Origin of the sequence: Roseicella aerolata (assembly GCF_020523605.1) — a bacterium.
GTDB classification, from domain to species: domain Bacteria; phylum Pseudomonadota; class Alphaproteobacteria; order Acetobacterales; family Acetobacteraceae; genus Paracraurococcus; species Paracraurococcus aerolatus.
In genome coordinates this window covers 56,240-166,326 of record NZ_JAJAQI010000002.1, presented here as the reverse complement: position 1 = coordinate 166,326, position 110,087 = coordinate 56,240, and the positions used below count along the sequence as shown (strand labels likewise).

At 71.4% G+C, this 110,087-nt stretch carries 106 protein-coding genes and 2 tRNA genes (2 of these 108 running past the window's edge); 55 read left to right on the top strand and 53 right to left on the bottom strand.

From position 1 onward, the window contains the following. From hflK to LHA35_RS02045, 4 genes are all read left to right on the top strand, one after another. Nucleotides 1-464, top strand: the 3' portion of a protein-coding gene (gene hflK, locus LHA35_RS02060; protein ID WP_338050836.1) for an FtsH protease activity modulator HflK. 568 nt of this gene lie to the left of the window's left edge; the window shows 464 of its 1,032 coding nt (coding positions 569-1,032); the start codon falls outside the window, past its left edge; it ends in the stop codon at nt 462-464. Further along, nucleotides 461-1,339 (top strand): protease modulator HflC, encoded by an 879-nt coding sequence (gene hflC, locus LHA35_RS02055; protein ID WP_226603833.1) that lies wholly within the window; start codon nt 461-463, stop codon nt 1,337-1,339. Before hflK ends, hflC begins: the two co-directional genes overlap by 4 nt. A 120-nt stretch (nt 1,340-1,459) precedes the next feature. Continuing rightward, nucleotides 1,460-3,019 carry a DegQ family serine endoprotease gene (locus LHA35_RS02050; RefSeq protein WP_226603832.1) on the top strand — a complete coding sequence of 520 codons (1,560 nt, stop codon included), beginning with the start codon at nt 1,460-1,462 and terminating at the stop codon, nt 3,017-3,019. 285 nt (nt 3,020-3,304) lie between these two features. Further along, on the top strand, nt 3,305-6,682 hold the full coding sequence (locus LHA35_RS02045) for a PAS domain S-box protein (protein ID WP_226603831.1): 3,378 nt from the start codon (nt 3,305-3,307) through the stop codon (nt 6,680-6,682). Here the strand turns inward: LHA35_RS02045 and serB are convergent. Then, complete coding sequence (gene serB / locus LHA35_RS02040) at nt 6,669-7,562, bottom strand: phosphoserine phosphatase SerB (RefSeq protein ID WP_226603830.1); 894 nt, start codon at nt 7,560-7,562, stop codon at nt 6,669-6,671. The genes LHA35_RS02045 and serB overlap by 14 nt on opposite strands. 83 nt (nt 7,563-7,645) lie before the next feature. Here serB and miaA point away from each other — a divergent pair, with 83 nt between their 5' ends. The 5 genes from miaA to puuE all read left to right on the top strand — a co-directional run bounded on the left by miaA (nt 7,646) and on the right by puuE (nt 13,199). After that, nucleotides 7,646-8,644: a tRNA (adenosine(37)-N6)-dimethylallyltransferase MiaA gene (miaA, locus tag LHA35_RS02035; protein ID WP_226603828.1), complete on the top strand. Its 999-nt coding sequence runs from the start codon at nt 7,646-7,648 to the stop codon at nt 8,642-8,644. Nucleotides 8,645-8,728: 84 nt separating this feature from the next. Next, entirely contained in the window at nt 8,729-10,522 is a 1,794-nt protein-coding gene (locus LHA35_RS02030) for an acetolactate synthase 3 large subunit (protein ID WP_226603826.1), read from the top strand. A 75-nt stretch (nt 10,523-10,597) separates the two neighbouring features. Further along, nucleotides 10,598-11,122 (top strand): acetolactate synthase small subunit, encoded by a 525-nt coding sequence (gene ilvN / locus LHA35_RS02025; protein WP_226603823.1) that lies wholly within the window; start codon nt 10,598-10,600, stop codon nt 11,120-11,122. 31 nt (nt 11,123-11,153) lie between these two features. Beyond that, nucleotides 11,154-12,170 carry a ketol-acid reductoisomerase gene (ilvC, locus tag LHA35_RS02020; protein ID WP_226603821.1) on the top strand — a complete coding sequence of 339 codons (1,017 nt, stop codon included), beginning with the start codon at nt 11,154-11,156 and terminating at the stop codon, nt 12,168-12,170. 93 nt (nt 12,171-12,263) lie between these two features. Continuing rightward, nucleotides 12,264-13,199: an allantoinase PuuE gene (gene puuE / locus LHA35_RS02015; protein WP_226603819.1), complete on the top strand. Its 936-nt coding sequence runs from the start codon at nt 12,264-12,266 to the stop codon at nt 13,197-13,199. 164 nt (nt 13,200-13,363) lie between these two features. Here puuE and LHA35_RS02010 read toward each other — a convergent pair whose 3' ends face one another. Next, the gene (locus tag LHA35_RS02010) at nt 13,364-14,446 is read right to left on the bottom strand and encodes an LLM class flavin-dependent oxidoreductase (RefSeq protein ID WP_226603817.1); all 1,083 of its coding nucleotides are present in this window, start codon (nt 14,444-14,446) and stop codon (nt 13,364-13,366) included. Nucleotides 14,447-14,605: 159 nt separating this feature from the next. Here LHA35_RS02010 and LHA35_RS02005 point away from each other — a divergent pair, with 159 nt between their 5' ends. Further along, nucleotides 14,606-14,980 carry a hypothetical protein gene (locus LHA35_RS02005; protein ID WP_226603815.1) on the top strand — a complete coding sequence of 125 codons (375 nt, stop codon included), beginning with the start codon at nt 14,606-14,608 and terminating at the stop codon, nt 14,978-14,980. 125 nt (nt 14,981-15,105) lie between these two features. Here LHA35_RS02005 and LHA35_RS02000 read toward each other — a convergent pair whose 3' ends face one another. The 6 genes from LHA35_RS02000 to LHA35_RS01975 form a co-directional block, all read right to left on the bottom strand. Then, nucleotides 15,106-15,873, bottom strand: coding sequence for a pyridoxine 5'-phosphate synthase (locus LHA35_RS02000; RefSeq protein WP_226603813.1), 768 nt, complete (start codon nt 15,871-15,873; stop codon nt 15,106-15,108). After that, on the bottom strand, nt 15,870-16,856 hold the full coding sequence (gene pdxA, locus LHA35_RS01995) for a 4-hydroxythreonine-4-phosphate dehydrogenase PdxA (protein ID WP_226603810.1): 987 nt from the start codon (nt 16,854-16,856) through the stop codon (nt 15,870-15,872). Before pdxA ends, LHA35_RS02000 begins: the two co-directional genes overlap by 4 nt. Nucleotides 16,857-16,943: 87 nt before the next feature. Beyond that, a complete protein-coding gene (locus LHA35_RS01990) occupies nt 16,944-17,609 on the bottom strand; it encodes a hypothetical protein (protein WP_226603807.1) in 666 nt (221 codons plus the stop codon). Nucleotides 17,610-17,736: 127 nt separating this feature from the next. After that, the gene (locus LHA35_RS01985) at nt 17,737-18,990 is read right to left on the bottom strand and encodes a cytochrome P450 (RefSeq protein WP_226603803.1); all 1,254 of its coding nucleotides are present in this window, start codon (nt 18,988-18,990) and stop codon (nt 17,737-17,739) included. 97 nt (nt 18,991-19,087) lie between these two features. Then, nucleotides 19,088-19,408 (bottom strand): 2Fe-2S iron-sulfur cluster-binding protein, encoded by a 321-nt coding sequence (locus tag LHA35_RS01980; RefSeq protein WP_226603800.1) that lies wholly within the window; start codon nt 19,406-19,408, stop codon nt 19,088-19,090. 29 nt (nt 19,409-19,437) lie between these two features. Further along, a complete protein-coding gene (locus LHA35_RS01975) occupies nt 19,438-20,670 on the bottom strand; it encodes an NAD(P)/FAD-dependent oxidoreductase (RefSeq protein ID WP_226603797.1) in 1,233 nt (410 codons plus the stop codon). A 389-nt stretch (nt 20,671-21,059) separates the two neighbouring features. On the opposite strand from LHA35_RS01975, the gene LHA35_RS01970 reads away from it, so the two are divergent. Next, nucleotides 21,060-21,380, top strand: a complete 321-nt coding sequence (locus tag LHA35_RS01970; protein ID WP_226603794.1) for a response regulator — start codon at nt 21,060-21,062, stop codon at nt 21,378-21,380. Nucleotides 21,381-21,472: 92 nt separating this feature from the next. Continuing rightward, on the top strand, nt 21,473-23,410 hold the full coding sequence (locus tag LHA35_RS01965; protein WP_226603791.1) for a PAS domain-containing protein: 1,938 nt from the start codon (nt 21,473-21,475) through the stop codon (nt 23,408-23,410). On the opposite strand, the gene LHA35_RS01960 is transcribed toward LHA35_RS01965, so the two are convergent. The 6 genes from LHA35_RS01960 to LHA35_RS01935 form a co-directional block, all read right to left on the bottom strand. Beyond that, a complete protein-coding gene (locus tag LHA35_RS01960; RefSeq protein ID WP_226603790.1) occupies nt 23,411-24,424 on the bottom strand; it encodes an alpha/beta fold hydrolase in 1,014 nt (337 codons plus the stop codon). Beyond that, the gene (locus LHA35_RS01955) at nt 24,421-25,305 is read right to left on the bottom strand and encodes a fatty acid desaturase (protein ID WP_226603789.1); all 885 of its coding nucleotides are present in this window, start codon (nt 25,303-25,305) and stop codon (nt 24,421-24,423) included. The genes LHA35_RS01960 and LHA35_RS01955 overlap by 4 nt, the downstream gene beginning before the upstream one ends. Nucleotide 25,306: 1 nt before the next feature. After that, nucleotides 25,307-26,071: a (S)-ureidoglycine aminohydrolase gene (gene allE / locus LHA35_RS01950; protein WP_226603788.1), complete on the bottom strand. Its 765-nt coding sequence runs from the start codon at nt 26,069-26,071 to the stop codon at nt 25,307-25,309. A gap of 282 nt (nt 26,072-26,353) precedes the next feature. Continuing rightward, nucleotides 26,354-27,748, bottom strand: coding sequence for an amidase (locus LHA35_RS01945; protein WP_226603787.1), 1,395 nt, complete (start codon nt 27,746-27,748; stop codon nt 26,354-26,356). Continuing rightward, nucleotides 27,745-27,939: a hypothetical protein gene (locus tag LHA35_RS01940; protein WP_226603786.1), complete on the bottom strand. Its 195-nt coding sequence runs from the start codon at nt 27,937-27,939 to the stop codon at nt 27,745-27,747. The genes LHA35_RS01945 and LHA35_RS01940 overlap by 4 nt, the downstream gene beginning before the upstream one ends. A gap of 138 nt (nt 27,940-28,077) precedes the next feature. Further along, complete coding sequence (locus tag LHA35_RS01935; RefSeq protein ID WP_226603783.1) at nt 28,078-29,847, bottom strand: thiamine pyrophosphate-dependent enzyme; 1,770 nt, start codon at nt 29,845-29,847, stop codon at nt 28,078-28,080. Between the two features lie 176 nt (nt 29,848-30,023). Between LHA35_RS01935 and LHA35_RS01930 the strand changes: the two genes are divergently transcribed. Genes LHA35_RS01930 through LHA35_RS01915 form a run of 4 tightly spaced genes read left to right on the top strand, consistent with a single transcriptional unit; the run spans nt 30,024 to nt 36,473 of the window. Then, nucleotides 30,024-30,722 carry an isochorismatase family protein gene (locus LHA35_RS01930; protein WP_226603781.1) on the top strand — a complete coding sequence of 233 codons (699 nt, stop codon included), beginning with the start codon at nt 30,024-30,026 and terminating at the stop codon, nt 30,720-30,722. Next, entirely contained in the window at nt 30,719-31,711 is a 993-nt protein-coding gene (locus tag LHA35_RS28925) for an asparaginase (protein WP_226603780.1), read from the top strand. Before LHA35_RS01930 ends, LHA35_RS28925 begins: the two co-directional genes overlap by 4 nt. A 26-nt stretch (nt 31,712-31,737) precedes the next feature. Next, nucleotides 31,738-32,961, top strand: coding sequence for a metallophosphoesterase family protein (locus LHA35_RS01920; protein ID WP_226603779.1), 1,224 nt, complete (start codon nt 31,738-31,740; stop codon nt 32,959-32,961). Then, the gene (locus LHA35_RS01915) at nt 32,958-36,473 is read left to right on the top strand and encodes an ATP-binding protein (protein ID WP_226603778.1); all 3,516 of its coding nucleotides are present in this window, start codon (nt 32,958-32,960) and stop codon (nt 36,471-36,473) included. Before LHA35_RS01920 ends, LHA35_RS01915 begins: the two co-directional genes overlap by 4 nt. Before the next feature lie 400 nt (nt 36,474-36,873). Here LHA35_RS01915 and LHA35_RS01910 read toward each other — a convergent pair whose 3' ends face one another. Beyond that, nucleotides 36,874-37,752 (bottom strand): DMT family transporter, encoded by an 879-nt coding sequence (locus tag LHA35_RS01910; RefSeq protein WP_226603776.1) that lies wholly within the window; start codon nt 37,750-37,752, stop codon nt 36,874-36,876. A gap of 110 nt (nt 37,753-37,862) precedes the next feature. On the opposite strand from LHA35_RS01910, the gene LHA35_RS01905 reads away from it, so the two are divergent. The 9 genes from LHA35_RS01905 (at nt 37,863) to LHA35_RS01865 (ending at nt 45,018) form a co-directional block, all read left to right on the top strand. Beyond that, nucleotides 37,863-38,618, top strand: a complete 756-nt coding sequence (locus tag LHA35_RS01905) for an MBL fold metallo-hydrolase (protein WP_226603774.1) — start codon at nt 37,863-37,865, stop codon at nt 38,616-38,618. Continuing rightward, nucleotides 38,619-39,380, top strand: coding sequence for a hypothetical protein (locus LHA35_RS01900; protein ID WP_226603772.1), 762 nt, complete (start codon nt 38,619-38,621; stop codon nt 39,378-39,380). It begins immediately after the preceding gene. Nucleotides 39,381-39,551: 171 nt separating this feature from the next. Further along, nucleotides 39,552-40,613, top strand: coding sequence for an acetylserotonin O-methyltransferase (locus LHA35_RS01895; RefSeq protein ID WP_226603769.1), 1,062 nt, complete (start codon nt 39,552-39,554; stop codon nt 40,611-40,613). A gap of 227 nt (nt 40,614-40,840) precedes the next feature. Next, nucleotides 40,841-41,299 (top strand): acyl-CoA thioesterase, encoded by a 459-nt coding sequence (locus LHA35_RS01890; RefSeq protein WP_226603766.1) that lies wholly within the window; start codon nt 40,841-40,843, stop codon nt 41,297-41,299. A 155-nt stretch (nt 41,300-41,454) separates the two neighbouring features. Next, nucleotides 41,455-42,072: a metal-dependent hydrolase gene (locus LHA35_RS01885; RefSeq protein WP_226603762.1), complete on the top strand. Its 618-nt coding sequence runs from the start codon at nt 41,455-41,457 to the stop codon at nt 42,070-42,072. A 316-nt stretch (nt 42,073-42,388) separates the two neighbouring features. Then, the gene (locus LHA35_RS01880) at nt 42,389-42,619 is read left to right on the top strand and encodes a hypothetical protein (RefSeq protein WP_226603760.1); all 231 of its coding nucleotides are present in this window, start codon (nt 42,389-42,391) and stop codon (nt 42,617-42,619) included. Nucleotides 42,620-42,691: 72 nt separating this feature from the next. Continuing rightward, entirely contained in the window at nt 42,692-43,714 is a 1,023-nt protein-coding gene (locus LHA35_RS01875; protein WP_226603757.1) for an NAD-dependent epimerase/dehydratase family protein, read from the top strand. Beyond that, nucleotides 43,711-44,664, top strand: coding sequence for a tripartite tricarboxylate transporter substrate binding protein (locus LHA35_RS01870; RefSeq protein ID WP_226603755.1), 954 nt, complete (start codon nt 43,711-43,713; stop codon nt 44,662-44,664). The genes LHA35_RS01875 and LHA35_RS01870 overlap by 4 nt, the downstream gene beginning before the upstream one ends. A gap of 30 nt (nt 44,665-44,694) precedes the next feature. Next, a complete protein-coding gene (locus LHA35_RS01865; protein WP_226603752.1) occupies nt 44,695-45,018 on the top strand; it encodes an Hpt domain-containing protein in 324 nt (107 codons plus the stop codon). 200 nt (nt 45,019-45,218) lie between these two features. Here LHA35_RS01865 and LHA35_RS01860 read toward each other — a convergent pair whose 3' ends face one another. Both LHA35_RS01860 and LHA35_RS01855 read right to left on the bottom strand, forming a co-directional pair. Next, nucleotides 45,219-46,223 carry a hypothetical protein gene (locus LHA35_RS01860; protein ID WP_226603750.1) on the bottom strand — a complete coding sequence of 335 codons (1,005 nt, stop codon included), beginning with the start codon at nt 46,221-46,223 and terminating at the stop codon, nt 45,219-45,221. A 170-nt stretch (nt 46,224-46,393) separates the two neighbouring features. Continuing rightward, nucleotides 46,394-46,909 (bottom strand): adenine phosphoribosyltransferase, encoded by a 516-nt coding sequence (locus tag LHA35_RS01855; protein WP_226604043.1) that lies wholly within the window; start codon nt 46,907-46,909, stop codon nt 46,394-46,396. Nucleotides 46,910-47,077: 168 nt separating this feature from the next. Here LHA35_RS01855 and LHA35_RS01850 point away from each other — a divergent pair, with 168 nt between their 5' ends. Continuing rightward, on the top strand, nt 47,078-47,269 hold the full coding sequence (locus tag LHA35_RS01850; protein ID WP_226603748.1) for a DUF2842 domain-containing protein: 192 nt from the start codon (nt 47,078-47,080) through the stop codon (nt 47,267-47,269). 154 nt (nt 47,270-47,423) lie between these two features. On the opposite strand, the gene LHA35_RS01845 is transcribed toward LHA35_RS01850, so the two are convergent. From LHA35_RS01845 to LHA35_RS01835, 3 genes are all read right to left on the bottom strand, one after another. Beyond that, a complete protein-coding gene (locus tag LHA35_RS01845; protein ID WP_226603746.1) occupies nt 47,424-48,341 on the bottom strand; it encodes a heme-dependent oxidative N-demethylase family protein in 918 nt (305 codons plus the stop codon). A gap of 227 nt (nt 48,342-48,568) precedes the next feature. After that, nucleotides 48,569-48,645: transfer RNA gene (locus tag LHA35_RS01840), tRNA-Pro, on the bottom strand. 155 nt (nt 48,646-48,800) lie between these two features. Continuing rightward, nucleotides 48,801-49,388: an LOG family protein gene (locus LHA35_RS01835; RefSeq protein ID WP_226603743.1), complete on the bottom strand. Its 588-nt coding sequence runs from the start codon at nt 49,386-49,388 to the stop codon at nt 48,801-48,803. Between the two features lie 203 nt (nt 49,389-49,591). Here LHA35_RS01835 and LHA35_RS01830 point away from each other — a divergent pair, with 203 nt between their 5' ends. Next, a complete protein-coding gene (locus tag LHA35_RS01830; protein ID WP_226603741.1) occupies nt 49,592-50,029 on the top strand; it encodes a cytochrome c in 438 nt (145 codons plus the stop codon). Nucleotides 50,030-50,345: 316 nt separating this feature from the next. On the opposite strand, the gene LHA35_RS01825 is transcribed toward LHA35_RS01830, so the two are convergent. Beyond that, nucleotides 50,346-51,011, bottom strand: a complete 666-nt coding sequence (locus LHA35_RS01825) for a cytochrome b/b6 domain-containing protein (protein WP_226603738.1) — start codon at nt 51,009-51,011, stop codon at nt 50,346-50,348. A gap of 164 nt (nt 51,012-51,175) precedes the next feature. Here LHA35_RS01825 and LHA35_RS01820 point away from each other — a divergent pair, with 164 nt between their 5' ends. Continuing rightward, a complete protein-coding gene (locus LHA35_RS01820; protein WP_226603734.1) occupies nt 51,176-51,970 on the top strand; it encodes a hypothetical protein in 795 nt (264 codons plus the stop codon). A 180-nt stretch (nt 51,971-52,150) separates the two neighbouring features. Further along, a complete protein-coding gene (locus LHA35_RS01815; protein ID WP_226603731.1) occupies nt 52,151-53,119 on the top strand; it encodes a LysM peptidoglycan-binding domain-containing protein in 969 nt (322 codons plus the stop codon). Here the strand turns inward: LHA35_RS01815 and LHA35_RS01810 are convergent. Beyond that, nucleotides 53,053-53,487: a hypothetical protein gene (locus tag LHA35_RS01810; RefSeq protein ID WP_226603728.1), complete on the bottom strand. Its 435-nt coding sequence runs from the start codon at nt 53,485-53,487 to the stop codon at nt 53,053-53,055. The two genes, LHA35_RS01815 and LHA35_RS01810, sit on opposite strands and share 67 nt — an antisense overlap. 49 nt (nt 53,488-53,536) lie before the next feature. Between LHA35_RS01810 and LHA35_RS01805 the strand changes: the two genes are divergently transcribed. From LHA35_RS01805 to LHA35_RS01780, 6 genes are all read left to right on the top strand, one after another. Next, nucleotides 53,537-54,226: a phosphatidylserine decarboxylase gene (locus LHA35_RS01805; RefSeq protein WP_226603725.1), complete on the top strand. Its 690-nt coding sequence runs from the start codon at nt 53,537-53,539 to the stop codon at nt 54,224-54,226. Nucleotides 54,227-54,314: 88 nt separating this feature from the next. Then, entirely contained in the window at nt 54,315-55,223 is a 909-nt protein-coding gene (locus tag LHA35_RS01800; RefSeq protein WP_408902300.1) for a CDP-alcohol phosphatidyltransferase family protein, read from the top strand. Nucleotides 55,224-55,409: 186 nt separating this feature from the next. Next, on the top strand, nt 55,410-56,681 hold the full coding sequence (locus tag LHA35_RS01795) for an LLM class flavin-dependent oxidoreductase (RefSeq protein ID WP_226603721.1): 1,272 nt from the start codon (nt 55,410-55,412) through the stop codon (nt 56,679-56,681). 45 nt (nt 56,682-56,726) lie between these two features. Next, entirely contained in the window at nt 56,727-57,509 is a 783-nt protein-coding gene (locus tag LHA35_RS01790; RefSeq protein ID WP_226603718.1) for an alpha/beta fold hydrolase, read from the top strand. 4 nt (nt 57,510-57,513) lie between these two features. Then, nucleotides 57,514-58,461, top strand: a complete 948-nt coding sequence (locus LHA35_RS01785; protein ID WP_226603716.1) for an alpha/beta hydrolase — start codon at nt 57,514-57,516, stop codon at nt 58,459-58,461. Nucleotides 58,462-58,465: 4 nt separating this feature from the next. Next, nucleotides 58,466-59,233, top strand: coding sequence for a glucose 1-dehydrogenase (locus LHA35_RS01780; protein ID WP_226603712.1), 768 nt, complete (start codon nt 58,466-58,468; stop codon nt 59,231-59,233). A 575-nt stretch (nt 59,234-59,808) separates the two neighbouring features. On the opposite strand, the gene LHA35_RS01775 is transcribed toward LHA35_RS01780, so the two are convergent. The 7 genes from LHA35_RS01775 to LHA35_RS01745 form a co-directional block, all read right to left on the bottom strand. Next, the gene (locus LHA35_RS01775; RefSeq protein WP_226603709.1) at nt 59,809-61,017 is read right to left on the bottom strand and encodes an ABC transporter substrate-binding protein; all 1,209 of its coding nucleotides are present in this window, start codon (nt 61,015-61,017) and stop codon (nt 59,809-59,811) included. 121 nt (nt 61,018-61,138) lie between these two features. After that, nucleotides 61,139-62,344: an ABC transporter substrate-binding protein gene (locus LHA35_RS01770; protein ID WP_226603706.1), complete on the bottom strand. Its 1,206-nt coding sequence runs from the start codon at nt 62,342-62,344 to the stop codon at nt 61,139-61,141. Between the two features lie 35 nt (nt 62,345-62,379). Then, nucleotides 62,380-63,591: an ABC transporter substrate-binding protein gene (locus tag LHA35_RS01765; protein ID WP_226603704.1), complete on the bottom strand. Its 1,212-nt coding sequence runs from the start codon at nt 63,589-63,591 to the stop codon at nt 62,380-62,382. Nucleotides 63,592-63,617: 26 nt separating this feature from the next. Then, complete coding sequence (locus tag LHA35_RS01760) at nt 63,618-64,634, bottom strand: branched-chain amino acid ABC transporter permease (RefSeq protein ID WP_226603701.1); 1,017 nt, start codon at nt 64,632-64,634, stop codon at nt 63,618-63,620. Nucleotides 64,635-64,642: 8 nt separating this feature from the next. After that, nucleotides 64,643-65,515 carry a branched-chain amino acid ABC transporter permease gene (locus LHA35_RS01755; RefSeq protein WP_226603696.1) on the bottom strand — a complete coding sequence of 291 codons (873 nt, stop codon included), beginning with the start codon at nt 65,513-65,515 and terminating at the stop codon, nt 64,643-64,645. Nucleotides 65,516-65,584: 69 nt separating this feature from the next. Next, complete coding sequence (locus LHA35_RS01750) at nt 65,585-66,295, bottom strand: ABC transporter ATP-binding protein (protein ID WP_226603694.1); 711 nt, start codon at nt 66,293-66,295, stop codon at nt 65,585-65,587. Then, the gene (locus LHA35_RS01745; protein WP_226603691.1) at nt 66,279-67,061 is read right to left on the bottom strand and encodes an ABC transporter ATP-binding protein; all 783 of its coding nucleotides are present in this window, start codon (nt 67,059-67,061) and stop codon (nt 66,279-66,281) included. Before LHA35_RS01745 ends, LHA35_RS01750 begins: the two co-directional genes overlap by 17 nt. A gap of 252 nt (nt 67,062-67,313) precedes the next feature. On the opposite strand from LHA35_RS01745, the gene LHA35_RS01740 reads away from it, so the two are divergent. Further along, nucleotides 67,314-67,772, top strand: coding sequence for a PaaI family thioesterase (locus LHA35_RS01740; protein ID WP_226603689.1), 459 nt, complete (start codon nt 67,314-67,316; stop codon nt 67,770-67,772). A gap of 91 nt (nt 67,773-67,863) precedes the next feature. On the opposite strand, the gene LHA35_RS01735 is transcribed toward LHA35_RS01740, so the two are convergent. From LHA35_RS01735 to LHA35_RS01725, 3 genes are read right to left on the bottom strand one after another with little or no spacing between them, the layout of a single operon-like run. Next, on the bottom strand, nt 67,864-69,102 hold the full coding sequence (locus tag LHA35_RS01735) for a CaiB/BaiF CoA transferase family protein (RefSeq protein WP_226603686.1): 1,239 nt from the start codon (nt 69,100-69,102) through the stop codon (nt 67,864-67,866). Next, the gene (locus LHA35_RS01730; RefSeq protein WP_226603683.1) at nt 69,099-69,851 is read right to left on the bottom strand and encodes a CoA-transferase; all 753 of its coding nucleotides are present in this window, start codon (nt 69,849-69,851) and stop codon (nt 69,099-69,101) included. The genes LHA35_RS01735 and LHA35_RS01730 overlap by 4 nt, the downstream gene beginning before the upstream one ends. Continuing rightward, nucleotides 69,848-70,675, bottom strand: a complete 828-nt coding sequence (locus LHA35_RS01725; protein WP_226603680.1) for a CoA transferase subunit A — start codon at nt 70,673-70,675, stop codon at nt 69,848-69,850. Before LHA35_RS01725 ends, LHA35_RS01730 begins: the two co-directional genes overlap by 4 nt. Nucleotides 70,676-70,863: 188 nt before the next feature. On the opposite strand from LHA35_RS01725, the gene LHA35_RS01720 reads away from it, so the two are divergent. The 3 genes from LHA35_RS01720 to LHA35_RS01710 all read left to right on the top strand — a co-directional run bounded on the left by LHA35_RS01720 (nt 70,864) and on the right by LHA35_RS01710 (nt 73,184). After that, complete coding sequence (locus LHA35_RS01720; protein WP_226603678.1) at nt 70,864-71,505, top strand: GNAT family N-acetyltransferase; 642 nt, start codon at nt 70,864-70,866, stop codon at nt 71,503-71,505. Next, nucleotides 71,502-71,876: an alpha/beta hydrolase domain-containing protein gene (locus LHA35_RS01715; protein WP_338050835.1), complete on the top strand. Its 375-nt coding sequence runs from the start codon at nt 71,502-71,504 to the stop codon at nt 71,874-71,876. Before LHA35_RS01720 ends, LHA35_RS01715 begins: the two co-directional genes overlap by 4 nt. Before the next feature lie 90 nt (nt 71,877-71,966). Beyond that, nucleotides 71,967-73,184 carry an acyl-CoA dehydrogenase family protein gene (locus LHA35_RS01710; protein WP_226603676.1) on the top strand — a complete coding sequence of 406 codons (1,218 nt, stop codon included), beginning with the start codon at nt 71,967-71,969 and terminating at the stop codon, nt 73,182-73,184. 54 nt (nt 73,185-73,238) lie between these two features. On the opposite strand, the gene LHA35_RS01705 is transcribed toward LHA35_RS01710, so the two are convergent. After that, nucleotides 73,239-73,832, bottom strand: coding sequence for a carboxymuconolactone decarboxylase family protein (locus tag LHA35_RS01705; protein WP_226603674.1), 594 nt, complete (start codon nt 73,830-73,832; stop codon nt 73,239-73,241). Between the two features lie 203 nt (nt 73,833-74,035). Between LHA35_RS01705 and LHA35_RS01700 the strand changes: the two genes are divergently transcribed. From LHA35_RS01700 to LHA35_RS01680, 5 genes are all read left to right on the top strand, one after another. Further along, nucleotides 74,036-74,950 carry an ABC transporter permease subunit gene (locus LHA35_RS01700; protein WP_226603672.1) on the top strand — a complete coding sequence of 305 codons (915 nt, stop codon included), beginning with the start codon at nt 74,036-74,038 and terminating at the stop codon, nt 74,948-74,950. Then, nucleotides 74,947-76,230, top strand: a complete 1,284-nt coding sequence (gene livM / locus LHA35_RS01695; RefSeq protein ID WP_226603671.1) for a high-affinity branched-chain amino acid ABC transporter permease LivM — start codon at nt 74,947-74,949, stop codon at nt 76,228-76,230. The genes LHA35_RS01700 and livM overlap by 4 nt, the downstream gene beginning before the upstream one ends. Next, nucleotides 76,227-77,087 carry an ABC transporter ATP-binding protein gene (locus tag LHA35_RS01690; RefSeq protein WP_456316069.1) on the top strand — a complete coding sequence of 287 codons (861 nt, stop codon included), beginning with the start codon at nt 76,227-76,229 and terminating at the stop codon, nt 77,085-77,087. The genes livM and LHA35_RS01690 overlap by 4 nt, the downstream gene beginning before the upstream one ends. Then, nucleotides 77,084-77,815, top strand: coding sequence for an ABC transporter ATP-binding protein (locus LHA35_RS01685; RefSeq protein ID WP_456316068.1), 732 nt, complete (start codon nt 77,084-77,086; stop codon nt 77,813-77,815). The genes LHA35_RS01690 and LHA35_RS01685 overlap by 4 nt, the downstream gene beginning before the upstream one ends. A 73-nt stretch (nt 77,816-77,888) precedes the next feature. Beyond that, nucleotides 77,889-79,001, top strand: coding sequence for a branched-chain amino acid ABC transporter substrate-binding protein (locus LHA35_RS01680; protein WP_226603668.1), 1,113 nt, complete (start codon nt 77,889-77,891; stop codon nt 78,999-79,001). Between the two features lie 308 nt (nt 79,002-79,309). On the opposite strand, the gene LHA35_RS01675 is transcribed toward LHA35_RS01680, so the two are convergent. Both LHA35_RS01675 and LHA35_RS01670 read right to left on the bottom strand, forming a co-directional pair. Next, nucleotides 79,310-81,142, bottom strand: coding sequence for a calcium-binding protein (locus LHA35_RS01675; RefSeq protein WP_226603665.1), 1,833 nt, complete (start codon nt 81,140-81,142; stop codon nt 79,310-79,312). Between the two features lie 761 nt (nt 81,143-81,903). After that, on the bottom strand, nt 81,904-82,968 hold the full coding sequence (locus LHA35_RS01670; protein ID WP_226603663.1) for a hypothetical protein: 1,065 nt from the start codon (nt 82,966-82,968) through the stop codon (nt 81,904-81,906). A gap of 71 nt (nt 82,969-83,039) precedes the next feature. On the opposite strand from LHA35_RS01670, the gene LHA35_RS01665 reads away from it, so the two are divergent. After that, nucleotides 83,040-84,602, top strand: a complete 1,563-nt coding sequence (locus tag LHA35_RS01665) for a sulfatase-like hydrolase/transferase (protein ID WP_226603660.1) — start codon at nt 83,040-83,042, stop codon at nt 84,600-84,602. Between the two features lie 96 nt (nt 84,603-84,698). On the opposite strand, the gene LHA35_RS01660 is transcribed toward LHA35_RS01665, so the two are convergent. From LHA35_RS01660 to LHA35_RS01650, 3 genes are all read right to left on the bottom strand, one after another. Continuing rightward, nucleotides 84,699-85,205, bottom strand: coding sequence for a flavin reductase (locus tag LHA35_RS01660; protein ID WP_226603657.1), 507 nt, complete (start codon nt 85,203-85,205; stop codon nt 84,699-84,701). A 788-nt stretch (nt 85,206-85,993) separates the two neighbouring features. Next, nucleotides 85,994-87,457 carry an MFS transporter gene (locus LHA35_RS01655; RefSeq protein ID WP_226603654.1) on the bottom strand — a complete coding sequence of 488 codons (1,464 nt, stop codon included), beginning with the start codon at nt 87,455-87,457 and terminating at the stop codon, nt 85,994-85,996. A 300-nt stretch (nt 87,458-87,757) separates the two neighbouring features. Beyond that, a complete protein-coding gene (locus tag LHA35_RS01650; RefSeq protein WP_226603651.1) occupies nt 87,758-88,444 on the bottom strand; it encodes a DUF3047 domain-containing protein in 687 nt (228 codons plus the stop codon). Between the two features lie 45 nt (nt 88,445-88,489). Between LHA35_RS01650 and LHA35_RS01645 the strand changes: the two genes are divergently transcribed. Beyond that, nucleotides 88,490-89,215, top strand: a complete 726-nt coding sequence (locus tag LHA35_RS01645) for a dienelactone hydrolase family protein (RefSeq protein WP_226603649.1) — start codon at nt 88,490-88,492, stop codon at nt 89,213-89,215. A 131-nt stretch (nt 89,216-89,346) separates the two neighbouring features. Here the strand turns inward: LHA35_RS01645 and LHA35_RS01640 are convergent, their stop codons facing one another. Further along, the gene (locus LHA35_RS01640; protein WP_226603647.1) at nt 89,347-90,378 is read right to left on the bottom strand and encodes an amidohydrolase family protein; all 1,032 of its coding nucleotides are present in this window, start codon (nt 90,376-90,378) and stop codon (nt 89,347-89,349) included. A gap of 156 nt (nt 90,379-90,534) precedes the next feature. On the opposite strand from LHA35_RS01640, the gene LHA35_RS01635 reads away from it, so the two are divergent. Next, nucleotides 90,535-91,668 (top strand): CaiB/BaiF CoA transferase family protein, encoded by a 1,134-nt coding sequence (locus tag LHA35_RS01635; RefSeq protein ID WP_226603645.1) that lies wholly within the window; start codon nt 90,535-90,537, stop codon nt 91,666-91,668. 63 nt (nt 91,669-91,731) lie between these two features. Here the strand turns inward: LHA35_RS01635 and LHA35_RS01630 are convergent, their stop codons facing one another. The 11 genes from LHA35_RS01630 to LHA35_RS01580 all read right to left on the bottom strand — a co-directional run bounded on the left by LHA35_RS01630 (nt 91,732) and on the right by LHA35_RS01580 (nt 100,288). Further along, a complete protein-coding gene (locus tag LHA35_RS01630; protein WP_226603643.1) occupies nt 91,732-93,255 on the bottom strand; it encodes a putative bifunctional diguanylate cyclase/phosphodiesterase in 1,524 nt (507 codons plus the stop codon). 92 nt (nt 93,256-93,347) lie between these two features. Beyond that, nucleotides 93,348-93,423 (bottom strand) — tRNA-Phe (locus LHA35_RS01625). A 96-nt stretch (nt 93,424-93,519) separates the two neighbouring features. Further along, entirely contained in the window at nt 93,520-93,705 is a 186-nt protein-coding gene (locus LHA35_RS01620) for a DNA gyrase inhibitor YacG (protein ID WP_226603640.1), read from the bottom strand. Further along, entirely contained in the window at nt 93,698-94,858 is a 1,161-nt protein-coding gene (locus LHA35_RS01615) for a ribonuclease E/G (RefSeq protein WP_226603639.1), read from the bottom strand. Before LHA35_RS01615 ends, LHA35_RS01620 begins: the two co-directional genes overlap by 8 nt. Nucleotides 94,859-94,919: 61 nt before the next feature. After that, the gene (locus LHA35_RS01610) at nt 94,920-95,507 is read right to left on the bottom strand and encodes a Maf family nucleotide pyrophosphatase (protein WP_226603638.1); all 588 of its coding nucleotides are present in this window, start codon (nt 95,505-95,507) and stop codon (nt 94,920-94,922) included. 132 nt (nt 95,508-95,639) lie between these two features. Then, nucleotides 95,640-95,858 carry a translation initiation factor IF-1 gene (infA, locus tag LHA35_RS01605; protein ID WP_111471402.1) on the bottom strand — a complete coding sequence of 73 codons (219 nt, stop codon included), beginning with the start codon at nt 95,856-95,858 and terminating at the stop codon, nt 95,640-95,642. A 220-nt stretch (nt 95,859-96,078) separates the two neighbouring features. Further along, on the bottom strand, nt 96,079-97,368 hold the full coding sequence (gene hisD, locus LHA35_RS01600) for a histidinol dehydrogenase (RefSeq protein WP_226603636.1): 1,290 nt from the start codon (nt 97,366-97,368) through the stop codon (nt 96,079-96,081). Further along, on the bottom strand, nt 97,365-98,066 hold the full coding sequence (gene hisG / locus LHA35_RS01595) for an ATP phosphoribosyltransferase (protein WP_226603635.1): 702 nt from the start codon (nt 98,064-98,066) through the stop codon (nt 97,365-97,367). The genes hisD and hisG overlap by 4 nt, the downstream gene beginning before the upstream one ends. A gap of 48 nt (nt 98,067-98,114) precedes the next feature. After that, nucleotides 98,115-99,374 (bottom strand): UDP-N-acetylglucosamine 1-carboxyvinyltransferase, encoded by a 1,260-nt coding sequence (gene murA / locus LHA35_RS01590; protein ID WP_226603633.1) that lies wholly within the window; start codon nt 99,372-99,374, stop codon nt 98,115-98,117. 11 nt (nt 99,375-99,385) lie between these two features. After that, nucleotides 99,386-99,940: a dCTP deaminase gene (gene dcd, locus LHA35_RS01585; RefSeq protein ID WP_226603631.1), complete on the bottom strand. Its 555-nt coding sequence runs from the start codon at nt 99,938-99,940 to the stop codon at nt 99,386-99,388. 165 nt (nt 99,941-100,105) lie between these two features. Beyond that, the gene (locus tag LHA35_RS01580; RefSeq protein WP_226603628.1) at nt 100,106-100,288 is read right to left on the bottom strand and encodes a hypothetical protein; all 183 of its coding nucleotides are present in this window, start codon (nt 100,286-100,288) and stop codon (nt 100,106-100,108) included. 152 nt (nt 100,289-100,440) lie between these two features. On the opposite strand from LHA35_RS01580, the gene LHA35_RS01575 reads away from it, so the two are divergent. The 7 genes from LHA35_RS01575 (at nt 100,441) to LHA35_RS01545 (ending at nt 105,733) form a co-directional block, all read left to right on the top strand. Further along, nucleotides 100,441-101,196 (top strand): 2-oxo acid dehydrogenase subunit E2, encoded by a 756-nt coding sequence (locus LHA35_RS01575; RefSeq protein WP_226603626.1) that lies wholly within the window; start codon nt 100,441-100,443, stop codon nt 101,194-101,196. A gap of 232 nt (nt 101,197-101,428) precedes the next feature. Further along, nucleotides 101,429-101,722: an AtpZ/AtpI family protein gene (locus LHA35_RS01570; RefSeq protein WP_226603624.1), complete on the top strand. Its 294-nt coding sequence runs from the start codon at nt 101,429-101,431 to the stop codon at nt 101,720-101,722. Between the two features lie 57 nt (nt 101,723-101,779). Next, on the top strand, nt 101,780-102,535 hold the full coding sequence (locus tag LHA35_RS01565) for a F0F1 ATP synthase subunit A (protein ID WP_226603623.1): 756 nt from the start codon (nt 101,780-101,782) through the stop codon (nt 102,533-102,535). Between the two features lie 43 nt (nt 102,536-102,578). After that, nucleotides 102,579-102,803: an ATP synthase subunit C family protein gene (locus tag LHA35_RS01560; RefSeq protein WP_132284027.1), complete on the top strand. Its 225-nt coding sequence runs from the start codon at nt 102,579-102,581 to the stop codon at nt 102,801-102,803. Between the two features lie 70 nt (nt 102,804-102,873). Continuing rightward, entirely contained in the window at nt 102,874-103,482 is a 609-nt protein-coding gene (locus tag LHA35_RS01555) for a F0F1 ATP synthase subunit B family protein (RefSeq protein WP_226603622.1), read from the top strand. Beyond that, nucleotides 103,482-103,985, top strand: a complete 504-nt coding sequence (locus LHA35_RS01550) for a F0F1 ATP synthase subunit B family protein (protein WP_226603620.1) — start codon at nt 103,482-103,484, stop codon at nt 103,983-103,985. The genes LHA35_RS01555 and LHA35_RS01550 overlap by 1 nt, the downstream gene beginning before the upstream one ends. Before the next feature lie 161 nt (nt 103,986-104,146). After that, on the top strand, nt 104,147-105,733 hold the full coding sequence (locus tag LHA35_RS01545; protein ID WP_226603619.1) for an ABC transporter substrate-binding protein: 1,587 nt from the start codon (nt 104,147-104,149) through the stop codon (nt 105,731-105,733). A 113-nt stretch (nt 105,734-105,846) separates the two neighbouring features. Here LHA35_RS01545 and LHA35_RS01540 read toward each other — a convergent pair whose 3' ends face one another. Both LHA35_RS01540 and LHA35_RS01535 read right to left on the bottom strand, forming a co-directional pair. Continuing rightward, on the bottom strand, nt 105,847-106,938 hold the full coding sequence (locus LHA35_RS01540) for a TRAP transporter substrate-binding protein (RefSeq protein WP_226603618.1): 1,092 nt from the start codon (nt 106,936-106,938) through the stop codon (nt 105,847-105,849). Between the two features lie 76 nt (nt 106,939-107,014). Then, entirely contained in the window at nt 107,015-108,892 is a 1,878-nt protein-coding gene (locus LHA35_RS01535) for an ABC transporter ATP-binding protein (RefSeq protein ID WP_226603617.1), read from the bottom strand. Nucleotides 108,893-109,034: 142 nt separating this feature from the next. Here LHA35_RS01535 and LHA35_RS01530 point away from each other — a divergent pair, with 142 nt between their 5' ends. Further along, on the top strand, nt 109,035-109,232 hold the full coding sequence (locus LHA35_RS01530; RefSeq protein WP_226603616.1) for a hypothetical protein: 198 nt from the start codon (nt 109,035-109,037) through the stop codon (nt 109,230-109,232). Nucleotides 109,233-109,343: 111 nt separating this feature from the next. On the opposite strand, the gene LHA35_RS01525 is transcribed toward LHA35_RS01530, so the two are convergent. After that, nucleotides 109,344-110,087, bottom strand: the 3' end of a protein-coding gene (locus LHA35_RS01525) for an AAA family ATPase (protein WP_456316071.1). It continues 3,807 nt past the right edge of the window; the window shows 744 of its 4,551 coding nt (coding positions 3,808-4,551); its start codon lies beyond the right edge, outside the window; it ends in the stop codon at nt 109,344-109,346.

The window sequence follows — 110,087 nt, the reverse complement described above, 5'->3', positions numbered from 1 at the left end:
TGCAGCTCCAGAAGGTGGATCCGCCGGCGGCGGTCATCGAGGCCTTCCGCGACGTGCAGCGCGCCGCCGCCGACCGTGAGCGGCAGCGGAACGAGGCCGAGGCCTACCGCAACGACATCATCCCCCGCGCCCGCGGCGAGGCGGAGCGCATGATCCAGGAGGCCCAGGGCTTCCGCGACAGCCAGGAAGCCCGCGCCCGCGGTGAGGCGCAGCGCTTCAACAGCGTGCTGCAGGCCTACAGCAACGCGCCCGACGTGACCCGGCGGCGCCTCTACATCGAGACCATGGAGGATATCCTGCGGCGCAACCCGAAGATCGTGGTCGATGACCGGCTGCAGGGCCTCGTGCCGCTGCTGAACCTGGGCGATGGACAGCGGGCGGCGCAGCGCCCGGCGGCACCGGCCGCGGCCGCGACCGGGCCGCTGCTCTCCGCGCCGCGTCCGCAGCAGGGGGCGCCGCGATGAACCGCCTGATCGTGCTGGGCGGCGTCGCCGTCGCCCTGCTCTTCGTCGCCGCCTCCTCGCTGTTCGCGGTGCACCAGACGCAGCAGGTGCTGATCACCCAGTTCGGCCAGCCGATCCGGGTGGTGCAGACGCCGGGGCTGAACTGGAAGGTGCCCTTCATCCAGACGGTGATCGGCTTCGACCGCCGCCTGCTGGATTTCGACGCGCCGGGGCAGGAGGTGATCCTGGGCGACCAGCGGCGGATCGTGGTGGACACCTTCACGCGCTACCGCATCACCGACCCGCTGCGCTTCTACCAGACCGTGGGTGCGACCGAGGCCGGCATCCGGCTGCGGCTCTCGCCGATCGTCTCCTCCACGCTGCGCAACACGCTGGGCAGCGAGCCGCTGCTCTCGGTGCTCTCGGCCGACCGCGCCCGGATCATGGGTGAGATCCGCGCCAAGGTGAACAACGAGGCGCGCAGCTTCGGCATCGAGGTGACGGATGTCCGCATCCGCCGCGCCGACCTGCCGGAGGAGAACACCCAGGCCATCCTGTCCCGCATGCAGTCCGAACGTGAGCGCGTGGCGCGCGAGCAGCGCGCCGAGGGTGCCGAGCAGGCGCAGCGCATCCGCGCCAGCGCCGAGCGCGACCGCACCGTGCTGCTGGCCGAGGCGCAATCCCGCGCCGAGGCCCTGCGCGGCGAGGGCGAGCAGACCGCCATCCGCATCTTCGCCGAGGCTTTCGAGAAGGACCCGGAGTTCTTCCAGTTCTGGCGCACCATGCAGGCCTGGCGGGAGGCTTTCTCGGATGGCGAGTCGCGGATGCTGCTCAGCCCGGAGGGTGACTTCTTCCGCTACTTCCGGAACCTGGCGGCCCAGCCGGCACCGCAATGACGGGTCCGGGGGCGCGGCGAGGCCCGCGCCCCCGCCTGCCACTCGCGCGGTGGCCGGCACCAGAGAAACCGCCTAGCGTTGCAGAGGGGCCACGCCCCCTTCGCTGTCGAGGTATCCCCGATGCGCCTTCCCCCCGTTGTCCTGGCCGGCCCGCTGGCCGCCCTTCTCGCCGCCCTGCCCATGGTGGCCGGGGCCCAGCAGGCCCTGCCTGCCCCGCCCCCGGCGGGTGGCGCGCCGCTCAACGCCCCGCAGGCGGAGCCGATGCGGAATGCCCCGTCCTCCTTTGCCCCGCTCGCCCGGCAACTGCTCCCCGCAGTGGTGAACATCTCGACCACCCAGAATGCCCAGGCGCGCGCCAACCGGCCGGATGCGCCGGACCTGCCGCAGGCACCGCCCGGCAGCCCGTTCGAGGAATTCTTCCGCGACTTCTTCAACCGGAACCGTCCGAACGGCCAGGACCAGCCGCAGCAGCCCCAGCGGCCGCGCCGGGCACAGTCGCTCGGCTCCGGCTTCATCGTCGATGCCAGCGGCATCGTGGTGACCAACAACCACGTCATCGACGGCGCGGACGAGATCAACGTCATCCTGGCGGACAATACCTCGATCCGGGCGGAACTGCTGGGCACCGACCCGCGCACCGACATCGCGGTGCTGCGCATCAAGACCGACAAGCCGCTGCATGCCGTGCAGTTCGGCGAAAGTGATTCGGCGCAGGTCGGCGACTGGGTGCTGGCGATCGGCAACCCCTTCGGCCTCGGCGGCACGGTCACCGCGGGCATCGTCTCGGCCCGCGGCCGCGACATCCGCCAGGGCCTCTATGACGACTTCATCCAGACCGATGCTGCCATCAACCGCGGCAATTCCGGCGGCCCGCTGTTCAACCTGGATGGCAAGGTGGTCGGCATCAACACCGCCATCTACTCGCCGACCGGCGGGTCGATCGGCATCGGCTTCGCCATCCCCTCCAACCTCGCCCGCAACATCGTCGCGCAGTTGCAGGAGGGCGGGAAGGTCCGGCGCGGCTGGCTCGGCGTGAACATCCAGCAGGTGACGGACGAGATCGCCGAGAGCCTGGGCCTTTCGGGCGGCGGCCGCGGCGCCCTGGTGGCGCGCGCGCAGGAAGACGGGCCCGCCGCCAAGGGCGGCATCAGGAACGGTGATGTGGTGCTGCGCTTCAACGGGCAGGAGGTGCGGGAGATGCGCAACCTGCCGCGCATTGTGGCCGACACGCCGGTGGGCCGCGAGGTGCCGGTGGTGGTCTGGCGCGACGGCAGGGAGCAGACCCTGCAGGTCACGGTCGGCGAACTGCCTTCCGAGCCGCAGCAGGCCGCTGCGACGCCGGGGCCGCAGAGCCGCCCGACCGAGCTCTCCGGCCTCGGCCTGCGGGTCGCGCCGATCTCGCCCGAGGTGCGGGAGCGCTTCTCCCTGAAGCCCGAGCAGCGCGGCGTGGTCATCATGGAGGTGGCGCCGGGCAGCCCGGCGGCCGAACGCGAACTGCGCCCCGGCGACGTCATTGTCGAGGTGCAGCAGGAGCGCGTGAGCACGCCGCAGGAAGTGCAGCAGCGGCTGGAGGCACTCCGCCGGCAGAACCGCCCGACCGCCCTGCTGTTGATCGAGACCGCGCAGGGCCAGCGCTTCGTGCCGCTGCGGCTGCGCGGCGAGCGTGGCAGCCCGGGCTGAGCCGACCCGCTCGATAACCGGATGGTGACGGGCGCCGCTCCGGCCGGGGTGGCGCCCGATCGCTTTCGTGGTGTCGGCGCGGATGGTCGCGGAGTTCAGCGATCGCTTGTTGGTGCCAGGAAAATGGTATACAAAATCATTTGATCTTACCGTTCTGGAACCAGATGGGCTCCGGGCATCACCCTGCGCAGCGCGACAGCCTGCCTGGGCCATGTCACTGGTCGCCGCAGGGTGGACATGCCCGATTCAGTGCCCGACTATCCTGGCGCCCGGCCCAAGGCGGGGGTGTTACGCCAACCCGCCAGGCGCAGGGCCCCGGGGCTGCGGCTGCATGTCGTCGCCCTGGTGCTCGCCGCCCTGGTGCCCGCGCTTGTCGCCGGCGGTACGGCCGTCTGGCTGGCGGTGGATGCCTATCAGGACGCCTACACGGCGCGGCTGCGGGACACCGCGCGGGGCCTTGCCCTTGCGGTTGATGCCGAGATCCTCGGCCGCATCGAGGCGCTGAGCGCCTTCGCCGCCTCACCCGCCTTCGGGGATGGCGCCGTCATCGTGGATTTCGCCGCCGCGCATCTGCATGCCGGGCGGGTCGCCGCCGCCACCGGCATGCGCATCGCGGTCGGGGATGCCGAGGGCCGGTTCCTGCTGCACCACCAGGTGCCGCCCGGCGCGGCTCTGCCGGAGACCGGCACTGCCGGCGACGTGCTGCGGGAAGCGGTGGCCGAGGCGCAGCCGGTGGTCTCGAGGCTGATGACGGGGCCGTTGGTGCGGCGGCCGGTCGTCGCCCTGGCCGTCCCCGTCCTGCGCGCCGATGGCGCGCTGCCTGTGCTCTCCGTGGGCGGTTCGCTGGACCCCGAGCGCTTCGATGCGCTGCTGGCCGCGCAGGGGCTGGAGCGGGGCGCCTTCGCCGTTCTGGTCGATGCGGAGGGGACGATCATCGGCCGCTCGGATGGGCGGTTCCGCGGCGTCACCCTGCCGCAGGAGATCGTGGCCCTGATTGCCGCGAATCATGGCGGCGTGATCCGTCGGGTCGGGCTGGACGGGCAGGATCGGCTCTTCGCCATCGCCGCGCTGCGGATCGTGCCGGGCTGGACCGTGGAAGTCTCCGTCCCCTACGCGGCCTACCGGGACAGCTGGGCGCGTCCGCTACTCGGGATGACCGGCGGCATCGCCCTGGCGCTCGCCCTGGCCGGCGCGCTCTCCCTGCTGCTCGCCCGCCGGCTGCTGCGGCCGGTCGCGCGCCTTGCCGAGCATGCCCGGGCGATTGCGCTTGAACCCGAGGGACCGCACGGAACGGCGGCCGACCTGCCGCCGGCCCCGGTCGCGGAACTGGACTCCCTCCGCCGCGGCTTCGCCGCCGCCGAGGCTGCGCTGGAGCACCGCCGCCAGGCCGAGCGGCAGGCCTTCGCCACGCTTGCCGAGAAGGAAGCGATGCTGGCCTCGGCGCAGCAACTGACCGGCGTGGGCGGCTGGACGCTGGAGCTGACCGATCCTGCCGACCTCGATTCCTGCCCGCTGCGCTGGACCGAGGAGACCTACCGCATCTTCGGCCTGCGGCCGGGCAGCGCCACCATCGCCGTCGCGCGGGTCTTCGAGGCCATCCCGGTGGGCGACCATGCGCGGCTGCGCACCGCCCTGGAGGCGGCGCTACGGGATGGCGCGCCCTATCGGGTGGAGCATCGCATCATCAGGCCGGACGGCACGGTGCGGCTGGTCGAGGAACTGGCCTCGCCCGAATGCGATGCCGCGGGCCGGGTCCGGCGCGTGTTCGGCGCCTGCCAGGACGTGACGGAGCGGCGCATGGCCGAGGCGGCCCTGGCCGACAATGCCGAGCGGCTGCGCGACCTGCTGGCGACGCTCGACCTGGCGGCCTTCATGGCCCGCGACCCGGACGGCACCATCCGCTTCTGGTCGGCCGGTTGCGAGCGGCTCTATGGCTGGAGTGCCGCCGAGGCGCTGGGCCGCAATGTGCGCGACCTGCTCGGCACGGTCTTCCCGGTGCCGCCGGAGGAGATCGAGGCCGTGCTGGCACGCGAAGGCGAGTGGATGGGCGAGTTGCGCCACCGCCGGCGGGATGGCGAGCAGGTGGTGGTCGCGGCGCGCATGGCGTTGCGGCGCGACGCCGCCGGGCGGCCGGTCGCGGTGGCGGAGAGCGTCGCCGATGTCACCGCCATGCGCGAGGCGCAGGAGGCGCTGGCCGAGGGCGAGGCGCGGCTCCGCTCGGTGGTCGACACCGCCCTGGATGCCATCGTGGTGGCGGCGGAGGATGGCAGGATCGTCTTCGCCAACCGCGCCACCGCCCGCATGTTCGGCCATCCGGGGCCGGAGGCGCTGGTCGGCCGCGATCTCGGCATCCTGATGCCGGCGGCGGAGGCGGCGCGCCACCCCGCGCGGCTGGCGGCCATGGGGCGCGATCTCGGCGTGACCGCCCGCTACATGGCCCCGGGCCGTGGCCTGCTCGCGCGCCGCGCCGATGGCAGCGAATTCCCGATCGAGGCCTCGGTCGCGGGCTTCGAGGCGGGCGGCCGCCGCTTCGTGACCGGCATCCTGAGAGACGTGACCGAGCGTGTCGCGTCCGAGGTGGCGCTCCGCGACAGCGAGGCGATGCTCCGCCGCGTGCTGGACAATCTTTTCGTGTTCGTCGGCGTGCTGGCCCCCGACGGCACGGTGCTGGATGCCAACCGCGCCCCGCTGGAGGCGGCCGGCCTCACGCTGGAGGAGGTGCGCGGCCGGCCCTTCTGGGAGGCCTATTGGTGGTCGCACGACCCGGCGGTGCAGGCCCGGCTGCGGGATGCCTGCGCCCATGCCGCCGCCGGCGAGGCCGACCGCTTCGATGTGGAGGTCCGGATGGCCGGCGACAGCCGCATGGCGATCGACTTCCAGATCGCGCCACTGCGTGATGCCGCGGGGCGCATCACCCATCTGATCCCCTCGGCCGTCGACATCACCGCCCGCAAGCGGTCGGAGGAGGCGAAGCTGCTGCTGGCGCGGGAGGTGGACCACCGCGCCAAGAATGCGCTCGCCGTGGTGCAGTCCGTGCTGATGCTGACCCGTACCGAGGACCCGGCCGCCTTCAAGCAGGCGGTGACGGGCCGCATCGCCGCCATGGCGCGGGCGCATACGCTGCTGGCGCGGGAGCGCTGGCACGGCGCTGATCTGCGGGCCGTGCTGGCCGAGGAGCTGGCGGCCTATCGCGGCGCCGGGGGGCTGGACTCCGCCGTGCAACTGGACGGGCCGCAGGTGGGGCTGGCGCCGGATGCGGTGCAGCCGGTGGCGATGGTGATCCACGAACTGGCGACCAATGCCGCGAAATACGGCGCGCTCTCGGTCGCGGACGGGCGGGTTTCCGTCACCTGGTCGCGGGACGCGGCATCGGGCGGGCTGGAACTGGTCTGGCGCGAGCAGGGCGGACCGCCGGTCGCGGCCCCGCCGGCGCGGCGCGGCTTCGGCACCAGCCTGATCGAGAGCACGGTGATGCGGCAGCTGCAGGGGCGGCTGGACATGGTCTGGGCGGAGGAGGGGCTGTGCTGCGTGCTGGGCCTGCCGGCGCGCCTGGTCGTCTGGCGCGGACCGGCCTGGGGGCGGACGGCAGGCCGGGGACCGGGCGGCGAGGCCGCCGGGCGACCAGCCGATCAGAGCGGGGCGCGGGGCCTCAGCCCCCGATGATCTCCGCCGCCCGGTAGCCCTGGGCGAACAGCAGCGCCCGCAGATCGGCATGATCCACCCTGGCCCGCGCCGCCGCCGCCACCACCGGCTTGGCGCGGAAGGCCACGCCGAGCCCGGCCGCCTGGATCATGGCGAGGTCGTTCGCCCCATCACCCACCGTCAGCGCCGCCTCCAGCGGCAGCCCGTGCTCGGCGGCCAGGCGCTTCAGCGTGGCGAGCTTGGCATCCCGGTCCAGGATCGGCTCCCCCACCTTGCCGGTCAGCTTGCCATCCGCGATCTCCAGGGTGTTGGAGTAGTGCGCATGGAAGCCGACCAGATCCGCGACGCGGCCCGTGAAGAAGGTGAAGCCGCCGGAGACGAGGGCGCAATGCGCGCCATTGGCCCGCATGGTCGCCACCAGTTCCAGCGCGCCCGCGGTCAGCGCCGTCGCCTCCCAGGTCCGCTCCAGCGCCGAGATGGGCAGGCCCTGCAGCATGCCGACGCGCTCGATCAGCGCCTGGCGGAAATCCAGCTCCCCATTCATGGAACGGCGGGTGATCTCGGCGATCGGTTCCTTCAGCCCGGCATAGGCGGCGATCTCGTCCAGCGTCTCGCTGGTCACGATCGTGCTGTCCATATCGGCCAGCAGCAGACGCTTGCGCCGGCCCTCGGCCGGCGTGGCGATGGCGTCCACCAGGGCGCCGTCCAGCGCCGTGGTCGCGGCGGCGATTGCCTGCTCGGCCGCCAGCCCATCGAAGGGCAGGTCGGCGGCCTCCTCCGGCGCCAGCCAGTCTGGCGCGCCGGCGGTGGCGCCGAGCGCCTGCAGCGCATCGCGGACCCGGTGGAGGAGGGGCTGGCTGAGGCCGCCCGGGGGCGCGACCAGGGTGAGGATCTGGGACATGCGGCGCCCTGCATGGGGGTCGAGCGGACAGGCGCCGCCGGGGGTGGCCCGGCGACGGCCCGCTCTATGGCGAAGCCCGGCCCATGACGCAATCGCAGGCGCATGATGCCGGGCCGCCGGCGCTGATCGTCGCCGGCCCGACCGCGAGCGGGAAATCGGCCCTCACCCTCGGCCTTGCCGAGCGGCTGGACGGCACCGTCATCAATGCCGATTCCATGCAGCTCTACCGCGAGTTGCGGGTGCTGACCGCGCGCCCGACGCCCGAGGAAGAGGCACTCGTGCCGCACCGCCTCTACGGTATCCGCCCGGCGGCGGAGGCGGCGAGCGTCGCCTGGTGGCGGGAACAGGCCCTGGCGGCCATGGCGGCGGCGCGGGCGGCGGGGCGGCTGCCGATCCTCTGCGGCGGCACAGGGCTTTATTTCCTCTCGCTGACCGAGGGGCTCTCCGCCATCCCGCCTGTCCCGGCGGAGGCGCGGGCGGAGGCGCGAAGCCTGCTGGCCGAGCTCGGCGCGCCGGCGCTGCATGCGAGGCTGGCGGAAGCGGACCCCGAGACGGCGGCGACGCTGCGGCCCGGCGACAGCCAGCGCATCGCCCGCGCCTTCGAGGTCTGGCGGGGGACGGGCAGGGGGCTGCTCGCCTGGCAGCGGGAGGGGGGCACGACCGGTCCCGCCCCGCTTCATGGCCTCCCCTGGCGCTTCGCCGCCCTCCTGCTGGACCCGCCGCGCGATGCGCTGCGCGCCGCCATCGCCCGCCGCTTCGACGCCATGCTGGCCGGCGGCGCGCTGGAAGAGGTGCGGGCGCTCGGCGCCCAGGGGCTCGATCCCGCCCTGCCGGCCATGCGCGCGCATGGCGTCCCGGAACTGCTGGCGCATCTCGCCGGCCGGATGAGCCTAGCCGCGGCGCGGGAGCGGGCGGTGCTGAACACCGGGCAATATACCAAGCGCCAGGCCACCTGGTTCCGCCACCATCGGCTCGCCGACCCGAGCGTGACGCATATCATCCATGCGCGGATTGAGGGTTTGGCGCAATTTCAGGAAAGCGATGCGCCGGAAATCTTCGCGTTTGTTGATTCGGGGCGTTGACGCGGCGCAGCAGGGGGCGTAACCCTCCGCCCCTCGCCGCACTGGCCCCCGCCGGGCGGCGACGCATTGCCCGAGGAAGACCCCATGTCCGCCACCCTCCAGACCCAGACCGAGGCCCGCACCATGACCGGTGCGGAGATCGTCCTCCAGGCGCTGAAGGACCAGGGCGTAGAGGTCATCTTCGGCTATCCCGGCGGCGCGGTCCTGCCGCTCTATGACGCGCTGTTCCAGCAGAACGCCATCCGCCACATCCTGGTGCGGCATGAGCAGGCGGCGGTGCATGCGGCCGAGGGCTATGCCCGCTCCACCGGCAAGGTGGGTGTGGTGCTCGTCACCTCCGGCCCCGGCGCGACCAATGCCGTCACCGGCCTGGTGGATGCGCTGATGGACAGCATCCCGGTCATCTGCCTGACCGGCCAGGTGCCGACCCATCTGATCGGCAACGACGCCTTCCAGGAAGCCGACACCACCGGCATCACCCGGCCCGCGACCAAGCACAACTACCTGGTCAAGGACATCAACAAACTCGCTGGCACGGTGCACGAGGCCTTCTATGTCGCGAAGTCCGGCCGGCCGGGTCCGGTGGTGATCGATCTGCCGAAGGACATCCTGATCGGCAAGGGCCCCTATGCCGAGGCGCCGCAGGCCCCGCATCGCAGCTACCGCCCGCAGACCGAGCCGGGCGCCGACCCGATCCGCGAGGCGGTGCGGCTGCTGAAGGGCGCGAAGCGGCCGGTCGTCTATTCCGGCGGCGGCGTCATCAATGCCGGCCCTGAGGCCTCCCGCCTGCTCACCGAGTTCGTGCGCATGACCGGCATGCCCTGCACGAACACGCTGATGGGCCTCGGCGCCTATCCCTCCACGGATCCGCAATTCCTCGGCATGCTCGGCATGCACGGGACCTATGAGGCGAATCTCGCCATGCATGGCTGCGACGTCATGCTGAACATCGGCGCGCGCTTCGACGACCGGGTGACGGGGCGGCTGAATGCCTTCTCGCCGAACTCGAAGAAGATCCACGCCGATATCGATCCGTCCTCCATCAACAAGAACGTCAAGGTGGATGTGGCGATCGTGGGCGATGCCGCCCGCGTGCTGGCGGCGCTGATCGAGGCCTGGAAGGAGGAGAGCGCGCAGCAGGACAAGGCGGCGCTCGCCGCCTGGTGGCGGCAGATCGAGGAATGGCGCGGCAAGCAGTGCCTGGCCTACGTCCAGCAGGGCAGCATCATCAAGCCGCAGCACGCGGTGAAGCGCCTGTACGAGATCACGCGGGAGATGGGGCGCGACACCTACATCACCACCGAGGTCGGCCAGCACCAGATGTGGGCCGCCCAGTATTTCGGCTTCGAGCAGCCGAACCGCTGGATGACCTCGGGCGGGCTCGGCACCATGGGCTATGGCCTGCCGGCCGCGATGGGCGTGCAGATCGCGCATCCCGATGCGCTGGTGATCGACATCGCCGGCGAGGCCTCGATCCTGATGAACATCCAGGAGATGGGGACGCTGTCGCAGTACCGCCTGCCGGTGAAGGTCTTCATCCTGAACAACGAATACATGGGCATGGTGCGGCAGTGGCAGGAACTGCTGCATGGCAGCCGGTATTCCGAGAGCTACTCCGCCGCGCTGCCGGATTTCGTGAAGCTGGCCGAGAGTTTCCACGCGCGGGGCATCCGCGTGACGCGCGCCGAGGACCTCGATGCCGGCATCCGCGAGATGCTGGCGCATCCCGGCCCGGTCATCGCCGATATCGCCGTCGCCAAGGACGAGAACTGCTTCCCGATGATCCCCTCGGGCGCCGCGCATAACGAGATGATCCTGGCCCCCGGCCAGACCGGCGGCGTTGCCGGCGTGACGGATGAGGGGAAGGTCCTGGTCTGACCCGGCCGGACCTCCCGCAGCCCGGCGGGGTGGCCTTGCCACCCCGCGACCTTCCCTCTCGCCCGTGATGCCCCGATGCCCAGCCCCAGCGACACCACCTTCCGCAACGCGACCATCGCCGTGCTCGTCGAGAACGAGGCCGGCATCCTGGCGCGCGTCGTCGGCCTCTTCTCCGGCCGCGGCTACAACATCGAGAGCCTGACCGTGGCGCCGGTGGACCAGAACCGCCGGCTGTCGCGCATCACCATCGTGACCTCCGGCACCGACATGGTGATCGAGCAGATCAAGGCGCAGCTCGACCGGCTGGTGCCGGTGCACCGGGTCAGCGACCTGACGCTGGAGGGGCCCCACCTCGCGCGCGAGATGATGCTCATCAAGGTGGTGGGCAAGGGCGAGAACCGGATGGAGGCACTGCGCCTCGCGGATGCCTTCCGCGCCCGCGTCGTCGATGCGACAACCGAAAGCCTGGTCTTCGAGATGACCGGCGCCGGCGACAAGCTGGACGCCTTCATCGAGCTGATGCGGCCGATCGGGCTGGCCGAGATCTCGCGCACCGGCGTCGTCGCCATCGCGCGCGGTCCCGGCGGCCTGCTGGCCTGAATGGAATCCTGAGAGAGGGAGAGGCGCAGCCATGCGCGTTTACTACGACCGCGATGCGGATGTGAACCTGATCAAGGCCAAGAAGGTCGCGGTCATCGGCTTCGGCAGCCAGGGGCACGCGCATGCGATGAACCTGCGCGATTCCGGCGTCGCCGATGTGGCGATCGGCCTGCGCCCGGGCGGGTCCTGGAAGAAGGCCGAGGCGGCCGGCTTCAAGGTGATGACCCCGGCCGAGGCGGCGAAATGGGCCGACGTCACCATGGTGCTGACGCCCGACGAGCTGCAGGGCGACCTGTACCGCGAGCACCTGCACGCCAACCTGAAGGAAGGTGCGGCCATCGCCTTCGCGCATGGCCTGAACGTGCACTTCAACCTGCTCGATCCGCGCCCCGACCTCGATGTCTTCATGATCGCGCCGAAGGGCCCGGGCCACACCGTGCGGTCCGAGTACCAGAAGGGCGGCGGCGTCCCCTGCCTCGTCGCAGTGGCGCAGAACCCCTCGGGCAACGCGCTGGAGATCGCGCTTTCCTATGCCTCCGCCATCGGCGGCGGCCGCTCGGGCGTCATCGAGACGACCTTCAAGGAGGAGTGCGAAACCGACCTGTTCGGCGAGCAGGTGGTGCTCTGTGGCGGCCTGGTCGAGCTGATCAAGGCGGGCTTCGAGACGCTGGTCGAGGCGGGCTACGCCCCCGAGATGGCCTATTTCGAGTGCCTGCACGAGGTGAAGCTGATCGTCGACCTCATCTATGAGGGCGGCATCGCCAACATGAACTACTCCATCTCCAACACCGCGGAGTACGGCGAGTACGTGACGGGGCCCCGCATCATCACGCCGGAGACCAAGGCGGAGATGAAGAAGGTCCTGGCGGACATCCAGACCGGCAAGTTCGCCCGGGACTGGATGCTGGAGAACAAGGTGAACCAGGCGAGCTTCAAGGCAACCCGCCGCCGCCTGGCCGAGCACCCGATCGAGGAAGTGGGCGAGAAGCTCCGCGGCATGATGCCCTGGATCAAGCAGAACGCCCTGGTCGACAAGAGCAGGAACTGACCGGTCGGACGGACCGATGACCGGGGGGCGCCATCCGCGAGGGTGGCGCCCTTCTTCTTGCCGGGGTGCGGCCGCCGCGCGAGAATCACCGGCATGACCGACGCCCTGCACATCCTCGCCGCCGAGACCGAGCACCCCCGCGACTTCCTGGGCTACGGCCCCAATCCGCCCGATCCGCAATGGCCGGGTGGCGCGCGCCTCGCCCTTTCCTTCGTGCTGAACTACGAGGAGGGCGGGGAGAACACCGTCCTCAACGGCGACGCCCATAGCGAGCTCTACCTGCATGAGGTTCCGGGCGGCACGCCGCGGCAGGAGCGCGACCTCTCGACCGAGACGCAGTTCGACTACGGCGCCCGCGCCGGCGTCTGGCGCATCCTCCGCCTCTTCGCCGAACGCAACCTGCCGCTCACCATCTATGGCGTCGGTCGGGCGCTGGAATTGAACCCGACCGTCGCGCGCGCCTTCACGGAGGCCGGGCATGAGGTCGCCTCCCATGGCTGGCGCTGGATCGACTACCGGAATGTCCCGGAGGCGGTGGAGCGCGCCGAGATCGCCCGCTGCGTCGAGGTGATCGAGCGGACCACCGGCCGGAAGCCGGTCGGCTGGTATACCGGCCGTATCAGCCTGCGCACCCGCCGCTTGGTCGCGGAGCATGGCGGCTTCCTCTATGACAGCGACAGCTACGCCGACGACCTGCCCTATTACGTGCGGGCGGCGGGCAAGCCGCTGCTGGTCATCCCCTACACGCTCGACAACAACGACATGAAATTCGCGGTGCCGCCCGGCTTCACCGCGAATGACGGCTTCACCCGGCACCTGACCGACGCCTTCGACTTCCTGCGGCGGGAGGGGACGAGGACGCCGAAGATGATGTCGGTCGGGCTGCATTGCCGGCTGGCCGGGCGCCCGGCGCGCGCGGCGGCGCTGGAGCGCTTCCTCGACCATGTCTGCCGGCACCGGGATGTCTGGGTGTGCCGCCGGGCCGATATCGCGCGGCACTGGCTGGCGGTGCACCCGCCGCAAGCGTGACCCGCCTGCAGCGAAGTGCGTTCGAAATCGAACGGCAATCCGCTGCACCCCTGGCTTTGCCAGCGGATCCAAGCGCCCGGTCGCTCATGGCGTCCCGCGCTCTGCTCCGGCCGGGGCGGATCGCGGAGGGATGTGAATCTCCCTCCGCTGCCGCCGGGTGCGGGCTATGCCGCGCGCATCCGCCCGGCATTCCGCTCCAGCAGGATCGGCCGCACCCAGCGCGCGAAGCGCGTCGCCTCCTCGTCATGCAGGTAGCCCGAGAGGCAGAAGCTGTGGCAGCCGATATCGATGAAGCGCTGCAGCGCGGCGGCGCATTGCGCCGGGTCGCCCACCACCGCCACGCCCGCCCCCTGCCGCGCGCGCGCCAGGCCGGCCCAGAGATTCGGCGCAATCAACCCGCCCGTCTCGCGCAGCAGCGCCTGCACGCGCTGATTGGCGACCGAGCCGGCGATATTGGCCTGCACCGCGCGGCTGCGGTCCTCGCCGACGCCGCGCACCAGTTCCTCCGCCGCGGCCCAGGCTGCCTGCTCCGTCTCGCGGCAGATGATCTGCAGGCGCATGCCGAAGCCCAGGTGCTCCTCCCGCCCATGCGCCCGTGCCATGGCGCGGATCTCCGCCATCTGGAGCGCGATGGCATCCGGCCGGTCACCCCAGAACAGGTGCACATCGGCATGCGCGGCCGAGATCTCCCAGGCCTGGTGGGAGCCGCCGCCGAGGTAGAAGCGCGGATGCGGCTGCTGGATGGGCGGCGGGATGACGCGCGCGCCGCGGAGGGTGTGGAACCGCCCTTCCCAGTCGAGCGGACCCGTTGCGGTCCAGAGCGCCTTCATGATGGCGACCTCCTCTGCCATCAGGGCGTAGCGCTCCTCCTTGCCGTAGCGGATGCCGTCGGCGGCGTTTTCCGCCTCGGACTGGCCGGCGATGAGGTTCACCGCGATGCGCCCGCCCGTCAGCTGGTCGAAGGTCGTGACCATCTTCGCCAGCATTACCGGATTCACATAGCCCGGCCGGGCCGCGACCAGCATGCGGATGGAGGCGGAGCGGCCGGCCATGAAGGCGGTGGTGATCCAGGCCTCCCAGCAGGGGCCGGCCACAGGGACCAGCATGTATTCGAAGCCCGCCGCCTCGGCCGCCGCCACCACGCGGTCGAACATCGCCGTGCCGGCCGGCACCACCGCCGGGCCCTCGCCATAGCAGGTGGTGTCGCCATTGGTCGGCAGGTACCAGCCGAATTCGAGCGGGCGCATGGTCCCTCCGTCGCTCCCCAGGCGCACATCCTGCGCGGCGCTGCTTGGAAGCGCCAGCCGGCATGCGGTGTGCCCGCAGGCACATCGGGCACGACAGGCCGGCGGTAGGTCTCCGCCCGTCAACGCGGCCCGGATAGCCGCGACGGAGGAGACATCATGATGTCACGCAGCATGTGGTCCGCCCTGGCGCTGGCTGCCCTGATCGGCGCGGCGCAGGGGCAGGGTGCCGTCGCGCAGGAGATGCAGGTCCTGCAGGGTGGCGAGCATTTCGAGGTCCGCTGGAGCGGCGCCCCGCGGGACAATCTGGCGGGCGGCGGCTTCCGGCGGATGACCGGCGGTGGCCAGGACCGCAGCCTGGCCTATGAACCCGGCAGCAGCTTCGGCCACCCGGGCGAGGCCAAGCTTTCGGGCGGCGGCGCCGATATGACCATCACCCGCACCCGGCCGGAGCCGGCGGACGGCATGATGGCGCAGCGCGCCCCGGTCCAGATGCCGGAGATGGCCGAGGCATCGGACCCGCGGCGCCGGCGCTGACGGCGGATGCGGCCCGACAGGCGGTGCGGTGCCGGACCCGGCCGGGCATCGCTGCTGTCCCGCTAGAGCAGATCGCGGAGGGGCGTGAACGCCCCGCAGCGTGAATCTGCTCTAAAAACAGCGGTCTACAGCGGACTGACGTTCAGTCTTGAACGCAATCCGCTGTAGCCCCGTTCCGCCGCGATCAGCGCCTGGAATCGCCGGATGACGACCGGCAGGCCCTCGAAGACGCTCTGGCTGATCAGGAAGTGGCCGATGCTGACCTCGGACACCTCCGGCATGGCAGCGATCGGCCCGATTGTCTCGTAGCTCAGCCCATGGCCGGCATGGCAGTGCAGGCCGAGCGCGGCGGCGGCGGCCGCACCCGCCTTCAGCCGCTCGAGGACCGGCGGGCGGTCGGCGGGCGCGGCATCGGCATAGGTGCCGGTATGCAACTCAATCGCCTCCGCACCGATGCGGGCAGCCGCCTCGATCTGGCGCGGATCGGCCTCGATGAAGATCGAGACCTCGATGCCGGCGCCGGAAAGGCGCTGCACCGCCTCGGCCAGATAGGGGCCGGCGCTCAATACATCGAGCCCACCCTCCGTCGTCAGCTCCTGCCGCTTTTCCGGCACCAGGCAGCAGGCGGGCGGGCGGAGGCGGAGGGCGATGCCGACCATCTCCTCGGTCGCCGCCATCTCGAAATTCAGCCGGGTCTCGACCTCCGTCGCCACGCGTTCCAGATCCCGGTCGCGGACATGCCGGCGGTCCTCCCGCAGATGCATGGTGATGCCGTCGGCGCCGGCCGCCATGGCCATCTTCGCCGCCTCGACCGGGCAGGGGAAGCTGCCGCCGCGTGCGTTCCGCAGGGTGGCCACATGGTCGATGTTCACGGAAAGACGCATCGGGGTCATGCGGGCTTCGTCCTGCTGCGGTTGGCCGCGATCTCGGCGGCGAGGCGGATGGCGGCGATCAGGCTGCCGGGATCGGCCAGCCCCTTGCCGGCGATGTCGAGGGCGGTGCCGTGGTCCGGGCTGGTCCGGACGATGGAGAGGCCGAGCGTCACATTCACCCCGCCCGCCATGTCCAGCGTCTTGATCGGGATCAGCGCCTGGTCGTGATAGAGGCCGAGCGCGACGTCGTAGCCTGGCCTCGCCTTGGCCGTGAACATGGTGTCGGGCGGGATGGGACCGCGGGCGTCGATCCCCATGCGCCGCAATTCGGCGATGGCGGGGGCGACGATGTCTCGGTCCTCGGTGCCGAGCGTCCCATCCTCCCCGGCATGCGGGTTGAGGCCGGCGATCGCGATGCGCGGCGCGGCGATGCCGAAATCCTGCCTGAGGCCGGCCGCCGTCAGCCTTGCGGTCTCGATGATCAGATCCGGCGTCAACCGGGCGATGGCCTGCTTCAGCGGCTCATGAATCGTGACCGGCACCACGCGCAGCTCCGGGCAGGCGAGGAGCATGACCGGCGGGGTGCCGGTGCCGGCGATCTCGGCCAGGTATTCCGTATGGCCGGGATGGCTGAAGCCCGCGGCATACAGCGCGGATTTCTGGATGGGGTTGGTGACGATGCCGGCCGCCCGGCCCGCCCTGGCCAGCGCCACGGCCTCGTCGATGGCGGCGATGACGGCCGAGGCGTTGGCCGGGTCGATCCGGCCGGGGATGGCCGGGCGGGGGAGGGGCCGGTGCAGCACCGGCAGGGCCTGGGCGAAGACGGCGGGGGCCTCTTCCGGCGCCTCGATCCGCCGGACGGGTGCGCCCCGCAGCCGGTCCGCGTCGTCGATCAGGAGGAAGACCGGGCCGGTGGTGCGCAGCGCGTGCCACGCCTGCACGGCGATCTCGCCGCCGACGCCGGCGGGTTCGCCCATGGTGACCGCGAGGGGTGCCTGGCTCATGCCGGGGATGTAGCCCCGGTCTGGCCGAAGGCAAACTTACAGAAGCGGATGGGGGCGCGGGGGAATACCTTCCCCCGCATTCTTTTCTCAGTTCGTGGCGAAGCAGTAGAACAGCCCCGCCCCGCCTGTGCTCCGCAGCGCCTCCATCCCGCAGCCGCGCGTGGGGTGGGAGGTGTTCCAGGACTTCGAGGGGGCGTCGTCGCGCAGCCCGATCCGGTCGCTGTGCCCGACCATGGCCGAGCCCTCCCCGCCGCTGGTCCAGTTGCGGCAGGTGCGGTCCTCGGCGCCGGCGAAGGCGGTGCCGTCCACCTGGGAGCCGGTGAGGATGTCATGGTTGTTCGGCGTGTCGCCGCGGCCGCTCACCACCTCGCCGCGCTCGGTCAGCGCCGTCTGCTTCGTCAGGTTGGCCGCCTCGCCATGCAGTTCGGCGAGGTCGCGGGCGATGACCTCGCCGCGGGCATTGCGCCAGGGGCCGGCGCCGATGCGGTCGCGGGCGTTCACTGCATTCGCGCCCTGGGTGCTGAGATAGGCCCGCCAGCTGCGGTTGCCGGCGCCGACGGCGGCGGCAAGGGCCCCACAATGCGCATCGGCGCCGGCCAGGCCGCCGAGATCGCCGCCGCGGCCGGGATTGGCGCTGGTGACGAAGAAGGTCATCGATGCGTCCGCCCTCTGGGCCGCCGATTGCTGCGCGGCGGCCGGGCCGGGCGTCAGGGCGGCGAGGCCCAGCAGGAGCAGCACCTTCGGAATGGTCATCCGGTTTCCTCCCTTTTGCCTGCCGGCAGCGCTTGCCTGCTGGAGTGAAGCAAAACATGGGTCAGATGGTGGACAACATCCTCGCCAGCACTGCCCGTTTCCGCTAACCCGCGCGCAGCCCGGACAACTAGGCGGGTATCCGCACCGGCAATTCCGTGATCCCGTGCACGAAGGACGAGAACACCCGCTTCGGTTCGCCCACCACCTCAATCGCTGGGAAGCGTCGCAGGATCTCCTCCCACAGGATCTTCAGCTGCATCTCCGCAAGGCGGTTGCCGACGCAGCGATGCACCCCGAAGCCGAAGGAAAGGTGCTGGCGCGGCCGCTTGCGGTCGATGATGAAGCGCTCCGGCTCCTCGATCGCCTCCTCATCGCGATTGCCGGAGATGTACCACATGACCACCTTGTCGCCGGCGCGGATCCGCTGCCCGCCCAGCTCGAAATCCGCAACCGCCGTGCGCCGCATATGCGCAAGCGGCGTCTGGTAGCGGATGATCTCCGGCACCATGCTCTCGATCAGGCCGGGGTTCGCCCGCAGCTTGGCATGTTCGCCGGGATTCTGGTGCAGGAAGAGCAACCCGCCGCTGATGGAATTGCGCGTGGTGTCGTTGCCGCCGACGATCAGGAGGATGAGGTTGCCGAGGAATTCCCGCGGGGTCATGTTCCGCGTCGCCTCGCCATGCGCCAGCATGGAGACCAGGTCGGGCCGCGGCTCGGCATTCACCCGCTCGTTCCAGAGATTGGTGAAATAGGCGAGGCATTCGGCGAAGACCGCCTCCCGCTTCTCCTCCGAGTCGATGAAGCCGCCGGCTTCCGGCACCGCGGTCGCGCAGTCCGACCAGAAGCTCAGCTTGCGCCGGTCCTCGAAGGGAAAATCGAACAGCGTCGCCAGCATCTGCACGGTCAGTTCGATGGAGACATGCTCCACCCAATTGAAGGTTTCGCCGCGCGGAAGCCCGTCCAGGATGCGACAGACCCGCGCTCGGATGATGCCTTCCAGCTTCGCCAGATTGCCCGGCGCGACGATGGGCTGGACCACCTTGCGCTGCTCGTCATGCCGCGGCGGGTCCATGGCGATGAACATGGGCAGCCGGAGGTCCTTCGGCCGGTCGCGAATGGTGATGCCGCCATAGCCGCTGTCGGAGGAGAACACCTTGTGGTTCACCTCGACCGTCATGATATCCTTGTACCTGGTGACCGACCAATAGGGGCCGAAGAGCGGGCTGGTGGTGCTGTAATGCACCGGCGCGTCGCGCCGCAGCCGCGCGAAATAGGGCCACATGGTGTGGTTCTGGAAGCGCGCGGGATGGCTGGGGTCGAGCTGATCGAGCGGCGTGGTCCAGGCGTCGGAGTCCGGATTGTGGCTCACGGGGGCGTTCATGGCCTTGTCTCCTCCGGGGATGGGTCGGATCGTCTGGCTTGTCGTTCGGACGAGCAGATCACGCCGCTTGAGTGGATCCGTCCGGCCGTCCTCAGCTCTAGTGCTGCGCCTCGGGCAGCCGGACGACGAGGCCGTCCAGCGCCGCGCTCATGGTGATCTGGCAGGAGAGGCGGGAGTTCGGCTGCGCGGTCGCGGCGAAGCTCAGCATGCTGGCCTCCTGCTCATCAGGCGTGCCGGTCTTCGCCAGCCAGGGTTCCTCGACATAGACATGGCAGGTGGCGCAGGCGCATTCGCCGCCGCAATCGGCATCGATGCCAGGCACGCCATTGTCCACGGCGCCGCGCATGACGGAGAGGCCCTCCTCCAACTCGATCCGGTGCTCGGTCCCGTTATGCTCGATATAGGTGACGTGCGGCATGGACGCTTCCCTGGTTCTGTTGGAGATGATCAGGCGGCGAGATCCTTGAGCGGCTGCGCCGGGTCGCGCAGCAGGGCGCGCGGCACGCGGGCCTGCTTCGCCACCAGCATCCGTCCGGCCATGAAATCGGCCGGGGCGTTCACCGCCTCCACCGCCAGCACGCGGTCCTCCGCATCCAGGTGGAACACCGCGAAGCCGGGCCCGTCCGGGTCGCCACGCAGCACGGTCTCATGGGCATCGAAGGCCAGGCCCGCCATCTGCAGGCGCAGGTCGAACTGGTCGGACCAGAACCACGGCACCTCGGGCGGGGGCGGCGGGCGGCCGCAGATATCGGCGGCGGCCTGCTTCGCCTGCTCAATGGCGTTCGGCACGCTCTCCAGGCGGCCGCTGCGGCCATAGAGCGGCAGCGGCCGCTGCGTGCAGTCGCCGATGGCGGAGATCGCCGGGTCGCTGCTCCGCGCCGCCAGATCGACCAGGATTCCATGGGCGCAATCCAGCCCCGCCTCCTGCGCCAGTTCGATGTTCGGTGCCGCTCCGATGCCGATCAGCACCGTGTCGCAGGGAAGTCGCGTTCCGTCCTGCAACCGCACGGCGCAGGCCGCGCCCGCCTCGCCCTCGATCGCTGCGACCTGGGCGCCGGTCAGGATTGCGACGCCGTGCTTCCGGTGCTGCCCTTCGAGGAAGGCGGACAGCACGGTACCTGCGACGCGGGCCAGTACCCGCGCCTCGCGCTCGATCACCACCACCTCGGCGCCGAGCGCGCGGGCAGAGGCCGCGACCTCCAGCCCGATATAGCCGCCGCCGATGACCGCCAGCCGCCGGCCGGGTCCGAGCGCCGCCTGCAGCGCATCCGCATCCGCCGTGCCGCGCAGGGCCAGCACGCCGCGCAACCCGCTTCCCGGCAGCGGCAGGGTGCGCGGGCGCGCACCGAGCGCGAGGATAAGCCTGTCGTAGTCCAGCACCGCGCCATCCGAGAGGGTGACCTGCCGGGCCGCGCGGTCGAGCGCCGTCACGCGCGTGCCAAGCCGCAATTCGATACGGTGCTGGGCGTAGAAGCGGGCCGGGCGCAAGGCCAGGCTCTCGGCCGTTGCCTCGCCCTTCAGCCAGGCTTTCGAGAGGGGCGGGCGCTGATAGGGCGCATCCGGCTCCTCGCCGACCAGGGTGATGCCGCCCTTCCAACCATATTGGCGCAGGAAGGCCGCGGCCGAGCCGCCGGCATGGCCGGCCCCGGCAATGACGATGCGCGGCTGGTCCTGGCTCACGTGGACGGTGCCTCTCCTTGGTTGCGCGAAGCAGACACTGAAGGTGACGCTGGCGTCAAGAATCGCCCCGGGCTACGGCATTCTGCGATGGGCGAGGCTGCGCTGCCGCCATGGGCCGGCGCCATTCCGGGCCAGCACCGTCCGCGGGTCGTCGGCCGCCACGGCATCCTGGACAGGCTGCCTGCCATGCAGGCGGTCCGGCCCGCTGCGGATGGCGCAAAGGGCAGGATGGTTCCAGGACCAGACTGACAGCTTGGTCACGTTCGGCGGCTTTGGCCGAATTCCGGCGAACGCGCTCGCGCTTGCGGCGTTTCCCTGGGAACCCGATTGGATCTGCAACAAGGCGAGCGATGCGGCGACGGCGTGTACTGATTGTCGAGGACGACCCCATGGTCGCCCTCGATCTTGAGGCGATTGTGAGTGGTGCGGCGGATGCCGAAGTGGCAGTAGCGAACTCCGTGACGGAGGCGCGCCGGGCCCTGGGCTCGGCGGCCTTTGATGCCGCTTTTCTCGACATCGACGTGCTGGACGGCAAGACCTTCGAGGTGGCGCGGTTGCTCGCCGAACGCGGCACGCCTTTCGCCTTCGTCTCCGGCGCGCGGCAGGAGGATGTGCCGCCGCCGCTGCGCGAGGTGCCCTTCCTGCCCAAACCCTATGACCCGCAGGATATCGAGCGAACGTTCCTGGCCAGGCTGGCGGGGCGGGGGTGAGAGTGGATGCGGTGGCTGGAGCCCGGGATGATCCCGGCCCAGGCAGAGCCGGCCCGGGAGTTGGCCAGACGGCCGGAAGGAAAGACGATACCATGATGCCTGCCGGCTTCGAGCCAGGGCAGACGCGCGACAGACCGGCGAACTGGGATGAGCAGGCGCGGCTTGCCGCGCTGGAGGACTACGCCATCCTGGATACGCCGCCGGAGCGCGCCTTCGACGAGGTGGTGCGGCTGGCCGCGCAGATCTGCGACGCACCGATCGCCGTGGTGAACCTGGTGGCCGGGAACCGGCAATTCTTCAAGGCGGAGATCGGGCTTGGCGTGCGGCAGACGCCGCTGGACGTTTCGATCTGCGTCCACGCCATCCTGCGCCGTGGCCTTTTCGTCGTGCCGGACACCACCCGTGACCCGCGCTTCGTCGGCAACCCACTGGTCACCGGCTCACCGAATCTGCGCTTCTACGCCGGCGCCCTGCTGGAGACGGAGGAGGGCCTGCCGCTCGGCACGCTCTGCGTGCTGGACCATGTGCCGCGGCCGGAAGGGCTGACGGCGCAGCAGGGCTTCGCGCTGCAGGTGCTGGCGCGCCAGGTGATGTCGCAGCTCGAGCTGCGCCGTGCGCTGAAGGCGCGGGACGAGGACGCGGCGCGGCTCGCCGAGAGCGAGCGGCAGTTCCGCATCCTGGCCGACACCATGCCGCAGATGGTCTGGGCAACGCAGCCGGACGGCTTCCACGATTACTACAACCGCCGCTGGTACGAGTTCACCGGCGTGCCGGCCGGCTCGACCGACGGGGAAGGCTGGAACGGCGTGTTCCACCCGGAGGACCAGGAGCGCGCCTGGGCCCGCTGGCGGCACTCGCTGGCGACCGGCGAGCCCTATGAGATTGAGTACCGGCTGCGGCGTGCCGATGGCGTTTATCGCTGGACGCTGGGCCGTGCCCTGCCGGTGCGGGACCAGCAGGGGCGTATCATCCGCTGGTTCGGCACCTGCACCGATATCGAGGAGCAGAAGCAGACCGAGGAAAGGCTGCGGATCAGCGAGGAGCGGCTGCGCCTGGCCCTGAGTGCTGCCCAGATGGTGGGAACCTGGGTCTGGGACGTGCCGGCCAACCGCATCACCGCCGATCCGGGCTATGCGCGCCTCTTCTCCGTCACGCCCGAGGCGGTTGCGGAGGGCCTGCCGATCGAGACCATGCTGCCCTCGATCCATCCGGAGGACCTGCCGGCGACCGAGGCGGCGATCGCCAGCGCGCTGGCCGGTGAGCAGGAGGGCGTCTTCGAGGCGGAGTATCGCGTGGTGCTGCGCGACGGCGGCATCCGCTGGGTTGCCGCCCGCGGCCGCTGCGAGCATGACGCCGCCGGCCAGCCGACCCGCTTTCCCGGTGTGGTCGTGGACGTGACCGAGCGTAAGCTGGCGGAAGAGGGGAAGGAGCTGCTGGCGCGGGAACTCTCGCACCGCATCAAGAACATCTTCACCGTGGTGGGCGGCATGGTGTCCGTCTCGGCCATGGGGGCGACGGCGGAAGTGCGGAACTTCGCCGGCGTGCTGCGGCGCCGGCTCAACGCCCTGGCGGCGGCGCATGAATATGTCCGCCCGCACAGCCCGGAATCGCGGCCGGTCGAGATCGAGACGACGCTGCATGGGCTGATCGGCAAGCTGCTGGCGCCCTATGAGGCGGGGGCGGAGCGCGTGCGCCTGCTCGGCGATGATGCCCCGATCGGCGTCAAGGCCGCGACCTCCCTGGCGCTGATCCTGCACGAGCTGGCGACCAATGCGGCGAAATATGGCGCGCTGACCTCCTCCGAAGGCTGCGTGACCATCGCCGGTGAGCGGCATGACACCAATTTCGTGCTGACCTGGCAGGAGCGGGGCGGGCCGCCGGTGGAAGGGCCGCCGACGCGCCGCGGCTTCGGGACGGTATTGGCGGAGCGTGGCGCCATCACCCAGCTCGGCGGCAGCATCCTGCATGACTGGGCGCCCGAGGGTCTGACGCTCCGGCTGGATGTGCCGCTGGAACGGCTGGTGCACTGATCAGCCGGCGAGGAACTCCCGCACCGCGGCCTTGATGAAGGCCGCATCCGCCGGGTTCGGCTGCGGGTTGCCGGCGCGATGGCCCCAGATGCTGGGGATCGGCAACAGTGTGCCGTGCTTCAGGTGCGGCAGTTCGGCCGCATTATCCGCCACGCGGAAATAGAGATCCGTCTCGCCCGGCATCAGCAGCACGCGCGCCTCGATCGCGCCCAGCGCCCTGGCCAGGTCGCCGCCGTAGCGCGGATGGTCGCTGATGTCGCCGGCATCCCAGGTGCGGAGCTGCGCCAGCAGGTCGGCCGCGGCACGGCGGGCGAAGCGCTGCTCCCAGTCCCGCACCAGGAAGGACTCGAGGTCCGGCGCGCCGAGGGCCGAGAGGTGCAGCCCCGCACGGTAGAAATCCTGGGACAGCGCCCAGCCGGCATAGATGCGGCCGAAGGCGCGCAGCGCGCGCCCGGGCTGGGCGGAGAACAGTGCCCTGCCATCATAGTCGGGCGCCGCCTCCAGCACCGCCATCAGCCCGGCGAGGAAGACGCGGTTGTGCACCGCGGTGCGCGCGCTGCCGCAATTGACGACGATGCGCGCGACCTCCGCGGGATGGGCGGCTGCCCAGTGATAGGCCTGCTGCGCGCCCATGGACCAGCCATAGACGCAGTGCAGGTGCCCGATCCTGAAGACCTCCTGCAGCAGCCGCCGCTGCGCCGCGACATTGTCCCAGGCCGTCACCAGCGCCGGCCAGGGCGCGGTGTTGGAGGGCGAGGAGGACAGGCCGTTGGTGAACATGTTGGGGATGACGATGAACCAGCGGGTGGGGTCCAGGATCCCTTCCGGCCCGATCAGCCACTCCAGGTCGGGATGCTGCGCCCCGTAGCTGGTAGGGTAGAGCACCACATTGTCCCGCGCGGGGGAGAGCGTGCCATGCGCCTTCCAGACCAGCCTTGCATCCGGCAGCACGCCACCCTTGTGCAGCGGCAGGTCGCCGAGGGCGAAGACGCCCTCCTGCTGCGGCCAGCTCATGCGCGCAGGCTCCGCACATAGTCGGCATGGAAGCGGGCATAGCCCGGCTGCAGATGCGCGAGCTTCTCCTTCAGCAGCCCATGCGCATCGGCCAGGCGGTGGAAGGGGATAAAGGGATAGAGGTGGTGCTCCGCGTGGTAGGGCATGTTCCACATCAGCAGCCGCAGCACCGGCGAGGTCAGCACGGTGCGGGTATTGGTCAGCCCGTTGCGGTCGGTGGAGCAGCCGGTGTGCTCCGCCAGCAGGTAGAGCCGCATCAGGGGCTGCGCCATGAGCTGCGGCAGGATCCAGAACAGGAAGGGCGCCTGCCAGCCGAAGAGCGTGGCCGCGAGCAGCGCGCCGCCGGCCAGCACCGCGACCTCCGCCCGGATGCTCCGGATGACGCGGGGCGCCTGAGCCTCCCCGATATAGGGATAGGTGGAGAGGTCGCCGCGCAGCCCGTCCCGCAGCACCGTCAGGCGGAAGCGCCAGTAGGGGATGGAGAGTACGCGGAACGCATAGCCGTCCAGGGTGGTGGGCGGCGGTGTCGCCAGCTCCGGGTCGCGTTCCGGGTCCTGGGTGAAGCGGTGATGCGCCGTGTGGTAGAGTTGGTAGAAATGCCAGTTGTAGAGCGCCGGCAGGCCGGCGAGCCAGCCGACCACGGCATTCGCCCGCCGGCTGGCGAAGGCGGTGTAGTGGCTGGTCTCGTGGAAGGGCGCGAAGAGCGCCACCTGCACGATGCCCAGCAGCAGCATGGCCGGCACCACCCACCAGCCCGGGGCGAGCGCCACCAGCGCGCCGGCGCCGAGCAGCAGCGCCGCGTGGATCGCCAACTGGCGCCAGCCCTCGGCATCGCTGCGGCTGGCAAAGATCCTCATCTCGGCGGCGGATGGTGCCTGCATGTCAGAGCTCCACGTCCCGGTTGACATCCTTGTAGAGGAGATAGGCCGCGCCCTCCCAGCCCGTGCAGTAGAACTGCTGCGGCACGAAACTGCCCATCCAGACGAAGTCGCCGGCCCAGAGCTCGTGCCAGTCACGGTCCAGCAATTGCAGCCCCTGGCCTTCCAGCATGACCAGGCCATGCTCGAAGATATGGGTCTCGACACAGTGGAAATGCGTGCCGGGCGCGAAGCCCATCACGTTCATCTCAAAATCCATGGTCATGTCGGCGGTGCCGAGCAGGTATTGCCGCCAGCGCCCGCTGTCATCCACGGTGGTGCGCGGCGTCGCGTCGCGGCTGCCGAAGCGCAGGCCCGGCCGGCCGAAGCCCGGGGCGGGGACGTAGCGCCGCTTGATCCAGACGGCGCTGACCGTCTCGGACCCGTTGTTGACGAAGCCGAAGCCGGTGCCGGCCGGGATATAGGCGAAGCCGCCGGGCGCCAGGCTCTCCGTGCCGCCGGCCGTCACGGTCAGGGTGCCCGACAGGATGTAGAGGAAATGCTCCAGCCCGTCCTCCCGCGTCCCGCTGGTGCCGCCGCCCGGCAGCACCTCCAGCCGTCCCTGAGCGAAGCGGGCGCCCATCCGCGGCGTCGCCTGATAGAAGACCTGGGCCTCCCTGAGGCCGGGCAGGAGGCTCGGGAACATGCCGTCCGGCGGCAGGATCGCGTAGTTGCGGGCGAACAGGCTGCGGTTGTGGCCGATGACGCCGGGCGGAACGAAGGCGGGCATGGACTAGGGGACTCCGAACTGGAAAAGGCTCGCCGGTTCCTTGGTGAAGGGGCGGTCGCGCCGCAACCGGCCGGCCATCCTTTCCACGTATGGCGCGGTGGCGCAAAGCCGTTCGGATGGTCGCCCGGCCGGGGGGGCGCCCGCCGCGGCGGGCGAGCGGGGTGGTGGCTTCCTGCTCTGCCACCGGGATGCCGGCCGGCGCGCTCCGGCGCCTGGGCGCTGCGGCGGCGCCAGGGCGCGGCGCCCCGGTCCCGGCGGCCGGCGGAACGCGGCGCGCCTCGCTCATGCCTGCGCCTCGGGCGGGCGGAGGGTGTGCCACTCCGTCGCCTGCTCGAAGGCATGGCCGATGCGCAGCACCATGGCTTCCTCGAAGCTGCGGCCGACGACCTGCAGCGAGAGGGGCATGCCGTTCGCCGCGAAGCCGGCGGGGAGGCAGAGCGCGGGGTGGCCGGTGACGTTGAAGGCCGCCGTGATCGGCTGCTGGCGCCGCCAGGGATTGTCGTCCGCCTCCGCCGCGAGCGGCGCCGGCCCGTGCGCCGGGGCGCAGAGGATGGCGTCCAGCCCGGCGAAGAGCGCGTCCACCTCCTGCGTCAGCCGCCGCCGCAGGCGCTGCGCCTGGACATAGTGCGGGCCGGTGACGAAGGCGCCGAGGGTCAGCCTCTCCCGCAGGGTTCGGCCATAGAGGTCCGGCCGGGTCCGCAGGTCCTGCTGGTGCACGGCGAAGCTCTCGGCATGCAGGATGGTCCAGCAGGCGGCCTCGAAGCGGCGGAGGGCGGGGAGCGGGACCTCCACCACCTCGGCGCCCAGCCTCGCCAGCACCTCGGCTGCCGCGTCCATGGCCGCCATCTGCTCGGCGCCCACCGCGGCCTCCACGGCGTAGCCGCGGGCATGGCCGATGCGCAGGTCCCGCACGCCCTCCCGCAGCCTGGCCGTGTAGTCCTCCACCGGCTGGTCGGCGGAGCCGGGGTCGCGCGGGTCGAATCCGGCCAGGGCCTGCATGGCCAGCGCGCAATCCTCCACCGTGCGCGTCAACGGCCCGGTATGGTCCAACCCAAAGGAGAGCGGCACCACCCCGCGCCGGCTGAGCCGACCATAGGTCGGCTTCAGGCCCACCACGCCGCAGAAGGCGGCGGGGATGCGGATGGAGCCGCCGGTGTCCGACCCCATGGCGAGCGCGACCATGCCGGACGCCACCGCCGCGCCCGAGCCGGAACTCGACCCGCCGGCGAAGCAGGCGGGGTTCCAGGGATTCTTCGCGCGCGGGAAGGGCAGGTCGTCGTTCACGCCGCCGCGGGCGAATTCATGCGTCGCCAGCTTGCCCAGCAGCACCATGCCGGCCGCCTCCAGCCGCTCGGTCGCGTCCGAATCCGCCTGCGCCACATTGTCCAGCAGCAGGCGGGAATGCGCCGTCGTGCGGATGCCCGCGACGTCGTAGATGTCCTTCAGCGCATAGGGGATGCCGTGCAGCGGCCCGCGCCGGCGGCCTTCCCGGATCTCCGCCTCGGCCGCGGCGGCGGCGGCGCGCGCCCGGTCCGCGGTCAGGGTGATGAAGGCGTTCAGCCGCGGCTCGAGCGCGGCGATGCGGGCGAGCGCCTGCTCGGTCAGCGCGACGGGGGAGAGGGTGCCGGCGGCGATGGCGGCCGAAGCCTCGGCGAGGCTGGGGATGGGCGCGCTCACCGGGACGGGCTCCGCGCCGGGTGCAGGGCGGCGGCCGGCTCGTCCTCATAAGGGGTCGGCTCGTCCAGCACGGCGGCCATGGCGCGGTAGGACCGGTAGGCCTCCAGCATGATGGCATAGCGGTCCTCCGGGATCGCGATCCCGGCGACGCGCAGCGCCGACTGGAAATCCAGCTCCATCTCGTCCGGCATGCCTCTCCTTCCCCCCAAAAGGCGCGCGTAAGCATCGGGGCCGATGGCCCCGCCGCGCGAGTCTGGCATGCTCCCGAATGGTGTTGCGGCGCAGAAGGCCACGCGCCGCCGCGGGGGTCAACCGGCGGCAGGCCGGTTTCAGGCCTTCTGGTCGCCCATCATGCTGCGGGCGGGCTCGCGTTGCAGCGCCTCCCGGATCGCCGCCGCATCCCGGGTGCCCGCCTCCAGCGCCTGGCGCAGATGCGCCGCATAGCTCTCGGAGACGACGGCCGGCAGCAGCGGCTCATTCGGATCGACGATGGCCTGGATGATAGCCGGCCCCTCCGTCGCCAGCGCCTGGTCCAGCACCGGGCCGGCCTGGCCCGGTTCCTCGATGGTGAAGCCGCGCCCGCCCATGGCCTCGGCCGCCCGGGCGAAGTCGATCGTCGGCACCTCGCAGCCGAATTCCGGATTGCCGAGGAAGAGCAGCTGCTCCCACTTGATCTGGCCGAGCGAGCCGTTGCGCAGCACCAGCAGCTTCAGCGGCAGGCGCATGGCGACGGCGGTGGCGAACTCGCCAAGCTGCATGGCCAGCCCGCCATCGCCGATCACGCCGAAGATCGGCCGCCCGGGGAAGGCGCAGCCGGCCGCGACCGCATAGGGGATGGCGCAGGCCATGGTGGCGAGCAGGCCGGAGACGCCGAAATCATGCCCCGGCTGCAGGCGGATATGGCGCGCGACCAGCCCGGTATGGTGGCCGCTATCGGCCACCACCACGGCATCGGGCGGCAGGCGGGCGCCGAGCGCCGCGACCGGCACCGAGGGGTTCATCGGCATCCGCTCGCTGGTCTCGGCGGCGCGGAGCGTCTCGTACCAGCGGCGCGTCTCGGCCTGCGCCATCTCCAGGAAGGCGCGGTCCGGCTTCTTCCGGAGCTGCGCGTTCAGCGCCTCCAGCGCCGCGCGCGCATCGCCGGCCAGCCCCGCCTCCACGGGCTGGCGCAGGCCGATGCGCTGCGTGTCGCGGTCGATCTGCACCACCCGCGCCTGGCCGGGCTTCGGGTAGTATTCCACATAGGGGAAGGTGGACCCCACGATCAGCAGCGCATCGCATTGCGCCATGGCCGCATGCGTGCCGAAGGTGCCGTAATAGCCGATGCCGCCGGTGGTGTAGGGGTGGTCGTCCGGCAGCACCGCCTTGCCGAGCAGCGCCTTGGCCACCGGCGCGCCCAGAAGCTGCGCCGTCTGCTCCAGCTCCGCCCACGCGCCCAGCGCGCCGCGGCCGGCGAGGATGGCGACGCGCTGCGCGCCGTTCAGGATCTCGGCGGCCCGGCGCACCGAATCGGGATCCGGCAGCAACAGCCCGTCCTGCCAGCGCTGCGCCGTCTCCTGCGCCTTGCCGCGGGGCGAGGGCGTGTCCTCCTCCTCCGTCTCCTCCTGCACATCGACCGTGAGCCCGAGATGCGCGACGCCGCGGCGGGCGAGCGCCGAGCGGCAGGCGAGGCTCGTCACCGTCTCGGCATGCCGCGCGCCCATGATCCGGGCGTTGTAGACCGCGACATCGGCGAAGACGCGGTCCAACGGCACGTCCTGCTGGGTGAAGGTCTCGGCGATGTCGTGATAGGGCAGGCCGGTCAGCGCCACCACCGGCGCCAGGTCGAGCTTCGCGTCATAGAGCCCGTTCAGCAGGTGCAGCCCGCCCGGGCCGGTGGTGGCGAAGCAGCAGCCGATCCGCCCGGTCCATTTGGCGTAGGCGGCGGCCATCAGGGCGGCGCTTTCCTCGTGCCGGACCGGGACGAAGCGGATGCGGTCCTGGCGGGTCCTGAGCGCCTCCACCACGCCATTGATCCCGTCCCCGGCCAGGCCGAAGATGGTGTCCACGCCCCAGGCGTGCAGCGTGTCCAGGACGATCTCGCTGGCGTTGCGCGGCATGCTGCATCCCCTTGCTGTCCCCGGGCCAACGCCGGTGAACCGTGGCGGATGCCGCGGCGGCCCGGAACGTCCCGGCTTGCCGGCGGGGCCGGGCTGGCCCTAGCTTGCGCCACCGGCCGCCAGAGCCGGGCCGAGGATCGCCGCGCCGGCCCGCATCCCTGCCGAAAGGGCCCCGCATGCACCCCTTCACGCTCCCCGAGAGCATCCAGGCCCGCGTCGCCGCGCGCTGCGGCACGCCGCACCCCTTCGCGCGGCTCGATCCCAGGCGCACCGCGCTGGTGGTGGTGGACCTGCAGAACGGCTTCATGCGCGAGGACGTGGCGCATGCCTGGTGCCCGATGGCGGAGCGCATCGTCCCCCACGTCAACCGGCTGGCGGATGCGCTGCGCAAGGCCGGCGGCGCGGTCTTCTGGATCCAGAACACCTTCGACGCCCGCTGCGAGACCGAATGGTCCATCATGCAGGAGATGGTGACGCCCGAGGCCCGCGCCCGCCGCGCCGCGGCGATGAGCGAGGGGACGGTCGGCAACCAGCTCTGGCCCGGCCTCGATGTCCGGATCGGCGACGAGGTGGTGCGGAAGTACCGCTACAGCGCCTTCATCCAGGGCGGCTCGGACCTGCCGGAGCGGCTGCGCGCCCGCGGCCTCGACACGGTGCTGATCACCGGCACGGTGACGAATGTCTGCTGCGAGAGCAGCGCGCGCGACGCGATGATGCTGAACTTCAGGACGGTGATGGTGAGCGACGGCTGCGCCGCGGTGACGGATGCCGAGCACGCCGCGAGCCTCATCGCCTTCTACCTGCAATTCGGCGACGTGCTGACGGTGGATGAGTGCATCGCCGGCTTCGCCACGGAAGAGAAGGACGCAGCGTGAAGAAAGTCGCCTTCATCGGGACCGGCGGGACGATCTCCTCGATCGGCAGGGGCCCGCTGGACTATGTGAATTACGGCGCCAACGGCGTGATGCTGCAGGCCGGTGGCATCCTGGACCGCTTCCCGGAGGTGCAGGAGGTCGCCGAGGTCTTCGCGGTGCCCTACCGCAACGTGCCCTCGCCGCAGATCGGCTGGACGGCCTGGAAGGAGCTGGTTCTGCTCTGCGACCGGGTGGTGGCGGAGACGCCGGGCCTCGCCGGCATCGTCATCGGCCATGGCACCGCCTCGCTGGAGGAGACGGCGTATTTCCTCTCCCTCACGCTGAAGGTGCCGGTGCCCGTGGTGGTGGTCGGCTCGCAGCGCCCGGCCTCCTCGCTCTCGACCGATGCCGGGCTGAACCTGGTGAACGCGGTGCGGGTCGCGGCGAGCGAGGAGGCGCGCGGCCTCGGCGCGCTGGTGCTGCTGAACGACGAGATCCAGGCGGCGCGGGAGGTGACCAAGACCTCCACCGGCCGGATGCAGACCTTCCGCAGCCCGGATTTCGGCGTGCTGGGCCATGCGGATGGCGACCGGATCGCCTGGTATCGCCGCCCCTTGCGGAAGCTGGCGCCGGATACCGAGTTCGACATTCGCGGCCTGGACGCCCTGCCGCGGGTGGACATCGCCTACAGCCATGCCGATGCCGACGGTACGGCGGTGCGGGCCTTCCTGGCGGCCGGCGCCCAGGGCATCGTCGCCGCCGGCTTCGCCCCGGGCTTCGTCACGCCGGGCGATGCCGTGGCGCTGGCCGAGGCGCGGGAGAGGGGCGTCATCGTCCTGCAATCCACCCGCGCCGGCAGCGGCCGGGTCTTCCCGACCACCAAGCTGGCCGAGATGGGCTTCATCCCGGCGGACAACCTGAACCCGCAGAAGGCCCGCATCCTGCTGGCTTTGGCCTTGACCGTGACGAAGGACCCGGGGGAGATAGAGCGGATCTTCGCAACCTACTGAGACTCGGGAAGGATGTCGCCCGCCGCATGAAATTCCTCCATGCCGCCGACATCCACCTCGACAGCCCCCTGGCGGGGCTGTCCGTCCGGGCGGACCTGCCGCCGGAGCTGGTCCGGGACGTCACCCGCCGGGCCTTCGCCGCGATGGTGGACCTGGCGATCGCCGAGGACGTGGCCTTCGTCGTCATCGCCGGCGACCTCTATGACGGCGACTGGAAGGACTTCTCGACCGGGCTGTTCTTCAACGAGCAGATGAAGCGGCTCGGCCGGCCCTGCTTCCTGCTGCGCGGCAACCATGATGCCAGGTCGGTCATCACCCGCTCCCTGAAGCCGGCAGGGAATGTCCGCGAATTCTCCTCCCGCACCTGCGAGACGATCGAGCTGCCGGAGCTCGGCATCGCGCTGCACGGCCATTCCTTCCCGAACCGGGCGGTGCCGGAGGATCTCTCCGCCTGCTACAAGGACCCGGTCCACGGTGCCCTGAATATCGGCGTGCTCCATACCTCGGCCGAGGATGCAGGCGAGCACGAGACCTATGCCCCCTGCCAGGTCGGCGCCCTGCAGCTCAAGGGCTATGGCTACTGGGCGCTCGGCCACATCCATGCCCGGCGGGTGCTCTGCGAGCGGCCCTGGGTGGTCTTCCCCGGCAACCTGCAGGGGCGGCACCCGAAGGAGACGGGCGCCAAGGGCTGCAGCATCGTCCATGTCCAGGACCGGGAGGTGGTGGCGGTGGAGCACCGTGCCGTCGATGTCCTCCGCTGGGCGGCGCTGGAGGTGGATGCCGAGGCCGGCGACATCCTGACGGTGCAGGACAGGCTCTCGGCGGCGGCGCAGGCTGCGGTGTCCGGGGCCGAGGACCGGCCGGTGCTGGCCCGCGTCACGCTCCGCGGCGCGACGCCGCTGCATGGCGTGCTGCTGGGCGATGCCGACCAGCTCGCCGCCGAATGCCGCAATGCCGCGCTCGCCGCCGGCGGCACGCTCTGGGTGGAATCGGTCAAGCTCCGCACCCGGCCCGCCCGGGGCGGCGAGGACGGCGCGCTGCGGCCCCTGCGCGAGGCCTTCTCTGCGGCGCTCGAGGAGCCCGCGCGGGTCGCGCGGCTGCTGCAGGAATTCGACGCGCTGCGGCGCAAGCTCCCCTCCCAGGCGCAGGAGGTGCTGGACCTGCCGGCGGACGAGGCGGCGCTGCGGAGCCTGGCCGAGGATGCCTGGACCGAGGTCGCCCGCGCCCTGGCGGAGGCCGAGGCGCCATGAGGCTGCTGCGCCTCGACCTCCTGCGCTACGGGCACCTGACGGACGTCTCGCTGGAATTCCCGCGCGAGGCCGCGCTGCATGTGGTCCTCGGCCCGAACGAGGCCGGCAAGTCCACGGCGCTGGAGGCGATCGGCGACGCCCTCTTCGGCTTCCCGCATCAGACCGGGCGGGACTTCCTGCACGCGGCCAAGGACCTCCGCATCGGCTTCACCCTGGCCGACCGCGCGGGCACCGCGGCCAGCTTCCAGCGCCGCAAGGGCCGCCAGGGCACCCTGCTGAACGAGGAGGACCGGCCGGTGCCGGAGGAGGCGCTGCGGCGCTTCCTCGGCGGCGCCGACCGGGACGTGTTCGAGCGCTCCTTCGGCCTCGATGGCGAGCGGCTGCGCGAGGGCGGGCGCGACCTGCTGAAGAGCGGCGGCGAGAGCGGCGAGAGCCTGCTCGCCGGCCTCGGCGTGATGCATCTGCACAGGGCGCTGGCGAAGCTGGACGAGGAGGCCAAGGCGCTGGTCGGCGACGGCCGCGGGCGCCGGCAGTTCAGCATCGCCATGGACGCCTTCAAGCAGGCCCGCGACGCCGCCGCGGAGGCCGCGGTGCGCCCGGCCGAGTGGCAGGCGGCGGAGGACCGCCTCGCCGCCATCCGGTCGGACCTCGCCGAGGCGCAGCGGGAGATGGCGGCGCTGGCGCAGGAAGCCAGCCGGCTGCAGCGCATCCGCCGGGTGAAGCCGCGCCTCGCGGAACTCGACCGGGCGCGGGAGCAGTTCGCCCTGCTGGCCGATGCGCCGCGCTTGCCGGCAGAGGCTCGCGCCCTGCTGGACCGCGCCCTGGAGGCCCGCCGCGCCGCCGCCCAGGATGCGGCGCGGGAGGCGGAGGCGGTGCGCCGCCTCTCGGAGGAGCTGGCGGCGCTGCCGCGCGACACGGCGGTGCTGGCCCTCCAGGACCGCATCGACACGCTGGCCGAGCGCCGCGCCGTGGTGCTGCAGGCGGAGCGGGATCTGCCGGAGCTGCGCGCCCGCCTCGACCGGCACCACGCCATGGCGGCCGAGGCGGCACGCGCGCTGGGCCTGGACGGCCCGGCCGAGGCGCTGCGCGAGCGGCTGCCGCCCGAGTCGCTCCGCCGGCGGGCGCAGCGGCTGCTCACCGACCGCGCCCGGCTGGTCGCCCAGCGGGAGGCGGCGGCGCAGGCGCTGGCCGCCGCGCAGCGCGCCCGCGAGGCGGCGGCCCAGGCGCTGCGCGCCGCGCCCGAGCCGCCCTCGCCGGCGCCGCTGCGCCAGGCGATCCAGGCGGCGCAGCGGGAGGGGCGCCTTGACCGGGAACTGGAGGCGGCCGAGCGCCGCCTCGCCACGGCGGCGGCGGAGGCGACGGCCGCGCTCGCCGCCCTGCCGCTCTGGTCCGGCGATGCCGCGGCACTCGCCGCCTGCCGGGTGCCGCTGGCCGCCGAGGCGGAGGCGGCGGCGCGGCGCCTGGCCGAGGCGGAGCAGGCCGCCGGCAAGGCGCGGGACGACCTCGCCCTGGTCGCTGCCGAGATCGCCCGGCTGCAGGAGGAGCTGGCCGATCTCGCCGCCGGCGAGACGGTGCCGACCCGCGCCGCGATCGAGGTGGCGCGGCGGGAGCGCGACCGCGCCTGGCGCCTGCTGCGCCGCATGCTGGAGGGCGGCGCCGCGCCCGCGCCGGAGGAGCGCGCGGGCCTGCCCGCGGCCCCGCTGCCCGAGGGCTTCGAGGCGCTGCGCGACGCCGCCGACCGCCTGGCCGACCGCCGGGCGGAGGAGGCGCAGCGCGTCGCCGACTGGATTCTGCGGACCGACCGGTTGGAGCGCGCCCGCCGGCGCCATGCGGAGGCCGAGGCGGCGCTCACCGCTGCCGAGGCCATCGCTGCCACGGCACTGGCCGCCTGGCGCGCCCTTTGGGCCCCGGCCGGGCTCGAGCCGCGCGCGCCCGAAATCATGAAGGAATGGCGCGCGGCGCGGGCCGAGGTGCTGCGGCTGGCCGCCGAGGAACGCCAGGCGCGCGAGGCCTGCGACGAGCTGGCCGCGCGGCGCGCGGCGGCGCGGGAGCCGCTGGCGGCGCTGCTGCCGGGCGGCCCGGCCGGCCCGGCGCTGGCCCCGCTGCTCGGCGCCGCCGAACTCGCCTGCAAGGCGGCCGAGGAGGCCTTCGCCGGGCACCGCATGCTGCTGGACCGGCTGGCGACGGAGGAGGCGCGGCTGCCGGTGCTGCGCAACCAGGCCGAGGCCGCCGCCCATGCCCTAGCCGAGGCCGATGCCGGCTGGGATGCCGCCGCGGCGGCGCTCGGCCTGGCGCCCGGTGCGCCGGCCGATGCGGTGGAAGCCGCGCTGCTCGCCTGGGGCCGGGTCGCCGAGGCGGCCGAGGCCTGGCGGGAGGACGAGCGCCGCATCGCCGGGCTGCAGCAGGCGGTGGAGGGTTTCGCGGCGGCGGTGGCGGAGCTGCTCGCCCGGCTGCCGGGGGCGGCGGGTGGCGAGCCGCCGGCGGTGCTCGCCCTCGGCCTCGCCCGCCGCCTGGCCGAGGCGCGCAAGGCCGGCGACGCGGCCGAGGCGCTCGCCCGCCGCCTCGGGCAGCACCGCGAGGCCGTCGCCGCGGCGGAGCAGCGCCGCCTCGCCGCCGAGGCCCAGATCGCCGCCCTACGTGAGGCGGCCGGCGCCGCGGATGAGGCGGCGCTGGATGAGGCGATCGCCCTTGCCGCCCGGCGCGACCGGCTGGCCGAGGAGGCCACGGCGCTGGAGCGGCTGCTGGCCGAGCAGTCGGACGGGCTGCCGGAGGCCGCGCTGCGGCAGGAGGCCGCGGCGGTTGAGGTGGATGCCGCGACCGCCCGCCTCGCCGAGATCGAGGCCCGGCGCGCCGCGCTGGCCGAGCGGCTGGGCCTTCTGGGCGGCGAGCGCAATGCGGCCGAGCAGGCCCTGCGCGCCATGGAGAAGGGCCGCGATGCCGCCGCCCATGCCCAGGCGGCCGAGCAGGCGCTGGCCGAGGCGCGCGCGGCGGCCGAGCGCTATGCCCGGCTGCACACCGCCCGCAGCCTGCTCCGCGCCGGCATCGAGCGCTTCCGTGCGGAGCGCCAGACGCCGCTGCTGCGCGATGCCGGGGCGCATTTCGCCCTGCTGACCGGCGGCCGCTACGCCAGGCTTGCGGCGGAGGAGGACGAGAAGGGCCGCGTCCTGCTGAAGGCGGTGCGCGCGGACGGCACCGATTGCGCCGTGGAGGCCCTGAGCGAGGGCACGCGGGACCAGCTCTATCTGGCGCTGCGCATCGCCTCGGTCGAGAGCTACGCGGCGCATGCCGAGCCGCTGCCCTTCATCGCCGACGACCTGCTGGTGCAATTCGACGATGCCCGCGCCGCCGCTGCCATCGCGCTGCTGGCAGGGCTTGGGCGGGTGACACAGCCGATCCTCTTCACCCACCACGACCATCTGGCCGAGCTCGCCGCCCGGCAGCCTGGCGTGCATGTGCAGGTCCTGCCCGGCTTCGCGGCCGCGGCGCCGTCCGAGGCGCGGTCTGCGGCCTGATACTGGCCGCATGACGTCCCGACCTGCGGTCCGCGGAGCGGGCCGAGCGCGCGACTGCGCGCCGCGGCCAATGCCGCGAAGCCAAGGCCCGGAGGGCCACCGGCGTTTGAGGCAGGACATGGTACTCGGCGCATGACGTCCCGACCTGCGGCCTGCGGAGCGGGCCGGGCGCGCGACTGCGCGCCGCGGCCAATGCCGCGAAGCCAAGGCCCGAAGGGCCGCCGGCGTTTGAGGCAGGACATGCGTCAGCATGTGATAAGCCAGGCGTGAGAGCGACGGCCCTGGCCGGTGCCCCATGCGGCCCGGGCGGTGGCCCGCGCCGAGGCTGCGTCTGCGGCCCGCCGCCAGGGCGGCGCGCCTGCCCGGATGCGTCACCGCATCCGGGCCGTTGGTACGGGGATCACCCCCGCCGCGCGCCCCGCGCCAGCCAGACCGTCGCCGCCAGCATCAGCCCGGTCCCGATGGCGAGCCTCCAGCCCGGCTGCTCCGCGAAAAGCAGGAAGCCGATCACGGCGCTGGCCGGGATGCCGACATATTCGACCGGCGCCAGCAGCCCGATCTCCGCCCGCCGCGCGGCCGCCTGCATCAGCATGTCCCCCAGCACCGCCGCCGCCGAGCCCGCCAGCAGCAGTGCCAGCGCGAGCAGCGATGGGGTGCGCCAGAACAGCGCCGAAACCGGTCCCCAGACCAGGATGGAGAGGATGGCGTACCAGGCGATGATCCGCGGCCCCGGCTCAGTGCCGCCGAGCCGCTTCATGCAGATGATGACCAGGGCGCCGGTGATGCCGCTGCCCACGGCGGCGACGGCGCCGAAGGAGAAATCCCCGTCGGGCCGGGCGATCGCGAGCACCCCGGCGAAGCCGAGCAGCGCCGCCAGCACCCTCTCCCGCCGCAGCCGCTCCCCCAGCAGCAGCACGGCGAGCGGCAGGGCCCAGAGCGGCCGCGCCTGCATGATGGCGATGGCATCGGCGAGCGGCATCCAATGGACGGCCAGGAGGTAGAGCATGAAGCTGGCGATCCCGGCGGCGCCCCGCGCCAGATGGCCCTTCGGTCGCCGCGTCGCCAGCGCCGAGGGGCCCTGCCGCAGCAGCCAGGGCGAGAGGATCAGCAGGGTGAAGGCGCCGCGGGCGAAGGGCACCAGGGCCAGCGGCAGGCCGTCCTCCAGCGCCAGGCGGAAGCAGGCGCCCATGGCGGCGAAGGCGAGGGTGGCGGAGAGCATGAAACCCATGCCGGCCAGGGCGCGGGAGCGCGGTGGACCGGCGGCGGGGGCAGCGTTCATCCAGCTTACAGTAGAGCGATGCTGCGCCGCAGCATAGGTCCCGCCCTCGGATTGACGCGGCGCGCCGTCGCCGCGACCCTCCCCGTTCCGCAGGGAAGGGACGCGACGCCATGTACAAGCTCGACGTGCTGATCCAGGGCTATCCCGGCAAGTCGCTCTGCCATGGCGGCCTCGGCTGGAGCACCATCGCGCTGCTGCGCGGCCATGGGCGGGTGATCCTGATCGATGTCGGCTCCTTCGCCGTCCGCCCGGAATTCGGCCGCCAGCTCAAGGCCGCGGGGTGCGACCCGGCGAGTGTCACCGATGTGGTGCTGACCCACGCGCATTGGGACCACTCGGTCAACTACACCCTCTTCCCGAATGCCGCGATCTGGATCGGCCGGGTCGAGATGGGCTGGGCGACCCAGGTGCCGGCCGGCTTCAACCCGCTGCCGGAACTCTATGTCCAGGACCTGGCGCGGCACCCGAAGCTGCACCTGCTGGAAGATGGCGAGGCCTTCCTGCCCGGCCTCACCGCCCATCTCTGCCCCGGCCACACTCCGGGCTGCCTGGTCTACCGGATGACCGGCAACGAGGTGCCGGTGGTCTTCAGCGGCGATGCCGCCAAGAACCGCGCCGAACTTCTCTCCATGGCGACCGACATGACCATGGATGCCGGGGCCAGCCGCGCCAGCCTGGACCGCATCTGGGGTTTGTGGCGGCAGGTGCCGGGGACGCTGCTGATCCCGGGGCATGACCTGACCATGCGGCTCGATGCCGCCGGCCGGCCCGAATACATCGGCCAGCGCCGCGCCGGCATCGCCGCCTGGTTCGCCGAGGATCTGGCCGTCATGGAGGAGTTCGACCTTTCCGCGCCGCGGTTCTGAATGCGCCCGCCCGACGACCAGGGCATGGACCCGCCCCGGGAGGACGCGATCCGCGCGGAGCCCGGGCCGGGGCGCGCCGGCATGGCCCGGCCGGGCCGGAAGGCGTCGCCGGAGGCGCAGCGCGCCTGGGTCCGGCTGCCCTCGGGCCGCCGGCTGGACCTGATCTCGCCGACCCCCTTCGACTGGACCGACGAGGACCTGGCGATCGGCCTCTCCCGCACCTTCCGCTGGGGCGGGCATTCCGTCTGGCCGGGCGCGCCGCTTTCGGTCGCGCAGCATTCGCTGGCCGTGCTGGCGCTGCGCCGCGCGAAGACGAGGGGCGGGCTGACGGAGGCGGAGGCGCGGCGGGAACTGCTGCACGATGCCGAGGAAGGGCTGCTCGGCTTCGACTGCATCTCGCCGCTCAAGCCCTTCCTCGGCGCCGGCTTCGCGGACCTGCAGGCGCGGCTCTCGGGCGCGGTCGCGCTGCGCTACGCCCTTCCGGCCTGGACGCCGGAGGCGAAGCGCGCCCACAAGGCCTGCGACATCGCCCTGGCGGCGGGCGAGGCGGTGCATGTCGCGGGCTGGACGCCCGCCGAGCTGCGCGGGACGCTCGGCATCCGTGCCGCCGTCATGGCGGAGGATCCGCTGCTGCCGGCCTTCGGCGGCGAGCCCTGGCGGCCCTGGCCACCGGAACTGGCGGCCGAACGCTTTCTGGCGGCGCTGCGGCAACTCGGCGGGGAAATCTCCCAGCGCGGCTCCGGGGGGCGCGACAAGGGCTGAGCCGCGGCATTTCCCCAGCGCCGGGACCGGCGAAGGTCGCGGCGACGGCGCTGCCGCTCCTCATGCGGCCTGTGCGCCGCGGCACAGGAATCGCCGGCCCGGCCGTGCGACACCGCCGCGCCCTGGCGCCGGCGGCATCGTGCCGGGCGCCAGGCGAGGGAGGAAGCAGCCATGATCACGGACACGGCAATCGCGGAGCGGCCCGCCGCGGAGCAGGCGGGCATGCCGGCACCGGATGCGATCCTGCAACTCGGCTTCGCCTTCTGGCAGTCCAAGACGCTGCTGAGCGCGGTGGAGCTTGGCCTCTTCACCCTGCTGGAGGAGGCGGGCCCGCTGCCGGCGGAGGCGATCGGCGAGCGGCTCTCGCTGCATCCCCGCGCGCAGCGGGACTTCCTCGACGCGCTCGTCGCGCTCCGCATGCTGCGGCGGGATGCCGAGGGGCGCTACGCCAACACGCCGGAGACGGCGCTCTACCTGGTGCGGTCGCGCCCCTCCTATGTCGGCGGGATGCTGGAGATGGCGAATGCCCGCCTCTATCCCTATTGGGGCCGGCTGACCGATGGCCTCCGCACCGGCCAGCCGCAGAACGAGATCCGAGACGACCGCCCCGGCCTGTTCGAGGCGCTCTATGCCGACCCGGCGGCGCTGGAGGGCTTCCTGCGCGCCATGACCGGCCTCAGCCGGCCGACGGCGCGGGCGATGGCCGGGCTCTTCCCCTGGCAGGAGCATCGCAGCGTCGCTGATATCGGCTGCGCCCAGGGCGGCTGCCTCGCCGAGATCCTGCGCGCGCATCCACATCTGGAGGGAATCGGCTTCGACCTGCCGCAGGTCGGCCCGATCTTCGAGGCTTTCGCGCGCGAGCAGGGGCTGGAGCGGCGCATGCGCTTCCGGACCGGCAATTTCTTCACCGACCCGCTGCCCGCTGCCGATGTGCTGGTGATGGGCCATATCCTGCATGACTGGGATTTGGCCGAGAAGCTGGCGCTGCTGCGCAAGGCCCATGCCGCCCTGCCGCCGGGCGGTGCCCTCATCGTCTATGACGCCATGATCGATGACGAGCGGCGCGAGAATGCCTATGGCCTGCTGATGAGCCTCAACATGCTGATCGAGACGCCGGGCGGCTTCGACTATACCGGCGCCGACTGCGCCGGCTGGATGCGGGAGGCGGGCTTCCGCTCGGTACGCGTGCAGCCCCTGCAGGGACCCTATGCCATGGCGGTGGGCCTGCGCTGAAGGCTGAAGGGGCCCCTGTCGCGGCCACGCGGGCCATGACAGGGCCCGTGCCCTAGCGGCGGGCGGGGCGGCGATTGCCGGCGCGCTTTCCCGCGGCATGGCTGGCAGGGACCTCGCGGCGAAGGGCCTGTTGCGGCAGGCTTCGGCCTGCGCGGGCGGCGCCATGCGACGCTGCGCCGCCTGTCACGGGGCTGACCGGCGGCGGCGGGAGCCGCTATCCTGCCGGCATGGCCGATGCCCCCTCCACGCTCGACGACTTCGCCTTCGCCCACCGGCTGCGCGTGCGCTGGGCGGAACTCGACCCGCAGCGCATCGTCTTCAACGCCAACTACCTGATGTATTTCGACGTCGCGCTGTCCGAATACATGCGCGCCATCGGCTTCAAGTATCCCGACGGGCTGGCGACATATGGCTGCGACATCGTGGCGGCCAATGCCAATCTCGATTTCCGCGGCTCCGCCCGCTACGACGACGAGCTGCTGATCGCCGCGCGCGTCGCCACTCTCGGCCGCACCAGCCTGCGCTTCCGCATGGGCTGCTTCCGGGCCGACACGCTGCTCGTCGAGGGGCGGCTGACCTATGTGAACGTGACCCTCGGCGAGCATCAGCCGGTGCCGCTGCCGGAGGCCTTCATCGGCAAGGTGCTGGCCTTCGAGAGGGTGCCGCCCGAGCGTAAGGCGGGGTAGGGGCGGGCCTCAGACGGGCCGGCCCAGGCGCGGCCATTCCCGAAGCCGCGGCGCGGAGACGTATTTCTCGTAAAACCATTGGACATTCCAGGGGTTAACAGGGATTCTTCACGCGTATCCTGACAAGCCCCTGCGGGCGGAAGGTTCCTGCCGCCATGTTGGCGGGCTCGCATGTCGCCCTCGGTGCCGCCGCCTGGATCGCGGCGGCACCCCATCTCGGCCGCCCCCCGCTCGACCCCGAGGCGCTCGCCCTCGCCGTCGCGGGCGGGCTGCTGCCCGATATCGACCACCCGAAGAGCTGGGTCGGGCGACGGCTGCGGCCGCTCTCGGACCTAGTCGCGGGCGCCTTCGGGCACCGGGGCGTCACCCATTCGCTGCTCGCCCTGCTCGGCTGCGGCTGGCTGCTGCAGCAGGGCGCGCTGCCGGCGCGCTGGGCGGAGCCGCTGGTCGCCGGCTATCTCAGCCACCTGCTGGGCGACCTGCTGACGCCGCAGGGGCTCCGCCTGCTCTGGCCTTTCCGCGGCACCTGGGCCCTGCCGATGTGCCGCGCCGGCTCGCCCTTCGAACCGCTGGTGGTGGCGCTGGTCCTGGTCGCGGCCTGGAGCACCCTGCCGGACCGACCCGATGCGCGCGCTGCGCTGCACCGATTCGGGCTCTTCATCGCCGGCAGCACGGAGCCGGTGCCCCTGCCGCCGCCGCCGCCACCGCCCCCGCCAAGGCGGCGGGTGGCGGAGGCCGCGCCGGATGGCCTGCCACTGCGCCCGGGAGCGTGACTCTGCCCGACGAAGGATGACCTGCGGCGGAGGGCGTTCAGAACCGAATGCCATCCGCCGTGACCAGCCGCTGGACCGGGGCGGGCCGCGCGATCACCTGTCCGGCAGCTTGACGCAGCGCACGATATCGTTGCCGGAAAATCCACCTCTGATGCGCTTAGCTGTGCTGGCCGCGGAACCGAACCGACACTGACCTCCTGCGGCGCGGCCGGGCGCGGCCCTGGTGTTCTCCTCGCCAGACTGCGCCCGGCCGGCCTTCCCGCTGCATCGCCTGTAGCGAGGGAGAGGCACCGGTCGCACAACGGGGATGAGAGGAATGGCACGGCACCTCATTGTCGCGGTCGACGTCGAGACGGCGGAGCATCGCTATTTCCTCGGCTACCGCGACAGGGGCGAGGCAAGCGAATGCCTCTGGACGACGGATCGCTGGCAGGCGCTCTGGCTCGATGCCGACGAGGCCGGGACCGAGGCCGAGCTGCTGGCCCTGCTCTGCCCGAGCCAATTGCTGCATGCCCAGCCGGTCGGCGTGACCCAGGACGATTCCTGACCGCCACGGGCTCTTGGCCTTTCGCCGCCGGCGCGCTTGGATGCCGCCCAAGCAAGCTTGCGGGAGTGGGACATGCCAGGAAACCCAGCCGTGCCGGTCGCCGGCAACCGGTTCTGCATCGTCGGCGGCGCCAGCCTGGTCGGCTCGGCGACGGCGGGCGAATTGCTGGACCATGGCGCGGCCGAGGTCGTGCTGTTCGATAATTTCGCCTTCGGCTCGGACGCCGCCATCGCGCATCTGAAGGACCATCCGCGCCTGCGGCTGGTCCGCGGCGATGTCATGCGCATGGCCAACCTGCTGCGGGCGACCGAGGGCATGGCGGGTGTCCTGCAGCTTGCCGCCTACATGACCCTCTCGATGGATCGCGACCCCTGGGGCGGGCTCGACGTGAACATCCGCGGCGTGCAGAACGCGCTGGAGGCCTGCCGCGCCAACAAGGTGCAGAAGGTCGTTTTCGCTTCCTCCAACGCCGTCTATGGCTATGGCCCGGGCGTCAGCGGGGACCTCGTCGAAGGTACGCCCTTCCACAGTGTCGGCGCGCCGCCCGCCGCCATCCTCTACGGCGCCAGCAAGATCATCGGCGAGCAGCTCTGCCGCGACGCCTTCCGCAAATGGGGCCAGGACTACGTCATCCTGCGCTACTCGACCGTCTACGGGGAGCGGCAGCACTACCGCGCCGCCAACGCCCTCTACATCATCGAAACCTATGATGCCGTCCGCCGTGGCGAGGCGCCGAAGGTCTTCGGCGACGGGTCGGAGACCAAGCATTTCGTCTATGTCGGCGACCTCGCGCGGGCCAACCGCATGGCCTTCGAGAGCCAGGCGACCGATGTCGCGGTCAACACATCGGGTCCCGCGCCGATCACCACGCTGGAACTCGTCAGGCTCGTCACCGAACTGGCCGGGGGCGGGCCGGAGCCGATCTTCGTCGGCAACGAGCCGGGAAAGGTGCGGCTCACCAGCGGCGGCGCCTTCCGCATCGCGCATGAGGAAGCCTTCCGCGCCATCGGCTGGACGCCGGAGGTGGACATGAAGGAGGGCCTGCGCCGCCTGATCGCCTGGCGCGAATCGAATGAGGGGAGGGCTGCCGCGTGACCACCCGTCGTACCGTCCTGGCGGCCGGCGCCTCGCTGCTCGCTGCCCCGGCCCTCGGCCAGCCGCGCTGGCCGGAGCGGCCGATCGAGATCGTCGTCGGCTTCGTCGCCGGCGGCGGCACCGATCTCGACGCCCGCAGCTATGCCCGGGCGCTGGAGAAGCGAATCGGCGGCAGCGTCGTGGTCAACAACCGCCCCGGCGCGGGCGGGGAACTGGCGCTGGCCAGCGTCGCCCGCGCCCGGCCGGATGGCCACACCATCGGCACCACCAATTTTCCCGGCCTGCTCACCATTCCGATCGAGCGGCAGGCGCAGTTCAAGCTGGATGACTTCGCCCCGCTTGGGAATCTCGTGACCGACCCGAGCGCGATCACGGTCCATGCCGAGAGCCCCTACCGGACCCTGCCGGAACTGCTGGAGGCCGCCCGCGCCGCGCCCGACCGGCTGACCTATGCCTCCCCCGGCGTCGGCACCGACGACCATCTGCAACTCGTGCTGCTGCAGGCGGCCTCCGGCATCCGGATGACGCATGTGGTCTTCCAGGGCGACCCGCAGCTCCGCGCGGCGGTGCTCGGCCGGCAGGTGGACTGCATGGGGCTCAATCTCGGCGCCGTCCTGCAGGTGCCGGACAATCTCCGCATCCTCTCGCAGGGCGGCGCCAGCCGCAGCCGCTTCCGGCAGGACGTGCCGACGCTGAAGGAACTCGGCTACCCCGTCGAGATGGCCTCCGAGCGTGGCCTCGTCCTGCCCGCCGGCACGCCGCCCGCCATCCTGGCGCGGCTGCGGGAGGCAACGGAGGACATCGCCCGCGACCCGGAATTCGTGAAGCAGCTGGAAGGCCGCTTCACCGAGCCGGCCTGGGAGCCGGGCGAGGCCTGGTTCACCCGCCTCCGGGCGCAGGAGGCGGATTACCGCGGCCTCTGGCAGCGCACGCCCTGGGCGCAGCGGTAAAGGCCGGGAATGACCGCCCTTGATCCCGGGATGACGGCGCAATTGGCGGAGATCCTGCCGCCCGCCGAATTCCGGCGCATCATCGAGACCTTCCGGGAGGATCTCGGCCGCCTCACGGCCGAGCTGGAACGGTCCGGACAGGCCGGCAATCCGGAGACCTATCGCCGCGCGGCCCATGCCCTGGCCGGCGCCGCCGCGGCCGTCGGGGCCGTGCTGCTGGAGCGGACGGCAAGGATCGCCATGGACCCGCGTTGCGGCCTGCCGCCGACGCAGATGGTGCCGATGATCCGGGCGCAGGCCGGCCTGGCCCTCGAGGAGCTCGCCCGGCTCGCGGGCCAGCCCGGCAACGCCTGACCCTGTCGGCCGGCAGGCTGCCGCGGCGCGACCGGTGGTCCTGTCGGCGAGATCAAGGTCAGCCGCAGCCTTGGGGGATGGTCCCTGCCGGGCGGTGTCATACCAACCGCCCCAATCATGGACCCCTGCAGCCCAGGCGCCAGTTCGCCGCCAGTGTGGCGCTCCTGCCCGGATGCGGTCACGCATCCGGGCCGTTGATATCAATCGGCCCGCCAGTTGAGCCGCCGCAGCAACCATTCCCGATAGGCCAGCGCCGCGGCCGGCGGCGGGGCGATGGCCGCGACCAGCGACGCCGCCTCGGCGCCCGGCAGGGCGCGCAGCCCGGGGGCCCAGCCCTGGCGCGCCTCCTCCTCCAGCCAGCGCTGCGCTGCGCCGCGCCAGGCCGCCACCACATCCGCCGGCGTCAGTGCGGGCAGGACGAGGGCGGCCGGCAGCCGCAGGCAGGCGGCGGCGGCGGCGAAGGCGCCGCGCAATTCGGGTGATCCCCACCCCGTCAGGTCGGCCAGGGCGGGCACCTCCGGCAGGGCCGGGTCGCGGATGCCGGCCGGGTCCAGCGTGAACCAGGGCCGCGCGCCGATGGCCTGCAGCCGCGCCGGGACATCCGCGCCCTGCAGCACGGCCGCCTCGGCCCGCCCCTGCGCCAGCGCCGCCTCGGCCCGTGGCGGCGGCAGGCCGAGCACCGGGCTGGCCTGCAGGCCCAGCAGGTCAAGGCCGAGCAGCGCCGCCGCATCCGGCATGTCCGGCCCGCCCAGGGCGAAGCGCGGCGCGCTGCCAGGCGGCGGCAGCGCGTCCCGCCCCGCCACCACCGCCGTCCCCTGCACGGCGCAGACCGCCAGCCAGCCGGTGGGGTCGAAACGCGCCCGCGGGTCGCCGATCAGCCGGGCGAGCGCCGCAGCGCCGGGGAGGAGGAGAAGCGTCTTGCCATCCGGCGCGCCCGCGGTCGCGAAGCGGTTGGCGGCCGTCACGCCATCCGGCCCTCCCAGCACGCTATGGCTGAGGCGAAGGGCGGTGGTGGCGCCGCGGGCGAGGGAGCCGGCGAGCCGCTCGGCCAGGCGGGCGAAGGCGCCGCCCTCCGGGCCCGGGACCAGCAGCGTGGCGGAGGGCGGCAGCATGGCCCGCGCGGGACCCGTGAGCACGAGGCCGGCCCCGGCACCGAGGCCGGCGCGCAGCCAGTCGCGTCGGGACGGGCCTGGGCGAGCATGCATCGCGGTCTCCTCCCCGTCAGGTTTTCATTCGCGCCGGATCGGCGCGACCCGCCCCCGAACCTCCACAGGGCGGCGTCCGGTTCGCTACAACGGATCGGGTTCAGGAATGAACGCCGATTCGCTCAGGGTCATGGTTTTTCGAGCAGGCTCACCTTCCCCCGTGCTCTGCTCTACGCGTCGTATTTCAGCAACGCCTCGAAGGGGGCGTCGAGCTTCCGGCGGCCGCCGAGGAAGGTCAGTTCGATCAGCGCGGCGGTCGCCGGCACCTCGGCCCCTGCGTTGCGCAGCAGCTGGATGCCGGCCGCCATGGTGCCGCCGGTCGCCAGCAGGTCGTCGAGCAGCACCACGCGCTGGCCGGGCTGCACCGCATCGGCCTGCATCTCGATCCGGTCGGTGCCGTATTCGAGGGCGTAGTCCAGCCCGACCGTCGCCCCCGGCAGCTTGCGCGGCTTGCGCAGCATGACGAAGCCAAGGCCGAGCTCCAGCGCGAGCGGGGCGGCGACGAGGAAGCCGCGGCTCTCGATGCCCGCCAGCAGGTCCGGCTTGTAGGGGCGGAGGATGGCGGCCAGGCGGGCCATGGCGGCGCGCCAGGCCGGGCCATGCCGCAGCAGGGTGGAGATGTCGTAGAACAGGATGCCCGGCTTCGGGAAATCCGGGATGCCGCGGATATGGTCGCGGAGGTCGATGTCGTCCTGGGTGGCGGTGTCGGGCATGGCCGGTCCTGCGGGATTGGGGTGCGGCGGCGCCCGGACCGGCCAGCGGCGCGACGGGCGGCGGGCAGTAAAAGCACCCGCGGCCGGCGCGGGCAACCGGAAGGGCTTGGCGCGGTCGTGCGGCTGGGCCATCTGGCCGGCATGTCGCGCATCGCCATCGCCGTCCCGGCCGGTATCCTCGGTTTCCTGCTCTATATCGGCTTGGTCGTGGCGCTCGCCGACCATGTGCTGGAATGGCACTGGCTGCTGCAGGTGCCCTTCTTCGCCGTGGCCGGGATCGTCTGGGCCTTCCCGGCGAAATGGCTGATGTTCTGGGCGGCGGGGCAGCGATGACGGCCCGGCCGGCAGGCCTCGCCAGGGGCAGCTCCTTCCAGGCGCAGCGCCATGCACCGGGTGCCGCGGCGACCGCTGCGCATGGGGCCGGCAAAGGCGTGATGAGGACCGGTGCCGGCCAGGCCGGCGCCAGGCTGGCCGCTCATGGGCGTGATCAGGCGGTGCCGGGCGCGGGCGCTTCCGCCACCGCATCCAGATAGGCCAGCAGCGCCTCCCGGAACACGGGCAGGCTCTTGTAGGCGCCCATCGCCGCCGGCAGCGCCCGCACCGCCCCGGAGAGCCGTGCCGCCGCGCCCGGGATGGCGGCGATCCGCGCCAGCGGATAGCTATGCACGCGGATCCCGAACAGCACGGAGCCGGCATCCGGCAGGCGGCGGAAGGTCTGGCGCTCGGTGCGCAGGAAGAGCCGCGTGCCCGCATTCGCCGCGGTGATGCCGTGGTCGCGCAGCGTCCTGTGCTTGCCGCCCGGCTGGAACAGCGCCGGGTCGTCCACCACGGACCAGTTCAGGCGCAGGGCGATGCGGCCCGGCCGGAGCTGGCCCATGAAGCGGTCCACCGGCGCGCCGAGCCTTTCGGCATAGAAGGGTACCGGCCCGTGCACCGTCCGCAGCGGGCGGCCGATCTTCTCGGCGAGGCGCCAGCGGCTGGGCGCGCAGAGCAGCGCCGCCTCGAGCACCGGGCCCTCCGCCGCTGGGCGGATGAGGCAGAGATCCTCCTGCACAAGCCGGCCCGCGATTTCCAGCGGGTCGCAGGGCGGGGTGGCGAGGTCCCAGCGCTCCCCGGTCAGGGCGTTGTGCAGCACCTCGCCCTCCCGCCGGAACCAGCCGGGGAAGCGCTGCGGCAGATGCGCCGCGAGCAGGGCCAGCACCTCCGCCCGGGCCGCCTCGGACCCCGGGCAGGCGGCGAAGACCTCGGCATGCCGGCTGGCCAGGAGGTCGCGGCGCTCCGCCATCTCCGCGGGATAGCGGTCATCGAGTTCGATCCAGGCGGCAGCCGGGCAGGAGAGCAACCCCATGGCCATGCGGAACGGCCCGTCCTCGAAGGGCAGGTGGACCGTCTCGGCCGGCAGCATCACGCCACTCCTCGCCAGGGCAGATCGCGAAAGGCCGTGAACGACCGAACGCATGGATCTGCCCGAAAGACAAAAGCGCACCAGCGGACGGGCTTTCCGATATGACCGCGATCCGCCGGAGGCGGCGCAGCATGGCGCAGGCGGGCCGCGGGGGCAGCCCTGTCGCGCCGCGCGCAACGCAAAAACCCCGCCAGCGGGGCTGGCGGGGCTTGCGGCAGTGCCGTCCTTGGTCGGAGCGAGAGGATTCGAACCTCCGGCCCCTGCGTCCCGAACACAGTGCTCTACCAGGCTGAGCTACGCTCCGTCAGGTCGGCGTGCCGTCCCGCAGCGGCGGGTTCCGTGCGGGTGCGGGCATATAGCCCCCGCCGCCGGGGAGGGCAAGCGGGGCTGAAGCGGGATTTCGCGGCGATGGCGAAGATCTCCTGTCATGCCCGTCCGGCCGCGCGCCGGCCGCCGCGGTCAGAGCCGTTCCGCGGGGGCCGCGGTCTCGGGCGCCGGAGCCGCCTGCAGCATCCTGAGGGCGGCCGGCACGTCGGGCGCCACGGCGTAGAGGCGGCGGTTGCTCTCCGGCACGAAGCCCTGCGCGATCAGCGCCTCGATCAGCGCCAGGAAGGGCTGCGCCCAGCCGCCGATATCCAGGATGATCACCGGCTTGTCGTGCAGGCCGAGCTGCCGCCAGGTGATGATCTCCACCGTCTCGTCCAGCGTGCCGAGCCCGCCCGAGAGGGTGATGAAGGCATCCGCCAGCTCGAACATCCGGGTCTTGCGGGTGTGCATGCTGGTGGTCACTTCCAGCTCCGCGAGCGAGGGGAAGGGGCGCTCCACCCGGGTGAGGAATTCCGGGATCACGCCGTGCACCCGGCCGCCCTTGGCGATCGCGCCCTCCGCCACCGCGCCCATCAGCCCGAGCCCGCCGCCGCCATAGACCAGCATCATCTCCGCCTCCGCGATGCCGGCCCCGAGTTGCCGCGCGGCCGCGAGATGGACCGGATCGGTGCCGGCGCGGACGCCGCAGAAGACGGCAACGGAACGGATATGCTTGGGCATGAGGATCTCCGGGTGATGCCGCATCCTGCCATGGATCGGGCTGCGGCCCGAGCAACGGCAGGTGAAAAACGGGCGATGCAACAAGCGTTCCCGGCACGGGGGCGACCGGCCCTGATCGCTTGCGGCGCGGGGGGCTCCCCTTGCCAGGCAAGGGAGCACCCATGCGACAATCGCAAGCTGCAATCGAACCGAAGGACTGCTGGATGATGCGGATGAGGATGGTGCTCGCGGCCCTCGGGGTGGCGGCGCTGGCCGGCACGGCCATGGCCCAGGGCAATGTGATCGCCGAGCGGCGTGAGGGCCTGAAGCGCATGGGCGCGCATATGGAGGCGATGAAGCCGGTGGCCGATTCGCGTGGCGAGGTGAAGGCGCTGGAGCCGCGGATCGACGACATGATCGCCTGGTTCCGCACCATGCCGGCGCGCTTCCCGGCCGGCTCCGGCACCGGCGACACCAAGGCACTGCCCGCCATCTGGCAGGACTTCCCGCGCTTCGAGCAGGCGAATGCCGCGCTGCTCGGCCAGCTCGCGACGCTGAAGGCCGCGGCAGCGGCCGGCGATGCGGCGGCCTTCGCCACGGCCTACTCGGCCACCGGCCCGCAATTCTGCGGCGGCTGCCACCGGCCCTTCCGCGGCCGCTGAGCGGCCGGCCGGCAACCGCCGGGCATCCCCGGCCCGCCCTGGCCGGGTGAAGCCGGCCAGGGTCGTTCCGATCCAGCGCGGCGAGGGGCTGGCTTGTCCTGCGGATCCGCCACGGATGGCCCGTGGCAGGGCAACGTCCCGCGGCGGGGGAGGCACCTGCCGCCGCGACCTGCGCCGCAACGGATGACGTTCTGAACCGAACACCGATCCGCTGCAGGCCTTCGGCCGTCGGGCGGATCCAGGCCCATCCGCTGTAAACCGCTGCTGGTAGAGCAGATTCACGCTGCGGGGCGTTCACGCCCCTCCGCGATCTGCTCTATCCCAGCCTCGACACGCCATAGACCGCGAGCGCCGCGGCGCCGAGCAGCGCCGCCGCCAGCCGCGGCGAGCCGAGGCGCGGCGCCGGCAGGCCGGCCGGCAGCCGTTTCCAGCCAAGCACCATCGGCCGCACCAGGTCGTGCCGCTTGACCAGCGCATAGGCGAGCACGGCCAGGACATGCAGCCCGGCCGCGGCCAGGATCAGGTTGAAATTGCGGTGGTGCAGACCGGTCAGCCAGTCGCTGGTGTCCGGCGCCACGGCCTTGGCCAGCGGCCCGTGATCTCCATAGCCGCTATCCGCGAACAGCCCGGTCACCGGCTGGGCCAGCAGCAGCGCCAGCAGCACCAGCACCATCCAGCCGCCGGCGGCATTGTGCCCCACCTCCCGGTCCGGCTCCCGCCGGGGGAGATGGGCGAGGTGCCGCAGCGCCGCGAGCGGGGAGCGCAGGAAGCGGCCGAAGCGCGCGGTGTCCGAGCCCAGGAAGCCCCAGGCGATGCGGAACAGCACCAGGGTCAGCACCGCATAGCCCGACAGATAGTGCAGCCGCATCCTGCCGGCCTCGATGCTCCACCAGGAAAGGCCGAGAAGGATCACGATCGACCAGTGGACCAGCCGGATCCAGCCATCCCAGACCCGTACCCTGACCAGCGGTTGGTCATCCATCGCCCCGGTTCCCCTGCTGCATCGCGGCGCAACATAGGGGACCGGCCGGATGGGATGCAGGGGCAGGATGCGCGGCCGGCGCCGGAGCAGATTCAGGTCGAAGAGGCGCGGCCGAGGCATTTCAACCTTCCGGCGATGCGCCAGGCTGCGGCACTCTGCGCGGCATGTCCCTCCCTGCTCATGGAGTCTGGCCGCCTGCCTGGGACGGCCCGGTGGCGGCGCTGGCCGTCGCCCTGCTCTGGGCCGGCCTGTTCCGCCTGCTCCGGCGGCCGGGGCTGGCGGCGCTCGCCCCCGGCATCGGCCTCGCCGCCGGCTGGCTGCTGGTGCTCGGCCTCGTCCTCGGCTCGCCACGGCAATTGCCGGAACGGCTGCCGGCACCCCTGCTGGGCGGGGTGCTGGCCGGGCTCGCCCTGCTGCTGGCCGGGCGGATGCGCGGCCTGGCGGCCGGGCTGGTCACCGGCCTGGCGGCGCTCGGGACGGCTTGGTGGCTGGCGGGCGGGCCGCTGACCCAGGCCGACCTGCTGCGCGTCGCCATCCCCGTCGCGGCGCTGCTCGTGCTGGCGGCGGCGGCCCTGCTGGGCATGGCGGGGGCCGCCCAGGCAGCTTTCGCCTTCGCCCTGCTGGCGGCCGGGCTCTGGCTCGGCGGGCCGGCGGGGCCCTGGCTGGTGCTGGCGCTCGCCGGGCTGGCCGCGGGGCTCGGCGGGCTCGCGGCCAGCCCGGGCTGGGGGGCGGCCGCGGCCCTGCCAGTCGGACTCGGCCTCACCGGGCTGGTGGCCGGGCCGGTGCTGGCCCGCGGCGCGGCCACCGACTGGACGATCGCCGCGGCGCCGCTCGCCGCGCTCTGGATCGGGCCGGCGCTGGCCGGGCGGATCGGCGGGCGGGCCGGCCTGCTGATCGGCTGGGTCCTGGCCGGCGGCACGCCGCTGCTGTTCACTTGGCTGCTGCAGCGGATGCGGTAACATGGCCTTGCCGCCGGGTGAACCTCGCGCCTAGTTAGCCAAGACATGACGGAGGCGACCAAGCTTGGGCGCATCGGCCTTGCCGGCTTGATCGCAGGTGCCGCGATCGGCACGGCCTGGTTGATGGTGCCGGATGCCTTCCCGCGCTTCGGGCCCCGGCCTGGCACGGAAGGCGGACCCATGTCCGCAGCCCTGGTCGCCAGCCCCGCGCCGCCGCCGCCCTCCATTCCGATCGAGCCCGCCCAGCCAGCCGCCGGCGCGGCCATCCCGCGCTTCCATATCACCCGCGTCGGTGCCCGCGGCACCCTGGTGACCGCCGGCCTCGCCGCCCCGGGTGCCGAGGTGCAACTGCTGGAAGGCGGCCGGGAGATCGGCCGGGCCCGGGCCGATATGCGCGGCGAGTGGGTGATCCTGCCGGGTGACCCGCTGCCGCCCGGGCCGCGCGAACTGTCCCTGCTGGCGCGGAGCCCCGGCAGTGCCGCGGTGCCATCGCGCGATACCGTCCTGCTGATGGTGCCCGAGCCGCCGCTCGGCCAGGCCGTGGCGAGCCTGGCGGCCGGGCCGGCCACCCGCGCCGAGGCGGCGGGCGGCATGGCCGTGCTGCTGCCGCCGACCGCAGCGGCCGGCGCCGCGCCGCGGCTGCTGCAGGCGCCACCCGAGGCCGCGCCGGGCCGCCAGCGCCTCGGCCTGGATGTGGTGGATTACGACGAGGCGGGCGGGATGCGCTTCGCCGGCAGCGCCGCGCCGGGGGCGACCGTGCGAATCTATGTCGGGCAGGACCATGCCGGCGACGCGGTGGCGGATGCCGCCGGCCGTTGGGCGCTGAGCCCGGCCACCCAGCCGGCCTATGGCCGCCATGTGCTGCGCGTGGACCAACTGGCTGCCGCCGGGGCGGTCGCAGCGCGGATCGAACTGCCCTTCCAGCGCGACCAGGTGCAGGAGGAGGGGCTGGCGGATGGCCGCCTGATCGTGCAGCCCGGCGCCAATCTCTGGCGCATCGCCCGCCGGGTCTATGGGCGGGGCACCCGCTACACGGTGATCTATCAGGCGAATCGCGAGCAGATCCGCGACCCGAACCTGATCTATCCCGGGCAGGTGTTCAACCTGCCGGACGGGGCGACCGAGGCGCTCTCCAGCCGGTCCAGATAGGGATCGAGCGCGAGCGCGAAACGGACCATGGCGGCGATCACGCTGGTCGCAGTGGTGGCCGCGGGTGTCTCCGCGGATGTCTCCACCTGGATGCGGTGGTCCGGCAGCAGCCGCAAGCGCCAGCCCGGCGGCAGCGAGGCCGGCAGGGTCGCCACCGTGGCGAAGGCCGAGATCCGGTCGGCGCCCGGCTCGGCCGTGGACGGGATGCGGCCGGCAATGGCCACCAGCCGCAGACCGTCCGGCGTGATCGCCGCCTCGCAGCGACGGTCGCGCCAGGAAAACCGCAGGGCCGGTGGCTCATGCGGCTCGCGGGGGTACAGGGCGCCGTCGCGGGCAACGGCGAAGGGACCGAGGATAAGGGGCTCCATGGCGCGCATAGCTTGCCCCCGGAGGATGAAGACACCATAAACCGCGCCCATGGCTCTCGGACGCAGTTTGCGGCTCGTGCTGGCCCCGCCGCATCCGGCAGGCCGGCCTTTCATCTATGGTGGCGTGGCGGCGGCGGTGCTGGGCGGGTGGCTGCTCGGCGGCTGGCTGTTCTGGCTGGGCACCTTCTTCACCCTCTTCTGCCTCTATTTCTTCCGCGACCCCACAAGGGTGCCGCCGGAGCGGGAGAACCTGGTGCTGGCACCGGCCGATGGCCGCATCGTCAGCGTCATCCAGGCGGTCCCGCCGGAGGAACTCGGCCTCGGCCCCGCGCCGCGCTGGCGCGTGGCGATCTTCCTCTCGGTGCTCGATGTCCATGTGAACCGCCTGCCGGTGACCGGCACGGTCACCCGCATCGCCTACCGGCACGGCAAGTACCTCAACGCCTCGCTCGACAAGGCGAGCGTGGACAACGAGCGCAACGCAGTGGCGCTTCGGCTGTTGGATGGGCGCGACCTGGCGGTGGTGCAGATCGCCGGGCTGATCGCGCGGCGTATCCTTTGCGACATCCGGGAAGGCGACCAGGTGCAGGCGGGCGACCGCTTCGGCATCATCCGCTTCGGCAGCCGGACGGATGTCTATCTGCCGGAGGGCGTGCGGCCGCTGGTGACGGAGGGCCAGACCATGATCGGTGGCGAGACGGTGATCGCGGACCTCACCCCCCCGCGGGGGCTGGCGTGAGCAGGGCTGTCGCAGACGAGCTGCAGCCGCCCAGGGCGGCGCCGGCGATCGAGGCCGCAGGCATGCGCCGGCATGTCTGCGGGGCGGGATGAGCGGCGGGCCGGGGCCTCGCGTGCCCGGGCTGCGCGGCCGGCTGCGCCGCTTCCGGCCGCGCACGCGGCCGCGCTACAAGGGGCCGTCCTTCAACCGCTTGGTTCCCAACATCCTCACCATGCTCGGCCTCTGCGCCGGGCTGACCGGCATCCGCGTCGCGCTGGATGAGCAATGGGAGAAGGCGGCGGTGCTGATCGTCGTCGCCGGCGCGATCGACGGGCTGGACGGGCGCCTGGCACGGCTGCTGAAGGGCACCAGCCGCTTCGGCGCTGAGTTCGACAGCCTGTCGGACTTCCTCTGCTTCGGCGTGGCGCCGGCGCTCATCCTCTATATGTGGACGCTGCACGATGCGCGCGGCATCGGCTTCGCGCCCTGCCTGCTGTTTGCGGTCTGCTCCGCGCTGCGGCTGGCGCGCTTCAACGCCTCGATCGTCGATGCGCCCTCCCTGCCGCTGACCGGGCCGCCGCCGAAGCCGGCCTATGCGCAGAATTTCTTCACCGGCGTGCCGGCGCCGGCCGGGGCGGGGCTGGCGCTCTGTCCGATGTTCGCCGCCCTGGCCTTCGCCGGATGGGACATGCCCGGAATGGCGGCGGCGATGCGGCATCCGGCCGTCTCCGGCGTGCTGCTGGTGGTGGTGGGCGCGCTGATGGTCTCGACCCTGCCGACCTGGAGCTTCAAGAACTTCAAGGTGCCGGCGGAACTGGTGCTGCCCCTGCTGCTGGGCATCGGCGCCTATGTCGCGGTGCTGCTGACCGAGCCCTGGGCGGCGCTGGCCGGGGCCGGCTTCCTTTATGCCGGCATGCTCTTCTTCTCCGTCCGTAGCTATACGCGGCTGAAGCGGGAGGCGGAGGCGATGCTGGAGCCGGTGGTGGTCTCCGGCGGGGACAAGGGCGGCAATCCGTGATGCCGGCGGGCGGCCGCGGCGCCTGCCGAGGCTTCCCTTCGGAACCGGTAGCAGGCTAGGCTTTCCGCAGAAGGCAGCCGTCGCCGGAGCACATCGCCGAAGGCCGGGGCATCGCCCCGGCCCGACCGCAGGCGGGATCCTGCTCCGCCATCAGCGACAGGCCTGCCCGTCTCCGGAGGGTCGGCCATGAAGCTCATGTGGTTCCACCTGATGCCCTATACCGAACTGCCGGAGGATTTCCGGCAGAAGCATCCCTCGGTCTGGGTGGATATCCACAGCTCGCTCTTCGATCCGAAGCGCGCGCACCTGATGTACAACGACTTCATGGACGAGCTGGAATTCGCGGCCGATTGCGGCTTCGACGCCATCTGCGTCAACGAGCACCACTCGAACGGCTACGGCCTGATGCCGAGCCCGAACCTGATCGCCTCCGCCCTGGCGCGGCGCACCACCCAGGTGCCGATCTGCGTCATGGGCAACAGCCTCGCCCTCTACAATCCGCCGACCCGCGTCGCCGAGGAATTCGCGATGCTGGATGTGATCAGCGGCGGGCGGCTGATCGCCGGCTTCCCGGTTGGCACGCCGATGGATACCTGCTTCGCCTATGGCCAGAACCCGTCCCAGCTGCGGGAGCGCTACCTCGAGGCGCATGACCTGGTGATCCGCGCCTGGACGGAGAAGGACACCTTCGCCTTCAACGGCCGCTACAACCAGCAGCGCTACGTGAACATCTGGCCGCGCCCGGTGCAGCAGCCGCATCCGCCGATCTGGATCCCGGGCGGCGGCTCGGTCGAGACCTGGCAGTGGTGCGCGCAGATGGACTATGTCTACTGCTACCTGTCCTATTACGGCTACAAGGCCGGCAAGGCGACCATGGACGGCTTCTGGGCCGAGATGGCGCGGCTGGGCAAGGACCGGAACCCCTATCGCGCCGGCTTTGCCCAGGTGGTGGCGGTGGCGGAGTCACGCCAGCAGGCGCTCGACCTCTACACCGAACCGGCCGAGTATTTCTTCAACCGCTGCCTGCACATCGACCCACGCTTCGCCGCGCCCGCCGGCTACAGCACGGAGGCGACGCAGCGCGCCGGGCTCGAGAGCATGGTAAAGAAGGCGGCGAACGCGCAGTCGCTCATCATGGGCGACAAGACGAACCGCGGCATGACCATGGCCGACTTCGTGGAGCGCGGCTACATCGTCATCGGCAGCCCGGACGAGGTGCTGGAGCAGCTCAACGCCCTGGCCGACGACCTGCATGTCGGCCACCTCATGACGCTGATTCAGTTCGGCAACATGGACAAGGCGCTGACCCAGTACAACACGAAGATGTTCGCCGAGCATGTGATGCCGCGGCTGAAGACGCGCTTCGCCGAATGGGAGGACCGCTGGTGGCCGAAGCCGATGGCCGAGGCCGAGCGCGCCGAGATCCCCGGCTTCGCCCCGAAGCTCGCGGCCGAATAGGCCGCCCATCACGCAAGCACGTCCAGGACTGGCAGGGAGGGCAGGGTGAGCGAGCCCGAGGTCTCGACCGTTGACGTCAACGGCTTCCCGATGCGCATCTGGCGGAAGGGGAGCGGCGCGCCGCTCGGCTTCCTCGCCGGCTTCGGCGGGCTGCCGCGCTGGGTGCCCTTCCTCGACCGGTTGGCGGAGCGGCGCACGGTGATCGTGCCCTCGCTGCCCGGCTTCCCGGGCGGCGATCGCGGGCACAGCGTGCTGGACACGCATCTCGACTGGGTGCTGGCGGTGCGGCAACTCCTCCAGGCCGCCGGGCTGCATGGCGCGGATCTCGCGGGCAGTTCCGTCGGCGCCTCCATGGCCGCCGAGATGGCGGCGATCTGGCCGGACTCCGTCCGCCGCCTCGCGCTGATCGCGCCCTTCGGTCTGTATGAGGAGAGCGACCCGCCGGCCGATCCCTGGGCCCAGCGCGCCGATGCGCTGCCCGGCCTGATGTGCGCCGACCCGGAGGCCTGGAAGGCGCTGAAGGCCCTGCCGGAGGGCGCCAACAGCGTCGAATGGCCCATCGAGCAGACGCGGGCCAACGAGGCCGCGGCGCGAATCTTCTGGCCGCTCGGCAATACCAGGCTCGCGAAGCGGCTGCCGCTCATCAAGGCGCCGACATTGCTGCTCTGGGGCGAGCAGGACCGCGTCATGCCGCGTGGCTATGCCGCGCGCTTCGCGCAGGCCCTCGGCGGGCCGAGCGAGATCCGCACCATTCCGGGCGCTGGCCATCTGGCCGAACTCGACAGGCCGGATATGGTGGCCGAGGCCGTAATTTCCTGGGTGGGATGATCCAATGCCGCTTGATCCTGGTGCCGTCGCCGTCCTCAACCTCATCAAGGAACTCGGCCGCCCGCCGATCCAGGACCTGACGCCGCCTGAGGCGCGCGAGGCGACCGCCAAGTCGCGCGCCGTGCTGCAGCCGGAGCCGGAGCAGGTGGCGGAGGTCGAGGACCTGACCTGCCCCGGCCCGCTCGGGCCGATCAGGCTGCGGCGCTACCGTGGCGCCGGCACGCAGCCGGATGAGGCGCTGCCCTGCCTGCTCTACCTGCATGGCGGCGGCTGGGTGATCGGCGATCTCGACAGCCATGACCAGCCCTGCCGCGTGCTGGCCAATGCCGCGCGCTGCTGCGTCATCGCGGTGGACTACCGCATGGCGCCGGAGCATGTGTATCCGGCCGCGGTCGATGACAGCCTGGCGGCGCTGCGCTTCGTCGCGGAGCATGCCGGCAGGCTGCGCATCGACCCGAGCCGCATCGCCGTGGGCGGCGACAGCGCGGGCGGCAACCTTGCGGCGGTGCTGGCGATCATGGCGCGCGACGGCACCGCGCCGAAGGTCGGCTTCCAACTGCTGCTCTACCCCGCCACCGACATGGCGGGCGAACGCCCGGCCTATCAGCGCTTCACCGAGGGGCTGATCCTGACCGACAAGACCATGCGCTGGTTCATCAACCACTACACGCCCGACCCGGCGTGGCGCGTGGAGTGGCAGGCCAGCCCGCTGCGTGTCCCCAGCCTGAAGGGTGTGGCTACCGCCTATGTGATGACCGCCGGCTATGATCCGCTGGTCGATGAGGGCATCGCCTATGCGAAGCGGCTGGAGGAGGACGGCGTGCGCGTCACGCATATCCACATGGCCGACCAGCTCCATGCCTTCCTGACCATGGGCAAGTTCATCCCGGCCTCCGACCTCGCCCTGCGCCAGGCCGCGCTGTCGCTCTCCCACCACTGGGCGGGGGGCTGAGCCGGTGGCGGGTCTGCTCGACGGCAAGTCGGCGCTGATCACCGGCGCCGCCTCCGGCATCGGCCGCGCGGCTGCGCTGGCCTTCGCGCGGGAGGGCGCCTGGGTGGCGGCGGCCGACCGCAACCTGGACGCCGCCCGATCCACTGTCGCCGCCATCGAGGCGCAGGGCGGCCAGGCCGTCGCGATCGCCTGCGACGTGACGGAAGATGCGCAGGTGGCGGCCATGGTGGCGGCCGCGGTGGATGCCTTCGGCAGCCTCGATTGCGCCTTCAACAATGCTGGCATCGCGCCCTTCCAGCTCAATTCCGGCGGCGTGCTGGCTGGCGACCTGGAGGAAGCGTCCTGGCTCGGCCTGATCGACGTGAACCTGCACGGCGTCTGGCGCTGCCTGCGGCACGAGGTGGCGCAGATGCGGAAGCAGGGCGGCGGCGCCATCGTCAACACCGCCTCCATCCTCGGCCTGGTCGGCTCGGGCGGCGCGGCGGCCTATGTCGCCAGCAAGCATGCCGTGGTCGGGCTGACCAAGGCGGCGGCGGTGGACCACGCGCCGGAGAACATCCGGATCAATGCGGTCTGCCCCGGCTATATCGAGACGCCGATGACCGAGGACACCATGCGCCGGCGCGGCGAGCAGGTGCTGGCGCGAGTGCCGATGGCGCGCATGGGCCGGGCGGAGGAGATCGCGGAGGCGGTGGTCTGGATGTGCTCGGACCGCGCGGGCTTCGTCACCGGGTCCTGCTGGCAGGTGGATGGGGGATACACCGCGCGCTGATCAGAAGCCGGGGCCGGCGGAGACGCCGCTGGCACCCGGCCGATGATGCGGGCGCGCTTGAGGTGATGCCCCGGCGCGCCGATCTCATGGCGGCCGCTATCCGCTGCCAGCCCCGCACCCCGCCTGATCATCCAGCCGAAGCCGGCGCCTTCTCCGGATCGCCAAGGAACCGGGCATGGCACAGTCCGAAGGCGGTGCGGACCGGCCGCCCGAACATCTCCCACCTTGCCGGCAGGCGCAGCCGGCTCCAAGGGGGCCGGGATGATCGGCTGCGCCACGCCCGAGCACGGCGCGGGAGGACGTGCCGGCGATGCTCTCGATCCGCAATTGCGCGTAGCGGAACTCGATATCCACTTCGCAGCCCTCCCTATGGCGAGGACGCCGTCGGTGGCCTTCTTCGGCGTGCTCTGCGCCATGGCTGGCGGGACCGCCGGGAGAAGCAGGGTGCCGGCCAGGACCAGAAGGCGGGGAAGGAGCGAGGGAGGGGCTCGCGGATCGCATCCCAACCCTCATCACGCCCATTCCTGTCTCAGAAAAAACGGCCCGGCGCGCGGGGACCGCGCCGGGCCGGCTGATCAGACATTCGCCCCTTCGATGACGTTGCCGAAGCGCTGCCAGGTGCTGCCGGTCCAGCGCTGCAACTGCATCTGCCGGATCGGGTGGAAATTGGTCGGCGAGGTGTTGACCTTGATGCCCGGGATCAGCGTCGCCGGGATGAAATCCTTCAGGCTGGCCACCTGGCGCATGATGCTCTCGCGCGAGAAATTGCCCTCGCACTGCTTCAGGGTGTGCATCAGGGTCTGGGCGATGCCGAAGGCGAAGGGATAGCTGCCGTCCTTCATGTCGCCATTCGGGATGTAGCGGCGCATGAAGTCCCGCCATTCATTCATGCCGGCATCGTTGTCCCAGGCCGGGTCGGTCGGGTCCTTCAGATAGGCGGAGGTGATGATGCCCACGCCCTTCTCCGGCCCTGCCGGTTCCATCACCGTGCCGACGGAGATCGAGACATTGGTCAGGTAATGGAAGGCGGGCCGCCAGCCGACATCATGCACGCGGCGGATGGTCTGGGCGGCAAATTTCGGTGTGGTCGCCGTCACCATCACGTCGCAGCCTGCGTTCTGCAGCGACACCACCTGGCTGTCCACCGTCGGGTCGGTCACCTCATGGCTGACGGCACGGACCATCTGGTCGTATCGGGCGCCGAGGACGTCGCGCACGCCGATGACATAGTCCTTGCCGAAATCGTCGTTCTGGAAGAGCAGGCCGATCTTGGCGTTCGGCCGCTGCTCCAGCAGGTGCTTCATGTAGATCTGCGCCTCGGTCCGGTAGCTCGGCTGCCAGCCGATGGTCCAGGGCGTCTCCTGGTAGTGCCCCCACTTGTCCGCACCGGTGGAGAGGAAGATGTGCGGCACCTTGCGCTGGTTCACATAGCGCACGATGGCGCTGTTGGTCGGTGTGCCGAGCGTGTTGAAGAGGAAGGCGACGCGGTCCTGCTCGATCAGGCGGCGCGTCTGCTCGACGGTCTTCGGCGGGCTGTAGCCGTCGTCATAGGTGATGAAGTTGATCTTGCGGCCCGCGATGCCGCCCTGCTCGTTCACCATCCTGAAGAAGGCCTCGTGCGAGCGGCCGATGACACCATAGGCGCTGGCCGGGCCGCTATAGGGCATGGTGTTGCCGATGCGGATCTCCGTCGCGGTGACGCCGGGCGTGTCCTGCGCCCGGGCGATCGCCGGGACGGCGAGGCTGGCCGCCGAGGCGGCGAGGAGTTGCCTGCGGTTCAGCATGATTCTTGTCCTCCCTGTCGTCGCGGCCGGCAAGGCAGGCGCCGGCGAACTCCCTCTCGGTCTGCCGATGCTGCCGCCATGCAGTCGGCAGGCCTGCGGACGTGGCCTCTACCCGCTTGCGTCAGACATTCGCGCCCTCGATCACCCGGCCGAAGCGGATCCAGCTTCGCCCGTCCCAGCGCTGCAGCTGCATCTGGCGCACCGGGCGGTAGATCTGCGGTGTGGTGCTGACCTTGATGCCGGGCAGCAGCGTCGGCACTTCGAAGGGCGCCAGGTTGGTCGCCTGGCGCATGACATTCTCGCGGCTGAAGTCGTTGCCGCACTGCATCAGCGTCTGCAGCATGGTCCGGCCGAAGCCATAGGCCAGGGTATAGTTGTTGTCGGCCAGGTCCCCGTCCGGCACGTATTGCCGCATGAAGGCCCGCCATTCGTTCATGCCGGGATCATCGGCCCAGGCGGGATCGGTGTGGTCCTTGCGGAAGTCGGAGGTGACGACGCCGATGCCCTTCTCCGCGCCCGCCGTGTTCATCACCGCGCCGGCCGAGGAGGCGATGTTGGCGACGAAGCTCAGCGGCCGCCAGCCGATGTCATGAACCTTGCGGATCGCCATGGCGGCGAATTTCGGCGCGGTCGCCATGACCAGCACCTCGGCGCCGGATTGCTGCAGGCTGACCACCTGGCTGTCGATGGTCGGGTCGGTCGCCTCATAGCTCGCGCCCCGGACCTGCGCATCATGGCGCGGGCCCAGCACATCCTTCAGGCCATGAATGAAGTCCTTGCCGAAATCGTCGTTCTGGTAGAGCAGGGCGATCTTCGCCTCGGGCTTCTGCTCCAGGATGTGCTTGGCGTAGATCTGCGCCTCGACCCGGTAGCTGGGCTGCCAGCCGATGGTCCAGGGATAGTTCTGCGGGTCGGCCCATTTGTCGGCGCCGGTCGCCAGGAACAGGTGCGGCACCTTGCGCTGGTTGACATAGCGCTGGAGGGCGCTGTTGGTGGCGGTGCCGAGCGTGTTGAACAGGAAGGCGACCCGGTCCTGCTCGATCAGCCGGCGCGCCTGCTCCAGCGTCTTCGGCGGCTGGAAGCCATCGTCATAGACGATGAAGGTGATCTTGCGCCCGGCGATACCGCCCTCGTCATTCGCCCGCCTGAACATCGCCGCGGTGCAGCGCGAGATGACCGAATAGGAGGAGAGCGGCCCCGAGAGGGAGTTGGTGCTGCCGATCCGGATCTCGGTCGCGGTGACGCCGGGCGCCTCCTGCGCCCGGGCCAGGGCCGGCGCCGCCAGGACGCCGGCCGCCGTCAGGACCTGCCTTCTGCGAAGCATCATCTTCCCCCTTCCTCCCGTCGGGGGCGCGGGTGGAGCTACACGTTCGCGCCCTCGATCACATTGCCGAAGCGGACCCAGCTGCGCCCGTCCCAGCGCTGCAGCTGCATCTGCCGGATGACGTTGTAGTTCGTCGGCTGGGTCTGGACCTTGATGCCGGGCAGCAGCGTGGGAATGTCCATCGGCGCGATATTGGTCGCCTGCCGCATGACATTCTCACGCGAGAAGTCGTTCCCGCACTGCCGCAGCACCTGGATCAGGGTGGTGCCGACGCCATAGGCATAGGTGTAGTTGTTGTCGGCCAGGTCGGCCTCCGGCAGGTAGCGGCGCATGAACTCCCGCCACTCGCCCATTCCGGCATCATTCGCCCAGGCCTGGTCGGTGTGATCCTTGCGGTAGTCCGAGGTGATGAGGCCGACGCCCTTCTCCATGCCTGCCGGCTGCATGACGGCGCCGACCGAGACCGAGACGTTGGTCATGAACATCATTGGCCGCCAGCCGATATCGAAGACGCGGCGGATCGCCTGCGCCGCGAAGCGCGGCACCGTCGCACAGACCAGGACATCGGCGCCCTGGAGCTGGACGATCTGGCTGTCCACCGTCGGGTCGGTCGCCTCATAGGTCGCGGTGCGGACCATCTGGTCGAAGCGCGCGCCCAGCACATCCTTCAGGCCGTGCAGGTAGTCCTTGCCGAAATCGTCGTTCTGGTAGAGCAGGGCGATGCGGCCGTTCGGGCGCTGCTCCAGGATGTATTTGGCGTAGATCTGTGCCTCGGTCCGGTAGCTGGGCTGCCAGCCGATGGTCCAGGGGAACTCCTTCGGCTGCGCCCATTTGTCCGCGCCGGTGGCCAGGAAGAGATGAGGGATCTTCCGCTGGTTGACGTAGCGGTGGATGGCATTGTTGGTCGGTGTGCCGAGCTGGTTGAACAGGAAGGCGACGCGGTCCTGCTCCACCAGGCGGCGCGTCTGCTCCAGCGTGCGGGGCGGCTGGTAGGCATCGTCATAGACGGTGAAATTCACCCGTCGGCCACCCACGCCGCCCTGGTCGTTCAGCCGCCTGAACATCGCCTCCAGGCAGCGCGAGATGACCGAATAGGCCGAGACGGGGCCGGACAGCGCATTGGTGCTGCCGATCCGGATCTCGGTGGCGGTCACGCCCGGCGCTTCCTGCGCCCGCGCCAGGTTCGGCAGGGCGAGGCCGGCGGCGCCAAGCCCGGCCCCGGCGAGCAATGTGCGACGCGTGGTGGTCATGGAAGGTCTCCCGGTCTTTTCTTGGTTCAACCGCGCCCGCGCAGCCGGGCGGCGATCCGCCGCAGCAGCCCCGCGAAGCCGTCCGGCAGCAGGAAGAGGAAGGCGATGAGGATGACGCCGTAGATCACGCCGGGCGCCGCCTTGCTGATCGCCTCCGCGATGTTCGGCACGAAGAGCACGAAGAGTCCGCCGAAGAGCGAGCCGAGGATGGAGGCGACGCCGCCCACCACCATGCCGACAAAGAGGGTGATGGACACGCCGAAGGTGAAGCTGTCCGGCGCCACGAATTCGATCGCGACGGCGGAGAGCGAGCCGGCGATCCCGGTGATGAGGGCGCTGACCGCGAAGGCCTTGGTCTTCAGGTCGGCGATGTCCATCCCCATCGCCTCCGCCGCGGTCGGGTGATCGCGCGTCGCCATCAGGGCGCGGCCAATGCGGCTGCGGATGAGGTTCCAGACCAGGAAGAAGCAGACCCCCGCGACGATGACCGTGACCACATACATCCACTGGTCGGCCGTCAGCGGGATGCCGGCGGGGGCGTCCGGCTTCACGAGGAACAGGCCCTGCACGCCGCCGGTCCAGTCCTCGATCGCCTTGTGCTTCAGGATCTGCGGCACGGCGACGGCGAGGGAGAAGGTGGTGAGCGCCAGGTAGAGCCCGCCGAGCCGCAGCGCCGGAAAGCCCACCCCCCAGCCGAGGGCGGTGCAGACCACGGCCGAGACGGGCAGCGTCGCCCAGAAGGACCAGTCCCAATGCGACATCAGGATGGCGGTGCAATAGGCGCCGACCGCGAAGAAGGCGCCATGCCCCAGGCTGATCTGGCCATTGTAGCCGGTTACGATGTTCAGGCCGAGCACGGCCAGCGCCATGATCACCGCCATGGTGAGCTGAAAAAGCTGGAAGCTCTCCAGCACGAAGAGCGGCGCGATGGCGGCGCCGAGGCCGAGCAGGACGAGCAGCACCCGCTGCCAGGCGGGTGTTGCGGCCGGGGCAGCCAGGCCCCCGATGGCGGCGTCGGCCGGCAGGCCCTTGGTGGCGCTCATGGCTTCCCTCACACCCGGCTGAAGACGACGCGGCCGAAGAGGCCGGAGGGGCGCACGACCAGCACGCCGATGATGATGGCAAGCGCGACCGTCAGCTTGAGCTCCGTGCCGACCACATAGGCGCCCGCCAGGTTCTCCAGCACGCCGACGGCGAAGCCGCCGAGCACTGCGCCCATCGGGTTGTCGATGCCGCCGAGCAGCGCCCCGGCGAAGGCATAGAGAAGGATACCGAGCATCATGGTGGGGTCGAGGAACACCACCGGCGCCACCATCATGCCCGCCACCGCGCCGATCGCCGCCGCCAGCCCCCAGCCGAGCGCCAGCATCCAGCCGACCCGGATGCCGACCAGCCGCGAGGAGCGCGGGTTGTAGGCCGCCGCCCGCATGGCAAGGCCGAGCTTGGTGAAGCGGAAGAAGGCCCAGACCAGGATCAGCACGGTCAGCGTCACCGCGGTGGAGCCGAGTTCATGCGCCGAGACGAGGCCGCCGAAGAGCGGCTGGTCGCTGGTGAAGGGCGTGGGGAAGACCTTGGTGGTGTAGCCGAAGATCCAGCCCGTCATGTTGCCGACGATCAGCAGCAGCCCGATGAAGACGCCGACATGCGTCAGCACCGGGGCATTCGCCACCGGCCGCATCAGCAGCCGCTCCACCAGCACGCCGATGATGAAGGAGACGAGGATGGTGCCGAAGAAGGCCACCCAGTAGGGCATGCCGGCATTCACCATGCTCCAGGCGATGAAGGTCGAGAGCGTCGCCATTTCCCCCTGGGCGAAGTTCACATGGTGCGTTGCCTGGTAGATCATGACGATGGCGAGCGCGACGGAGGCATAGATGCCGCCCGTGGCGATGCCGGCGATGATCTGGTGCGCAAACCCGTCCATGAGGTCAAACTCCCTATGGGCCGCCCGATTCGGACTTCCGCATCTTCGATGCTCCAGCCATCGGACGGCTCAGTATCCCAGATAGGAGCGCCGGATGGCCTCATCCTGCCGGATCTCCGCCGCGCGGCCCGACATGACGATGCGCCCGGTCTCGAGCAGATAGGCAAGGTCGGCGAGTTCCAGCGCCAGGTTGGCGTTCTGCTCCACCAGCAGGATGCCGACGCCGCTCTCATCGCGGATGCGGCGCATGATCCCGAAGATCTCCTGCACAATCAGCGGCGCCAGGCCGAAGCTCGGCTCGTCGAGCAGCAGCAGTTTCGGCCGTAGCAGCAGCGCGCGGGCGACGGCCAGCATCTGCTGCTCGCCGCCCGAGAGGGTGCCCGCCTGCTGCTTCCAGCGCTGCTTCAGGCGCGGGAACCAGTCGCACATCCGGTCGAAGTCGGACTGCACCTGCTTGTCGTTGCGGATATAGGCGCCGAGGCGGAAATTCTCCTCGACCGTCAGCTCCATGAAGGTGCCGCGGCCATCGGGCACATGGGCGATCCCCCGACGGGCGATGTCCTCGGTCGCGCGGCCGTTCAGCTGCTCGTCCTGGAAGCGGATCTCGCCCTCGGTCCGCACCATGCCGCAGACGGCGCGCAGCGTGGTGGTCTTGCCCGCGCCATTGGCGCCGAGGAGGGCGGTGACGCCGCCTTCCTCCACCATGAAGTCAAGGCCGTGCAGCACATGCGTCGGCCCGTAGCCGGCCTTCAGGCCCTTGACCTCAAGCAGCCTGCGCATGCTCGTCCCCAGCGCCGAGATAGGCCTTGATGACCTCCGGGTCGTTGCGCACCTCATCCGGCGTGCCGTCGGCGATCTTCTTGCCGAAATCCAGCACCGCGACCTTGTCGGACACGCGCATGACGAGGCTCATGTGATGCTCGACCAGCAGGATCGAGAGGTCGAAATTCCGGCGGATATCGACCAGCAGCTCGGCCAGCTCGTCTACCTCGCCATGGTTCAGGCCGCCGGCCGGCTCATCCAGCAGCAGCAGCTTCGGGCGGCTGATCAGGGCGCGCGCCATCTCGACGCGCTTCTGCCATCCGAAGGGCAGGGCGGCGACCGGCAGCTCCGCCACCCGCTCGAGGTTCAGCAGCGCCAGCAACTCGCGCGCCCGCGCTTCGGCCTCCTGCGCCTCTCGCCGCACCAGCGGCAGGTTGAGGGCGCTGGCAATGAAGCCGCTGCGGCCAGAGGCATGCGCGCCGGCAAGGACATTGTCCCGCACCGTCATGCTGCGGAACAGCGCCAGGTTCTGGAAGGTCCGGCCAATGCCGAGGCCCGTCATGCGGTGCCGCGGCTCCCCGGTGATGTCCCGGCCCTGGAACAGGACGCGGCCGGAATTCGGGCGGTAGATGCCGCTGATGCAGTTGAAGGTGGTGGTCTTTCCGGCGCCGTTCGGGCCGATCAGGCCGCAGATCTGGTGCTCGGCGACCTCGAAGGAGACGCCGGCGACGGCGGTGACGCCGCCGAAGCGGATGACGATGTCATCGACCTCAAGCAGGGCCATGCGGCGGCCCGATCAGTGCCCGCCGCCGCGCCGGGGCGCGGGGACGGAAAGGGTATGGGGCCACGCCTGCGGCCCGCAGCGGCATTGCATGCAACCTCCCTGTGGCCGGGCCTGGGCCCGTTTCGGGTCTCCGGCGGCCTTTTCGTTCCTGGACTGCGCGCATTAGACCGAGGCGGCGCGCCGGGCGCAAGCCGGTATGCTGGACGGGGAGGGCGGCTGGCGGCATGGGTGGGGCGTTGCTGGGAGACCCCGATGGCCGCCTTCACCGCCCCTGACCCGGATTATGCCGCGCGCTGCGCCGAGAGCTTCGGCCGCCAGGCTTTCCTGCATTTCATGGGCGGCGCGGTGGAGAGCCTGGCGCCCGGGCGCGTCACGCTGCGGCTGCCCTTCCGGCCGGAACTCGCCCAGCAGCACGGCTTCTTCCATGCCGGGGCGCTGACGACGCTGGCGGATACCGCGGCAGGCTACGCCGCCTTCAGCCTGATGCCGGCCGGGGCCGCGGTGCTGACGGTGGAGTTCAAGATGAACCTGCTGCGCCCGGCGCGGGGGGAGGCGGCGCTGGCGCGGGCGGAGGTGATCAAGCCCGGGCGGACGCTGATGGCGGTGCGTGCGGATGTGGTCTGCCTGCGGGACGGCGCGGAGGAAATGGCCGCCACCATGCTGGCCACCATGATGGTGGTCACGGGCCGGCCGGACGTTCCCGCGGGCTGACCCGGGCCGGTCCAGGCCGGGTTCCGGCCTGGCGGGGGTGCGCGGGGGCCCATCGAAGGCATGGCTTTCGATGGGCCCCCGCGCCTGGCGGCTACTTCCGCCGCTGGTCGACGAGCACGCCGCTCGCCCTGAGCGCCTTGATCTCCTCCGCCGAGAAGCCGCGCGCGCCCAGCACCTCCTCGGTGTGCTCGGCATAGCGCGGCGGCGTCGCGCGAGTGCCGCCCGGCGTGCGGGACAGCTTGATGGGCGTGCCGAGGCCACGATAGCTGCCGAGTTCCGTCACCATCGCCCGGTGCGCGGTGTGCTCGGCGGCCATCGCCTCGTCCACATGCAGGACGGGGCCCGCGGGCAGGCCGGCGGCAAGCATGCGGCGGGTCAGGTCGTGCCCGTCCTCCTCGGCGAAGCGCTTCTCCAGGATTTCCGTGAGTGCGTCCCGATTGGTGACGCGCGCGCCGTTGGTGGCAAACCGGGGGTCCTGCGCCACCTCGGGGAAGCCGAGGAACTCGCAGAATTTCCGGAAGGCCGGGTCGTTGCCGGCTGCGACGAAGATCTCGCAGGTCTTCGTCCGGAATTTGGAATAGGGCGCCAAGTTCGGATGCGGGTTGCCGGTCGGCTTCGGCCGCTTGCCGTTCAGGAAGTAGTTGGCGGCATGCGGGTGCAGCAGGGCCATGCCGCAGTCATGCAGCGTCATGTCCACATACTGGCCGAGGCCGCTCTTCTCCCGCTCCTGCAGCGCCATCAGGATGCCGATGACGGAAAACAGGCCCGTGGCGATGTCCACGATCGGGTTGCCGAGGCGGGTCGGGCCGCTGGTCTCGGTGCCGTTGATGGACATCAGCCCGGTCATGGCCTGCAGCACGGCATCGTAGCCGGGAAAGCCGCCGAGCGGCCCGGTCCCGCCGAAGCCGGAGACGCGGCAGTGGACCAGGCGCGGGAAGCGCTGCTTCAGCACCGCCTCGTAGCCGAGGCCCCATTTCTCCATGCTGCCGGGCTTGAAATTCTCGACCAGGACGTCCGCGCCCTCCAGCAGGCGCAGCAGCACCTCCTTGCCGGCGGGCTTGGAGAGATCGAGGCCGACCGAACGCTTGTTGCGGTTGACGCCGATGAAGTAGCTGGCGTCGCCTGCCTCGTCGAAGGGCGGGCCCCAGTCGCGCACCTCGTCGCCCTGGGGCGGCTCCAGCTTGATCACCTCGGCGCCGTGGTCCGAGAGCACCATGGTGCAGTAGGGGCCACCGAGCACGCGCGTCAGGTCGATGACGCGCAGGCCGGCGAGGGCACCGGCGGAGCGCGCCAGGCCCTTGCCTTCGGTGGTGGGAAGGGCGTCGGTCATGCAGCGGCTTTCCTGTTGAAGACTCTCGCGCAGAATTCGGGGTAGGTTTCCAGCATCTCGTCGCAGACCGGGCCGCGCAGCAGCGCCAGCTCCTCGGGCGTCGGGTCGGGCGTCTGCGGCACCTCGGCCGGGATGTCGAATTCGAAGCCGGTGGCGGCGCGGATGCTCTCCACCGTCTCGCCGGGGTGCAGGCTCAGCAGCGAGAAGCGGGCGCGATCCGGGTGGAAGTGGAAGACGCATCTGCCGGTGACCAGCGCCTGGGCATGGCCGCGTCGGAAGACGCCGGGTGGGTTCACGCCGGGGGCGGAGACATTGTCCACCTTCTCGACCAACACGCGGGGCGAGTGCTCCTCCCGGAACAGGATGGTCCGGTGCGCCATCACATACATGAAGGCGGAGCCGAAGCTGCCGGGGAAGCGCACGTCCCTGCCCGGCCATTCGCCGGTGCCGACCAGGTTGAGATTGGCCTGACCGTCGATCTGCCCGCCGCCCAGGAAGAACAGGTCGATGCGGCCCTGGCCGGTGAGGTCGAAGAGCTCCCGCGTACCTTCGGTAAAAGGGTTGCCGCTGCGCTTGTGCAGCAGGGAGAGGCGGACCGGGTGCCCAAGCTTCCGCACCAGCCAGCAGGCGGCCGCGGGCAGGGGCGAGGCGGCGCCGACCGCGATGTGGCGCGCCGGCGGCGTCCCGGGGTCGAGGATGAGGCGGGCCAGCGCCGCGGCCAGCCGCTCCTCCAGCTTCACGTCGCTCATTCCGCTGCCGCCGCCCTGTCGGAGAACACCTCGCGCGCCAGCCATTCGGCGAAGCCGGCCTCGGTCTTCGCCATGCGCGCGTAGTCCGCGACATAGGCGGCATCGAAGCCGTATTCGTCGAGCAGCGCGACGGGCTGCGCGCCGCGCTCGGCGATCGCCACCTCGGTGACGTAGGTCGCGTTGATGGTGCCGGGGGCCAGGCGCTCATCCTCCAGGAAGTTGCCGGGCACCACCCGCTCCACCGTCACCAGCGCGCGCCCGCTCGCATGGGCGATGGTCGCGCATTCACGCCGGCGGCCGAGCCAGACATTGCCTTCCGCATCGGCCATGACGGCGTGGAAGATCGCGACGTCGGGCTGCAGCGCCGGCAGCAGGACGATCGGGTCCTCGCCGGCTTCGGCATAGGGATTGGGGATCACCTTCCAATCCGGGCGGTGGGCCAGGATGTCGCTGCCGATCAGCCCGCGCAGGGGCATGAAGGGTACGCCCTTCTCGGCCGCCTGCAGCATCGTGTGGACCGCCGGGCAGGTGCAGTCGCGCACCCGGAGCGTCCCGGCCTTCACGGCGGCGGAGAAGCGCGGGGCGAAGCCGGCCTCGCCGAGGGAGACCGCGCTGGTCTCGATCTCCGCGACGCAGCCGGCGCCGATCAGCATGTCGGCGGCGAAGCCCGCGACGGGCACGCCGAGCAGCCGGAGGTTGCGGGCGCCGCGGCGCACCAGCGCCTTGGCCAGCGCGATGGAGGGTAGGGAATTGTCGGGCGGCATCGCCACCAGCGCGCCGTCCGGCACGCTCGCGGCCATCGCCTCCAGGGTGGTCGGGGTCATGGCGTTCCCTTGGGACGGTCCTCTCGTCCCCACACTACCCCGGAGCGGCGGGCTGTGCACCCCGGCTCCGCGACCGCCCGGCGGGCCGCGGCGGGGGCGGGCTCCCGCCCCATCCCGGCGGCCGGGGCGCCCTTCCCCAGCGGCGCCGGCCCTTGCCCGAGGGCCGGCGCCGGCGCCAGTCTGGCGCCATGCCCGACCCCATGATCCTCGAGGGCCCGCGTCTCCGGCTTCGCCCGTGGCGGCAGGCGGACCTGGCCCCGCTCGCCGCCATCAACACCGACCCGGTGGCGATGCGCCATTTCGCCGCGCCGATGACGCGGGCCGAGAGCGATGCCTGGGCCGACCGGCTGCAGCGCCATATCGACGCGCATGGCTGGGGCTTCTGGGCGGTGGAGCGGCGCGACGCGCCCGGCTGCATCGGTGCGGTCGGGCTGATGCACATCCCCTGGGAGGCGCCCTGGATGTCGGAGCGACCGGGCCAGACCTCCGCGCCCACGGGCGCTACGGTCATCGGGCGCCCTGTCACCCCGGCGGTCGAGATCGGCTGGCGCATCGCGCCCGGGCTGCAGCGGCAGGGCCTGGCGGAGGAGGCGGCGCGGCTGGCGCTCGCCGCCGGCTTCGGCCCGATCGGACTTGCCGAGATCGTGGCCTTCACCGTGCCGGCCAACGCGCCGTCCTGGCGGCTGATGGAGAAGCTCGGCATGCGTCGCGGCGAGGATTTCGCGCACCCGCGCCTGCCGGAGGACCACCCGCTGCGGCCGCATCTCCTCTACCGCCTGGCGCGGGCCGAGTGGGTGGCGCAGCGGCTCGGCGGCGGCTGCAGGGGGTGAAGGGCGCGTACACGGTCCTGCTGCCCCGGGTGGATGCCGACGGCAATGCCATCGGCGGCCTGCGCATGCCGGTGATCGAGACACCGAAGGCGACCTATACCAGCTGGAACCCGCGGGCCGAGGCCTTCGCCCCCGGCGCGCTCTGCTACAGCACCGGTGCCGTCCTGCCCTTCGCCGTGACCCTCGCCGAGCGCGTGGCCGCGAGCGATCCGCGCCCTTCGCTGGCGGAACGCTGCCCGACCCCGGCCGCCTATGTCGCCGCGGTGAAGGCGGCGGAGCGGCTTGTGGCGAAGCGGCTGCTGCTGCCGGAGGACGCGGTGGCCATGGCCGTGGCGGCCGAGGCCGACAGCCTGGCGCGGCTCCGCCGCTGAGCCTGGTCGGGCGACCGTCCGCCTGGCGCTTGCAGCCGCTGGCCGCCCCATGCGAGCGTCCGAGGCAAGACGCCAGGGGAGGGAGACGCCATGGCCGCCGCCGAACTCGGCTCCGTGCAGGTGGAGCGTGCGACCGCCCTGTCGGGCGCCGACCCGCTTGCCCGCGCCCGGGCCCTGATTCCGCTGCTGGAAGCCTCCGGCCCGGCCATCGAGCAGGCGAAGGAATTGGTGCCGGAGGTGGTGGAAGCGCTGCTCGACAACGGCTTCCTGCGCCTGCTCCTGCCGCCCTCCATCGGCGGCGGCGACATCCCGCTCCCCGACTTCGCCGAGATCTGCGAGGCGATCGCGATCGGCGATGCCAGCACCGCCTGGTGCGTCTGCCAGGGCAATGTCTCCGCCATGTCCTCCGCCGCCTATCTGGCGCCGGAGGTGGTGCGGGCGCTGTTCGGCGACCGGCGCGCCGCGCTCGCCTGGGGCGCCCGGCACAACCGCGCCAGGGCGGTGATCGTGCAAGGGGGCTACCGCGTCACCGGCGCCTGGGATTTCGCCAGCGGCAACCGGCATGCGACGCTGCTCGGCGCGCATATGCCGGCCGTCTGGCCCGATGGGACCGTGCGCCTCTCGCCGGATGGGCGGCCGGAGGATGTGACGGTGCTCTTCCCGCGGGAGCAGGCGCGGGTCACGCCGGAATGGAACGCCATCGGCCTGCGCGGCACGGGCAGCGACGTCTATGAGGTCGATGACCTCTTCGTGCCGGATGCGCATGCCTGCATCCGCGACCGGTCCGACCTGCGGCGCGACCCGCGGCCTGTCACCACCATCACCTCCCATCTCTGCTACGCTACGGGCTTCGCGGCGACGGCCCTCGGCGTCGCGCGGGGCCTGCTCAACCGCACCGTCGCGCTGGCCCGGGGCAAGACGGCGCGCGCCGGCGCGCAGCCCATGGCGGAGAATCACGGCATCCAGTCCGAGATCGCGCAGCTGGAGGCGTCCTTGCGCGCCGGCCGGATGTACCTGCTGGGCACCGCGCGGGAGGTCTGGGCCGAGGCGGTGGCGAATGGCGGCCTCGCCATGGACAGCCGCGTGGCGTTGCGGCTGGCGACCACCACGGTGATGCGGCAGGCGACCGACGTCTCCATCGCCTGCTACCGCGCGGCGGGGACCACCGCAGTGCTGGAATCGAACGAGTTCGAGCGGCGCTTCCGGGATGCCATGAGCGTCTCCCAGCACTTGCAGGCGACGCCCTGGCACCTGGAGACTGTGGGGCGTTGGCTGCTGGGAAGCGACCAGAAGCCGGCCTTCCTGTAGGGGCGTGCCGCCGCCCTTGGGGGCGCCGACCGGCCGCCAGCGCCCCCGCGCGCCTCAAAGCGGCTTCAGCGGCGCCGGTACCCCCGGTGGCAGCGGCACCTGGGCCACGTTCAGTGTCATGGCGACCGCCACGTAGTAGCCGCTGACCGCGATCAGGTCGATCACGCCCCGCTCCCCGAAGCGGTCCCGCACCGCGGCATAGGTCGCGTCCGACACCTGCTTCGTCCGGTGCATCTCGGTGCAGAACTGCCAGACCAGGGCCTGGTCGGCGTCCATGCCCTCCGGCTTGCGGCCCTCCGCCACCGCCCCGGCGATGGCCGGCGGCAGGCCGGCCTTCATGGCGAGGAGGTGGTGGGCATACCATTCATACTGCGCCGACCACTCCCGGGCCGTGATCAGGATCGCCAGCTCGTTCAGCGCGGCCGGGATGGAGGAGTTGAAGCGTAGATACTCGCCGAGCCTCTGGAACCGCTCGGCGACCTCCGGGCTGCGGAGCATGGCCGGGAAGGGGCCGCGCAGCCCGCCCCGCGGCCCGGCGGTGATCGCCTCCGCCACCCGCCGCTGCTCCGGGGTCATCGCCTCGGGCGGAATGGGCGGCAGGCGGCCGGAGGTCCCGTCATCCGCTGGCAGGGCGGTATCGCTTGGCATGGTCGTCCTCCCGTCTTCGTGTGGGCATCATCGCCCCGGCCCGCCCGGCCCCGCAACACCCACTCGGACCCGGCCCGCCGGCGCCGGGGCAGCCGGGCAGGATCCGACATAATGTTGCGGCGCGATGCAGCCGGGGTGTTTCCAGCCGGGCCGATGGCGGGCTAGCGTTGGCGGGACAGGGAATCCGCGGCCGGGAGACACCATTGGCCTATGCGCTGCAGCAGCTGATCAACGGGATCAGCCTGGGCATGATCTACGGCCTGATCGCCGTGGGTTACACCATGGTCTATGGCATCATCGGCATGATCAACTTCGCCCATGGCGACATCTTCATGATCAGCGCCTTCATCGCCCTCATCGCCGTCATCCTGCTCTCCCTGGGGGGGCTGATGGACGGGCCGGCGGCCATCCTGCTGGTGCTGGTGATCTCCATGGCGATCACCGCGCTCTATGGCTGGACGCTGGAGCGGGTGGCCTACCGCCCGCTGCGCGGCAGCTTCCGCCTGGCGCCCCTGATCTCGGCCATCGGCATGTCCATCGTCCTGCAGAACTACGTCCAGGTCAGCCAGGGCGCCCGGGTGAAGCCGCTGGAGCCGCTGGTGCCGGGCGGGATCGAGGTGATGCGGGACGGTGCCTTCGTGGTGCAGTTCTCCTACATCCAGATGCTGATCATCGCGGTGACGCTGGTGGTGCTGGCGGTCTTCACCATCCTGGTCACCCGCACCCCGCTCGGCCGCGCCATGCGGGCCTGCGAGCAGGACCGGAGAATGGCGGCCCTGCTGGGGATCGACACGGACCGCACCATCAGCCTGACCTTCGTCATCGGCGCCTCCCTGGCGGCGGTCGCGGGCACCATGTACCTGCTGCGCTACGGCGTGATCGATTTCTACATCGGCTTCCTCGCGGGCGTGAAAGCCTTCACCGCGGCCGTGCTCGGCGGCATCGGCTCCCTGCCGGGGGCGGTGCTGGGCGGGCTGCTGATCGGCCTGATCGAGACCTTCTGGTCGGCCTATTTCAGCGTCCAGTACAAGGATGTGGCGGCCTTCTCCATCCTCGCCATCACGCTCATCTTCCTGCCTACCGGCCTGCTCGGCCGGCAGGAGGTGGAGAAGGTATGACCCCTGCCGCCGCCGTCCGGGATGCGGCGATCGCCGCGCTCGTCGCCTTCGGTCTCTTCGCGATGCTGGTCGGGCTGCGCACGGATGTTTCCCCGACAGGCGGCCTGTTCCTGCGCCAGCGCTGGGCGGATGTCGCGCTGCTCTGCGGCATCGTCTTCGCCGGGCGCCTCGCCCTGACCCTCTGGCTCGGCCGGCGGGCCCTGCGGCCGAGCACGGGTCCGACGCCGCTCACGCTGCAATTGCAGCGGCTCGGGCGTTTCTTCGCCCCCGCGATGCTTGCCGCCGCGCTGGTGCTGCCCTTCATCCCGGGCATCGGGCGCTATGAACTCGATATCGGCATCCTGGTGCTGACCTATGTCATGCTGGGCTGGGGGCTGAACATCGTGGTCGGCCTCGCTGGGCTGCTCGACCTCGGTTATGTCGCCTTCTACGCCATCGGCGCCTATTCCTACGCCCTGCTGGCGCAGTATTTCGGCCTTTCCTTCTGGATCTGCCTGCCGCTCGCCGGCATCCTGGCCGCCTTCTGGGGCGTGATCCTCGGCTTCCCCGTGCTGCGGCTGCGCGGCGACTACCTGGCGATCGTGACGCTGGCCTTCGGCGAGATCATCCGCGTCGTGCTGATCAACTGGGCCAGCCTGACCGGTGGTCCCAACGGCATCAGCGGCATCCCGCGCCCCACCTTCTTCGGCCTGCCCTTCAGCATGTCGGGCGGGGAGGGGAGCTTCGCCGGCTTCTTCGGGCTCGAGCCCTCGCCCAGCCACCGGGTGATCTTTCTCTACTACCTGATCTTCTTCCTCGCCCTGCTGACCAACTGGGTCACCATCCGGTTGCGCCGCCAGCCCCTCGGCCGCGCCTGGGAGGCACTGCGGGAGGATGAGATCGCCTGCCGGTCGCTCGGCATCAACATCCGCGACACCAAGCTGTCGGCCTTCGCGATCGGCGCCATGTTCGGCGGCTTCGCCGGCGCCTTCTTCGCGACACGCCAGGCCTTCATCAGCCCCGAGAGCTTCACCTTCATCGAAAGCGCCATCATCCTGGCCATCGTCGTGCTGGGCGGCCTGGGCAGCCAGGTCGGCGTCGCGGTCGCGGCGCTGGTCATGATCGGCGGCTTCGAGGTGTTCCGGAACCTCGAGGAGTGGCGGATGCTGGTCTTCGGCGCCGCCATGGTGGTGATCATGGTGCTGCGCCCGCGTGGCCTGATCGGCACCCGCACGCCCACCATCGCGCTGAAGGAGAAGCGGATCATCGGCAAGGACCTGGTCGGGGAGGGGCGCGGATGACGGCGCCCGATGACCGGAGGCCGAGGTCCGAGGGCGACCGGCGCCACCCCCGCGGCATGATCCTGGAAGTCGCCGGCCTGACCATGCGCTTCGGCGGTCTCACCGCCGTCTCCGCCGTCTCCTTCGCCGCCCTGCGCGGCGAGATCACCGCCGTCATCGGGCCGAACGGCGCCGGCAAGACCACGCTGTTCAACTGCATCACCGGCTTCTACCGGCCGAGTAGCGGCGCCATCCGGCTGCACCGGACCGGCGAGTTGCCGGTCGATCTCCACGGCCTGCCGGGCCATCGCATCGCCCAGGCCGGCGTGGCACGCACCTTCCAGAACATCCGCCTGTTCCCCGGCATGACGGCGCTGGAGAACCTGCTGGTCGCGCAGCACAACAAGCTGATGGCGGCGACCGGCTTCGGCATCGGCGCCGTGCTCGGCCTCTCGCGCTATCCGAAGGCGGAGCGGCAGGCGATCGAGCTTGCGCGCCACTGGCTCTCCGCCACCCATCTGCTGGACCGGGCCGACGACCCGGCCGGCGCGCTGCCCTATGGCGCGCAGCGGCGGCTGGAGATCGCGCGCGCCATGTGCACGGAACCGACGCTGCTCTGCCTGGACGAACCGGCGGCGGGCCTCAACCCGCGCGAATCCGAGGAGCTGGCGCGGCTGCTGCAGGAGATCCGGGCACAGGGCACCTCCCTGCTGCTGATCGAGCACGATATGGGCGTGGTCATGAAGATCAGCGACCGCGTCGTGGTGCTGGACCATGGCAAGCTGATCGCGGATGCCACGCCGGCCGAGGTGCGCGCCGACCCGAAGGTGATCGCCGCCTATCTCGGCGAGGGCGAAGAGGACGAGGTGGAGGCATGAGCGCCACCCCGCCCATGCTCGAGGTGGATTGCGTCTCGGCCGGCTATGGCGCGGTGCAGGCGCTGCAGGAGGTGTCCCTGCAGGTCCAGCCCGGCGAGATCGTCACGCTGATCGGCGCCAACGGCGCCGGGAAATCCACCCTGCTGATGACCATCTGCGGCGACCCGAAGCCGCGCGGCGGCCGCATCCGCCTGGCGGGCGAGGACATCACCGGCCAGCCGACCCATGCGATCATGCGCCGCGGCGTCGCCCAGTCGCCGGAGGGGCGGCGGATCTTCCCGCGCATGACGGTGCAGGAGAACCTGCTGATGGGCGCCGAGGCGCTCACCAGGGAGGACCCGGGCCCGCAGATGGAGCAGGCCTTCGCCCTCTTCCCGCGGCTGAAGGAGCGGCTCGCCCAGCGCGGCGGCACGCTCTCGGGCGGGGAGCAGCAGATGCTGGCGATCGGCCGCGCGCTGATGTCGAAGCCGAAGCTGCTGCTGCTGGACGAGCCCTCGCTGGGCCTTGCCCCGCTGGTGGTGAAGCAGATCTTCGACGCCATCCGGGCGCTGAATGCCCAGACCGGGCTGACCGTGCTGCTGGTGGAGCAGAACGCCAACCTGGCGCTGCGGCTGGCGCACCGGGGCTATGTGCTGGTGAACGGCCGGATCACCATGGAGGGGCCGGGGCGCGCCCTGCTCGCCCGGCCGGAGATCCGGGATGCCTATCTGGGCGGCGGTCACGGCTGACAGGGGCCGGGCGGGCCGCTTACAGTCCGCAACGGCCGGCGCGCCGCGCCGGGCGACTCGGGGAGAAACAGGGATGCTGAGCAGAAGGCTGATGCTGGGGGCGGTGCTGGCCGTCACCACCTCGACCGGTGCCTGGGCGCAAGGGAATACCGGCCCGATACGCATTGCCACCGCCGGGCCGATGACCGGCCAGTATGCCGCCTTTGGCAGCCAGATGCGCGCCGGCGCCGAGCAGGCGGTGGCCGATATCAATGCCCGCGGCGGCGTGATGGGCCGCCAGCTCGTGCTCGAGATCGGCGACGATGCCTGCGACCCGCGCCAGGCCGTCTCGGTCGCCAACCAGCTCTCGAGCCGCGGCGTGCGCTTCGTGGCCGGGCATTTCTGCTCGGGCAGCTCCATTCCCGCCTCCAAGGTCTATGCCGAGGAAGGCGTGCTGCAGATCAGCCCGGCCTCGACCAATCCGCGCTTCACCGATGAGGGCGGCTGGAACACCTTCCGCACCTGCGGCCGGGACGACCAGCAGGGCCAGGTCGCCGGCCGCTACATCGCGGATAATTTCAAGGGCAAGAAGGTCGCGATCCTCCACGACAACTCGGCCTATGGGAAGGGCTTGGCGGACGAGACCAAGAAGGCGCTGAACGCCGCCGGGACGCAGGAGACGCTTTACGCCGCCTACACGCCGGGCGAGCGCGACTACAATGCCCTCGTCTCCCGACTCAAGGGCGCCGCGATCGACGTGGTCTATGTCGGCGGCTACCATACCGAGGCCGGCCTCATCCTCCGCCAGGCGAAGGAGCAGGGGATGAACCTCACGCTCATCGGCGGCGACGCGCTGGTGACGAACGAGTTCTGGCAGATCACCGGCGCCGCGGGCGAAGGCACGCTGATGACCTTCAGCAGCGACCCGCGCAAGCGCGCGAGCGCGGCCGAGGTGGTGCAGCGCTTCCGCGCCAAGAACATCGATCCGGAGGGCTATGTCCTCTACACCTATGCCGCGATCCAGATCTGGGCGCAGGCGGCGGCCAAGGTGAACAGCCTCGACCCGAAGCGCATCGCCGAGGCGATGAAGACCCAGGGCCCGTGGCAGACCGTGCTGGGCGAGATCAGCTTCGACCGCAAGGGCGATGTCACCGTTCCGGACTATGTGTTCTACGTGTGGAAGAACGGCGCCTACAGCGAGATGTAGGGTTGTATTCCCCCTGCTGAGTGCGCATCTTCGGCCCAGTCGTCAACAACCGAAAGGAGGTGATCCAGTGTCTCATTGTTCTCAGGCTATCGCCGCGGCCGCGGCCTGGATCATCGTTCCCGCCACTGCGGGGATGGCTTCCTGAGCCAGGCGGGGCGGCAACGCCTCTGACCAATGGAAGGGCCTCGGTGGGCAACCACCGGGGCCCTTCGCAATTCCGGGCCGGCCGCAGGGCGCGGGTAAGAAAGCCGCCGGGAAACTTTCCCGGCGGCCAGGGCGGGGGCGGGCCAGCGAGGGCCTGCCGCCGTCTACAGGATGAAGTCGTCCGCACCGATCGTCAGGTTGGCACCGCCCGCGAGCAGGATCTCCATCTCCGGCGGGTTGCCGAAGGGGAAGAACCCGAAGCCGACCGTGTTGACCTGGATCAGCTTGTCATTCCCCACATTGATCGCCCGCACCTGGCCCGGCGCGCTGAAGGCACTGGTGCCGATGAAGGTGAAGGCGTCGTTGACGAAGGGAGTGAGCGGCCGCGCATCGATGGCCGAGAGGTCGATGCGGTCATTGTTGAGGACCGAGTCACCGAAGCCCTGGATCACATCGCGGTTCGCGACCCCGGTCGGCGATTCGGCAACCGAGTTGTAGCGGTAGATATCGTTTCCAAGGCCGCCATTCAGCGTATCGCGGCCAAGGCCGCCGATCAGCACATCATTGCCGGTGCCACCGTTCAGCACATCATTGCCGGCCCCGCCGCTCAGGGAGTCGGCCCCGGCGCCGCCGTTCAGGGTATCGTTGCCGTTATCCCCGTTCAGCGTATCGTTGCCGTTGCCGCCGGTCAGCAGGTCGTTGCCATTGCCGCCATTGGCCAGGATCGGCGTGGTGGTGCCGTTGCCATTCAGTGTGTCATCGCCCTCGCCGCCATTGAAGACGAGGCTTGTGAGGCCCGTGGGCGCAAGATTGTTCTGGACCACCAGCCGGTCACCGCCGCCGCCGCCATTCACCGTCAGCCGCTCGACCGTATCCAGGGTCAGCTGGAAGTTGCCCAGGTTGACGCGGTCGAAATCGACCTTGCCGCCGTCGTTGCGGACGGTGAAGAAGTCGCCATCCGTAGTGGAGCCGTTCACCACCTGGGTGTCGGAGCCGGCACCGCCGCTGACGGTATCGGAGCCGTCGCCGTTGTTCCAGACGATGATGTCGTCGCCGTTTCCGCCATTGACGGTATCGGCACCGCGGCCACCGGCCAGGACGTCGTTGCCGTTATCTCCATTCAGGGAGTCGTTACCACTGCCGCCGCTCAGGAAATCGTTGCCGTCGCCGCCATTCGCAACGATCCGCACCGCGGTGCCGCTGCCATCGAGCGTGTCATTGCCCGCGCCGCCATTGAAGGTGACGAGGCCGAGGGCGGTGGCGGCCAGGTTGCCGATGGTCAGGCGGTCATCGCCGCCCAGGCCATTCACCGTCAGGCGCTCGACGCTGTCGAGGGTGAGCCGGAAGTTGCCAAGATTCGTGCGATCGAACTGGACCGTCGGCCCTGTACCCACCCTTGCCACGGTGAAGACATCGCCGGCCGCGGCGCCGTTCACGACCTGCGTATCGGTGCCGTTGCCGCCATCGACGGTATCGGAACCGTCGCCGTTGTTCCAGACGATGGTATCGTCGCCATTGCCGCCATTCACGGTATCGCTACCGGTACCACCGACCAGCGAATCCTCGCCGTTGCCGCCGTTCAGGCTGTCGTTGCCGGCCTCGCCCAGCAGCGTGTCATTCCCGTTGCCCCCGTCGAGGGTGTCGTTGCCGGCACCACCCAACAGCGAGTCGTTGCCGTTACCGCCGTTCAACCTGTCGTTCCCGGCCTCGCCACGCAGCGTGTCATTGCCGTTATCGCCGTTCAGGGTGTCGTTGCCGGCCCCGCCAAACAGCGAGTCGTCGCCATTCCCACCATTCAGGCTGTCATTGCCCGCTTCACCGAACAGGGTGTCATTGCCGTTGCCGCCGTTCAGCGTATCATTCCCGGCGCCGCCGAACAGCATGTCGTTGCCGTTGCCGCCGTTCAGGACATCATTGCCAGCGAAACCGAAAATCCTGTCATCGGCGTTGCCGCCGGTCAGCGTGTTGTTGCCGTTGTTGCCGAAGATATCAGCCATGACGGTATCCTCCTTTGTGATTCAAATTCTTACTTGGCGCGCGATCGAGACGAGATGGGTGGTTCGTCGTCGGATCGTGGGCGGTTGTCCGCAGCGCCTCCTCGCTGCCGCTGAATCGCGCCACGTGCCATATGAAGGGCACGTCCGAAGACCGTCGGCTTGGCGCAGGACAGGCGCTTCCTGCCCTGCAGGGAGCCAAGCCGGCCGAAGCCGAACCATACGGGGTGCCATTCCACCCCGCCGCGCCTCCGGTCAGGTCTGCTCCGTCCCCATCATGCCGCTGCGCCGGACGCTACCGGTCCACAAAGGCTAGGCCGCAGGGGCAGGCCGGCCGGGGCAAAGGACACGAAAACCTATATTGTCACGCAGCCGCGCTCAGGCGCGGCGTGACCTGAACTGGTCGCAGCCTGGGCAGGGATGGCGGGCCGATCCGCTCCGTCCTGGCCTCAGGCATAGGCCGCGTATCCGCCCGCTTGCGGAAGAAACGCCATGAATGGAAGTGCTGGTCGGATCCACAAAAGCATATTGGGGCATGAGCATCTTCCCCAGCCAGTGGAACACAATCTTACATGAATCAGCATAGGTTCAGGCTGTGGTGCATATTTAGCACTGCCAAGTCGGAACGGGTGTTCACTCATGTGCGATACCGCATGCCCCGTCCCGGGCGCGGTGGCGGCCGGCCATGCTGTCCGGCTTCGCCGCTTGCAGTCCACAACTGGCTCGCAGGCGGGTGACCCGACCTCCATCCGCAAGGCGCAGGCTCAGCCAGCCCCCCAGCCCAGCAGGGCATCGTGCAGCGCCAGCATGATGCGCCACTCGAAGGCGAAGCCTGCGGCCGTATCGAAATGCGCGGGCAGGTGCCACTGGTAGCCGGGGCGCGGCGGCGGGGCCTGCAGCAGGACCGCGTCGGGCCCGAGCGCCTCGGGCGGCATCGCCCCGCCCTCCGGCGGCATGTGCAGCAGGAAGAGGCCGATGCGCCCGCCGCGCGCACGACGCTGAAAGGCCGCCAGCAGCCGTTCCGCCAGCGCCGTGTCGGGGGCCTCCCGCTCCGTCACCAGGAAGGCGACCCGCAGCGGAACGCGCGGGGCGGAGGCCGCACGTTCGAACCGCCGCGCCAGCACGGCCAGGTCGAGCCGCAGCGCGGCGAATCCCTCCGCCTCCCAGGCCGGGCCGAGATGATGGTTCCACACCGCCCCACCATCCTCCCGCAGGAACAGGCGCTGGCCGCCTGGGGTGGCGATGGCGCGGATCCGCCCGGGCGGGGCATAGCCGGCCCAGCCTTCCTCCAGCGCCGCCAGCACCGCCGACAACTGGTGCGCCGCCAGGGCGAAGGGGTTGAACGCCTCCATCGCGTTCGGCACGCTCCGGAAGCCCCAGCGCGCCGGCATGTTCCAGGGCAGGCAGTTGAGGCCGAGCGGCAGCAGCGGCACCCGCGCCAGGCCGGCGGTCCAGACCTGCTCGCGGAAGGCCTGCCGGCCCCGGCCGCGGCCGAGCGCCGTCTCGGGCCCGGCCGCGCCCTCTGCGGTCAGGCCGCGCAGCAGGGCGCGCGGGACCGAGGGGGGCAGGGCGACCGCGCCGTACTGCTCCAGCCGCGCCAGCGCCCAGGCGCGAACCGGGGCCAGGACCTCGTCCGGCATCTGCCCGGCAAGGGCGGCGATCATCTCCACCGCCTCCGCCATGCTCAGCGCCGCGGCGGCGAAGCGGCGCTCCGCCGCTTCCTGCCCGTGGCGGACCAGCAACTGGGCGAGCGGCGCCGGCATGGCCGGCATCCGCCCCAGGTCATGCGCCGCGAGCAGCGCGGCCTCGGCCGCATCGGTGGCCACCATCGCGCTCAGCCTCGCCAGCCGCGCCGGCCGCGGGCAGAGTGCCGCCGCGCGCGACTCGCCGGGAGAAGACCGTGATCCGCAACGTGTTGTTCGTCATGTGCGACCAGCTGCGCTGGGACCACCTCTCCTGCGCCGGGCATCCCTATCTGCAGACGCCCAGTATCGACGCGCTGGCGCGGCGCGGCGTCCGCTTCCCGAATGCCTTCGTGCAGAGCGGCATCTGCGGCCCCTCCCGCATGTCCTTCTATACCGGCCGCTACGTCTCCTCCCACGGTGCCACGCATAACCGCGTGCCGCTCTCGGTCGGCGAGGTAACGCTGGGCTGGCATCTGCGCGAGAGCGGGCGGACCCTCGTGCTCGCCGGCAAGACCCATGTGCTGCCGGATGCGGCCGGGATGCGCCGCCTGCAACTGGATGGCCAGCATGACCTGACGGCGCTGCTGCGGGAGGGCTGGTTCCGCCTGGTGGACCGGCATGACGGCCATCATGGGGAGCCGGACAGCGCCTATGCCCATTGGCTGCGGGCCCGGGGCTATGACAGCCGCGACCCCTGGACGGATTACGTGATCGCGGTGGAGGGGCCGGACGGGGTGCCGCGCTCGGGCTGGAAGATGCGCCATGCCCGCCTGCCGGCGCGGGTGCGGGAGGAGCACAGCGAGACCGCCTACACCACCGACCGGGCCATCGAGTTCATGCAGCGGGAAGGGGACGCGCCCTGGGTGCTGCACCTGTCCTATGTGAAGCCGCATTGGCCCTACATCGCCCCGGCCCCTTACCACGCCATGTACGGGCCGGAGCAGTGCCTGCCCCTTCGGCGGCACGAGGAGGAGCGCGGCCCGGGCGCCCACCCGGTCTTCCGCGCCTGGCAGGAGGAGGAGGTGGCGCAGAGCTTCCAGTCAGAGGAGGCGGTCGCCACGGTCCGCCCGGCCTATCAGGGGTTGGTCCGGCAGGTGGACGACCATCTCGGGCGCGTCTGGGAGGCGATGGAGCGGCTCGGCCGCTGGAAGGACACGCTGGTGATCTTCACCTCGGATCACGGCGACTATCTCGGCGACCACTGGCTGGGCGAGAAGGAGCTGTTCCACGACTGCATCCAGAAGGTGCCCTTCCTGGTCTACGACCCGAGCCCGGCGGCGGATGCGACGCGGGGCAGCGAGGATGCGCGGCTGGTGGAGGCGGTGGACGTGGTGCCGACCATCCTGGAGGCGCTGGGCTGCGACCCGGCCAGCCATGTGGTGGAGGGGCGGTCGCTGCTGCCCCTGCTGCGGGGAGAGGCGCCGGAAGGGTGGCGCGACTTCGCGGTCAGCGAGCTGGACTGGACCTTCCGCGGCGCCCGCCGGCGGCTGGGACATCCGACCGGGCAGCACATGGCCTGGATGGTGCGGACGGCGCGCTGGAAATACGTCCACTGGACCGACGGCTACCGGCCGCAGCTCTTCGACCTGCAGCAGGACCCGGAGGAGTTCCACGACCTCGGCGCCGATCGCACGCTGGTCGGGGTGCGCGACGCCATGCGGCACCGGCTGCTGACCTGGTTCACCCGGCTCAAGTCGCGGACGACGATCACCTGGGCGGAGGCGGAGCAGCGCACCGACAGCCATAAGAAGGCCGGGGTGTTCTATGGGGAGTGGTGACCGGCCCGCTGCGTGGGTGCAGCCGCGTCAGCCGGGACCGGCAGCGGGCGACCGCCGCCCCTCAGCGAGGCCTGTACGCCGGGCAGCCTTTGGACGTCAGGGCCCCGCCACCATCGCGCCCACCGGGTGGTAGTCGCGGCCGAAATAGATCAGCCCGTGGTCGTGCTGGCTGCCGAGGCGGATCGCCTGCACCTCCCCGAACACCACCAGATGGGTGCCCTTCTCGACGATCTCGGCGATGCGGCAATCGAAGGAGGCGACGGCGCCCTGCAGCACCGGCGCGCCGGTGGCGAGCGTATGCCAGGTGCCGGCGTCGAAGCGCTCCTCCATGCTGCATTTGGTCATGCCGGCGAAGACCATCGCGGCCTCCTTCTGTCCGGCCGCCACCACATTCACGCAGACCGTGCCGTTGGCCTTCATGGCCGACGCTGCCGTCGCGCCGCGATTCATGCAGACCAGCAGCGTCGGCGGCTCATCCGTCACGCTGCAGACGGCGCTCGCGGTGAAGCCGCCGCGCCCGGCCGGCCCGCCGGTGGTGATGATGTTCACCGCGGCGCCCAACCGGGCCATGGCGTCGCGGAACTCCTGACGGGTGACGGTCATCGCTGAAACGCCTTGCTGCTCGTCGCGAGTAAAGCACGGGCAGCGTGGATGGGAACCCGCGCCGGGCTGGTGCCGGTCCGGGGCGCCGGAGCAAACCGCGCCGGAGGGTGATTGGCTGGCGCGGCCATGACCGCGAGGTCGGGCGCACGTCACCACCCGCCTCGCACGGTCCACAACGGATTGCGGCCGGAACGGGATGCCAGCCGCCGATGGTCATTGCCGGCAGCGCTGCTTCCGGCGCCCGGGTGGACATCCCATCCGCGATCCGATCTAGGGGGCGGTCGCCTCCGTCGCGCAATTCCCGCTCCGGTGCGGGGATTGGGGCAGCAATTGTTGCACCCAGCAGGCTGCCCTGGCGGACTCAGCGGCGAGGCGGCCGACCGAAAGGGCCAGCGGCGGCAATTCGGCCTCCAGCGGAGAATGGGAGCCCGATACGTGCCGGTTCACGCGCTGCGGCAACTGGTCCTGCGCGACGGGTTGGGTCGGGGAGGGCGAGGATCGGCAGCGCGAGAAGGGTGAGGCGGAGCGAGGCGCGGAGCGGGACCCGCCACCGGCGTCGTTCTGGCGGAACGGCATGCGGCGGGGCTGCGGTGTGATCATACTCTGCCCAGACCTGGTCCCAGTCGTCGTCTCGAGGCCTGCTGCGCATCCTTGGATAATTCCTGGCCTGGAATCCAGCAACTATGGGTTGTTGTCTTTATAGGCCGTTTCCGCCGGGACCTGCCAGCAGGATGCCCGCGCCGCTTGCGCGGTGAAGCGCGACCGGCGGCAGGCCCCGGCCGCCCCGTCTACCGCTCCGCCGCGCTCCGGGCCGAAAGCGGGGCCGAGACCTCCTCCAGCGGCTTGCCCTCGGCGGCGAAGCCGAGGCGCCATTCGGTCGCCGCCGCCGCCAGCATCAGGGTGGCCGCCGTCAGATAGCCCCACATGATGTTCGTGCGCTGCCCGCCCTCGATCAGCCAGCCGAACAGCGTCGGGCCCACCACCCCGCCCGCCGCGGTGCCCACGGCATAGAACAGCGCGATGGCCATCGCCCGCATCTCCAGCGGGAAGCTCTCCCCGACGGTCAGATAGGCGGCGGAGGCGGCGGCCGAGGCGAAGAAGAAGATCACTGTCCAGGCCATCGTCTGCTCCCAGGCCGAGAGCCAGCCGGCGGCGAAGGCCATGCCGGTGCCCGCCATCAGCAGGCCGGACAGGGCATAGGTCCCGGTGATCATCGGCCGTCGCCCGATCGTGTCGAAGAACCGGCCGAGCAGCAGCGGGCCCATCAGGTTGCCGAGGGCGAAGGGCAGCATGAACCACCCGACCTCATGCGCGGGAATGGCATAGAACTTCGTCAGCACCAGCGCATAGGTGAAGAAGACGGCGTTGTAGCAGAAGGCCTGGCAGGACATGAGGACGAGGCCGAGCACCGCGCGATCCCGGTGCGAGCGGAACATGGCGTGCCAGACCTCCGTCAGGGAGGCCGCGCCGCGCCGGCTCAGCACGATGGGCCCGTAGGTGGTCGGCGGCAGCGGTCCGCGCTGCGCCGCCACCTGCCGCTCGATATCGCTGATGATCCGCTGGGCCTCTTCCGGCCTGCCGTGCAGCATCAGCCAGCGCGGGCTCTCCGGCAGGAAGCGCCGGATGAGGAGAACGATGATGGCGAGCGCGCCGCCGACGATGAAGGCGCCGCGCCAGCCGATCTCCGGGTCGATGATCGCGGGGTCGAGCACCACCAGCGCCACCACGGCGCCGATCGCGGCGCCGCCCCAGAAGGTGCCGTTGACGGCGAGATCGGTGGTGCCGCGGTAGCGCGCGGGGATCAGCTCCTGGATCGCCGAGTTCACCGCGGCGTATTCGCCGCCGATGCCGGCACCGGTCAGCGCGCGGAACACGGCGAAGGACCAGAAATCCCAGGCGAAGCCGGTGGCGATGCTGGCCAGCATGTAGACGACCAGCGTCACGAAGAAGAGCCGCCGCCGCCCGATCCGGTCCGCCAGCCAGCCGAAGCCGAGCGCGCCGACGACAGCACCGATGAGATAGGCCGAGGCGGTGAGGCCGATCTGGGTCTCGGTGAGGGCGAGGGTCGGGCTCTGGTGGATGGCGCCGGCGAGGCTGCCCACCAGCGTGACCTCCAGCCCGTCCAGCACCCAGGTGATGCCGAGGGCGAGGACGACGCGCCAGTGAAAGCCGCTCCAGGGCAGCCGGTCGAGCCGGGCGGGGACGTCGGTCTCGAAGCGGTCGGCCGTGGCAGGGCCGGGCGTGTCGCGCATGGGCTGCTCTCCTCGGGGAGGGTAAGCCCCGGGAGGGCGGCTGGTTGCGGCGGCGCGGCCGCCCGGCTGGCCTGCCTGGCCCGGCCGGTACAGGCCACCGGCGAGGCAGCCTGCACCTGCCTTGTCGCGGGCGCAGGGCGCCGGAGGCCGGCTCATACCTGGCTCAGGACATGCTGGCGCATGTCCTGCCTCGAACGCCGGCGGCCCTCCGCCCCTTGGCTTCGCGGCATGGGCCGCGGCGCGTCTTCGCACGCCCGGCCCGCTCGGCGGGCCGCAGGTCGGGACGTCATGCGCCAGGTATCAGGGGCAGGGCCCGAAGCGGATCGCCTCCACCCTGGCCTCGACCCGGCTGCGCGTGTCGTCCACATCGGTGCCGATCGCGATTTCCTGCAAGGACGGCGGCGCCGCGCCGAAGGCGGCCTGCCAGTCGGCGGCCAGGTTCACCCGCTGCTCGAACCACTGGCCGCGGGGCGCATCGGCCGGGCGCAGCACGCGCACCACGCCAAGGCCGAGCAGATAGGGGCTGGGAAAGGCCGCCGGCTCCCGCCCCGTGCCGCCCCAGACATAGATCAGCACGCTCCGCGGCAGGGGGTGGCCGCCGGCCATGGCCTGGGCCATGGCGTGGCGGGTGCGCTGCCAGGCAGTCACCTGCGGCGGCCAGCCAGCGAAGCCGATGGCGACCGACAGGGCGCGGTCATCGCCGCCATGCCGCGTCAGGTCGGTCGGCGGCGGGCCCTGGTCCACCCGCCAGCGCCAGGAGAGGCAGGCGGGCTGGCCCTGCACCCGGCGCCAGACGAAGCTGCCCTGTGCCACGCCTTCCACCGCCACCCCGTCGCCCAGCGCACGGAAGCGCGCCGGCTCCACCCCGTGCCAGTGGGCATGGGTCCAGCCCACGGCCTCGAGCGATTGTGGCGGGTGGATCGGGCCGGCGCCCGCCAGCAATCCGGCGCAGATCGTCGCGGCAAGGGGCATGGCAAGGCGCGGCATGGATGGTTAGATGCCGCGCGCAACGCCCGAGACAAGGAGGGGACCATGCCCGAGATCGAGATCGCCGCGGCCGATGGCAGCGGCCAGTTCGGCGCCTATGTCGCCATGCCGAAGCCCACACCCGCCGGCGCGGTCGCGCCCGCGGCGCGCGGGGTGGTCGTAATGATCCAGGAGATCTTCGGCGTGAACCGCACCATGCGGTCGCTGTCCGACTGGGTGGCGGAGATGGGCTTCATCGCGGTCAGCCCCGACCTGTTCTGGCGGCAGGAGAAGGGCGTGCAACTCGACCCCGATGCCGGGCAGGACCAGTGGGACAGGGCCTTCAAGCTGATGCAGGGCATGGACCAGGACAAAGCGGTGGAGGACCTGAAGGTCACCATCGCGCATGCCCGCAAAATGGAAGGGGCCAATGGCAAGGTGGCGACCATGGGCTTCTGCCTGGGCGGCCGGCTGGCCTACATGGCGGCGGCGCGCACCGACGCCGATGCCAATGTCAGCTACTACGGCGTGGGGCTGGAGGGGCTGCTGGGCGAGGCCGGCAACATCAAGGCGCCGCTGATCCTGCACATCGCCGAGAAGGACAAATTCGTGCCACCCGAGGCGCAGGCGAAGATCCTGGAGGGGCTGAAGGGCCACAAACAGGTCAGTGCCTATGTCTATCCGGGCGTGGACCATGCCTTCGCGCGCATGGGCGGCCATGCCTGGGACGCGCGCGCCGCGACCATCGCCAATGGCCGCACGGCGGAACTGCTGGCGAAGGTACTGGGCTGAGCCTGGCGGGGGCGCGCGCCGCCCCCTCTCTTGCCGCCTGCGCGGCCCCTGGCGCCCAGGCCTGGATGCCGGGCCCCTGCAGGATCCTGGAGCAGGTCGCGGCCGGGCGTCCACGCCCGGCCGCGATCTCCCTAACGGAGCCGATAGAAGCGCCGCGCCGTGCCGCTGAACAGCGCCGTCCGTTCATCCGCCGAGGCGCCGGCGGCCAGCCTCTTGCAGGCGTTCCAGAAGACGCCGTAGCCGTAGCTGCCCTTGTCCACGGGGAAATTGCTCTCGAACATGCAGCGGTCGGCGCCAAAGAGGCTGATCGTCGTCTCGATCCAGGGCTTCCAGGCTGCCGCCAGCTCCTCCGAGGAAGGCGGCTCGGCTTTCTCCTCGAACCCCAAGCCGTTGATGCGCATCCCGAGACCGCCGAGCTTCACGCAGACATTCGGGCAGGTGGCGAGTTCCGCCATGGCCGCGCACCAGGACCGGAACACCTCCTCCCGCTGTCCGGCATAGCCGCGGATGCCGAGCGGGCCGCCGACATGGTCGAGCACGATCGGCGTCTCGGGAAAGACGCGGGCGAGCGCCGTCAGGTCCGGGATCTGCGGGTGGTAGAGCCAGGCATCGAAGGACAGGCCGAGCGGCGCGAGCTGGGCGAAGCCGGCGCGGAAATCCTCGCGGAACAGGATGTCCTTCGGCGGGGTATAGGCCGGGTTCATGATGACCGGGTCCGGGTCCCAGGCGGTGATGTGGCGGATGCCGCGGAACCGCCCGCCGCCGGCCTGGATATGCGCCTCCAGCACCTCCCTGGCCTCGGCGCCGATCTGCAGGTTCACATGGCCGACGATGCCCTCGCAGACCCTGGTGGGACCGTAGCCGCCCGAGGCGCTCATCGCCGCGATGCCGTTGACGAACTCGGTTTCGCCGACCGGCTTCATGGCCTCCGGCCCCTTGGCGCGGTGCATGGCGCGGCACTGCACGAAGACGGTGGAGACGATGTTGTGGCCCTGGCCGGTATCGGCCAGCAGTTCCGGCAGCAGGTAGCGCCAGTCCGGCCGGTCCCAGAGGTGATGGTGCGGATCGACGATCGGGAGCGCGGGGTCGAGCGCGTCCTCGGTCCGGCGGGCCAGCCAGTCCTCCCGGACCGGGATGTAGTGAGTGAAGGCGTTGCTGCTCATCGGCGGCTTTTCCCTGGACGTTTCCCGCGGGCAGCTTAGGCCCATATTGCGCGGGATGTCGCCGGGCCGGGATCTTTCCCGGTAATCGGTGGCGCTCGCCCTCTCGCCAGCCCGCGCCGGGCGCCCCTATCCTCCCGCGAAAGCATGGAGGACGCGATGAGTCTGCCCTTGGACGGGGTGCGCGTGATCGAGGTAGGCCAGGCGCTGGCCGGGCCGCTGGCCGGGGCGGTGCTGGCCGATATGGGCGCCGAGGTCATCAAGATCGAAAAGCCGGATGGCGGCGACGATGCCCGCATCTGGGGCCCGCCCTTCGGGCCGGATGGCGAGACCAGCCTCTATTTCCACAGCCAGAACCGCAACAAGCGCAGCGTCGTCCTGGACCTGAAGAAGCCCGAGGACATCGAGGCGCTGCACCGGCTGTGCGAGACCGCCGACATCCTGATCCAGAACCTCCGCCCCGGTGTGGTGGAGGAGATCGGCATCGGGCCGGAGGCGATGCTGGAGCGGCATCCGCGGCTCGTCTACTGCTCGATCTGGGCCTTCGGCTATCAGGGCCCGATGCGCCTCAAGCCCGGCTTCGACCCGCTGCTGCAGGCCTATGGCGGCATGATGAGCATGACCGGGAGGCCGGAGGATCCGCCGACCTTCTGCGGCGCCTCGATCAATGACAAGGCGACGGGCCTCTTCTGCACCATCGGCGCGCTGGCGGCGCTGCGGCAGCGCGACCGCACCGGGCGGGGCTGCCTGGTCGATACCTCGCTCTTCGAGACGGCGGTCTTCTGGGTGGAGGGGCAGGTCAACCAGCACCTGGCAACCGGCGAGGTCCCCCGAAGGCATGGCACCGGCGCGGCGGTGATCGTGCCCTACCAGGTCTTCGAGACGGCGGACCGGCCGATGTGCCTTGCCGCGGGCAATGACCGGCTCTGGGCGCGCTGTGCGAAGGTGCTCGGCCATCCCGAATGGGCGGAGGATGCGCGCTTCGCCAGGAGCCGCGAACGGGTGCGGAACAAGACCGTGCTGGTGCCGCTGGTGGCGGAGGTGCTGCGGACGAAGCCGCGGGACCACTGGGTCGCGGCGCTGGAGGCGGCGGGCGTGCCCTGCGCGCCGGTGAACGATATCGGCGAGGTGGCCGCGAGCGAGCAATTCTCGGCCGTGGACATCATGCAGACCCTGCCGGAAAGCGGCGTGCGCGTGGTCGGCCTGCCGATCAGCTTCGATCGGCAGCGCCCCCGCTCGGCGCGGCCAGCGCCGCATCTGGGCGAGCACACGGAGGAGGTGCTGGGCCGATAGCGCCGATCCAGGCCAGGTCCCGGCCTGGCGCAAGGGGGGCGGTGAGGGCAGGACCCTTCCCGCTCAGGCGGCGGCCAGTGACGCGATGCGTCCTCCGCCCTGCGCCAGTGCCTGGGCCTGTTCCGCCGGCATCGGCTTTCCCAGCAGGAAACCTTGCGCCTCGTCGCAGCCGACGCCGGAGAGGGCGGCCAGCTGCTCCTCCATCTCCACGCCTTCCGCGGTGATGCGCAGGTCCAGGCTGTGCCCGAGACCGACGATCGATTCGATGATCGCCGCCGCCTTGCCGTCCCGCCGCAGCGCGCGGACGAAGGCGCGATCGATCTTCAGCATGTCGAAGCGGAAGCGCCAGAGATAGGCGAGGCTGGAATAGCCGCTGCCGAAATCATCGAGCGCGATGCCGACGCCAAGGGCACGGAGCTGCGCCAGCGTCTCCAGCACCTCCTCGGTGTGCTGCAGCAGCAGGCCCTCGGTGATCTCGAGCGTCAGGCGGTGCGGCGCGAGCCCGGTCTCGTCGAGGGCGGTGCGCACGGCGGACAGCACCTCGGCCCGGCGGAACTGCACAGGGGAGAGGTTCACCGCGACGCCGATGGGGTCGGGCCAGCGCAGCGCTTCCCGGCAGGCGGTGCGCAGCACCCAGGCGCCGACCGGGAGGATCAACCCGGTCTCCTCCAGCAGGGGGACGAAATCGGCGGGCGAGACGGGGCCGCGCTCCGGATGGGTCCAGCGCAGCAGCGCCTCGAAGCCCAGCAGGCGGCGGCTGCGGACCTCGAAGACCGGCTGATAGTGCAGGGTGAAATCCTCGGCCGCCGCGGCCTGGCGCAGCGCGCCCTCCAGCGCGTGGCGGGCGGTGAGGACAGCGTCCATCCCCGGCTCGAAGAAGCGGGTGGTGCCCTGGCCTTCGGCACGGGCGCGCTGCAGCGCGAGGCCGGACTGCGCCAGCAGCGCCTCGGCCCCGATTTCGGGTGCCGCCACGGCGATGCCGGCGACCGCGCCGCAGATCAGGGGCCTGCCATGCAGGGCGTAGGGACGGGACAGTTCATGCACCAGGCGGCCGGCAAAGCGCGCCGCGGCTTCGGGCTGGGTGCCGACCCGTTGCAGCACAGCGAATTCGGCGCCGGACAGGCGGGCGACCAGGTCATCGGCCCGGGCGGTGCCGAGCAGGCGTTCCGCCGCCTGACGCAGCAGCGCATCGCCTCCCCCCGTGCCCAGCGTGTCACGGATGGCGGCGAAGCCATCGAGTTCCAGCATGATGACGGCGGGCGGGCGGTCCGGCCGGGCCTCGGCCAGCGCCGCGGCAAGGCCGGCGCGGAACATCGACGCATCGGCGAGGCCGGTGAGGCCATCCGTCGTGGCGCGGCGATGCGCCGGGGGCGCCGCATGGCGCGGGCGGCGGTGCAACAGGGCCGCCAGGGCAAGCAGGCCGAAGGCGATGGCGGCTGCCACCGGCCAGGGCTCCCGCTGGTGCAGTGCAGCCAGCGTCAGGCCGCCCGGGACGCCGAGCGCCAGTCCCGCGCAGGCCGCGGCCCAGGCGCGCGATGCGCCGCGGCCGGGCCGGTCGGGCTGAGAGGTGGCGGGGGGCGATGACATGCGGATGCGGTCCCGTGCGAATGACGGGATGCTGCATGGCCAGGGGTTTAGAAATGGCTAGCGCGCGATGGGGCGGAACGGCGCGGAAGGGATGGTGCCCAGGGGCGGAATCGAACCACCGACACTGCGATTTTCAGTCGCATGCTCTACCAACTGAGCTACCTGGGCCCAAGCGACCAGCACCTCGACGGTGCCGTCTGGCGGAGTGCGGGGGAAATAGCCGATGCCGATGAGGCTGTCCACCCGGCGTCTTGCGATTTTGGTTCAGCCCGGCTCCTCCTCCGGATCCGCCGGCTCGCCCGGAATGGCATAGTCGCCGGCCAGCCAGCGGCCGAGATCGATCTGCCTGCAGCGGGCCGAGCAGAAGGGGCGGTGCGGGCTCTCGCGCTCCACCGGCTTGCGGCAGACCGGGCAAGGGCGCGGCGGGCGTGGCGGCGCGGAATCAGCCATGCGGGGCCTCCTCGATCTCGGCCTGGGCAGGCGAACGCCCCGGCTCGGTGAGCAACTGCAGCGGTGTGCCGATGGCGGCCTCCGCTTCCGCCAGCGCACCGGGCAGATCGCGCAGGGCGGCGATGACGGCGGGCGCGGCGCGCAGCGCCCAGCGCCGGCCGGGGCGCGCCGCCGCCTCCCGCGCCGCCCGGCGCAGGGCGGCGAGACCATGGGTGAGGGGGGAAGGCGGCCAGCCCAACACCTCATGCAGCGGCGGGTGGATGCGCTGGCGCAGCATCTCGAGCAGGCCGAGCGGGCCGATTCCCCGAAGCTGCACCAGCGGGTCGGCGGCCAGTGCCTGGCGCAGCGGCCCGGCCAGCGCCTCCCGCCGCTTCACGGTCAGCCCGGCGAGGTCGAGCAGGATGGGGCCGGCCAGGTTGCGCAGGCGGATCTGCCGCGCCGCCTCGGCCACCGCCGCCTGGTTCAGGCGGAGCTGCGCCTGCGGGTCACGCCCGCCGGCGGCGCTGCCGGCATCCACGTCGATGGCGGTCAGCGCCGGGGTCGGGTGGATCAGCAACCGGCCGCCGCCGGACAGCGGCACCTCGGCGCCCGCGAACTGGTCGAGCTCCGCCTCCAGCGCGTCCTCGAGGACGGGGCTGTGGCTGAGGGTGACGCGGGCCGGGCCGAGGGAGCCGCGCAGCCGGGCGGCGAGGGGCGCGCTGTCGGTGCGGATCGCCGCCTCCGGATGGGCGCGGGCGAGGCGGAGCGCGGCTTCCGGCCCGCGGGCGAGCAGGGCGGGGCCGCCAGGGGGCGCGGCGGCGGCCCGGGCGGCCTCCGCCGGGGTCAGCCGGGCGGTCAGGCGCGGGCCCTTGCCGCCCTGGGCGGCGCGGGTGACGCGCACGGCGAGGAGCTGGCCTTCGCTGACCGATCTGGCGATGGACTGCCTCGGCGGGCCCACGGCGGATTCCGGCAGGAAGCCGGTCTCGCCGCCGGCCATGGCGAGGAAGGCGCCGGCCATGGCGGGCGCGAGGGCGGAGACGCGCGCGTGATGCAGGTCGCCGACGCCGTCCGGCCGCCCCGGCCGCTCGACATGGAACTCGACGATCCGGTCATCGTGGTCGAGCAGCACGATACGGCGTTCGCCCGGTGACGCCGAGGCGAGGATGGTCGTCATCCGTCGGGTGCCAGATTCAGGGAAGCGGAAGGGGATGTGGGGGGATACGTCCCCCCACATCCTATGGCCGGAGCCACCCCACGCCTCGCAGCAATTGCGCCGTCTCGAACAGCGGCAGCCCGATCACGTTGGAATGGGACCCCGAGAGGAAGCGCACGAAGACCTCGGCGCGGCCCTGGATGGCATAGCCGCCGGCCTTCCCCTGCCATTCGCCACCGGCGAGGTAGTCGGCGATCTGCGCCTCGGTCAGGCGCTGGAAGGTGACGATGGTATCCACCAGGCGGGAGAGTGCCTTCCCCTCCGGCGTCAGCAGTACGACGCCGGTATAGACATGGTGGCGGCGGCCGGAGAGCAGATCCAGGCAGCGCCGCGCCTCCACCTCGGTCTCCGCCTTGGGCAGGATGCGCCGCCCGACGCCGACGACGGTATCGGCCGCCAGCACCAGCGCGCCGGGGGCCAGGGCCGCGGCGGCGGCGGCCTTCTCGGCAGCGAGGCGCGCGGCGAGGAGCCGCGGCAGCTCGGCCTTCCGCGGGGTCTCGTCGGTGTCGGTGGGCAGGACGCGGTCGGGGACCACCCCGATCCGGGCCAGCAGGTCGCGCCGCCGCGGGCTGGCCGAGGCCAGCACCAGGGGCGGTCGTTCGGCATTCATCTTATCGAGCCTCAATCGCCGGCGCCGCCTCCGGCGGCCTGGCTGCGCGGCATGGGCCGCGGGCCGCCGTCGCGGCCTCAGCCGCCTGCGGCGGCTGCCAGTCGGGGCTGGCGTCCCTGAGTGCCAAGGCCCCTACTTGAAGCGGAAGGTGATGCGGCCCTTGGTCAGGTCGTAGGGCGTCATCTCGACATTCACGCGGTCGCCGGCCAGCACGCGGATGCGGTTCTTGCGCATCTTCCCGCTGGTATGGGCCAGCACCATGTGCTCGTTGTCCAGCTTCACCCGGAACATCGCGTTCGGCAGCAGCTCCACGACGGTGCCGCTGAACTCGATCATATCCTCTTTTGACATTCGGAACCCTTCTGCGTCGCGCCGCGTCTGCCCGCCCTCACGGGTGCGGGGCACGGCGCGGAAATCCTGGATGGCCCGGTCCATGGCGGAACGCCGCCACGCGAGCCTGCGCGGCGCGGGCAGCGCCTGGGGTCACGAAGCGGGAATGCCAGGGGCTTGACCGGCGGGCCGCAACATGGCGGGGCGGGGGGGCCGGGTCAAGGATGGCGGGTTCCGCGGGTCACCCCAGCCGCAGCGCGACGCTCCGGCCATGCGCCTGCAGCCCCTCGGCCTCGGCCAGCGCCACGGCGGCGGGGCCGACGGCCTTCAACCCGGCCTCGCTCGCCTCCACCCAGGTGGTCCGCTTCAGGAAGTCGAAGACCGAGAGGCCGGAGGCGAAGCGGGCGGTGCGGCCGGTCGGCAGCACATGGTTCGGGCCGGCGACATAATCCCCGATCGCCTCCGGGCAGAAACGGCCGAGGAAGGCGGCGCCGGCATGGCGGACCCTCGCCATCGCGGCCCGCGGATCGGGCAGCATGAGCTGCAGGTGCTCCGGCGCCAAGCGGTTGGTCAGGGCATAGGCCGCCTCCCAGTCCGGCACCAGGATCACGGCGCCGTGGCGGCGCCAGCTCTCGCCGGCGATGGCGCCGCGCGGCAGCGTCGCCAACTCGGCTTCGACCGCCGCGGCGACGGCGGCCCCGAACCCTGCATCGTCGGTGATCAGGATGGCCTGCGCGCTCTCGTCATGCTCGGCCTGGGCCAGCAGGTCCACCGCGATATGGCGCGGGTCGTTCGAGGCATCCGCCAGGATCACCACCTCGGAGGGGCCGGCGATGGAATCGATGCCGACCCGGCCGAAGACCTGCCGCTTCGCCTCCGCGACATAGGCATTGCCCGGGCCGACGATGCGGTCCACGGGGGCGATGCTCGCCGTGCCCCAGGCCAGCGCCGCGACGGCCTGGGCGCCGCCAATCCGGTAGACCTCGGTCACCCCGGCGCGTTTCGCCGCGGCGAGGACCAGCGGGTTGAGCTGCCCGCCCGGCGTCGGCACCACCATGGCGATGCGCCCGACGCCCGCCACCCGCGCCGGCAGGGCATTCATCAGCACGGAGGAGGGATAGGCCGCCTTGCCGCCCGGGACATAGAGCCCGACGGCATCGAGGGCGGTCCAGCGCATGCCGAGGGTGAGGCCCGCCGGGTCCGGCACCTCCAGGTCCCGCGGCATCTGCGCGGCGTGGAAGCGCTCGATCCGCCCGGCGGCGAGGTCGAGCGCCGCGAGCAGCCTGGGCTCGACCCCGGCGGTCGCGGCCTCGATCTCCTCGGCCGTCACCCGCAGGGCCGCGGCCCCGGCCGGCTGCCAGCCATCGAATCGGGCGGTCAGGCGCAGCAGGGCGGCGTCGCCCTCGCGCCGCACCTCGCCTATGATGTCGGCAACCGCGGCATCCACGCGCGCCGTCGTCTCCCGTGCGCTGTCGAGCAGCGACTCGAAGGCGGCGGCGAAGCCGGGATCCCGGCAGTCCAGCTTCATCATGGGGCGGCGTCCAGGGCGGCGCGGAAGCGGGCGATCCAGGCGCCGATCCGCTCCGGCTGGGTCTTCAGCGCGGTCCGGTTGACGATGAGGCGGGAGGTGACATGGGCGATCACCTCGGTCTCGACCAGCCCGTTCGCCTTCAGCGTGCTGCCGGTGGCGACCAGGTCCACGATCAGCCGCGAGAGGCCGAGCGAGGGCGCCAGTTCCATCGCGCCCGAGAGCGAGACGATCTCCGCCTGCACCCCGCGCATGGCGAAGTGGCGCCGCGTGATGTTCGGGTATTTCGTTGCGACCGTCACGCGCGACCAGCGGCTCGGGTCGTCCGTTCCCGCCGTCGCCTGCGGCTCCGCCACGCTGACGCGGCATTTGGCGATGCCCAGATCGAGCGGGGCGTAGATCTGGTCGTAGTCGAATTCCATCAGCACATCGGCGCCGCAGATGCCGATCTGCGCCGCGCCGAGCGCCACGAAGGTCGCGACATCGAAGGGTCGGACCCGGACCATGTCGAGGCTGGGATCGGAGCTTTCGAAGCGCAGCCGCCGGCTGTCCTCGTCGATCAGGTCTGCGGCCGGGGTGATGCCGGCGCGGGCGAAGACGGGGCCGAGTTCGGTGAGGATGCGGCCCTTGGGGACGGCGAGGATCAGCGGGCCGGCATCCGCCGCCACCATCGCTGAGCTGTCGGGAATCGGCAGGTCCATGGAAGAGCCTAGCACTGCGGCGGGGTGGGGGGGCGAAACACGGGCATGTCAGGCCGGCACCCGCTCGATATCGGCGCCGACCGCGGCGAGCTTCGCCTCCACCCGCTCATAGCCGCGGTCGAGGTGGTAGACGCGGTTCACGATCGTCTCGCCCTCGGCGGCAAGGCCGGCCAGCACCAGGGAAACCGAGGCGCGCAGGTCGGTCGCCATCACCGGCGCGCCCGAGAGCTTCGGCACCCCGCGGACGATGGCGGAATGGCCGTGGTAGTTGATGCGCGCGCCCATGCGCATCAGTTCGGGGACGTGCATGAAACGGTTCTCGAAGATCGTCTCGGTGATCATCGAGGCGCCCTCGGCGACGCACATCAGCGCCATGAACTGCGCCTGCATGTCGGTGGCGAAGCCGGGGAAGGGTTCGGTCATCACATCGACGCCCGAGAGGCCGTTCATGCGGGAGACCCGCAGCCCCTCCGGCCGCTCGGTCACCTCCACCCCCGCCTCGCGCAGGATGCGGGCCGTGGCGCCGAGATGGTCGAGCCGCGCCCCCTCCAGCAGCACCTTGCCGCCGGTGATGGCGGCGGCGATGGCATAGGTCCCGGCCTCGATCCGGTCCGGCACCACGCGATGCGACGCGCCAGTGAGCGTCTTCGTGCCCTCGATGCGCAGCCGGTCGGTGCCGATGCCCTCGATCCGCGCGCCCATGCGCATCAGGCATTCCGCGAGGTCGCCGATCTCCGGCTCCCGCGCCGCATTGACCAGCTCGGTCTCGCCATCCGCGAGGCAGGCGGCCATCAGCAGGTTCTCGGTGGCGCCCACCGAGACCTGCGGGAAGATGATGCGGGCGCCCTTCAGGCCGCGCGATGCCTTGGCCAGGACATAGCCGGCCTCGATCTCGATCTCCGCCCCCATCTGCTCCAGCCCCTTGAGGTGGAGATCGACCGGGCGAGTGCCGATGGCGCAGCCGCCGGGCAGCGAGACCTTCGCCTCCCCGAAGCGGGCCAGCAGCGGGCCGAGGACGAGGACGGAGGCGCGCATCTTGCGCACCAGGTCATAGGGCGCCTCGAGGTTGGAGGCGGCGCCCGAGAGGGTGAGGATGCGGGCCTGCTTGTCGTGCTCCACCGAAAGGCCGTGCTGGCGCAGCAGCCCGGCCATAGTGGCGATGTCGGCGAGGTCCGGGGCGTTCAGCAGGCGGAGCGGCCCGTCCGAGAGCAGGGCGGCGGCCATCAGCGGCAGGGCGGCATTCTTGGCGCCGCTGACGGGGATGCGCCCCTCCAGCGGCCGGCCGCCACGGATGCGGATGCGGTCCATGCGTGGCGTCCTTACAGCCTGGGCAGCGCGACGCCGCGCTGGTGCATGTATTTCCCCGCCCGGTCGGCGTAGCTCACATCCGGAGCCGCGGCGCCCTGCAGGAAGAGGAACTGGCAGATGCCCTCATTGGCGTAGATCCGCGCCGGCAGCGGCGTGGTGTTGCTGATCTCGATCGTCACCTGGCCTTCCCATTCCGGCTCCAGCGGGGTGACGTTCACGATCAGGCCACACCGCGCATAGGTGCTCTTGCCCAGACAGATGACCAGAACGTCGCGCGGGATGCGGAAATACTCGACCGTATGGGCGAGGGCGAAGCTGTTCGGCGGGATGATGCAGGTCGGGCCCTTGCGGGTGACGAAGCTGTCCTCGGCGAAATGCTTCGGGTCCACCAGCGCGTTGTCCACATTGGTGAAGACCTTGAACTCGTCCGCCACGCGGGCGTCGTAGCCGTAGGAGGAGAGGCCGTAGGAGATCGTGCCCTCGCGCCGCTGCGCCTCCACGAAGGGCTCGATCATGCCGTGTTCGGCCGCCATGCGGCGGATCCAGTGGTCGGGCATGATGGACATCGGCGGGTGGGCCTTCGTGTGGCGGGCGCCATGGCCCGTGCCGGCCCGGGCGCCCCGGAATTGGGCGGCCCCCTTACCCCAGCCGCCCGGCAGCGGCAACCGGAACTGCGCCTGGCCGGGGCCGGATGCCGGAGGCGCGGCCCTTGCCGGCCGCCACGCGGCGGGTCAGCCCGCCTCGCCCACGCCTTTCGACGATGCCGGCGCCGCTGGCGCCTCGACCGCCTCGCGCGCCCGGGCCTGGGCCTTGCGCCTGCGGAGATTGGCGCGCAGCGCGGCGGCCAGCCGTGCCTCGCGCTCGGCCCTGGTCTCGGCGGTGGTCTTCGGGGGCGGGGAGGGCGGCTTCTCCATGCCCGAGAGATCGGCGGCGGCGCGGCCGCCGTCAACGCCTCACCCGCTGATGATGCCGGCCGCCGATTGGTTGCGCCGCTGTGATGGAGCAGGCCCGCCTTGCCGGTGCTTGGCCGGGCGGGCCGTGACAACCGGCGGGGCGGGGAGGGGACATGAAGGGCAGGCGGATTCCACTCTCGTTGCCGCGGCGGCTGGTGACCGAGTATTCCTACGCCGCCCGCCGCAGCCCGCGCGCCACCCTCTCCGGCCGGCTCCAACTCGGGGCGGTGGCGGCGGCGCGGGCGCAGGCGCTGCCACGGCCGCCCTGGTCGGCCATCTTCGCCCGTGCCTATGCCCTGGCGGCCGAGGAGATGCCGGTGCTGCGCCGGGTCTATGTGCAGCTACCCTGGCCGCAGCTCTATGAGCTTCCCGCCAGCATCGCCTGCGTGGTGATCGAGCGGGAATGGCAGGGCGAGCCCGCGCTCTTCTTCGGCCGCATCAAGGACCCGGCGGCGATGCCGCTGGCCGAGGTCGCGGCGCGCATCCGCGCGCTCAAGACCGCGCCGGTCGGGAGCGTCCGCGACTACCGAAGGGCGCTGCGCATCGCGGCCCTGCCCTGGCCGCTGCGGCGGGTCTTGTTCTGGCTCGGCCTCAATCTCGGCCGGCAGGTGCCCAACTGGTATGGCAGCTTCGGGCTCTCGGTGCTGGGTGCGCAGGGTGTCTCCATCAGCTCCGTCATCGCGCCCTGGGCGGGCTTCCTGAATTACGGTCCCATCGGACCGGACGGCGTCGCGGAGGTGCATCTCTCCTTCGACCACCGGGTCATGGACGGCGCCGCCGGCGCGCAGGCGATCCGCGCGCTGGAGCGCATGCTGCACGGGCCGCTGCTGGCCGAGTTGCGGGCCTTGGCGCCACGCGCCGCGGCCTGACGCGGCCGGCTGGCGGAGGCGCCGACCCGCAGGGCTGCCGGGAGACGACACGGAGGTCTGAAGCGGCCGGCGCGCAATGGGGGAGGTGCCGGAAAACCCTCGCCGGCGCCACGACTTTGGTGCCACATGCAGGGCCGGAGACGGTTGTTGCGGGTCGCGCTTGCTTGACAGGTGGCGGGGGGTGCCGTAGCAGCCCGTTGCCTTCCGGCGGAGTGGCCGACGGAGGAGCGCGGTGGACAAACGGGACGGGTTCGAGGATCGGTTGCGCGAGGCCAGGGCCCGGAGGGGCCTGGACAAGGCGCAGCCCAATCGCGGTTCGCTTCCCGGAGGGTCCTGGGGCATCGGATTTCGCGCCGGTGTCGAGGTGGTCTCGGCCCTCGTGGTCGGCATCTTCCTCGGCTGGCTGCTGGACCGCTGGCTCGGGACCTGGCCCTGGCTCTTCCTTGTCTTCTTCGTCGTGGGTGGTGTCGCCGGGGTGATGAACGTCTATCGGCTGTTCAACCCGCGCCGCGGCGCCGGCGGATGACCGCCGCCCCGGGGCCGTGTCCCCGGGCGTGGCAATAACGGGTGCTGGGAGCCGACTGTGGCCGCCGAAGGCAAGACGATCGACGCGCTGAGCCAGTTCGAGCTGACGCCGGTTCTGGGCATTGTCGGCAATTCGGTGGGCTTCAGCCAGTCCACCGCGCATATGCTGCTGGCCGTCGGCCTGATCACCGCGCTGATGATGTATGGCATGGCGCACCGCGCCGTCGTGCCGGGGCGCCTGCAGGCGCTGGCCGAGAGCGCCTATGAGTTCGTGCATAACCTGGTGACCGAGCAGGTCGGCGACGAGGGGCGGCGGTTCTTCCCCTTCGTCTTCTCCCTGTTCATGTTCATCCTGTTCGGCAACCTGCTGGGGCTGTTCCCTTACGCCTTCACCTTCACCAGCCACATCGCCGTCACCTTCGGGCTGGCCGCGATCGTGTTCGTGCTGATCACGGTGGTGGCGCTGGCGATCCATGGCAGGAAGTTCTTCGGCTACTTCTTCCCGGAGGGCGCGCCGGTCTGGCTGGCGCCGATCATCGTGCCGGTCGAGATCGTGTCCTACCTCTCGCGGCCGGTCAGCCTCTCCATCCGTCTTTTCGCCAACATGGTCGCGGGCCACGTGATGCTGAAGGTCTTCGCCACCTTCGTCATCCTGCTCGGCGGCCTGGGCGTGGTCGGCCCCTTCGTGGCGGTGCTGCCGCTCGCCCTGAACATCGCACTGGTCGGGTTCGAACTCCTGGTCGCCTTCCTGCAGGCCTATGTGTTCGCCATCCTGACCTGCATCTACCTGCACGACGCCGTGCACCTGCACTGAGCGATCTGTAGAAACCTCCACCAGAAACGGAAGGATCTCTCCCATGGACGTGGCTGCCGCGAAGGCCCTCGGGGCCGGCATCGCCGTGATCGCGCTGTTCGGCGTTGGCCTCGGCATCGGCAACATCTTCTCCTCGCTGATCACCAGCGTGGCCCGCAACCCGGGCGCCCGTGACGCCGTCTTCCCGATCGGCATCCTGGGCTTCGCGCTGACCGAGGCGGTGGCGCTCTTCGCGCTGCTGATCGCCTTCCTCATCCTGTTCGCCTGAGATCGCGCCGGGCGCGGCCGGCTTGCGGCCACCGCGCCCACGCATCCATCCGGGCGGTAGGAGACATCGCGTGAAGCCTCGGGTTCTCATTGCCGCAGCCCTGGCCGGGCTGGCGGCCCCCTGCATGGCGCTCGCGGCATCGACCGGCACGGTGCCGGTGGAAGGGATGCCGCAGCTCGCCTTCGGCCATCCCGAGCAGGGCCGCTTCCTGGTCGCCAATGTCGTCTGGCTGCTGATCATCTTCGGCGTCCTCTACTTCGTGATGGCGCAGTACGCGCTGCCGCGGGTCGAGAGCGTGCTGGCCGAGCGGCGCGCGCGGATCGAGGGCGACCTCGAGCAGGCGCAGGCCGCGAAGCAGCAGGCGGATGCCGCGCTGTCCGAGCACCAGGCCGCGACCGCCAGGGCGCGTGCCGAGGCGCAGGCGGCGATCGCCGCCGCGACGCAGCAGGCGCAGGCTGAGGCCTCGGCCAAGGCCGAGGCACTCAATGCCCGGCTGAACGCCCAGATCGAGGAAGCGGAGCGCCGCATCGCGGCGTCCCGTGACCAGGCCATGTCGGCGCTGCGCACCGTCGCGGCCGATGCGGCCGAGGCGCTGGTCGCGCGCCTGACCGGCGGCGCCGACCGTGCCGTGGTCGAGCGGGCGGTCGGGTCGGAACTGGCAGCGCGGGGGCGGGTCTGATGCACAGCTACGAGCATTTCTGGCTCGACCCCAAATTCTGGGTCGCCGCCAGCTTCGTCCTCTTCCTGCTGCTGGTGGGCCGCAAGGCCTGGGCCCAGGCGGTTCGCATGCTGGATCGCCGCGGGGAGCGCGTGCGCTCCGAACTGGCGGAGGCGGCGCGGCTGCGCGAGGAGGCGGAGGCCATGCTGCGGCAGGCCGATGCCGACCGCAAGGCGGCGCTGGCCGAGGCGGAGGCGCTGCTCGCCCGCGCCCGGGCCGAGGCGGCGCGCGTCGCCGAGTCCTCCGCGACCGAAGCGGAAGCGGCGGCGAAGCGGCGCGAGCGCATGGCAATGGACCGCATCGCGGCGGCGGAAGCCAGCGCGGTCGCGGAGGTGCGGGAGGCGGCGGCGGAGATCGCCACCGCCGCGGCGCGCAATGTCATCGCCGAGCGCATCACGGCCGATGCGGATGCCGCGCTGATCGACCGTGCGGTCGCCGACCTGCCGCGCGCGCTGCGCGCCTGACGCCAGGGCGAAGCTGCGCCCCGGCATCGGCCGGGAGAAGGAACGGGGGCCCTGCGGCCCCCGTTTTCGTTTGTGGCGCGCATCACGCCGGACGGCCATTCCACCCGGCGCGCCGTCGGGTTAACGTCCCGCATCGCGAATGTGCTGGGAGACAACGAGTTATGCGCCGCCTCGCCCTTGCCGCCACGCTGCTGTGCGGCACCGCGCTTGCCACCGCCGCGCCCGCCGGCGCCCAGGTCTTCCGCTGGGCCAATGACGGCGACGTCAACTCCATGGACCCCTATACCCGGCAGGAAACCTTCCTGCTGTCCTTCAACGCCAATATCTACGAGCCGCTGGTGCGGCGGAACCGGCAGATGGAGCCGGAGCCGGCGCTGGCCGAGCGCTGGGAGCAGCCCTCGCCGACCGTCTGGCGCTTCCACCTGCGCCGCGGCGTGAAGTTCACCGACGGCACGCCCTTCACCGCCGAGGACGTGGTCTTCAGCGCCGAGCGCGTGCGCGGGCCCGGCAGCCAGATGAACTCGGTGCTCGCCTCGGTGAAGGAAGTCCGCAAGATCGACGACCATACGGTGGAGTTCGAGACCCGCGTCCCCAACCCGATCCTGATCCAGGAGATCACCAATTGGGGCATCATGTCCAAGGCCTGGGCGGAGAAGAACAACGCCGTCCGGCCGACCGACCTGACGACGCGCGAGGAGAATTTCGCCACCCGCAACGCCATGGGCACCGGCCCCTTCCGCCTGGTCAGCCGCGAGCCTGACCGCAGGACGGTGCTGGAGCGGAACCCGGACTGGTGGGACCGGCCGACCCACAATGTGGAGCGGGCGGAGCTCAACATCATCGCCAACGACGCGACGCGCGTGGCCGCCCTGCTCTCGGGCGAGGTGAACTTCGTCTATACCGTGCCGCCGCAGGATGTGGAGCGCATCCGCCGCACGCCGGGCGTGCAGATCATCCAGGGGCCGGAACTGCGGACGATCTATTTCGGCATGGACCAGAGCCGGCCGGAACTGCTGAAGAGCGACGTGAAGGGCAAGAACCCGTTCCAGGACGTCCGCGTGCGCCGGGCCATGCAGCTCGCCATCGATGCCAACGCCATCCAGCGCACCGTCATGCGCGGCCAGTCCCGCCCCACCAACCTGATCTACGGCCCCGGCGTGAATGGCTTCCGCGAGGAGGATGACAAGCGCCCGGCCGTCGACCTCGAGCAGGCGAAGAAGCTGCTGGCCGAGGCCGGCTACCCGAATGGCTTCGGTGTCACGCTTGATTGCCCGAACGACCGCTATGTGAATGACGAGGCGATCTGCACCGCGACCGTGGCGATGCTGGCGCGCATCGGCATCCGCGTGAACCTGGTCGCCCAGACCCGTGCCCGCTACTTCGCCGAGATCAACAGCCCGCGCTACAACACCAGCTTCTATCTGCTAGGTTGGACGCCGACGACCTCGGACGCCCACAATGCGCTGTTCAACCTCGCCGGCACCCGGGATGGCACGCGCGGCGTCTTCAACAACGGCGGCTATTCGAACGCCGCGGTGGACAGGCTGATCGAGCAGATCGCGGTGGAGACCGACCGGGCGAAGCGCCAGCAATTCATCAGCCAGGCAAGCCGGATCCTGCAGGAGGAGGTCGCCTATATCCCGCTGCACCAGCAGCAGATCGTCTGGGCGACGCGGCAGGGCTACGAGGTGGCGCAGACCGCCGACAACTACTTCCAGCTCCGGCACGTGCGCGTCCCGGCGCGCTGAGCCGCGGCAGGGTATAAGCGGGGGCCGCCGGGGTATCCCCCGGCGGCCCTTTGCTGCCTTCCGGCCTGCGCCGGGGGACATGGAGGCGCGGCAGGCGCCGCGCCGCCCGCCGCTCAGCGCTGCGCGGTCGCGACCGCGAGGAAATTGCCGAGGCTGTCCTCCGCCACCCGCAGCCACTGCGTCTGCTCGATCCGGTAGGCGTCCCACTTCTCGTGCAGCCGCTTGAAGCGGGCATTGCCGGCGCCGACCTCGGCATAGAATTCCTGCGTCGCGCGGTAGCAGGCCTGCATGACCTCGCGCGGGAAGCCGCGGAGCTGCGTGCCGGAGGCGAGGAGCCGCCGCATGGCCGGCGGGTTCACCACGTCGTAGCGCGCCGCCATCCAGTGCCAGGCTTCGGCGCAGGCGGACTCCAGCACCGCCTTGTACTGCGCCGGCAGCGCCTCCCAGGCGCGGGCATTCACCATCAAGTCGATGGAAGGCGAATATTCCCACCAGCCGGGGTAGTAGTAGAAGGGCGCGACGCGCTGGAAGCCCAGCTTCTCGTCGTCATAGGGGCCGACCCATTCGGCGCCGTCGATCACGCCGCGCTCCAGCGCCGGGTAGATGTCCGGCCCCCCGAGCTGCTGGGCGATGACGCCGAGCTTGCCGAGCACGTTGCCGCCGAAGCCGGCGATGCGGAATTTCAGCCCCTTCAGGTCATCGACCGTGCGGATCTCCTTGCGGAACCAGCCGCCCATCTGGGAACCGGTATTGCCTGCCGGAATGCCGACCACGCCCTGGTCGCGATAGACCTCGGCATAGAGCTCCCGCCCGCCGCCATGGGTCAGCCAGGACCAGTGCTGGCGGGAGGAGAGGCCAAAGGGCAGGCAGGTGGCCAGGGCGAGGGAGGGGTCCTTGCCCAGGTAGTAGTAGGCGCTGGTGTAGCCGGCCTCCACATTGCCGGCGCCGACCGCATCCATCACCTGCAAGGCGGGCACCACCTCGCCCGGGCCGAAGATCTGGATCTGGAAGGCGCCGTCCGTCATCTCGGACACACGCTTCGCGATGAACTCCTGCGTGCCATAGAGCGTGTCGAGCGACTTCGGGAAGCTGCCCGGGCAGCGCCAGCGGATGCGGGGCTGGGCTGAGGCGAGGTTGGGCGTGGCGAGCGTCGCGGCGCCGGCGGCGCCTGCGGCGCCGCTCGCGATCAGGCGGCGGCGGTTCATTCCTGGGTACTCTCCCTGGGGTCTGATGCCGCAGAGTGCGCGGAACCGCCGCCCCGCGCAACGGAGTGCCGCGGGCTCAGCCCCCGGCGAAAGCGCTGGTCTGCTGCCGCCAGAGCCGGGCATAGACCCCATCCCGCCGCAGCAGCCCGGCATGGGTGCCTTCCTCGGCGATCCGGCCATGCTCCAGCACCACCAGCCGGTCCATGCGGGAGAGAGTGGAGAGCCGGTGGGCGATGGCAATTACCGTCTTGCCCGCCATCAGCGTCTCCAGCTGCTCCTGGATCGCCGCCTCCACTTCCGAATCGAGCGCGCTGGTCGCCTCGTCCAGCACCAGGATCGGCGCATCCTTCAGCAGGACGCGCGTGATCGCGATGCGCTGGCGCTGCCCGCCCGAGAGCTTCACGCCGCGTTCCCCGACATGCGCGTCATACCCGATGCGCCCCCGCCAGTCCTGCAGGTCGCGGATGAAGCCATCGGCATGGGCGCGCGCCGCGGCGGCCTCGATCTCCGCCTCGCCCGCCTCCGGCCGGCCGTAGCGGATGTTGTCGCGGATGGACCGGTGCAGCAGCGCGGTATCCTGGGTGACGACGCCGATCGAGGCGCGAAGGCTCTCGAGCGTGACGCCTGCGATGTCCTGGCCGTCGATCAGGATGCGCCCCTCCTCCGGCCGGAAGAAGCCGAGCAGCAGGTTCACCAGGGTGGACTTGCCGGCGCCGGAATTCCCGACCAGGCCAATGCGCTCGCCAGGGCTGACATGCAGGTCGAGGCCCTGGATCACCCCCGTCTCCCGCCCATAGCCGAAGCGCACCCGCTCGAAGCGGATGTCTCCAAGCTGCACCCGCAGGGGCCTTGCACCGGGCGGGTCGGGCGCGGTGGGCGGCACGGCGATGCTGCCCATGCTCTCCTGCACCACGCCGAGATTCTCGAAGATCGAGGTGACGTTGAAGGCCACCCAGCCGGAGATGTTGGCGATCTGCCAGGCCATGGGCAGCGCGGTCGCCACCGCCGCGACCTCGATCTCGCCCTGTGTCCAGAGCCAGACGGCGATCGCCGCCATGCTGGTGATCATGGCGGCGTTCAGCGTGGCGAGGGCGAAGCCGTTGAAGGTGACCAGCCGCATCTGCCGCTGGAAGGCCTCGGTCAGGCTCAGCACGCCCTCGCGGATGAAGGCGTCCTCCTCCCGCGCCCTGGCGAAGAGCTTCACCGTCTGGATGTTGGTGTAGCTGTCGACGATGCGGCCCGTCAGCAGGCTGCGCTGCTCGGAAGCCTTGCGCGAGCGGTCGCGCATGCGCGGCACGAGGTAGCGCAGCAGCAGGGCATAGAGCGGGAACCAGGCCGCGACCGGCAGGGCGAGGCGCCAGTCGGTCCCCCCGAGCAGCAGCAGCGCCGCGGTGCCATAGACCAGGATGTACCAGACCGCGTTGATCACCTGCACCACGCTCTCGCGCAGCGCCGGGCCGGACTGCATGACACGGTTGGCGATGCGGCCGGCGAAATCCTCCTGGAAGAAGGGCAGGCCCTGGCGGACCACCTGCCAGTGGCTCTGCCAGCGGATCAGGCTGGTGACGTTGCCGTTGATGCCCTGCTGGGTGATCAGGTTCTGCAGCAGCAGCGCCAGCGGCCGGCCGAGCAGCACGATGGCGGCCATGCCGAGCAGCGTCGGCCAGGCCTCATCCCAGAGCCGGTCCGGCGCATGCGTCGTCAGCAGGCCGACCAGCCGGCCGATCATGGTCGGGATGGCGGCATCCATCAGCGCCACCAGCATGCCGGCGGCAAACAGCGCCAGGAACAGCGCCCGGGTCTGCCGCAGGAAATGCCAGTAGAAGCCGAGCAGCGTCCGCGGCGGCGCCGCTTCCGGCACCGGGGTGCCGAGCAGGCGGCCGGCGCGCCTGCCGGGGGGAGCCACCGGGTCGATCAGGCGTTCGAAGAAATGGAAGGGCCAGGGGGAAGGCATGCCGCAGCAACTTCCCGGCAGCACCGCGGGTCAAGCGAATGCCTGTGAACACGGCGTGACGCGGCCAGGCTTTTGCATGGATGAACCCTGCCCTCATGCCTTGCCGCCACCATGTCGCATCGGACCGTCCAGGAGTTTGCGTATGCACAATCCCCCCAAACCGGCCGACCGCACGGCGGCCATGCTCTCGGCCTGCCTGATGGAGGCGGCGCGGGGTCGGGCCCGGACGGCGGCGCATCTGAGGGTGCGCGGTCCCGGCGCCTTGCCGCTGATGCTGGCGCAGGGACTGTTCACCGCCGTCGTGGCGCTGGCGGTGCTGCGGCTGTTCCACCCGATCTAGAGAAGATCGCGGACGGGCGTGAGCGCCCGGGCGCGGGAATCTGCTCGACGATAAAGACCTGCGGCGGACTGCGTTCAGACATGACCGCAATCCGCTGCAGCAGGGCGGCGGCTACTCCGCCGCCTGCGGCCCCTCGGCCATCTCCACGGCGCGGCCGAGATCGACGCTGAGCAGCCGGCTCACCCCGCGTTCCTGCATGGTCACGCCATAGAGGCGGTGCATGCGCGCCATGGTCAGCGGATGGTGCGTCACCACCAGGAAGCGCGTGCCGCTCTCGGCGGCCATGGCGTCCAGCAGGTCGCAGAGCCGCTCGACATTCGCGTCGTCCAGCGGCGCATCCACCTCGTCCAGCACGCAGACCGGCGCCGGGTGGCAGCGGAAGACCGCGAAGATGAGCGAAAGGGCGGTCAGCGCCTGCTCGCCGCCCGAGAGCAGGGAGAGCGCCGCGAGCTTCTTCCCCGGCGGCTCGGCATAGATCTCGAGCCCTGCCTCGAGCGGGTCCTCCGATCCGACCAGCGCCAGATGCGCCCGCCCGCCGCCGAAAAGGCGGGTGAAGAGGTCGATGAACTCGGTATTGACCCGGTCGAAGATGGTCCGCAGGCGCTCCCGGCCCTCGCGGTTGATATGGCCGATCGAGCCGCGGAGCTTGGCGATGGCGGCGCCGATCTCCTCGCGCTCCCTGGTGATCTCGGCGATGCGCGCCTCAATCTCGGCCATCTCGACATCGGCGCGGAGATTGACCGGGCCCATATCCTCCCGCTCGCGCGCCAGCCGCTCCAGCTTGCGCCGGGCCTTGTCCTCGGCGGCGTCGGAGAGTTCCGCGGGTTCCGGCAACTCGGCATTCTCGCCGAGGCG

Coding starts and splice junctions, on each gene's coding strand:
- LHA35_RS01680 (WP_226603668.1), top strand. CDS start 77,889: ATGCTGAGCAGAAGGCTGATGCTGGGGGCGGTGCTGGCCGTCACCACC.
- LHA35_RS01835 (WP_226603743.1), bottom strand. CDS start 49,388: ATGCCCAAGCATATCCGTTCCGTTGCCGTCTTCTGCGGCGTCCGCGCC.
- LHA35_RS01755 (WP_226603696.1), bottom strand. CDS start 65,515: ATGGACGGGTTTGCGCACCAGATCATCGCCGGCATCGCCACGGGCGGC.
- LHA35_RS02005 (WP_226603815.1), top strand. CDS start 14,606: ATGTCACGCAGCATGTGGTCCGCCCTGGCGCTGGCTGCCCTGATCGGC.
- LHA35_RS01940 (WP_226603786.1), bottom strand. CDS start 27,939: ATGCCGGACGAGATGGAGCTGGATTTCCAGTCGGCGCTGCGCGTCGCC.
- LHA35_RS01620 (WP_226603640.1), bottom strand. CDS start 93,705: ATGGCTGATTCCGCGCCGCCACGCCCGCCGCGCCCTTGCCCGGTCTGC.
- LHA35_RS01540 (WP_226603618.1), bottom strand. CDS start 106,938: ATGAACCGCCGCCGCCTGATCGCGAGCGGCGCCGCAGGCGCCGCCGGC.
- LHA35_RS01805 (WP_226603725.1), top strand. CDS start 53,537: ATGGCTCTCGGACGCAGTTTGCGGCTCGTGCTGGCCCCGCCGCATCCG.
- hflC (WP_226603833.1), top strand. CDS start 461: ATGAACCGCCTGATCGTGCTGGGCGGCGTCGCCGTCGCCCTGCTCTTC.
- pdxA (WP_226603810.1), bottom strand. CDS start 16,856: ATGAGCCAGGCACCCCTCGCGGTCACCATGGGCGAACCCGCCGGCGTC.
- LHA35_RS01910 (WP_226603776.1), bottom strand. CDS start 37,752: ATGAACGCTGCCCCCGCCGCCGGTCCACCGCGCTCCCGCGCCCTGGCC.
- LHA35_RS01815 (WP_226603731.1), top strand. CDS start 52,151: ATGTCCGCAGCCCTGGTCGCCAGCCCCGCGCCGCCGCCGCCCTCCATT.
- LHA35_RS02000 (WP_226603813.1), bottom strand. CDS start 15,873: ATGACCCCGATGCGTCTTTCCGTGAACATCGACCATGTGGCCACCCTG.
- LHA35_RS01530 (WP_226603616.1), top strand. CDS start 109,035: ATGCACAATCCCCCCAAACCGGCCGACCGCACGGCGGCCATGCTCTCG.
- hisD (WP_226603636.1), bottom strand. CDS start 97,368: ATGATGAAGCTGGACTGCCGGGATCCCGGCTTCGCCGCCGCCTTCGAG.
- LHA35_RS01705 (WP_226603674.1), bottom strand. CDS start 73,832: ATGCCAAGCGATACCGCCCTGCCAGCGGATGACGGGACCTCCGGCCGC.
- hisG (WP_226603635.1), bottom strand. CDS start 98,066: ATGGACCTGCCGATTCCCGACAGCTCAGCGATGGTGGCGGCGGATGCC.
- LHA35_RS01650 (WP_226603651.1), bottom strand. CDS start 88,444: ATGCCGCGCCTTGCCATGCCCCTTGCCGCGACGATCTGCGCCGGATTG.
- LHA35_RS01850 (WP_226603748.1), top strand. CDS start 47,078: ATGTCGCGCATCGCCATCGCCGTCCCGGCCGGTATCCTCGGTTTCCTG.
- LHA35_RS01810 (WP_226603728.1), bottom strand. CDS start 53,487: ATGGAGCCCCTTATCCTCGGTCCCTTCGCCGTTGCCCGCGACGGCGCC.
- LHA35_RS01710 (WP_226603676.1), top strand. CDS start 71,967: ATGGCCGCCGCCGAACTCGGCTCCGTGCAGGTGGAGCGTGCGACCGCC.
- LHA35_RS01685 (WP_456316068.1), top strand. CDS start 77,084: ATGAGCGCCACCCCGCCCATGCTCGAGGTGGATTGCGTCTCGGCCGGC.
- LHA35_RS01750 (WP_226603694.1), bottom strand. CDS start 66,295: ATGCGCAGGCTGCTTGAGGTCAAGGGCCTGAAGGCCGGCTACGGGCCG.
- LHA35_RS01800 (WP_408902300.1), top strand. CDS start 54,315: ATGAGCGGCGGGCCGGGGCCTCGCGTGCCCGGGCTGCGCGGCCGGCTG.
- LHA35_RS01915 (WP_226603778.1), top strand. CDS start 32,958: ATGAGGCTGCTGCGCCTCGACCTCCTGCGCTACGGGCACCTGACGGAC.
- LHA35_RS01535 (WP_226603617.1), bottom strand. CDS start 108,892: ATGCCTTCCCCCTGGCCCTTCCATTTCTTCGAACGCCTGATCGACCCG.
- LHA35_RS01770 (WP_226603706.1), bottom strand. CDS start 62,344: ATGATGCTTCGCAGAAGGCAGGTCCTGACGGCGGCCGGCGTCCTGGCG.
- LHA35_RS01675 (WP_226603665.1), bottom strand. CDS start 81,142: ATGGCTGATATCTTCGGCAACAACGGCAACAACACGCTGACCGGCGGC.
- LHA35_RS01965 (WP_226603791.1), top strand. CDS start 21,473: ATGATGCCTGCCGGCTTCGAGCCAGGGCAGACGCGCGACAGACCGGCG.
- miaA (WP_226603828.1), top strand. CDS start 7,646: ATGACGCAATCGCAGGCGCATGATGCCGGGCCGCCGGCGCTGATCGTC.
- LHA35_RS01860 (WP_226603750.1), bottom strand. CDS start 46,223: ATGCATGCTCGCCCAGGCCCGTCCCGACGCGACTGGCTGCGCGCCGGC.
- LHA35_RS01670 (WP_226603663.1), bottom strand. CDS start 82,968: ATGGTGGCCACCGATGCGGCCGAGGCCGCGCTGCTCGCGGCGCATGAC.
- LHA35_RS01610 (WP_226603638.1), bottom strand. CDS start 95,507: ATGAATGCCGAACGACCGCCCCTGGTGCTGGCCTCGGCCAGCCCGCGG.
- LHA35_RS01990 (WP_226603807.1), bottom strand. CDS start 17,609: ATGACCATTCCGAAGGTGCTGCTCCTGCTGGGCCTCGCCGCCCTGACG.
- LHA35_RS01820 (WP_226603734.1), top strand. CDS start 51,176: ATGTCCCTCCCTGCTCATGGAGTCTGGCCGCCTGCCTGGGACGGCCCG.
- LHA35_RS01690 (WP_456316069.1), top strand. CDS start 76,227: ATGACGGCGCCCGATGACCGGAGGCCGAGGTCCGAGGGCGACCGGCGC.
- LHA35_RS01560 (WP_132284027.1), top strand. CDS start 102,579: ATGGACGTGGCTGCCGCGAAGGCCCTCGGGGCCGGCATCGCCGTGATC.
- LHA35_RS01635 (WP_226603645.1), top strand. CDS start 90,535: ATGAGTCTGCCCTTGGACGGGGTGCGCGTGATCGAGGTAGGCCAGGCG.
- LHA35_RS01880 (WP_226603760.1), top strand. CDS start 42,389: ATGGCACGGCACCTCATTGTCGCGGTCGACGTCGAGACGGCGGAGCAT.
- LHA35_RS01575 (WP_226603626.1), top strand. CDS start 100,441: ATGAAGGGCAGGCGGATTCCACTCTCGTTGCCGCGGCGGCTGGTGACC.
- LHA35_RS01865 (WP_226603752.1), top strand. CDS start 44,695: ATGACGGCGCAATTGGCGGAGATCCTGCCGCCCGCCGAATTCCGGCGC.
- LHA35_RS01550 (WP_226603620.1), top strand. CDS start 103,482: ATGCACAGCTACGAGCATTTCTGGCTCGACCCCAAATTCTGGGTCGCC.
- LHA35_RS01615 (WP_226603639.1), bottom strand. CDS start 94,858: ATGACGACCATCCTCGCCTCGGCGTCACCGGGCGAACGCCGTATCGTG.
- LHA35_RS01825 (WP_226603738.1), bottom strand. CDS start 51,011: ATGGATGACCAACCGCTGGTCAGGGTACGGGTCTGGGATGGCTGGATC.
- LHA35_RS01760 (WP_226603701.1), bottom strand. CDS start 64,634: ATGAGCGCCACCAAGGGCCTGCCGGCCGACGCCGCCATCGGGGGCCTG.
- allE (WP_226603788.1), bottom strand. CDS start 26,071: ATGCCCGCCTTCGTTCCGCCCGGCGTCATCGGCCACAACCGCAGCCTG.
- livM (WP_226603671.1), top strand. CDS start 74,947: ATGACCCCTGCCGCCGCCGTCCGGGATGCGGCGATCGCCGCGCTCGTC.
- LHA35_RS01845 (WP_226603746.1), bottom strand. CDS start 48,341: ATGCTGCCGGCCGAGACGGTCCACCTGCCCTTCGAGGACGGGCCGTTC.
- LHA35_RS02030 (WP_226603826.1), top strand. CDS start 8,729: ATGTCCGCCACCCTCCAGACCCAGACCGAGGCCCGCACCATGACCGGT.
- LHA35_RS01735 (WP_226603686.1), bottom strand. CDS start 69,102: ATGACCGACGCCCTTCCCACCACCGAAGGCAAGGGCCTGGCGCGCTCC.
- LHA35_RS01645 (WP_226603649.1), top strand. CDS start 88,490: ATGCCCGAGATCGAGATCGCCGCGGCCGATGGCAGCGGCCAGTTCGGC.
- LHA35_RS01740 (WP_226603689.1), top strand. CDS start 67,314: ATGGCCGCCTTCACCGCCCCTGACCCGGATTATGCCGCGCGCTGCGCC.
- LHA35_RS01630 (WP_226603643.1), bottom strand. CDS start 93,255: ATGTCATCGCCCCCCGCCACCTCTCAGCCCGACCGGCCCGGCCGCGGC.
- LHA35_RS01775 (WP_226603709.1), bottom strand. CDS start 61,017: ATGCTGAACCGCAGGCAACTCCTCGCCGCCTCGGCGGCCAGCCTCGCC.
- LHA35_RS01960 (WP_226603790.1), bottom strand. CDS start 24,424: ATGAGCTGGCCGCAGCAGGAGGGCGTCTTCGCCCTCGGCGACCTGCCG.
- LHA35_RS01545 (WP_226603619.1), top strand. CDS start 104,147: ATGCGCCGCCTCGCCCTTGCCGCCACGCTGCTGTGCGGCACCGCGCTT.
- LHA35_RS01580 (WP_226603628.1), bottom strand. CDS start 100,288: ATGGAGAAGCCGCCCTCCCCGCCCCCGAAGACCACCGCCGAGACCAGG.
- ilvC (WP_226603821.1), top strand. CDS start 11,154: ATGCGCGTTTACTACGACCGCGATGCGGATGTGAACCTGATCAAGGCC.
- LHA35_RS01745 (WP_226603691.1), bottom strand. CDS start 67,061: ATGGCCCTGCTTGAGGTCGATGACATCGTCATCCGCTTCGGCGGCGTC.
- LHA35_RS01890 (WP_226603766.1), top strand. CDS start 40,841: ATGGCCGATGCCCCCTCCACGCTCGACGACTTCGCCTTCGCCCACCGG.
- LHA35_RS01905 (WP_226603774.1), top strand. CDS start 37,863: ATGTACAAGCTCGACGTGCTGATCCAGGGCTATCCCGGCAAGTCGCTC.
- LHA35_RS01970 (WP_226603794.1), top strand. CDS start 21,060: ATGGTCGCCCTCGATCTTGAGGCGATTGTGAGTGGTGCGGCGGATGCC.
- LHA35_RS01980 (WP_226603800.1), bottom strand. CDS start 19,408: ATGCCGCACGTCACCTATATCGAGCATAACGGGACCGAGCACCGGATC.
- LHA35_RS01935 (WP_226603783.1), bottom strand. CDS start 29,847: ATGCCGCGCAACGCCAGCGAGATCGTCCTGGACACGCTGCACGCCTGG.
- LHA35_RS01660 (WP_226603657.1), bottom strand. CDS start 85,205: ATGACCGTCACCCGTCAGGAGTTCCGCGACGCCATGGCCCGGTTGGGC.
- LHA35_RS01885 (WP_226603762.1), top strand. CDS start 41,455: ATGTTGGCGGGCTCGCATGTCGCCCTCGGTGCCGCCGCCTGGATCGCG.
- LHA35_RS01725 (WP_226603680.1), bottom strand. CDS start 70,675: ATGACCCCGACCACCCTGGAGGCGATGGCCGCGAGCGTGCCGGACGGC.
- LHA35_RS01900 (WP_226603772.1), top strand. CDS start 38,619: ATGCGCCCGCCCGACGACCAGGGCATGGACCCGCCCCGGGAGGACGCG.
- LHA35_RS01795 (WP_226603721.1), top strand. CDS start 55,410: ATGAAGCTCATGTGGTTCCACCTGATGCCCTATACCGAACTGCCGGAG.
- LHA35_RS02010 (WP_226603817.1), bottom strand. CDS start 14,446: ATGCGCCCGCTCGAATTCGGCTGGTACCTGCCGACCAATGGCGACACC.
- puuE (WP_226603819.1), top strand. CDS start 12,264: ATGACCGACGCCCTGCACATCCTCGCCGCCGAGACCGAGCACCCCCGC.
- LHA35_RS01875 (WP_226603757.1), top strand. CDS start 42,692: ATGCCAGGAAACCCAGCCGTGCCGGTCGCCGGCAACCGGTTCTGCATC.
- LHA35_RS01640 (WP_226603647.1), bottom strand. CDS start 90,378: ATGAGCAGCAACGCCTTCACTCACTACATCCCGGTCCGGGAGGACTGG.
- LHA35_RS01765 (WP_226603704.1), bottom strand. CDS start 63,591: ATGACCACCACGCGTCGCACATTGCTCGCCGGGGCCGGGCTTGGCGCC.
- LHA35_RS01720 (WP_226603678.1), top strand. CDS start 70,864: ATGCCCGACCCCATGATCCTCGAGGGCCCGCGTCTCCGGCTTCGCCCG.
- dcd (WP_226603631.1), bottom strand. CDS start 99,940: ATGTCCATCATGCCCGACCACTGGATCCGCCGCATGGCGGCCGAACAC.
- LHA35_RS01730 (WP_226603683.1), bottom strand. CDS start 69,851: ATGAGCGACGTGAAGCTGGAGGAGCGGCTGGCCGCGGCGCTGGCCCGC.
- LHA35_RS01930 (WP_226603781.1), top strand. CDS start 30,024: ATGCACCCCTTCACGCTCCCCGAGAGCATCCAGGCCCGCGTCGCCGCG.
- LHA35_RS01830 (WP_226603741.1), top strand. CDS start 49,592: ATGATGCGGATGAGGATGGTGCTCGCGGCCCTCGGGGTGGCGGCGCTG.
- murA (WP_226603633.1), bottom strand. CDS start 99,374: ATGGACCGCATCCGCATCCGTGGCGGCCGGCCGCTGGAGGGGCGCATC.
- LHA35_RS01655 (WP_226603654.1), bottom strand. CDS start 87,457: ATGCGCGACACGCCCGGCCCTGCCACGGCCGACCGCTTCGAGACCGAC.
- serB (WP_226603830.1), bottom strand. CDS start 7,562: ATGTCCCAGATCCTCACCCTGGTCGCGCCCCCGGGCGGCCTCAGCCAG.
- infA (WP_111471402.1), bottom strand. CDS start 95,858: ATGTCAAAAGAGGATATGATCGAGTTCAGCGGCACCGTCGTGGAGCTG.
- LHA35_RS01785 (WP_226603716.1), top strand. CDS start 57,514: ATGCCGCTTGATCCTGGTGCCGTCGCCGTCCTCAACCTCATCAAGGAA.
- ilvN (WP_226603823.1), top strand. CDS start 10,598: ATGCCCAGCCCCAGCGACACCACCTTCCGCAACGCGACCATCGCCGTG.
- LHA35_RS01895 (WP_226603769.1), top strand. CDS start 39,552: ATGATCACGGACACGGCAATCGCGGAGCGGCCCGCCGCGGAGCAGGCG.
- LHA35_RS01955 (WP_226603789.1), bottom strand. CDS start 25,305: ATGCAGGCACCATCCGCCGCCGAGATGAGGATCTTTGCCAGCCGCAGC.
- LHA35_RS02050 (WP_226603832.1), top strand. CDS start 1,460: ATGCGCCTTCCCCCCGTTGTCCTGGCCGGCCCGCTGGCCGCCCTTCTC.
- LHA35_RS01920 (WP_226603779.1), top strand. CDS start 31,738: ATGAAATTCCTCCATGCCGCCGACATCCACCTCGACAGCCCCCTGGCG.
- LHA35_RS01985 (WP_226603803.1), bottom strand. CDS start 18,990: ATGAACGCCCCCGTGAGCCACAATCCGGACTCCGACGCCTGGACCACG.